Origin of the sequence: Helicobacter pylori, assembly GCF_016755635.1 — a bacterium.
Lineage (GTDB): Bacteria > Campylobacterota > Campylobacteria > Campylobacterales > Helicobacteraceae > Helicobacter > Helicobacter pylori_CQ.
Window position 1 is genome coordinate 1,326,443 of sequence record NZ_CP051500.1, and the last position, 114,509, is coordinate 1,440,951.

At 39.4% G+C, this 114,509-nt stretch carries 115 protein-coding genes, 2 rRNA genes and 11 pseudogenes (1 of these 128 cut by a window edge); 35 read left to right on the plus strand and 93 right to left on the minus strand.

What is annotated here, in order from left to right; genetic code table 11:
- Nucleotides 1-357: 357 nt before the first annotated feature.
- The 30 genes and pseudogenes from rplQ to rpsJ all read right to left on the minus strand — a co-directional run bounded on the left by rplQ (nt 358) and on the right by rpsJ (nt 14,197).
- Nucleotides 358-708, minus strand: a complete 351-nt coding sequence (gene rplQ, locus HG567_RS06210) for a 50S ribosomal protein L17 (protein WP_001216119.1) — start codon at nt 706-708, stop codon at nt 358-360.
- Nucleotides 708-1,742: a DNA-directed RNA polymerase subunit alpha gene (locus HG567_RS06215; protein WP_202163754.1), complete on the minus strand. Its 1,035-nt coding sequence runs from the start codon at nt 1,740-1,742 to the stop codon at nt 708-710. Before HG567_RS06215 ends, rplQ begins: the two co-directional genes overlap by 1 nt.
- Nucleotides 1,743-1,753: 11 nt before the next feature.
- The gene (gene rpsD, locus HG567_RS06220) at nt 1,754-2,380 is read right to left on the minus strand and encodes a 30S ribosomal protein S4 (protein WP_000135247.1); all 627 of its coding nucleotides are present in this window, start codon (nt 2,378-2,380) and stop codon (nt 1,754-1,756) included.
- 9 nt (nt 2,381-2,389) lie between these two features.
- Nucleotides 2,390-2,785 carry a 30S ribosomal protein S11 gene (gene rpsK / locus HG567_RS06225; protein ID WP_001129289.1) on the minus strand — a complete coding sequence of 132 codons (396 nt, stop codon included), beginning with the start codon at nt 2,783-2,785 and terminating at the stop codon, nt 2,390-2,392.
- A gap of 22 nt (nt 2,786-2,807) precedes the next feature.
- Nucleotides 2,808-3,170 carry a 30S ribosomal protein S13 gene (gene rpsM / locus HG567_RS06230; protein ID WP_000090809.1) on the minus strand — a complete coding sequence of 121 codons (363 nt, stop codon included), beginning with the start codon at nt 3,168-3,170 and terminating at the stop codon, nt 2,808-2,810.
- Nucleotides 3,171-3,173: 3 nt separating this feature from the next.
- Nucleotides 3,174-3,287: a 50S ribosomal protein L36 gene (gene rpmJ / locus HG567_RS06235; RefSeq protein ID WP_000868339.1), complete on the minus strand. Its 114-nt coding sequence runs from the start codon at nt 3,285-3,287 to the stop codon at nt 3,174-3,176.
- Nucleotides 3,288-3,365: 78 nt separating this feature from the next.
- Nucleotides 3,366-3,584: a translation initiation factor IF-1 gene (infA, locus tag HG567_RS06240; RefSeq protein WP_000090248.1), complete on the minus strand. Its 219-nt coding sequence runs from the start codon at nt 3,582-3,584 to the stop codon at nt 3,366-3,368.
- On the minus strand, nt 3,584-4,345 hold the full coding sequence (gene map / locus HG567_RS06245; RefSeq protein WP_164539366.1) for a type I methionyl aminopeptidase: 762 nt from the start codon (nt 4,343-4,345) through the stop codon (nt 3,584-3,586). The genes infA and map overlap by 1 nt, the downstream gene beginning before the upstream one ends.
- Nucleotides 4,345-5,607, minus strand: a complete 1,263-nt coding sequence (secY, locus tag HG567_RS06250; protein WP_001030199.1) for a preprotein translocase subunit SecY — start codon at nt 5,605-5,607, stop codon at nt 4,345-4,347. Before secY ends, map begins: the two co-directional genes overlap by 1 nt.
- Nucleotides 5,608-5,649: 42 nt before the next feature.
- A complete protein-coding gene (gene rplO, locus HG567_RS06255) occupies nt 5,650-6,051 on the minus strand; it encodes a 50S ribosomal protein L15 (protein ID WP_000522167.1) in 402 nt (133 codons plus the stop codon).
- 17 nt (nt 6,052-6,068) lie between these two features.
- Nucleotides 6,069-6,512 (minus strand): 30S ribosomal protein S5, encoded by a 444-nt coding sequence (gene rpsE / locus HG567_RS06260; protein WP_001860543.1) that lies wholly within the window; start codon nt 6,510-6,512, stop codon nt 6,069-6,071.
- A 14-nt stretch (nt 6,513-6,526) separates the two neighbouring features.
- A complete protein-coding gene (rplR, locus tag HG567_RS06265) occupies nt 6,527-6,883 on the minus strand; it encodes a 50S ribosomal protein L18 (RefSeq protein ID WP_202139542.1) in 357 nt (118 codons plus the stop codon).
- 13 nt (nt 6,884-6,896) lie between these two features.
- Nucleotides 6,897-7,433: a 50S ribosomal protein L6 gene (gene rplF / locus HG567_RS06270; RefSeq protein ID WP_000086582.1), complete on the minus strand. Its 537-nt coding sequence runs from the start codon at nt 7,431-7,433 to the stop codon at nt 6,897-6,899.
- Nucleotides 7,434-7,443: 10 nt separating this feature from the next.
- On the minus strand, nt 7,444-7,839 hold the full coding sequence (gene rpsH / locus HG567_RS06275; RefSeq protein WP_000245805.1) for a 30S ribosomal protein S8: 396 nt from the start codon (nt 7,837-7,839) through the stop codon (nt 7,444-7,446).
- 9 nt (nt 7,840-7,848) lie between these two features.
- Entirely contained in the window at nt 7,849-8,034 is a 186-nt protein-coding gene (locus HG567_RS06280) for a type Z 30S ribosomal protein S14 (protein ID WP_001085694.1), read from the minus strand.
- Nucleotides 8,035-8,043: 9 nt separating this feature from the next.
- Nucleotides 8,044-8,589: a 50S ribosomal protein L5 gene (gene rplE / locus HG567_RS06285; RefSeq protein ID WP_000467365.1), complete on the minus strand. Its 546-nt coding sequence runs from the start codon at nt 8,587-8,589 to the stop codon at nt 8,044-8,046.
- A gap of 12 nt (nt 8,590-8,601) precedes the next feature.
- The gene (gene rplX, locus HG567_RS06290) at nt 8,602-8,823 is read right to left on the minus strand and encodes a 50S ribosomal protein L24 (protein WP_000834240.1); all 222 of its coding nucleotides are present in this window, start codon (nt 8,821-8,823) and stop codon (nt 8,602-8,604) included.
- Nucleotides 8,823-9,191 (minus strand): 50S ribosomal protein L14, encoded by a 369-nt coding sequence (gene rplN / locus HG567_RS06295; RefSeq protein WP_000616110.1) that lies wholly within the window; start codon nt 9,189-9,191, stop codon nt 8,823-8,825. Before rplN ends, rplX begins: the two co-directional genes overlap by 1 nt.
- A 2-nt stretch (nt 9,192-9,193) precedes the next feature.
- Nucleotides 9,194-9,454, minus strand: a complete 261-nt coding sequence (gene rpsQ / locus HG567_RS06300; protein ID WP_001092746.1) for a 30S ribosomal protein S17 — start codon at nt 9,452-9,454, stop codon at nt 9,194-9,196.
- A 13-nt stretch (nt 9,455-9,467) separates the two neighbouring features.
- Complete coding sequence (gene rpmC / locus HG567_RS06305; RefSeq protein WP_000877885.1) at nt 9,468-9,668, minus strand: 50S ribosomal protein L29; 201 nt, start codon at nt 9,666-9,668, stop codon at nt 9,468-9,470.
- Complete coding sequence (gene rplP / locus HG567_RS06310) at nt 9,655-10,080, minus strand: 50S ribosomal protein L16 (RefSeq protein ID WP_000928961.1); 426 nt, start codon at nt 10,078-10,080, stop codon at nt 9,655-9,657. The genes rpmC and rplP overlap by 14 nt, the downstream gene beginning before the upstream one ends.
- A gap of 2 nt (nt 10,081-10,082) precedes the next feature.
- Nucleotides 10,083-10,787 (minus strand): 30S ribosomal protein S3, encoded by a 705-nt coding sequence (gene rpsC, locus HG567_RS06315; RefSeq protein WP_000529972.1) that lies wholly within the window; start codon nt 10,785-10,787, stop codon nt 10,083-10,085.
- Between the two features lie 3 nt (nt 10,788-10,790).
- Complete coding sequence (gene rplV, locus HG567_RS06320) at nt 10,791-11,159, minus strand: 50S ribosomal protein L22 (RefSeq protein ID WP_000030375.1); 369 nt, start codon at nt 11,157-11,159, stop codon at nt 10,791-10,793.
- Between the two features lie 9 nt (nt 11,160-11,168).
- Nucleotides 11,169-11,450 carry a 30S ribosomal protein S19 gene (rpsS, locus tag HG567_RS06325; protein ID WP_000091385.1) on the minus strand — a complete coding sequence of 94 codons (282 nt, stop codon included), beginning with the start codon at nt 11,448-11,450 and terminating at the stop codon, nt 11,169-11,171.
- Nucleotides 11,451-11,461: 11 nt separating this feature from the next.
- The gene (gene rplB, locus HG567_RS08010; protein WP_421813478.1) at nt 11,462-11,959 is read right to left on the minus strand and encodes a 50S ribosomal protein L2; all 498 of its coding nucleotides are present in this window, start codon (nt 11,957-11,959) and stop codon (nt 11,462-11,464) included.
- 2 nt (nt 11,960-11,961) lie between these two features.
- A pseudogene (locus tag HG567_RS08015) lies at nt 11,962-12,245 on the minus strand (hypothetical protein).
- Nucleotides 12,246-12,304: 59 nt separating this feature from the next.
- The gene (locus HG567_RS06335; RefSeq protein WP_000763613.1) at nt 12,305-12,586 is read right to left on the minus strand and encodes a 50S ribosomal protein L23; all 282 of its coding nucleotides are present in this window, start codon (nt 12,584-12,586) and stop codon (nt 12,305-12,307) included.
- A 3-nt stretch (nt 12,587-12,589) separates the two neighbouring features.
- Nucleotides 12,590-13,237, minus strand: a pseudogene (gene rplD, locus HG567_RS06340) (50S ribosomal protein L4).
- Between the two features lie 21 nt (nt 13,238-13,258).
- Nucleotides 13,259-13,846: pseudogene (rplC, locus tag HG567_RS06345) on the minus strand (50S ribosomal protein L3).
- A 36-nt stretch (nt 13,847-13,882) separates the two neighbouring features.
- Nucleotides 13,883-14,197, minus strand: a complete 315-nt coding sequence (gene rpsJ, locus HG567_RS06350) for a 30S ribosomal protein S10 (protein ID WP_000411561.1) — start codon at nt 14,195-14,197, stop codon at nt 13,883-13,885.
- 208 nt (nt 14,198-14,405) lie between these two features.
- Between rpsJ and HG567_RS06355 the strand changes: the two genes are divergently transcribed.
- The gene (locus HG567_RS06355) at nt 14,406-15,494 is read left to right on the plus strand and encodes an ATP-binding protein (RefSeq protein ID WP_202164029.1); all 1,089 of its coding nucleotides are present in this window, start codon (nt 14,406-14,408) and stop codon (nt 15,492-15,494) included.
- A 300-nt stretch (nt 15,495-15,794) separates the two neighbouring features.
- Entirely contained in the window at nt 15,795-16,373 is a 579-nt protein-coding gene (locus tag HG567_RS06360) for a hypothetical protein (protein ID WP_202163755.1), read from the plus strand.
- Here the strand turns inward: HG567_RS06360 and HG567_RS06365 are convergent.
- From HG567_RS06365 to fumC, 3 genes are read right to left on the minus strand one after another with little or no spacing between them, the layout of a single operon-like run.
- Nucleotides 16,347-16,961 carry a ribonuclease HII gene (locus HG567_RS06365; protein ID WP_202163756.1) on the minus strand — a complete coding sequence of 205 codons (615 nt, stop codon included), beginning with the start codon at nt 16,959-16,961 and terminating at the stop codon, nt 16,347-16,349. The genes HG567_RS06360 and HG567_RS06365 overlap by 27 nt on opposite strands.
- A 29-nt stretch (nt 16,962-16,990) precedes the next feature.
- Complete coding sequence (locus HG567_RS06370; protein ID WP_202163757.1) at nt 16,991-17,242, minus strand: hypothetical protein; 252 nt, start codon at nt 17,240-17,242, stop codon at nt 16,991-16,993.
- 21 nt (nt 17,243-17,263) lie between these two features.
- A complete protein-coding gene (gene fumC / locus HG567_RS06375) occupies nt 17,264-18,655 on the minus strand; it encodes a class II fumarate hydratase (RefSeq protein WP_202163758.1) in 1,392 nt (463 codons plus the stop codon).
- A gap of 174 nt (nt 18,656-18,829) precedes the next feature.
- On the opposite strand from fumC, the gene crdA reads away from it, so the two are divergent.
- From crdA to HG567_RS06395, 4 genes are read left to right on the plus strand one after another with little or no spacing between them, the layout of a single operon-like run.
- Entirely contained in the window at nt 18,830-19,207 is a 378-nt protein-coding gene (crdA, locus tag HG567_RS06380) for a copper resistance determinant CrdA (protein WP_127987792.1), read from the plus strand.
- Between the two features lie 4 nt (nt 19,208-19,211).
- Nucleotides 19,212-20,450 carry a copper resistance outer membrane protein CrdB gene (crdB, locus tag HG567_RS06385; RefSeq protein WP_202139546.1) on the plus strand — a complete coding sequence of 413 codons (1,239 nt, stop codon included), beginning with the start codon at nt 19,212-19,214 and terminating at the stop codon, nt 20,448-20,450.
- Nucleotides 20,447-21,472: an efflux RND transporter periplasmic adaptor subunit gene (locus HG567_RS06390; RefSeq protein ID WP_202163759.1), complete on the plus strand. Its 1,026-nt coding sequence runs from the start codon at nt 20,447-20,449 to the stop codon at nt 21,470-21,472. Before crdB ends, HG567_RS06390 begins: the two co-directional genes overlap by 4 nt.
- Complete coding sequence (locus HG567_RS06395) at nt 21,473-24,580, plus strand: efflux RND transporter permease subunit (RefSeq protein WP_202163760.1); 3,108 nt, start codon at nt 21,473-21,475, stop codon at nt 24,578-24,580.
- On the opposite strand, the gene HG567_RS06400 is transcribed toward HG567_RS06395, so the two are convergent.
- Genes HG567_RS06400 through dnaJ form a run of 3 tightly spaced genes read right to left on the minus strand, consistent with a single transcriptional unit; the run spans nt 24,561 to nt 26,717 of the window.
- A complete protein-coding gene (locus HG567_RS06400) occupies nt 24,561-24,917 on the minus strand; it encodes a branched-chain amino acid transporter permease (RefSeq protein WP_202139549.1) in 357 nt (118 codons plus the stop codon). The genes HG567_RS06395 and HG567_RS06400 overlap by 20 nt on opposite strands.
- On the minus strand, nt 24,911-25,597 hold the full coding sequence (gene azlC, locus HG567_RS06405) for an azaleucine resistance protein AzlC (protein ID WP_202139550.1): 687 nt from the start codon (nt 25,595-25,597) through the stop codon (nt 24,911-24,913). The genes HG567_RS06400 and azlC overlap by 7 nt, the downstream gene beginning before the upstream one ends.
- A 10-nt stretch (nt 25,598-25,607) precedes the next feature.
- Entirely contained in the window at nt 25,608-26,717 is a 1,110-nt protein-coding gene (gene dnaJ, locus HG567_RS06410) for a molecular chaperone DnaJ (RefSeq protein WP_202139551.1), read from the minus strand.
- Nucleotides 26,718-26,842: 125 nt separating this feature from the next.
- Between dnaJ and HG567_RS06415 the strand changes: the two genes are divergently transcribed.
- Together HG567_RS06415 and HG567_RS06420 are read left to right on the plus strand one after the other, a co-directional pair.
- Complete coding sequence (locus HG567_RS06415) at nt 26,843-27,973, plus strand: hypothetical protein (RefSeq protein ID WP_202139552.1); 1,131 nt, start codon at nt 26,843-26,845, stop codon at nt 27,971-27,973.
- Nucleotides 27,974-28,174: 201 nt separating this feature from the next.
- Nucleotides 28,175-28,861: an NYN domain-containing protein gene (locus HG567_RS06420; protein ID WP_121086933.1), complete on the plus strand. Its 687-nt coding sequence runs from the start codon at nt 28,175-28,177 to the stop codon at nt 28,859-28,861.
- 63 nt (nt 28,862-28,924) lie between these two features.
- Here HG567_RS06420 and mnmA read toward each other — a convergent pair whose 3' ends face one another.
- Entirely contained in the window at nt 28,925-29,953 is a 1,029-nt protein-coding gene (gene mnmA / locus HG567_RS06425; protein ID WP_202163761.1) for a tRNA 2-thiouridine(34) synthase MnmA, read from the minus strand.
- A gap of 138 nt (nt 29,954-30,091) precedes the next feature.
- On the opposite strand from mnmA, the gene HG567_RS06430 reads away from it, so the two are divergent.
- A complete protein-coding gene (locus HG567_RS06430; protein WP_202163762.1) occupies nt 30,092-30,853 on the plus strand; it encodes a J domain-containing protein in 762 nt (253 codons plus the stop codon).
- Here HG567_RS06430 and nadD read toward each other — a convergent pair.
- Nucleotides 30,850-31,365: a nicotinate (nicotinamide) nucleotide adenylyltransferase gene (gene nadD, locus HG567_RS06435; RefSeq protein WP_202140251.1), complete on the minus strand. Its 516-nt coding sequence runs from the start codon at nt 31,363-31,365 to the stop codon at nt 30,850-30,852. The two genes, HG567_RS06430 and nadD, sit on opposite strands and share 4 nt — an antisense overlap.
- Nucleotides 31,358-31,804 carry a nickel-responsive transcriptional regulator NikR gene (gene nikR / locus HG567_RS06440; RefSeq protein WP_000380770.1) on the minus strand — a complete coding sequence of 149 codons (447 nt, stop codon included), beginning with the start codon at nt 31,802-31,804 and terminating at the stop codon, nt 31,358-31,360. The genes nadD and nikR overlap by 8 nt, the downstream gene beginning before the upstream one ends.
- A 324-nt stretch (nt 31,805-32,128) precedes the next feature.
- On the opposite strand from nikR, the gene exbB reads away from it, so the two are divergent.
- From exbB to hopM, 4 genes are all read left to right on the plus strand, one after another.
- A complete protein-coding gene (gene exbB / locus HG567_RS06445; protein ID WP_000508568.1) occupies nt 32,129-32,566 on the plus strand; it encodes a TonB-system energizer ExbB in 438 nt (145 codons plus the stop codon).
- Complete coding sequence (gene exbD, locus HG567_RS06450; RefSeq protein WP_000836345.1) at nt 32,563-32,952, plus strand: TonB system transport protein ExbD; 390 nt, start codon at nt 32,563-32,565, stop codon at nt 32,950-32,952. The genes exbB and exbD overlap by 4 nt, the downstream gene beginning before the upstream one ends.
- A complete protein-coding gene (locus HG567_RS06455; RefSeq protein WP_202163763.1) occupies nt 32,918-33,763 on the plus strand; it encodes an energy transducer TonB family protein in 846 nt (281 codons plus the stop codon). The genes exbD and HG567_RS06455 overlap by 35 nt, the downstream gene beginning before the upstream one ends.
- Before the next feature lie 187 nt (nt 33,764-33,950).
- Complete coding sequence (gene hopM / locus HG567_RS06460; protein WP_272928325.1) at nt 33,951-36,032, plus strand: Hop family outer membrane protein HopM/HopN; 2,082 nt, start codon at nt 33,951-33,953, stop codon at nt 36,030-36,032.
- 143 nt (nt 36,033-36,175) lie between these two features.
- Here hopM and HG567_RS06465 read toward each other — a convergent pair whose 3' ends face one another.
- The 28 genes and pseudogenes from HG567_RS06465 to HG567_RS06595 all read right to left on the minus strand — a co-directional run bounded on the left by HG567_RS06465 (nt 36,176) and on the right by HG567_RS06595 (nt 63,491).
- Nucleotides 36,176-36,904 carry a TerC family protein gene (locus HG567_RS06465; protein ID WP_128078752.1) on the minus strand — a complete coding sequence of 243 codons (729 nt, stop codon included), beginning with the start codon at nt 36,902-36,904 and terminating at the stop codon, nt 36,176-36,178.
- Nucleotides 36,905-36,910: 6 nt separating this feature from the next.
- A complete protein-coding gene (gene corA / locus HG567_RS06470; RefSeq protein ID WP_000248511.1) occupies nt 36,911-37,867 on the minus strand; it encodes a magnesium/cobalt transporter CorA in 957 nt (318 codons plus the stop codon).
- 15 nt (nt 37,868-37,882) lie between these two features.
- Nucleotides 37,883-39,091, minus strand: coding sequence for a phosphoglycerate kinase (locus HG567_RS06475; RefSeq protein ID WP_202163764.1), 1,209 nt, complete (start codon nt 39,089-39,091; stop codon nt 37,883-37,885).
- A gap of 15 nt (nt 39,092-39,106) precedes the next feature.
- A complete protein-coding gene (gap, locus tag HG567_RS06480) occupies nt 39,107-40,099 on the minus strand; it encodes a type I glyceraldehyde-3-phosphate dehydrogenase (protein ID WP_202139557.1) in 993 nt (330 codons plus the stop codon).
- A gap of 88 nt (nt 40,100-40,187) precedes the next feature.
- Complete coding sequence (gene ung / locus HG567_RS06485; RefSeq protein ID WP_202139558.1) at nt 40,188-40,889, minus strand: uracil-DNA glycosylase; 702 nt, start codon at nt 40,887-40,889, stop codon at nt 40,188-40,190.
- Entirely contained in the window at nt 40,886-41,608 is a 723-nt protein-coding gene (locus tag HG567_RS06490) for a 1-acyl-sn-glycerol-3-phosphate acyltransferase (RefSeq protein WP_202163765.1), read from the minus strand. The genes ung and HG567_RS06490 overlap by 4 nt, the downstream gene beginning before the upstream one ends.
- A complete protein-coding gene (locus tag HG567_RS06495) occupies nt 41,595-42,758 on the minus strand; it encodes an SH3 domain-containing protein (RefSeq protein WP_202163766.1) in 1,164 nt (387 codons plus the stop codon). Before HG567_RS06495 ends, HG567_RS06490 begins: the two co-directional genes overlap by 14 nt.
- A 6-nt stretch (nt 42,759-42,764) precedes the next feature.
- Nucleotides 42,765-44,129 (minus strand): S41 family peptidase, encoded by a 1,365-nt coding sequence (locus tag HG567_RS06500; protein WP_187931072.1) that lies wholly within the window; start codon nt 44,127-44,129, stop codon nt 42,765-42,767.
- Between the two features lie 110 nt (nt 44,130-44,239).
- Nucleotides 44,240-44,365: pseudogene (locus tag HG567_RS07805) on the minus strand (DNA methyltransferase); the annotation flags it as partial.
- Nucleotides 44,355-45,222 (minus strand): annotated as a pseudogene (locus tag HG567_RS07810) (HpyAIV family type II restriction enzyme). The pseudogenes HG567_RS07810 and HG567_RS07805, both read right to left, overlap by 11 nt.
- A pseudogene (locus HG567_RS06515) lies at nt 45,222-46,301 on the minus strand (DNA-methyltransferase). Before HG567_RS06515 ends, HG567_RS07810 begins: the two co-directional pseudogenes overlap by 1 nt.
- Nucleotides 46,302-46,444: 143 nt before the next feature.
- Nucleotides 46,445-46,612, minus strand: a complete 168-nt coding sequence (locus HG567_RS06520; RefSeq protein WP_202163767.1) for a DNA methyltransferase — start codon at nt 46,610-46,612, stop codon at nt 46,445-46,447.
- On the minus strand, nt 46,575-47,495 hold the full coding sequence (locus HG567_RS07815) for a type ISP restriction/modification enzyme (protein ID WP_237393072.1): 921 nt from the start codon (nt 47,493-47,495) through the stop codon (nt 46,575-46,577). The genes HG567_RS06520 and HG567_RS07815 overlap by 38 nt, the downstream gene beginning before the upstream one ends.
- A complete protein-coding gene (locus HG567_RS06525; RefSeq protein WP_237393061.1) occupies nt 47,495-49,930 on the minus strand; it encodes an N-6 DNA methylase in 2,436 nt (811 codons plus the stop codon). The genes HG567_RS07815 and HG567_RS06525 overlap by 1 nt, the downstream gene beginning before the upstream one ends.
- 24 nt (nt 49,931-49,954) lie before the next feature.
- A complete protein-coding gene (nadC, locus tag HG567_RS06530) occupies nt 49,955-50,776 on the minus strand; it encodes a carboxylating nicotinate-nucleotide diphosphorylase (protein ID WP_202163768.1) in 822 nt (273 codons plus the stop codon).
- Complete coding sequence (nadA, locus tag HG567_RS06535; RefSeq protein WP_202139564.1) at nt 50,776-51,786, minus strand: quinolinate synthase NadA; 1,011 nt, start codon at nt 51,784-51,786, stop codon at nt 50,776-50,778. The genes nadC and nadA overlap by 1 nt, the downstream gene beginning before the upstream one ends.
- Complete coding sequence (locus HG567_RS06540) at nt 51,776-52,579, minus strand: phosphatidylserine decarboxylase (protein ID WP_202139565.1); 804 nt, start codon at nt 52,577-52,579, stop codon at nt 51,776-51,778. The genes nadA and HG567_RS06540 overlap by 11 nt, the downstream gene beginning before the upstream one ends.
- Nucleotides 52,576-53,079, minus strand: a complete 504-nt coding sequence (locus HG567_RS06545) for a DUF6115 domain-containing protein (protein ID WP_202139566.1) — start codon at nt 53,077-53,079, stop codon at nt 52,576-52,578. The genes HG567_RS06540 and HG567_RS06545 overlap by 4 nt, the downstream gene beginning before the upstream one ends.
- A 12-nt stretch (nt 53,080-53,091) precedes the next feature.
- On the minus strand, nt 53,092-53,586 hold the full coding sequence (locus tag HG567_RS06550) for a hypothetical protein (protein ID WP_162971963.1): 495 nt from the start codon (nt 53,584-53,586) through the stop codon (nt 53,092-53,094).
- Complete coding sequence (mqnP, locus tag HG567_RS06555; protein WP_237392954.1) at nt 53,579-54,421, minus strand: menaquinone biosynthesis prenyltransferase MqnP; 843 nt, start codon at nt 54,419-54,421, stop codon at nt 53,579-53,581. Before mqnP ends, HG567_RS06550 begins: the two co-directional genes overlap by 8 nt.
- A 70-nt stretch (nt 54,422-54,491) precedes the next feature.
- Nucleotides 54,492-55,805 (minus strand): ComEC/Rec2 family competence protein, encoded by a 1,314-nt coding sequence (locus HG567_RS06560; protein WP_202139568.1) that lies wholly within the window; start codon nt 55,803-55,805, stop codon nt 54,492-54,494.
- On the minus strand, nt 55,802-57,268 hold the full coding sequence (locus tag HG567_RS06565) for a replicative DNA helicase (RefSeq protein ID WP_202139569.1): 1,467 nt from the start codon (nt 57,266-57,268) through the stop codon (nt 55,802-55,804). The genes HG567_RS06560 and HG567_RS06565 overlap by 4 nt, the downstream gene beginning before the upstream one ends.
- A 10-nt stretch (nt 57,269-57,278) precedes the next feature.
- Nucleotides 57,279-58,679, minus strand: a complete 1,401-nt coding sequence (locus HG567_RS06570; RefSeq protein ID WP_202139570.1) for an NAD(P)H-hydrate dehydratase — start codon at nt 58,677-58,679, stop codon at nt 57,279-57,281.
- 2 nt (nt 58,680-58,681) lie between these two features.
- Nucleotides 58,682-59,884 (minus strand): copper-sensing histidine kinase CrdS, encoded by a 1,203-nt coding sequence (gene crdS, locus HG567_RS06575; protein WP_202164031.1) that lies wholly within the window; start codon nt 59,882-59,884, stop codon nt 58,682-58,684.
- The gene (gene crdR / locus HG567_RS06580) at nt 59,850-60,491 is read right to left on the minus strand and encodes a copper response regulator transcription factor CrdR (protein WP_202139571.1); all 642 of its coding nucleotides are present in this window, start codon (nt 60,489-60,491) and stop codon (nt 59,850-59,852) included. Before crdR ends, crdS begins: the two co-directional genes overlap by 35 nt.
- A gap of 82 nt (nt 60,492-60,573) precedes the next feature.
- Nucleotides 60,574-61,843 (minus strand): annotated as a pseudogene (locus HG567_RS06585) (restriction endonuclease subunit R).
- A gap of 15 nt (nt 61,844-61,858) precedes the next feature.
- Complete coding sequence (locus tag HG567_RS06590; protein WP_202139572.1) at nt 61,859-62,641, minus strand: DNA methyltransferase; 783 nt, start codon at nt 62,639-62,641, stop codon at nt 61,859-61,861.
- Nucleotides 62,628-63,491 (minus strand): DNA-methyltransferase, encoded by an 864-nt coding sequence (locus tag HG567_RS06595; RefSeq protein ID WP_202163769.1) that lies wholly within the window; start codon nt 63,489-63,491, stop codon nt 62,628-62,630. Before HG567_RS06595 ends, HG567_RS06590 begins: the two co-directional genes overlap by 14 nt.
- Before the next feature lie 243 nt (nt 63,492-63,734).
- Between HG567_RS06595 and HG567_RS07970 the strand changes: the two genes are divergently transcribed.
- The 3 genes from HG567_RS07970 to HG567_RS06610 are packed head-to-tail and all read left to right on the plus strand — an operon-like array spanning nt 63,735 to nt 69,085.
- The gene (locus HG567_RS07970) at nt 63,735-65,147 is read left to right on the plus strand and encodes a DNA methyltransferase (protein ID WP_202163770.1); all 1,413 of its coding nucleotides are present in this window, start codon (nt 63,735-63,737) and stop codon (nt 65,145-65,147) included.
- The gene (locus HG567_RS07975; protein WP_202163771.1) at nt 65,134-66,192 is read left to right on the plus strand and encodes a DNA methyltransferase; all 1,059 of its coding nucleotides are present in this window, start codon (nt 65,134-65,136) and stop codon (nt 66,190-66,192) included. Before HG567_RS07970 ends, HG567_RS07975 begins: the two co-directional genes overlap by 14 nt.
- 10 nt (nt 66,193-66,202) lie before the next feature.
- The gene (locus tag HG567_RS06610; RefSeq protein ID WP_202163772.1) at nt 66,203-69,085 is read left to right on the plus strand and encodes a DEAD/DEAH box helicase family protein; all 2,883 of its coding nucleotides are present in this window, start codon (nt 66,203-66,205) and stop codon (nt 69,083-69,085) included.
- A 30-nt stretch (nt 69,086-69,115) separates the two neighbouring features.
- Here the strand turns inward: HG567_RS06610 and mreC are convergent, their stop codons facing one another.
- Genes mreC through fabZ form a run of 5 tightly spaced genes read right to left on the minus strand, consistent with a single transcriptional unit; the run spans nt 69,116 to nt 73,594 of the window.
- Nucleotides 69,116-69,862 carry a rod shape-determining protein MreC gene (gene mreC / locus HG567_RS06615; RefSeq protein ID WP_202139576.1) on the minus strand — a complete coding sequence of 249 codons (747 nt, stop codon included), beginning with the start codon at nt 69,860-69,862 and terminating at the stop codon, nt 69,116-69,118.
- Nucleotides 69,863-69,865: 3 nt separating this feature from the next.
- Nucleotides 69,866-70,909, minus strand: coding sequence for a rod shape-determining protein (locus HG567_RS06620; protein ID WP_000577744.1), 1,044 nt, complete (start codon nt 70,907-70,909; stop codon nt 69,866-69,868).
- 42 nt (nt 70,910-70,951) lie between these two features.
- Nucleotides 70,952-72,298, minus strand: coding sequence for an ATP-dependent protease ATP-binding subunit ClpX (gene clpX, locus HG567_RS06625; protein ID WP_202139577.1), 1,347 nt, complete (start codon nt 72,296-72,298; stop codon nt 70,952-70,954).
- Between the two features lies 1 nt (nt 72,299).
- On the minus strand, nt 72,300-73,112 hold the full coding sequence (lpxA, locus tag HG567_RS06630; protein WP_202163773.1) for an acyl-ACP--UDP-N-acetylglucosamine O-acyltransferase: 813 nt from the start codon (nt 73,110-73,112) through the stop codon (nt 72,300-72,302).
- A 2-nt stretch (nt 73,113-73,114) separates the two neighbouring features.
- A complete protein-coding gene (gene fabZ, locus HG567_RS06635; RefSeq protein ID WP_202139579.1) occupies nt 73,115-73,594 on the minus strand; it encodes a 3-hydroxyacyl-ACP dehydratase FabZ in 480 nt (159 codons plus the stop codon).
- Nucleotides 73,595-73,611: 17 nt separating this feature from the next.
- Between fabZ and HG567_RS07980 the strand changes: the two are divergent.
- Nucleotides 73,612-73,819 (plus strand): annotated as a pseudogene (locus HG567_RS07980) (flavoprotein oxidoreductase).
- Here the strand turns inward: HG567_RS07980 and fliW are convergent.
- A complete protein-coding gene (fliW, locus tag HG567_RS06640; RefSeq protein ID WP_202140254.1) occupies nt 73,777-74,166 on the minus strand; it encodes a flagellar assembly protein FliW in 390 nt (129 codons plus the stop codon). The pseudogene HG567_RS07980 and the gene fliW sit on opposite strands and share 43 nt — an antisense overlap.
- 408 nt (nt 74,167-74,574) lie before the next feature.
- On the opposite strand from fliW, the gene HG567_RS06645 reads away from it, so the two are divergent.
- Genes HG567_RS06645 through HG567_RS06655 form a run of 3 tightly spaced genes read left to right on the plus strand, consistent with a single transcriptional unit; the run spans nt 74,575 to nt 78,612 of the window.
- Nucleotides 74,575-75,237, plus strand: coding sequence for an outer membrane protein assembly factor BamD (locus HG567_RS06645; protein WP_001237300.1), 663 nt, complete (start codon nt 74,575-74,577; stop codon nt 75,235-75,237).
- Nucleotides 75,238-75,278: 41 nt separating this feature from the next.
- Nucleotides 75,279-77,783 carry an endopeptidase La gene (lon, locus tag HG567_RS06650; protein WP_202163774.1) on the plus strand — a complete coding sequence of 835 codons (2,505 nt, stop codon included), beginning with the start codon at nt 75,279-75,281 and terminating at the stop codon, nt 77,781-77,783.
- A gap of 1 nt (nt 77,784) precedes the next feature.
- A complete protein-coding gene (locus HG567_RS06655; RefSeq protein WP_202139581.1) occupies nt 77,785-78,612 on the plus strand; it encodes a prephenate dehydrogenase in 828 nt (275 codons plus the stop codon).
- 188 nt (nt 78,613-78,800) lie between these two features.
- Here HG567_RS06655 and HG567_RS06660 read toward each other — a convergent pair whose 3' ends face one another.
- From HG567_RS06660 to HG567_RS06670, 3 genes are all read right to left on the minus strand, one after another.
- A complete protein-coding gene (locus tag HG567_RS06660) occupies nt 78,801-79,664 on the minus strand; it encodes a DNA/RNA non-specific endonuclease (protein WP_202139582.1) in 864 nt (287 codons plus the stop codon).
- A 118-nt stretch (nt 79,665-79,782) separates the two neighbouring features.
- Complete coding sequence (locus HG567_RS06665; protein ID WP_202163775.1) at nt 79,783-81,507, minus strand: site-specific DNA-methyltransferase; 1,725 nt, start codon at nt 81,505-81,507, stop codon at nt 79,783-79,785.
- Nucleotides 81,501-84,059, minus strand: a complete 2,559-nt coding sequence (locus HG567_RS06670; protein WP_338154417.1) for a DEAD/DEAH box helicase family protein — start codon at nt 84,057-84,059, stop codon at nt 81,501-81,503. Before HG567_RS06670 ends, HG567_RS06665 begins: the two co-directional genes overlap by 7 nt.
- Nucleotides 84,060-84,251: 192 nt before the next feature.
- On the opposite strand from HG567_RS06670, the gene HG567_RS06675 reads away from it, so the two are divergent.
- Together HG567_RS06675 and HG567_RS06680 are read left to right on the plus strand one after the other, a co-directional pair.
- The gene (locus HG567_RS06675) at nt 84,252-85,100 is read left to right on the plus strand and encodes a biotin synthase (protein WP_001155623.1); all 849 of its coding nucleotides are present in this window, start codon (nt 84,252-84,254) and stop codon (nt 85,098-85,100) included.
- On the plus strand, nt 85,100-85,978 hold the full coding sequence (locus HG567_RS06680; RefSeq protein WP_033617063.1) for a YihY/virulence factor BrkB family protein: 879 nt from the start codon (nt 85,100-85,102) through the stop codon (nt 85,976-85,978). Before HG567_RS06675 ends, HG567_RS06680 begins: the two co-directional genes overlap by 1 nt.
- 655 nt (nt 85,979-86,633) lie before the next feature.
- On the opposite strand, the gene HG567_RS06685 is transcribed toward HG567_RS06680, so the two are convergent.
- The 3 genes from HG567_RS06685 to HG567_RS06695 form a co-directional block, all read right to left on the minus strand.
- Nucleotides 86,634-87,137: a hypothetical protein gene (locus HG567_RS06685; RefSeq protein ID WP_000259663.1), complete on the minus strand. Its 504-nt coding sequence runs from the start codon at nt 87,135-87,137 to the stop codon at nt 86,634-86,636.
- Between the two features lie 170 nt (nt 87,138-87,307).
- Nucleotides 87,308-87,425: ribosomal RNA gene (rrf, locus tag HG567_RS06690) — 5S ribosomal RNA — on the minus strand.
- A 231-nt stretch (nt 87,426-87,656) separates the two neighbouring features.
- Nucleotides 87,657-90,542: ribosomal RNA gene (locus HG567_RS06695) — 23S ribosomal RNA — on the minus strand.
- A gap of 669 nt (nt 90,543-91,211) precedes the next feature.
- On the opposite strand from HG567_RS06695, the gene HG567_RS06700 reads away from it, so the two are divergent.
- The 4 genes from HG567_RS06700 (at nt 91,212) to HG567_RS06715 (ending at nt 94,953) form a co-directional block, all read left to right on the plus strand.
- Nucleotides 91,212-91,532 carry a hypothetical protein gene (locus HG567_RS06700; protein ID WP_202163776.1) on the plus strand — a complete coding sequence of 107 codons (321 nt, stop codon included), beginning with the start codon at nt 91,212-91,214 and terminating at the stop codon, nt 91,530-91,532.
- A gap of 57 nt (nt 91,533-91,589) precedes the next feature.
- Complete coding sequence (locus HG567_RS06705; protein WP_165534965.1) at nt 91,590-92,045, plus strand: hypothetical protein; 456 nt, start codon at nt 91,590-91,592, stop codon at nt 92,043-92,045.
- A 25-nt stretch (nt 92,046-92,070) separates the two neighbouring features.
- Nucleotides 92,071-93,903, plus strand: a complete 1,833-nt coding sequence (locus HG567_RS06710) for a DUF262 domain-containing protein (protein WP_202139586.1) — start codon at nt 92,071-92,073, stop codon at nt 93,901-93,903.
- A 150-nt stretch (nt 93,904-94,053) separates the two neighbouring features.
- A complete protein-coding gene (locus HG567_RS06715) occupies nt 94,054-94,953 on the plus strand; it encodes a hypothetical protein (RefSeq protein ID WP_202139587.1) in 900 nt (299 codons plus the stop codon).
- A 118-nt stretch (nt 94,954-95,071) separates the two neighbouring features.
- Here HG567_RS06715 and queF read toward each other — a convergent pair whose 3' ends face one another.
- Complete coding sequence (gene queF, locus HG567_RS06720) at nt 95,072-95,512, minus strand: preQ(1) synthase (RefSeq protein WP_202139588.1); 441 nt, start codon at nt 95,510-95,512, stop codon at nt 95,072-95,074.
- Between the two features lie 58 nt (nt 95,513-95,570).
- Between queF and rsfS the strand changes: the two genes are divergently transcribed.
- Genes rsfS through HG567_RS07830 form a run of 5 tightly spaced genes read left to right on the plus strand, consistent with a single transcriptional unit; the run spans nt 95,571 to nt 99,607 of the window.
- Nucleotides 95,571-95,912 (plus strand): ribosome silencing factor, encoded by a 342-nt coding sequence (gene rsfS / locus HG567_RS06725; protein WP_202139589.1) that lies wholly within the window; start codon nt 95,571-95,573, stop codon nt 95,910-95,912.
- 7 nt (nt 95,913-95,919) lie between these two features.
- Complete coding sequence (gene miaA / locus HG567_RS06730; protein WP_202140256.1) at nt 95,920-96,816, plus strand: tRNA (adenosine(37)-N6)-dimethylallyltransferase MiaA; 897 nt, start codon at nt 95,920-95,922, stop codon at nt 96,814-96,816.
- On the plus strand, nt 96,817-97,920 hold the full coding sequence (locus tag HG567_RS06735; RefSeq protein ID WP_202139590.1) for a glycosyltransferase family 8 protein: 1,104 nt from the start codon (nt 96,817-96,819) through the stop codon (nt 97,918-97,920). It abuts the gene before it with no gap.
- Between the two features lie 9 nt (nt 97,921-97,929).
- A complete protein-coding gene (locus tag HG567_RS07825; RefSeq protein ID WP_237393062.1) occupies nt 97,930-98,745 on the plus strand; it encodes a phosphoethanolamine transferase in 816 nt (271 codons plus the stop codon).
- A gap of 10 nt (nt 98,746-98,755) precedes the next feature.
- Nucleotides 98,756-99,607, plus strand: a complete 852-nt coding sequence (locus HG567_RS07830) for a phosphoethanolamine transferase (RefSeq protein WP_202139592.1) — start codon at nt 98,756-98,758, stop codon at nt 99,605-99,607.
- A gap of 60 nt (nt 99,608-99,667) precedes the next feature.
- Here the strand turns inward: HG567_RS07830 and HG567_RS06745 are convergent, their stop codons facing one another.
- Genes HG567_RS06745 through HG567_RS06770 form a run of 6 tightly spaced genes read right to left on the minus strand, consistent with a single transcriptional unit; the run spans nt 99,668 to nt 106,007 of the window.
- On the minus strand, nt 99,668-100,447 hold the full coding sequence (locus tag HG567_RS06745; protein WP_202139593.1) for a UDP-N-acetylmuramate dehydrogenase: 780 nt from the start codon (nt 100,445-100,447) through the stop codon (nt 99,668-99,670).
- 3 nt (nt 100,448-100,450) lie between these two features.
- Nucleotides 100,451-100,717, minus strand: a complete 267-nt coding sequence (gene fliQ / locus HG567_RS06750) for a flagellar biosynthesis protein FliQ (RefSeq protein ID WP_000445741.1) — start codon at nt 100,715-100,717, stop codon at nt 100,451-100,453.
- A gap of 10 nt (nt 100,718-100,727) precedes the next feature.
- Nucleotides 100,728-102,032 (minus strand): flagellar protein export ATPase FliI, encoded by a 1,305-nt coding sequence (fliI, locus tag HG567_RS06755; protein ID WP_121098517.1) that lies wholly within the window; start codon nt 102,030-102,032, stop codon nt 100,728-100,730.
- Nucleotides 102,033-102,947 carry an ATPase, T2SS/T4P/T4SS family gene (locus HG567_RS06760; RefSeq protein ID WP_202163777.1) on the minus strand — a complete coding sequence of 305 codons (915 nt, stop codon included), beginning with the start codon at nt 102,945-102,947 and terminating at the stop codon, nt 102,033-102,035.
- A 16-nt stretch (nt 102,948-102,963) separates the two neighbouring features.
- Entirely contained in the window at nt 102,964-105,726 is a 2,763-nt protein-coding gene (gene ileS, locus HG567_RS06765; RefSeq protein ID WP_202139596.1) for an isoleucine--tRNA ligase, read from the minus strand.
- A 23-nt stretch (nt 105,727-105,749) separates the two neighbouring features.
- Nucleotides 105,750-106,007 carry an RNA-binding S4 domain-containing protein gene (locus HG567_RS06770; RefSeq protein WP_097548808.1) on the minus strand — a complete coding sequence of 86 codons (258 nt, stop codon included), beginning with the start codon at nt 106,005-106,007 and terminating at the stop codon, nt 105,750-105,752.
- A gap of 101 nt (nt 106,008-106,108) precedes the next feature.
- On the opposite strand from HG567_RS06770, the gene HG567_RS06775 reads away from it, so the two are divergent.
- The gene (locus HG567_RS06775; RefSeq protein ID WP_202163778.1) at nt 106,109-106,729 is read left to right on the plus strand and encodes a hypothetical protein; all 621 of its coding nucleotides are present in this window, start codon (nt 106,109-106,111) and stop codon (nt 106,727-106,729) included.
- A 132-nt stretch (nt 106,730-106,861) separates the two neighbouring features.
- Here the strand turns inward: HG567_RS06775 and HG567_RS06780 are convergent.
- The 7 genes and pseudogenes from HG567_RS06780 to rsmA all read right to left on the minus strand — a co-directional run bounded on the left by HG567_RS06780 (nt 106,862) and on the right by rsmA (nt 113,358).
- Nucleotides 106,862-107,651, minus strand: a pseudogene (locus HG567_RS06780) (outer membrane beta-barrel protein).
- A 248-nt stretch (nt 107,652-107,899) separates the two neighbouring features.
- A complete protein-coding gene (locus HG567_RS07835) occupies nt 107,900-108,124 on the minus strand; it encodes a hypothetical protein (RefSeq protein ID WP_237393064.1) in 225 nt (74 codons plus the stop codon).
- A pseudogene (locus HG567_RS08020) lies at nt 108,075-108,194 on the minus strand (hypothetical protein); the annotation flags it as partial. The pseudogene HG567_RS08020 and the gene HG567_RS07835, both read right to left, overlap by 50 nt.
- Before the next feature lie 198 nt (nt 108,195-108,392).
- Nucleotides 108,393-109,466, minus strand: coding sequence for a dual-specificity RNA methyltransferase RlmN (gene rlmN, locus HG567_RS06790; RefSeq protein WP_202163779.1), 1,074 nt, complete (start codon nt 109,464-109,466; stop codon nt 108,393-108,395).
- A complete protein-coding gene (locus tag HG567_RS06795) occupies nt 109,463-110,452 on the minus strand; it encodes a KpsF/GutQ family sugar-phosphate isomerase (protein ID WP_202139599.1) in 990 nt (329 codons plus the stop codon). The genes rlmN and HG567_RS06795 overlap by 4 nt, the downstream gene beginning before the upstream one ends.
- Nucleotides 110,436-112,505: a ribonuclease J gene (locus HG567_RS06800; RefSeq protein ID WP_202163780.1), complete on the minus strand. Its 2,070-nt coding sequence runs from the start codon at nt 112,503-112,505 to the stop codon at nt 110,436-110,438. The genes HG567_RS06795 and HG567_RS06800 overlap by 17 nt, the downstream gene beginning before the upstream one ends.
- A gap of 37 nt (nt 112,506-112,542) precedes the next feature.
- Nucleotides 112,543-113,358 carry a 16S rRNA (adenine(1518)-N(6)/adenine(1519)-N(6))-dimethyltransferase RsmA gene (rsmA, locus tag HG567_RS06805; RefSeq protein WP_202139601.1) on the minus strand — a complete coding sequence of 272 codons (816 nt, stop codon included), beginning with the start codon at nt 113,356-113,358 and terminating at the stop codon, nt 112,543-112,545.
- Between the two features lie 250 nt (nt 113,359-113,608).
- On the opposite strand from rsmA, the pseudogene hpnL reads away from it, so the two are divergent.
- The 3 genes and pseudogenes from hpnL to HG567_RS07845 form a co-directional block, all read left to right on the plus strand.
- Nucleotides 113,609-113,761 (plus strand): annotated as a pseudogene (gene hpnL / locus HG567_RS06810) (nickel-binding protein HpnL); the annotation flags it as partial.
- Nucleotides 113,688-113,870, plus strand: a complete 183-nt coding sequence (locus tag HG567_RS07840; protein WP_237392981.1) for a hypothetical protein — start codon at nt 113,688-113,690, stop codon at nt 113,868-113,870. The pseudogene hpnL and the gene HG567_RS07840, both read left to right, overlap by 74 nt.
- Nucleotides 113,871-114,374: 504 nt before the next feature.
- Nucleotides 114,375-114,509 carry the 5' portion of a hypothetical protein gene (locus HG567_RS07845; protein ID WP_237392982.1) on the plus strand. Its footprint extends 45 nt past the window's final position, so the window shows 135 of its 180 coding nt (coding positions 1-135); it begins with the start codon at nt 114,375-114,377; its stop codon lies off the right edge, out of view.

Genomic DNA, 114,509 nt, shown 5'->3' on the forward strand with positions numbered 1-114,509 from the left:
CATCTGGCTCAATCTCCAGCAGTTGGATTTCTTAAAATCATCAAACCAAATTAGAAGCCTTGATAAAAATGCAAGAAATACCGCTCAATTAAAGGGTGGGATAAAAGCCAGTGTGAGTTTTGAGTTTATTTTGATTTTTTAAAAAATAGGGTTTTAGTTACTTTATTTTTGCCGTTTTGAGATTATCGCTTAACTAAGCTCTTTTATATTTTGATCACAGAAAACGCTTTTTAGCATTTTTTAAATTTTACAATCAATAGAACAAGGCCAAAGCTTTTAAGTGCTTCTTTTAAAAAGATAAAATCAAAGCGATAACCACCAACCAAGACTAAATCTTGGCTAGCAGTCCGTCAAATTTCACACAAATTCAATGGTGGCCAGAGTGGAAGCGTCCCCTCTTCTAAAAGTGGTGCGTTGGATTCTGGTGTATCCTCCATTCCTTTGCGCGTATTTGGGCGCGATTTCAGTTACAAGCTTGTGGGTGGCTTCTTTATTTTGCAAATACGCAAAAACATGGCGGTGCGCGTTAAAATCGCCCACACGAGCCGCTGTCGTTAATTTCTCAATGTAACTGCGCAATTCCTTAGCTTTATAAATCCCTGTTTCAATTTTGTTATGCTCAATCAAAGCGATCGCTAAATTCTTTAATAACGCCTTTCTGTGCGAGCTGGTTCTCCCAAGCTTGCGGTATCCGTGTTTGTGTCTCATCAGTCGTTACCTCCTTTATCTTCTAATTTTTCTAATCTTTTCTTTAAACCCTCTCTTTGTTCAGGGTTTAATTCTGTGCCTACCGGATAGCCCAAATCATTCAATTTTTCAGCGATTTCATCATAGGATTTTTTACCCATGTTTTTCACGCCTTTAAGTTCTTCTTCGCTCATCAACACGAGTTCGCCCACATACTTGATGCCGATTTTATCCAAGCAATTAAAACACCTAGCGCTCAAATTCATGCTTTCAATCTTAGCGCTCAAATCTTTAGCGTCATCTCTTTGAGCGTAATCGCCTGAATATTCCGTATTGGCAATGGGCCTTTCGCCAAAAACGCCTAGTTGCTTGCCCATCACTTTCACCGCTGATAAAAACGCTTTATAAGGGTCAATCTGCCCGTCTGTTTCAATATCAAAAATGATTTTTTCATAGTTGGGATCGCCCTCAACCAAAACATTTTCAATCTCATAAACGATCTTTTTAATCGGCGTGAAAGAGCCGTCTAGTGGCATGTAGCCTTCAGGCATCAATTCCCTTGTGTTTTCGCTTGGGACATACCCCATTCCTTTATAGATAATGAGCGAAAAATTCAATTGAGCGTCTTCGTTGATTGTGGCTAGAGGCATTTCAGGATTGACGATTTCTATATGCTCAGAATTCAAATCCCTAGCCCTAAGCTCCATAGGCCCTTTAAAAGAATAATCCACCACAACCGATTGGTTTTCTAAAGAGCTATCTTGCCCCACTAACGCCTTGGCTATAAAGCGGATATTCTTTAAATTCATGATGAAAAGCGACACATCTTCAGTAACCCCTCTTAATGAGTCAAACTCATGATGGACGCCTTCAATCTTTAAACCTACAGGAGCATACCCCACAGAGCTTAAAAGCAAAAGCCTTCTAATAGGATGAGCGAGCGTAACAGCGTAACCAAACTCAAATGGAGCCAGAGAAATCTTAACCCGATTGCCCTCTTTCTCTAACACCTTAATTTCTGATGGGATCAAAGGTGCTGTTTTGATAACTTTCATGCTCTAACCCCTTACTTAGAATACAATTCTACAATGAGTCTTTCTTCAATAGGGACAACCACTTCTTCTCTTTCAGGGTAGCGGGTGAAGATGCCGTATTTTTTATCTTTTTCCACATCAATCCATGGCACAATCCCTGTTTGAGCTGTCAATTCCATCGCGCGCACCACTTGAGGGTTGCTCTTGGTTTTTTCTTTGATCTCAATTTTTTGCCCTGAACGCACGAAATAAGAGGGAATATCCAAACGCTTACCATCCACAAGCACATGCCCATGCGTTACTAATTGCCTAGCAGAGCTTCTAGTGGTCGCAAACCCCATGCGATAGACGACATTATCCAATCTCCTCTCAATCAAGCGGATAAGGTTTTCACCCGTATTGCCGTCCAAGCGATTGGCTTCCACAAAAATACTCCTGAATTGCTTTTCAGAAATGCCATACATCATTTTAGCTTTTTGCTTTTCTTTCAATTGCAACCCGTAATCAGAAGTCTTAGCGCGCCTTTGCCCATGCTGGCCTGGCCCATAAGCCCTCTTATCTAGCGCGCTCTTCCCGCTCAATCGCCTTTCACCTTTTAAAGCTAAAGAAACCCCAAAACGCCTTTCTAGTCTTTCTACTGCACCTCTATATCTTGCCATAAAGCCTCCTTACACTCTTCTTCTTTTAGGGGGTCTGCAACCATTATGAGGGAGCGGGGTGATGTCTTTAATCCAAAGCACTTTAACGCCCTCTGTCGCGCCCACGCTCTTAATGGCGGTCTCACGCCCACTACCTGGCCCTTGAACCTTAATGCCCACTTCTTTAACGCCATGCTCTTTAGCCTTGCTTAGAGCGCTTTCTACAGCTTGTTGGGCTGCATAAGGGGTGGATTTTTTAGAGCCTTTAAACCCTAAACCGCCCGCCGTGCTCCAGCAAATCACATTACCCATTTCATCAGTGATAGTGATGTTTGTATTATTAAAGGTCGCTGAAATATAAACAACCCCTCTAGCGATATTCTTTTTGACTACTTTCTTTTTAGCCGTTACATTTCTCTTAGCCATTAAATCATCATCTCCTTATTTGCTACTTGCTGCCCACGGTTTTTTTCTTACCCTTACGAGTCCTAGCGTTATTTTTGGTGGTTTGGCCTCTTACAGGAAGACCCTTACGATGCCTGATCCCACGATAATTCCCTAAGTCCATTAAAGATTTAATATCCATTTGAACTTTTTTACGCAAATCGCCCTCTACTAGGTAGCTTTGTTGGATTTTTTTAGCGATGCTAGACACTTCATCTTCGCTCAATTCATGCACGCGCTTGTCAAAAGAAATGCCTACCGCTTCTAAAATCTCTCTAGAACTCTTAAGCCCAATCCCATAAATATAGGTAAGGGCATACTCCACTCTCTTCTTTTTTGGTAAATCCACACCAGCAATCCTTGCCATGCTTTATCCTTGTCTTTGTTTGTGTTTAGGGGTAGCGCAGATCACTCTAATAACGCCCCTTCTTTTAATGATTTTGCACTTATCGCACATCTTTTTCACTGATGGCCTGACTTTCATGATTTTTCTCCTTTGAAAAAATTAGGCACTACTAAAAACTTTTATACTAACATATTTTCATTGAAATAACCCTTAAATTCATTTATATCTAAAAGTTATCCGACCCTTGTCTAAGCTATAGGGCGTAAGCTCTAGCTTGACCCTATCGCCTAAAGCAATCCTAATATAGTGCATGCGCATCTTTCCAGAAATACGGCACAACACCACATGCTTATTGTCTAACTCCACCTTAAAAGTAGCGTTAGGCAACGCCTCAATCACTTTCCCATCCACTTCTATAACATCATCTCTTGCCATTAACGCTCCGTAAGAATCACTGCTTTATTGCCAACTATGGCGATAGTATGCTCATGGTGGCTTGTGTTAAGCCCATCCACTGAAACCACGCTCCACTTATCCGCTAGTATTTTAGGCTCGCCCTGTTTTTGACACACCATAGGCTCTAAGCAAAACACCATGCCCTCTTTGATTTTAGGACCGCTATTAGCTTTGACGCCTTTTTCTAGGTAGTTGGGGATTTCTGGCTCTTCATGGGGTTTTTTACCAATGCCATGCCCGCAAAATCCTTTCAAAGGCACAAAGCCCCTTTCTGTAATAGCGCCCTCTAAAATCTGACTCAACTCCTTAAAATGCATGCCCACTCTAATTGAATTAATGGCATGCATCAAGCTCTCTTTGGAGCAAGCGAGCAATTTTTCATCTTGCGGGCTTATCGCGCCTATGGGAAGCGTGAGAGCTGAATCGCCATAATAGCCATCCACCTCCACCCCCAAATCCAAGCCTATAATATCCCCTTCTCGTAAAACATAATCCGTAGGAATGCCATGAATAACCACCTCATTTAAGGACATGCACACAGAGTTGGGGAATCCATACAGCCCCTTAAAAGCCGGCCTGGCATGAGAGGATTTGATAAAATCTTCAGCCATTTTATCCAGCTCTAAAAGTGAAACCCCAGGCCTCACTTCTCGCTCTAAAAGGGCTAACGCTTGAGCGGTCAATTCCCCGGCTTTTCTTAGAGCTTTGATTTCTTTTGGGCTTTTAATAGAGATTGCCATTAAAAGCCTACCGCGCTTAAAGTTTTATACTTGCTCATATAAATTTGCGCTTCAATCTTTTTCATGGTGTCAATAGCGACTTGAACCACAATCAGCACCGCTGTGCCTCCAAAGTAAAAAGGCACGCCCATAGCCTTAACCAAAATCCAAGGCACGGTAGAAATGAGCGCTAAATACAATGAACCCCACAAAGTGAGCTTACTCGCTACAGAATTTAAAAACGATGAAGTCCCCTCTCCAGGCCTAAGCCCTGGAATATACCCACCATTACGCCTCAAATTATCCGCAATATCCTTAGAATTGAACACAATAGAAGAATAAAAGTAAGCAAAAAAGATGATGAGTAAGAACATCAAAATATTATACGCATACCCTTGCGGGCTTAAAAAATCCGCAACCGCTTGCAAGGTTTTGTTGCTTGTGGCTTGCTGTAAGATCGTAGAAGGGAATACGAGCAGAGCTGAAGCGAAAATAGGGGGGATCACCCCGCTTAAATTCAACTTAATGGGAATGTAATTCATGATGCGCTTGTTTTGGTTTTGCATCACCACTTTACGCGCATAAGAAATAGGGATCCTGCGCTCGGCTAATTCCACATAGATGATCGCAAAAATCGTCGCTAAAACAATCAGCACAATACCGATGAGCATTAAGATATTAATAACGCCCGTATTGACCAAGTTGAATGTGCCTGAAATAGCTGATGGGATCCCTGAAACAATCCCGGCAAAAATAATAAGGCTAATCCCATTCCCCACGCCCCTTTGCGTGATTTGCTCCCCTATCCACATGAGCAGCATCGTCCCTGTAAGCATAGAAAACGCTGAAACGATCATAAAGACTTGCATATCAATCATGATCGCTCCATTAACTCCTCCGCTAATGCTCCTTAAACCCACTGAAACGCTCACCGCTTGGATTAGGGTGATTAAAATGGTCAAATAGCGCACGATTTGCATGTATTTTTGCATGCCGTCTCGCTCTTTTTTCATTTTAGCCAGGTTGGGGAAAGTCGCGCTCAAAAGCTCCATGATAATTGAAGAAGTGATATAGGGCATGATACCCAAAGAGATGATGCTCAAGCGAGAAACCGCATTCCCGCTAAACATGTTAAACAACCCCAGAGCGTTGTTGGAATTGCTGTCAAAAAAAGCCTTGATCGCTGCTAAATCTACGCCAGGAATGGGGATATAAGCTAAGACTCTGTAGAGAAATAAAAAACCCAAAGTGATGAGTATCTTACTAGCAATAGCTTTATTCATAATAACTTATTCCTCTTAAATCAAGCTGACACAATAAGGGCATTATTTCTGCCCGCTTGTTTTGATTCTCTCATCTTTAATTTTAGAAGCCAAGTTTTTAGCGTCTTTACCGATCAATTTCACGCCTTCAATATAAAGGGGGAAATGGTGTAAAGCGCGCAAGCTTGAAAAAGTGATTTCTTCTAAATTTTTAATCGCTTCATTCTTTTCCACATTGATAGAATAGATATGAGAATCTTTAGTCCTAAAACCTATTTTAGGCAAACGGCGTTGTAAGGGTTGTTGCCCTCCTTCAAAGCCTCTTTTAGCCTTATAGCCTGTCCTTGCAGTTTGGCCTTTACCGCCCCTTGTGGCAGTTTTTCCCATGCCGCTTCCTTGACCACGGCCCACTCGTTTGATTTTTTTAACGCTACCTTTAGCCGGTTTTAAATTTTCTAATCCCATTATCATATCCTTTTTAACTACGCCTTGATTTTTGCTAAAGCGTCAAAAGTCGCACGCACCACATTGTAGGGGTTGTTGGAGCCTAAAGATTTGGTGAGAATATCCTTAATGCCTGCTAATTCCACGATAGGGCGCGTTGAACCCCCAGCAATCACTCCCGTTCCCTCACTTGCCGGTTTGAGTAAAATACGGCTTGCGTTGTATTTATGCTCAATATCATGAGCGATAGTCGTGCCTTTAATCGTTACATGGATCAGGTTTTTAAACGCATCATCTACCGCTTTTTTAATCGCATCAGGGACTTCTTTAGCCTTGCCTAAACCAAAGCCTACAAGCCCATTTTTATTGCCCACAACCACTAAAGCGTTAAAACGAAATCGCCTACCGCCCTTAACCACTTTGGTTACACGGCCAATATTCACAACGACTTCTTGAAACTCTTCTCTGTTAATCTCTTCCATACCTTTCCTTTCTGTCATAGAGCGATCCCATTCTCTCTCAAGCTTTCAGCAAACGCTGCCACCACGCCATGATAGAGGTAACCATTCCTGTCATAAACCGCTCGCTCAATCCCTGCTTTTTTCAATTCTTCAGCAAAGAGAGCGCCTAATTTTTTAGCGTCTTCTTGCGTGCTTTTAAAGCCCATTTTCCTGCCGTCAATATGCGTTATGGTGCTTTGTTTAATATCATCAATCGCTTGCGCATAGAAATAACGATTCGAACGAAAAACGCTCACCCTAGGCCTTAATTTATCGCCCAAGAGTTTGCTTTTAATCCTTAATTTTCGGCGATCCCTTAAGGCTTTCTTTTTATACAATGCTTTCGCGTTCATCACTCCACCTTATTTATTTTTTAGCTGTTTTACCAGCTTTTCTAATAATGACTTCATTGCTGTATTTCACACCCTTGCCTTTGTATGGCTCTGGGGGTCTGAAGCTCCTGATTTCAGCAGCGACTTGCCCTACTTGTTGCTTATCGCTCCCTTTGATAGTGATCGTGTTTTTTTCCACCACCATTTCAATCCCTGCTGGAATGGGGTATTTCACCGGGTGGCTAAAACCCAAGCTCAAATCCAAAGTTTTATGACCCAAAGCCACCTTATAGCCCACGCCATTGACTTCTAAAGTCTTACTGAAACCGGCGCTTAATCCTATTACAATGTTATTCGCTAAAGCCCCATAAGTCCCCCAATAAGCCCTAGACTGCGCGTCTTCGCCCACAGGCTGGAAGCTCAATTGGTTGTTTTCAAGCGTGATTTTCACGCGGTTGTGAGTTTCTAACTCATGCTTTTCTTTGCTGTTTTTAAAAAGAAGCTTGCTCCCTTCAACGCTCGCTTGCACAGAGCTTGGAATTTCAATGATTCTTTTCCCAATTCTTGACATTTCTAATCCTTTACCAAATGCTGCAAAGCACTTCGCCACCGACATTCTGTCTGTAAGCTTCTTCGTTAGTGATCACACCCTTAGAAGTGCTTACCACAATCACGCCATAGCCATTTTTAAAGCGCTTCAACTCGTTTTTTTGCTTATACACACGACGACCGGGCTTGCTTAAGCGCTTCACTTCGCTGATTTTTGAATGCCCTTTTTCATCATAAGCCAATTGCACATAAACCGATTGTTTCTTGTCTTTATCTTTGACATTGAAATCTTTAATGAAACCCTTTTCTTTAAAAATCTCTAAGATAGAAACCACGATCTTTGCGTAATAAAGCTGTGTGAATTCTAAGCGGCGCATAGAAGCGTTTCTCAAACGAGTTAATGAATCTGCAATTATATCATTTACCATATCTTATCCTTACCAACTGGCTTTTCTCAAGCCTGGGATGAGTCCCTCACTGCCCATTTTTCTAAGGCACACCCTACAAAGCCCAAAATCCCTATAAACCGAATGAGGTCTCCCACAAATGCGGCATCTGGTATAAGCCCTTACTTGGAATTTTGGTTTCCTTTGAGCCTTTGCTATCATTGATTTTTTAGCCATATTAACCCCTTATCTCACTTTTGCAAAAGGCAATCCAAGCAATTCTAACAACTTGAACGCTTCTTTATCGTTGTCCGTAGAAGTTACCATAGTGATGTTCATGCCATGACTGACCATAATATCATCATAAACCACTTCCGGGAAAATCAACTGCTCATTGATCCCAAAGGTGTAATTCCCACGCCCATCAAAACCATTTCGTGAAATCCCTCTAAAGTCTTTCACTCTGGGTAACGAAATCACAATCAGCTTTTCTAAGAAATTATACATGCGTTTATTCCTTAAGGTAACTTTCGCCCCTACCGCCATGCCTTCTCTGATCTTAAAGCCTGCAACGGATTTTTTCGCTTTAGTGATAACCGCTTTTTGCCCTGCAATCAAAGAAATCGTTTGCGCGATATTTTGCATGATTTTCATGTCTTTTGCATGAGCCCCAGCGCCCACGCTGATAACGATTTTTTCTAGCTTGGGTAAAAGCATGGGGTTTTTGATGTCTAATTCTTGAGCGAGTTTTGCCCTCACTTCATTTTGATAAAATTGTTTCAAACCAAACATGTATCCAACTCCTTAGGCTTTCTTCACATTGGAAATGTGCATGGGCTTTTCTTTTTTAATAAAGCCCCCTTTAGGGTTATCATCAGTAGGTTTAATCGCTTTTTTCACCACCTTACACCCTTCAACAACCACTTGAGAAGTCTTAGGCAACACCGCTAAAACCTTAGCGACCTTACCCTTATCGTCTCCTGCAATGACTTTCACCATGTCATTTTTTTTGATTTCGCTTTTCATTATACAACCTCCGGCGCTAGAGAAATAATTTTCATGAAATTAGCGTAACGCACTTCTCGGCTCACTGGCCCAAAAATCCTTGTGCCAACAGGATCTTTTTTAGCGTCCAAAATCACTGCTGCATTGTCATCAAAACGCACTAAAGAACCATTTTTCCTTTGAATTTCTTTTTTCGTTCTCACCACAACGGCTTTGACCACTTGACCGCGTTTCACCTTGCCATTAGGGATAGCTTTTTTCACGGAAGCCACGATCACGCTACCCACGCTCGCATAGCGTTTATGACTGCCTCCTAACACCTTAATGCACATGATTTCTTTCGCGCCGCTATTGTCAGCGACATTCAATCTTGTAAAACTCTGTATCATGCTTATACTCCCACTACTAAAATTTCTTTAAGCGTGAAGGACTTGGTTTTAGAAAGCGGTCTGCACTCAATCGCGCTCACAAAATCCCCTACTTTCACCTGATTGTTTTCATCATGGATGGTGTATTTTTTGAACTTTTTAACAATCTTGCGGTATTTTTCATGCACCACTTTTCTTTCCACAAGAATCACAGCGCTTTTTTCAGCAAACTTGCTGATAACCTTGCCTTGCACCAGCCTTTTATGCGGCTCTTTCGTATTCATTGCTTACCCTTTTTTACTCAACGCTAGAAGAATAATATGCATTAATGGCCGTGTTAATGCGAGCGATATTTCTTCTGGCTTTCTTAATCTCGTTAGGATTACTCAATTGCATAGCCTTTAACTTAACGCGCAACTCAAAAAGCTCCGCTTTCTTAGCATGCAACAACTCTTCTAATTCCTTGATACTCTTATCTTTCAATTCAGTATATTTCATTTTCGCTCTCACAAGTTACAATTTTGGTTTTAAAAGGAAGTTTGCTCTGAGCTAACGCTAAAGCTTCTCTCGCTAGTCCTTCTTCAATGCCTAGCATTTCATAAACGATTCTGCCCGGCTTGATATTCATCACCCATTTTTCCACAGAGCCTTTACCTTTACCCATCCTGGTTTCTAAAGGCTTAGCGGTCAAAGGCTTATCGGGAAATACTCTAATCCACACCTTACCCGCTCTTTTAATGTGCCTTGTCATGGCCACCCTTGCGGATTCAATCTGGCGTGAATCAATCCTCCCATGCTCTATGGCTTTAATCGCAATATCCCCAAACGCAATGGAGTTACCACGATGGGCTTTCCCACGATTGCGCCCTTTCATTTGCTTTCTGTATTTTGTTCTTTTTGGCATTAACATGATTATTGCCTCCCTCTTCTGCTTCTTCTAGGCTCTCTTTCTTCTTTAGCCTCTTCTTTTTTCTCAAATTGGATGCCTTTTTGCAAAACTTCCCCTTTGAAAATCCACACTTTCACGCCAATAATACCATATACCGTCATCGCTTCAGCAAAGCCATAATCAATCTTAGCCCTTAAGGTGTGTAAAGGAACGCGCCCTTCCATATACCATTCGGTGCGAGCGATTTCAGCCCCTGCTAAACGGCCAGAAACGCGCACCTTGATCCCTTTAGCGCCGGATTTTAACGCCGCTTGCATGACCTTTTTCATCGCGCGGCGGAAAGCGACCCTTTTTTCTAGCTGGGTGGCTACATTTTCTGCGGCTAATTGGGCGTCAGCTTGGGGGCGTTTGACTTCTTTAATATTAATGGAGACTTCTTTTTTGATGAGCGTTTTTAGGCCTTCTTTGACTTTTTCAATATCCACGCCTTTTTTACCAATGATAAGCCCTGGGCGAGCCGCTACGACCGTAACGCGCAGTTTTTTAGCCGCTCTTTCAATCACAATCTCGCTCACGCCAGCGTAATAAAGCTCTTTTTTAAGGAATTTCCTGATCTTATTGTCTTCATCAATATTGCTTGGAGCGGTGCGAGCGCTAGGGAACCATCTGGAAGTCCAATTCCTATTAATACCTAATCTTAAACCTACCGGATTAACTTTTTGTCCCATGCCCTACTTACCTTCTGCTTGATTTTTTTTATGGCTTTTAGAAGATTTCATTTCTTTCCCTTCTGCTACTTCTACGAATACATGAGATGTTGGCTTTCTAATAGCTGTGGCTCTGCCTTTAGCCCTTGGAATGGAGCGCCTAAGCACAGGACCAGCATCCACTCTGCAAGAAACAATCAGAGCGCTCTTGGCGTCTAAAGAGCCGTTAGCGACCGCAGAAGCCACCACTTTTGAAAGCACTCTGGCCGCTTTATTGGGCGTAAACTCCAAACTAGCGATCGCTAATTCAGCGTTCATGCCTTGAATCTGTCTTGCAATCAATCTGGCTTTAGTAGGAGATAACCGCACAAATCTTAATAACGCTTTGCTCATTCTGCCCCCTTACTTGCCAATCTTTTTTTGGACACTGCCTTTGTGCCCTTTAAAAGTTCTTGTAGGAGCGAATTCCCCTAACTTATAACCCACATGGTTTTCTGTGATATACACAGGGACAAAAACCCTTCCGTTATGCACATTATAAGTAAAACCAATCATTTCAGGCAAAATGGTGCTTCTTCTAGACCATGTTTTAATCGGGCGGTTATCCTTACCCTCTTTTGCCTTGAGCGTTTTTTTCATCAAGTGGTCGTCTATAAAAGGACCCTTTTTAATTGACCTAGACATTCTTTAACCCTTTATTTATGTTTCTTTCTGGAAATGATGAGCTTGTCGCTAGCTTTTTTCTTTCTCGTTTTATAGCCCTTAGCTGGAGTGCCCCAAGGCGATACAGGATGACCGCTTGTCCCTGTTTTACCCTCACCCCCACCATGCGGGTGATCCACTGGGTTCATCGCACTACCACGAGTTTGTGGGCGAATGCCTCTGTGGCGGTTACGCCCTGCCTTACCGATAGAGACATTGATAAAATCCTCATTCCCTACCACGCCAACACTCGCCATGCATTCGCTTAAAATGTAGCGCATTTCAGAGCTTGGCATCCTAAGAATGGTGTATTTATTTTCCCTACCCATGATTTGAGCGCTCATCCCAGCGCTTCTGGCTAATTGCCCACCAGCCCCCGGATGCATTTCAATATTATGCACCACCGTTCCTATAGGGATATTTTTCAACTTCATCGCAAAGCCCACTTTAATATCCAAACCGCCTTCAGCAGCGATAACGCTATCGCCCACTTTCAAACCGCTTGGCTGTAAAATATAGCGTTTGTCCCCATCAGATAGACTACAAGAGCGATGCGCGCGTTTCTGTAAGGATCATACTCAATCGCAGCCACTTTCCCTTCAATGTTGTATTTGTTGCGTTGAAATCAATAATGCGATAGAGTTTTTTAGCCCCTCTCTCTTTGTGGCGGCTGGTGATGCGCCCGTTATTGTTTCTCCCTGCTGTTGCTTTAAGCTTAGTGAGTAAGCCTTTGACACTGCTTTTTGCGGTAATGTCTTTAGAGTCCAACACCGACATGAAGCGTCTGCTTGGGGGTAGGGCTTATAAGTTTTAATCGCCATAACGCTTTCTCCTTTCTACGCGCCAAGGGCGGCAATGCTAGCGCCCTCTGGAACTTTCACATAAAATTTCTTAAACGACTTTCTTTGTCCAAGCTTCCCTCTAAAGCGTTTCACCTTACCTTCTTGCTTCAAAGAATTGATTTTCAAAGGCTCAAAGCCAAAGTAAGTTTTAAACACTTCTTTGAGCTGGTTTTTAGTTACATTTTGAGCCGTTTGGACCACTAAAACACCTTTTTCTTGCAATCCTAATGACTTTTCAGTGTAAAGAATTGACTTTATATCCATGATGTCTGCCATTTTTTACTCCTCTGTCTTATCTTGCACCACATGCTGAAACGCTGCTTCTTCCATCACCACAGAGCTAAACGCCGCTAAAAGATAAGCGTTTAACTCGCTCACATCAACAATAAGGCATTTTTTAAGGTTACTAAAGGCTAACTCGGTGTATTCGTCCATGTTCATGCACACAAACAAAGTGTCTCGTTGCTCTAAAGCCTGGAACATTTGGTTGGCTTCTTTAGTCAAATGCTTTCTTTTGTTGTCTTCAACCACGCCTTTTATAGCGATTTTTTCCACCACAAAAAGCTTGTTCGCTTGCGCTTTTTCTTCTAAAGCGTATTCTAAAGCCAGGCGTTTTTGTTTTTTATTGATCTTAAGGTTGTAGTTGCGCTTATTCGTAGCCCCATGAGAGACACCCCCACCCACAAACACAGGCGAAGTGATGCTCCCTGCTCTGGCTCTTCCGCCCCCTTTTTGCGCCCAAGGCTTCCTACCGCCCCGCTCACTTCAGCGCGGTTTTTACTTTTTAGCGGTATTAGCGCGTGCAGAAGATAAATAATGTTTCACATAAAGATAGAGGTTATGGCTGTTGATACCCTCATATCTTTTAGGTAACTCCACGCTACCCTTTTCTTTCAAATGGCTGTCTAAAACGATGGCCTTACTCATATCAAACCCTTTATATTATATTCAATGTATGGTTTTTACCGCTCTAATGCGTCCATAAGCCCCAGAAAAGCCCGGCCACTGAACCCTTTAGCACTACACCATACTTTCTTTATCAAAAGAGAGCACCTCGTTTTGGCAAGTAAACTAGCTCATTGCCATATGCCCTGCCATTTTCCTACCCTTTTGCACTCTTCCTGGCCATTCTCGGTTACCAATAGAGCCAGGGCGGCGGTGGAATCGGCTCCCATGCGCTGCAGGCCCGCCTTGGAAATTCCAACGCTTCATCACCCCCGCAAAGCCTCTTCCCTTCGTTTTAAAGCTCGCTTTAACCCTTTTAAGCGTTTCTAAAGCGCTCAAATCCAAATCGCCCAACTCTTGTTGTTGGGAAGCTTTTAAGGTGGCGAAATGGTTAAACTCTTTGCTGAGCTGGTATTTCTTTTGCTGGCCTTCAATCGCCTTATTGTGTTTTTTATGCATCGCATAGGCCACTAAAGCTTTCCCGTTTTCTAGCTGGCACACTTTCGCTTGCAAGACTTTAAGCAAGGTTACAGGCGTGCTGTTAGCATCAATCGTGCGGCTCATGCCTATCTTTTGAACTAAAAATTCCATATCTAACCCTTATTTTATGATCTCAATGCGTTAGGACTACTTCGTTTCCATAGAGGTTACTTCTACATCCACTTCAGGAGCTAAATCCAACTTCATCAAGCTATCCACGGTTTCTGGGGTGGCCGAAATAATATCAATCAATCGGCTATAAACCCTAATCTCAAACTGCTCTCTTGAATCCTTATTGACATGCGGGGAGCGTAAAACGGTGTAACGCTTATTCTTAGTCGGTAAAGGGATAGGCCCTCTAATTTCAGAACCTGAGCGCTTTACGGCTTCCACGATAGCCACAACAGAGCGATCCAACACTCTATGGTCATAAGCTTTGAGCTTCAACCTGATTTTTTCCATAAACTCTCCTAAAAGAACTCGTTTTATCCGTTACTAAAAACAGAATAAAACAATAAAATAAAAACTGAAATACTACTCAAAATGCGCCATTTAGTCAATAACTTTTGCTATTTTTAGGGATTTTTAAAGATTTTTACTTCCTTTTTATAAGGAAATAGAAAAAATGCGCTACGATTATCTTAATCCAATCTCATTTGAAAGGAAGTTCATGCCCCTTTCTTGCTTGCACCCTTTTGGGCCTTTTGAAACCCCTAAAGAGCCGGCTTTAAACAACCCGCTTTTAAAGGCGCATTCAAGCGATAAGATCTGTCTTTTAGGGCCGATGAAATCCGGTAAAACCACTTCCGCCCTCAAACTAGCGAAGGGTTTTAAAAACCCTGTGTATATCAATTACAATGACATGCGCTTGAACAAAAACATTCTAAGCTCATGGCTTTTAAAATGGCATTTAGAAAAGAAAATGGATTTGCTCATTTTAGATCATATTGACCGCTTGGATTTCAGCCTGCCTAAGCTTCCTAAAATCGTTCTTATCCCTAATTATTTAAGCCCCATAACAGCGCCAGATTGCAGCTTGTGCTATGCATTAGGGTTGAATTTTAAAGAATATACTAGCTTTTTCAAACCCAACACCCCTAAAAACACCCTGTTTAACCGCTTTTTAAAAGATGGCAACGCTTTAGATTCACTTTTTATAGAAAACGAGCAAGAAAAAATCCTAAAAAAACAAGAAAATATCAAATTAATCTTTCAAGCTTACGCCCCCTTAATAGCTAAAATCTGCTCGTATCAGTCTAAGTTTGTGAGCGCTTTTTATCTTTATACGCAACTCAAAAAAGAGCTTAAGATCTCTAAAGACACCCTCTATAAATTGTTACACGCACTAGAAAACCAGTGCATCATTTTTTTAGTCCCCAGTTTTGAAAACAATAAAACCAAATTGTATCTGTGCGATTTTGCCTTGCCTTATAGCCTGACTCCTAGCCCTTCGCTTTTAAATGTTTTTGAAAACATGGTTTTTTTAGAGCTTTACAAGCAATTCCCAAATCATGAGCTTTACTCCCATGATAATGGGATTTTTATCTTGCATAAAAACGCCACTAACAAGATCGCCCTCATCGCCCACGCTTTCCCCACGCCGCATTTTTTAGAAAAACAGCTTTCTTGGTGCCATAAGCAAGGGTTTTTAAAAATTGCAGTCGTTTCTATCAACGCCCCTATTTCAGCAGCTAATACCCCCTACAAACACCTTAATTTCATTGATTTTTCTTTGGATATTCAATCTATTTTGGTATAATAATTAATTGTATTTATGTATTTATGTATTTATGTATTTATGTATTTATGTATTTATGTATTTATGTATTTATGTATTTATGTATTTATGTATTTATGTATTTATGTATTTATGTATTTATGTATTTATGTATTTATATATTAAAATTATTACACATTTTTTTATATTATTAATAGGTATTTTATTTTTTTTTAAGCTAACCCACTATAAACTATCCCAGTATTTCGCCTTTTTGAGAAATACCACCTACCCTAAAAGCGTAGGGCGTTTTTAATATTCTTTTATAGAAAGGAAGCTATAATGAACGCATTGAAAAAATTAAGTTTCTGCGCCTTGTTATCCCTAGGTCTCTTCGCTCAAACAGCGCATGCTGAGAGTTTGAAAGACACGATTAACTATCCTAGTTGGCTTGAAATCAATCTTTTTAACCAAAAGAACCCGCCCAATCAATATGTCGGATCGGCTTCAATCTCTGGTAAAAGGAACGATTTTTACGCCAATTACATCCCCTATGATGACAAATTGCCCCCTGAAAAGAACGCTGAAGAAATCGCTCTTTTAAGGGCCAGAATGAACGCTTACAGCTCGTTAGAAAGTATTTTAATCACTAAAATGCGCAATCGTATTGTTAAGGTGCTTCAAGTTAAAAATAACGTTATCAGCCATTTATTCGGGCTTGTTGATTTTTTAACCTCTAAATCCATTTTGGCTAAAAGGTTCGTGGATACCACCAACCATCGTGTGTATGTTATGGTGCAATTCCCTTTCATTCAGCCTGAAGATCTCATCGCTTACTTTAAAGCAAAGCATATCAACCTTTCTTCAACGAGCGCTACCCATCTCAGCGCCATTTTAAACAAGGCGTTGTTCCACATCTAAGGGTTTGGGATTTAAGATGCGGTTTTTAAGCGTGAAGCTATGCCGATGAAAAGGCGTAGCCCCCAGCTTAATAATCGCTTCTATATGCTGTTTAGTCCCATACCCGCAATTCTTATCCCAGCCGTATTCCTTAAACAAAGCATGCAATTGCCGCATTTCTCTGTCCTTAAAAGCTTTCGCTAAAACAGACGCCATAGCGATTTGAGCGATTGTTTCATCGCCCTTGATGATGGTTTGTATATTAGGGTAGTGTTTATCCAAGCCAAACGCCGTGTTGCCATCTATCTTTATTTCATTGGCTAAAGAGCGATTATTTTCTAAAATTTCTTGAATAGCGAGCTTCAAACACGCCCCCAAGCCCAAATGATCAATTTCATTCGCGCTTTTTTTAACCACGAAAAACCCCACCTCATCATGCGTTTTGATTTTATTTTCTAAGAAAAAGCGCTTTTTGGGGCTGAGCTTCTTGCTATCCTTAAGCCCCATTTCCAAAAACTCTAAGGCTGTTTTTTCACTGCACACCACCCCAGCCACAAAAAGCGAACCGGCCAAACACCCCCTACCCGCTTCATCAATGCCTAAAATCATTGATACGCAACCCAACCGGTATAAAATCCCTACTCATGCGCTTCATGCGTTATCCTGTTTTCTCTTATCTTCTTAATAAACTCTGTTAATTCTTTTTCAAAGTTTTTCACGCTTTTTCTGTCGCTTGGCGATGAGGGGATAGTCAAATGATGCGCCCCACTAGTTAGCTTGACGTGCTTGCTTCCAGATTCCAAATAAAGATTCAAATCTTTATTGTCATGCAACGCCTCTTTTAAGATCTTACGAATCTCTTTGCTATGAGTGGCTTTTTCAGGATTCATCTCACGCGCCCACCCAAGGTTTCAAGCCTTAGGCCCGATCATCTTTTCAGGCACCACGAATTGGTCAAAATCTTCAGCGCTCAAGAGTTTCAGTTCCAGCGCGCTTTCTTTTAGAGAAATGCCTTTTTTGTGGGCGTTTTTAGCGATTTTAGCGGCGTTTTCATAGCCTACATGCGGGTTTAGGGCGGTTACTAGCATCAAAGAATGGTGCAAGTAATAATCAATTTTTTCTTTATTAGGCTCAATACCGCTCGCACAATGGGTATTAAAACTTTCCATGCTGTCGCTCAACAGCCTTAAACTTTGCAAGAAATTATAAATGATCACCGGCTTGAACACATTCAATTCAAAATTACCCTGACTGGCCGCAATGCCAATAGCGGTATCATTCCCCATCACTTGCACGGCCACCATGGTCATCGCTTCGCATTGCGTGGGATTGACTTTACCGGGCATAATAGAGCTGCCCGGCTCGTTTTCAGGGATATTAAGCTCGCCCAAACCACAGCGCGGCCCGCTCGCAAGCCATCTAATATCGTTAGCGATTTTCATTAAATTCGCCGCTAAAGCCTTAAAAGCCCCATGCACATAAGCGATAGCGTCATGGCTAGTGAGCGCGTGGAATTTATTGGGCGCAGAGATGAATTTCACGCCGCTAAACTGGCTCAATTCTTCAGCCACTTTTTCACTCAATTCTTTATGAGCGTTTAGCCCTGTGCCTACGGCAGTCCCGCCTATGGCTAATTCCCTTAAATGCTCCAAACTCTCTAAAATTTGTTGTTTAGAATGCTCTAGCATGCTCGCATACCCACTAAATTCTTGCCCCAAAGTTAAAGGCGTGGCGTCTTGTAAATGCGTGCGCCCGATTTTGACAATTTCTTTAAATTGTTGGCTTTTGTCTTTAAAGGTCTTTAACAGATTCTCCAAACTAGGGAGCAGTTTATGCGTGATTTCTAGCACGCTCACAATATGCATTGCGGTAGGGAAAGTGTCGTTAGAGCTTTGAGACATGTTCACATCATCGTTAGGGTGGATGAGTTTTTTCTCCCTGAAATTACCCCCTAAAATTTCTGTAGCCTTATTGGCAATGACTTCATTGAGATTCATGTTCGTTTGAGTCCCGCTCCCTGTTTGCCATATCGCTAAGGGAAACTCGCCGCACAACTCGCCTTTTAAAATGCAATCGCACGCCTTGATAATGGCTTGGGATTTTTCCAGGCTTAATTTCCCTAGCTTGTGGTTAACAACCGCCAAGCTCCTTTTGAGTTTGGCAAACGCGCCAATGAGTTCTTTAGGCATTTTTTCGGTGCCGATTTTAAAGTTTTCAAGACTGCGTTGCGTTTGAGCCCCCCAGTATTGGCTGTCATCCACTTGAATTTCGCCCATCGTGTCATGTTCAATTCTAAATTGCATGCTAATCCTTTGAAATTTGATTTTAAAACCTTAAAAAAATAGCATAAACTCTTATACCTTCTACTTAAAACCCTAATTTTTTTAAAAACAATTTCCACAATTTTTACACAAAAGAAAGCTATCATTCATCCGCAACAAGAATTTTCTTGTTATCTTAATTTAAAGGTCAAAACGATGAAAAAGTTAGCCGCTTTATTTTTAATAAGCGTGTTGGGGGTTATGAGTTTGAACGCATGGGAGCAAACCCTAAAAGCCAATGATTTGGAAGTGAAAATCAAATCCGTGGGTAACCCCATTAAAGGCGATAACACTTTCATACTCAGCCCCACTTTAAAAGGTAAGGCTTTAGAAAAAGCTATCGTTAGGGTGCAGTTTATGATGCCTGAAATGCCCGGCATGCCAGCGATGAAAGAAATGGCGCAAGTGAGTGAAAAAAACGGCCTTTATGAAGCTAAAACCAATCTTTCTATGAACGGGACATGGCAAGTTAGGGTGGATATTAAATCCAAAGAAGGCAAAGTTTATCGCGCTAAAACCAGCCTGGATTTATAAGCGCATGCTATCTTTTATAAGCGCGTTTGATAAAAGGGGCGTTTCAATACGCCTTTTAACAGCCTTGTTACTGCTTTTTAGTTTGAGTTTGGCTAAAGATTTAGAGATCCAATCTTTTGTGGCTAAATACCTTTCTAAAAATCAAAAAATACAAGCCTTACAAGAGCAAATTGACGCTTTAAGTTCTCAAGAAAAAGCCGTTAGCAAGTGGGATAACCCCATTTTGTATTTAGGCTATAACAACGCTAACGTGAGCGATTTTTTCAGGCTGGATAGCACCTTAATGCAAAACATGAGCTTGGGTTTGTCTCAAAAAGTGGATTTAAATGGTAAAAAACTCACGCAATCTAAAATGATCAATTTAGAAAAGCAAAAAAAGATATTAGAGCTTAAAAAAACCAAGCAGCAATTAGCGATTAATTTAATGATAAATGGCATTGAAAACTATAAAAACCAACAAGAAATAGAGCTTTTAAAGACAGCGATTAAAAATTTAGAAAACACCCTTTATCAAGCCAACCATTCCAGTTCGCCCGATTTAATAGCGATCGCCAAGTTAGAAATTTTAAAATCGCAATTAGAAATCAAAAAAAACAATTTAGAAGAAGCGCTCTCTAGCAGCCATTATTCCATGGGCGAATTGACTTTTAAGGAAAACGAGCTTTTAAGCATTGCCCCTAAAAATTTTGAATTTAATAAAGAGCAAGAGTTGTATAACATTAGCGCCACCAATTACGATATTGCGATCGCTAGGCTTGATGAAGAAAAAGCGCAAAAAGACATCACTTTGGCTAAAAAAAGCTTTTTAGAAGACGTGAATGTTACCGGGGTGTATTATTTCCGCTCCAAACAATACTATAACTACGACATGTTTAGCGTCGCTTTGTCTATCCCCTTGCCTCTTTATGGCAAGCAGGCTAAATTAGTGGAGCAAAAGAAAAAAGAAAGCTTAGTGTTTAAAAGCGAAGTGGAAAACGCCAAAAACAAAACGCACCACCTGGCCCTAAAACTCCTTAAAAAATTAGAAACCTTGCAAAAAAACTTGGAAGCGATCAATAAAATCATCAAGCAGAATGAAAAAATCGCGCAAATTTATGCACTTGACTTGAAATCTAATGGCGATTACAACGCTTATTACAACGCTTTTAATGACAAAATCACCATTCAAATCACCCAGCTTGAAACCTTGAGCGCTCTAAATAGCGCTTATTTGTCCTTACAAAACCTCAAAGGATTAGAATGAAACGGCTTTTATTGTTAGCCCTGACCTTATTTTTTAGCCTCTCATGCGCTAACGCTCAAGAAATTAAAGAAACTCAAGAGACTAAAAAAACTAAAGAAGCTAAAAGCCAAACCCGTTTTAATATTTCCACCACTAAGGTCATAGAAAAAGAATTTTCTCAAAGCCGGCGCTATTACGCGATTTTAGAGCCTAATGAAGCGCTGATTTTTTCTCAAACCCTGCGTTTTGATGGCTATGTGGAAAAGCTTTATGCGAATAAAACCTATACCCCCATTAAAAAGGGCGATAGGTTATTGAGCGTGTATTCCCCTGAATTAGCGGGCGTTCAAAGCGAGTTGTTATCATCATTGAAATTCAACCAACAAGTGGGAGCGATTAAAGAAAAACTCAAACTATTAGGGCTAGAAAACTTTAGCATTGAAAAAATCATCAGCAGCCACAAGGTTCAAAATGAAATGACTATTTACTCTCGTTTCAGTGGCGTTATTTTTAAAAAAAGCCCGGATCTCAATGAGGGGAGTTTCATTAAAAAAGGGCAGGAGCTGTTTCAGATCATAGATTTAAGCCGATTGTGGGCGCTTGTTAAAGTCAATCAAGAGGATTTAGAGTTTTTAAAAAACACGCATCAAGCGATTTTGTTCGTAGAGGGGGTTAAAGGCAAGCAAGCAATCACGCTTGAAAACATCAACCCCATCATAAATGCGCAAGATAAAATGCTAGAAGCGCGCTTCAATGTGCCTAATCTTAAATTGCTTTATTACCCTAACATGTTCGCTCAAGTAGAAATCTTTCAAAAACCACAAAAAATGAAGATTTTGCCTAAAGAAGCGGTTTTGATTAAAGGGGGGAAAGCTATCGTGTTTAAAAAAGATGATTTTGGCTTAAGCCCGTTAGAAATTAAAGCCGTCCGCTTGAGCGATGGGAGTTATGAAATTTTAGAGGGTTTAGAGGCGGGCGAAGAAGTGGCTAATAACGCTTTATTCGTGCTAGACGCTGACGCTCAAAACAATGGGGATTATTGAATGATAGAAAAAATCATTGATTTAAGCGTTAAAAACAAACTCCTTACCACTTTAGTCACTCTGCTCATTTTTTTAGCCTCTTTGTGGGCGATAAAAAGCGTTCGTTTAGACGCTTTGCCAGATTTAAGCCCCGCTCAAGTGGTTGTGCAAATCACTTACCCCAATCAAAGCCCTAAAATCGTGCAAGAGCAGGTTACTTACCCGCTAGTTTCTACTTTCATGAGCATCGCTAACATTGACACGGTTAGGGGGATTTCTAGTTATGAAAGCGGCCTGATTTACATCATTTTTAAAGACGGCGTCAATTTGTATTGGGCTAGAGATAGGGTTTTAGAGCAATTAAACAGAGCGCTCAATTTGCCTAAGGACGCTAAAGTGGAAATAGGGAGCGATTCCACTTCTATTGGCTGGGCGTATCAATACGCATTATCTAGCGATAGCAAGAATTTAAGCGATCTGAAAGTCTTGCAAGATTTCTATTACCGCTATGCACTTTTGGGGGTTGATGGGGTGAGTGAGGTCGCAAGCGTGGGGGGCTTTGTGAAGGATTATGAAGTAACGCTTCAAAACGATTCTTTGATCCGTTATAACTTGAGTTTAGAGCAAGTCGCTAACGCGATTAAAAATTCCAATAACGATACCGGTGGGGGGGTTATTTTAGAAAACGGGTTTGAAAAAATCATAAGATCGCATGGCTATATCCAATCTCTAAAAGATTTAGAAGAAATTGTCATTAAAAAAGAAGGGGCTATCCCTTTAAAGATTAAAGATATAGCCAGCGTGAGACTAGTTCCAAAACCACGCAGAGGAGCAGCTAATCTCAATGGTAATAAGGAAGTGGTGGGCGGGATTGTCATGGTGCGCTATCACGCTGACACTTATAAGGTGCTTAAAGCCATTAAAGAAAAAATCGCCACCTTACAAGCGAGTAACCCTGATGTGAAAATCACAAGCGTGTATGACAGGAGCGAATTGATTGAAAAAGGCATTGACAATTTGATTCACACGCTCATAGAAGAAAGCGCGATTGTGTTAGTCATTATTGCGATTTTCTTACTGCATTTCAGGAGCGCTTTAGTGGTGATCATCACTCTGCCTTTAAGCGTGTGCATCAGTTTCTTGCTCATGCGTTATTTCAATATTGAAGCGAGTATCATGAGTTTGGGGGGCATTGCGATCGCTATAGGGGCGATGGTGGATGCGGCGATTGTGATGGTGGAGAACGCTCACAAGCATTTGCAACGCATTGATACGAAAGACAATATCCAAAGGGTCAATGCCATCATGCAAGGGGTTAAGCATGTGGGGGGCGCGATATTTTTTGCTTTAATGATCATTGTGGTTTCTTTCTTGCCAATTTTTGCGCTCACCGGCCAAGAAGAAAAGCTTTTTGCCCCTTTAGCTTACACCAAAACCTTTGCCATGCTAGTGGGAGCGCTACTTTCTATTACGATAGTCCCTATTTTAATGGTATGGCTCATTAAAGGGCGGATTTTAGAAGAGTCTAAAAACCCCATTAACGCTTTTTTCATGAAAATTTATGGCGTGAGTTTGAAGGTTGTGCTTAAGTTCAGATACGCTTTTTTGATAGCGAGCGTTGTGGGTCTAGGGGGCTTGTATATATCATACAAAAAACTCAACTGGGAATTTATCCCCCAAATCAATGAAGGGGTAATCATGTATATGCCTGTAACCATTAATGGCGTGGGCATTGATACCGCTTTAGAATACTTGAAAAAAAGTAATGCCGCTATCAAGCGATTGGATTTTGTCAAACAGGTTTTTGGTAAAATGGGGCGCGCTAACACCAGCACCGATGCCGCCGGCTTGAGCATGATAGAAACCTACATTGAGTTAAAGCCAAAAAACGAATGGAAAGAAAAGCTCAGTTATAAAGAAGTTAGGGATAAGTTAGAAAAAACCCTACAATTAAAAGGCTTGACTAATTCATGGACTTACCCCATTCGTGGCAGAACGGACATGCTCTTAACCGGCATTAGAACGCCCCTAGGCATCAAGCTCTATGGTAATGACACGGACAAATTACAAGAATTAGCGATCCTTATGGAGCAACAGCTCAAAACCCTAAAAGAGAGTTTATCCGTCTTTGCCGAGCGATCCAATAACGGTTACTACATCACGCTGGATTTGAACGATGAAAATCTGGCTCGTTATGGCATCAATAAAAACGCCGTGTTAGATGCGATTAAATTCGCTCTAGGCGGAGCCACGCTCACTACCATGATTAAAGGCGTAGAAAGCTACCCTATTTCCTTACGCTTAGAAGACACCGAAAGAAACACCATTGAAAAATTAAAAAACCTCTACATCAAAACCGCTTACAATTACATGCCCTTAAGGGAGTTAGCCCGCATCTATTACGACAACTCGCCGGCGGTGTTAAAGAGCGAAAAGGGCTTGAATGTGAATTTTATTTATATTGTGCCGCAAAATGGTATCAGCTCTGATGCTTACAGACAACTAGCAATAAAAGCGCTAGAAAAAATCCAATTGCCTAACGGGTATTATTATGAATTTAGCGGCGAAAGCCAGTATTTAGAAGAAGCGTTTAAAGCCTTACAATACATCGTGCCGGTGAGCGTTTTTATCATTTTTATTTTAATTGTCTTTGCGTTAAAGAATCTCACCAATTCCTTGCTATGCTTTTTCACTCTGCCTTTTGCGTTTTTGGGGGGGTTGATTTTTATGAATCTCATGGGATTTAACATGAGTGTGGCGGCGTTAGTGGGCTTTTTGGCCCTTTTAGGGGTAGCGAGCGAAACGGCTATTGTGATGATTATTTATTTAGAGGATGCGTTTCAAAAATTCATCAAAACCCCCTTAAAAGAGCAAACGACTACCGCCTTAAAAGAAGCTATCATGCATGGGGCGGTGCTTAGGGTAAGGCCCAAGCTGATGACCTTTTTTAGCATTTTAGCTTCACTCATTCCGATCATGTATAGCCATGGCACAGGAAGTGAAATCATGAAATCCATCGCCGCGCCCATGCTAGGGGGCATGATAAGCAGCGTTGTTTTAACGCTTTTTATTATCCCTACGGCGTATTTTGTGATTAAAAACGCTAGGGTTAGGAAACATGAATATTAAAAAAAGCCTTTTCTAATACATGGCTTTGGACTAAAACCATATAAAGAATGGTAGGGAGCGTGATGCTTAAAACAAACACCTTAAAAATGCGGTGCAAAAGGATAACGGATAAAAAAGCGATGATTTCATTGATCCCATAAGGGGGTTTTAAAATTTGAATGTCTTTAAAACAATAAACCACGAGCATGCCTATCACTGAACATGATAAAGCCCTACCCAAATAACGCACAAAGTCGTTGGGAGGGTTTTTAGCGTTAAATACCATAAAAGGCCAAATGCGCGTAAAATAAGTCGTTATTATGATGACTAAAAGAATGAGTATAGAATGCATTAACATTCTAACTGCTTTCTAAACAAAATGAGGGCAAGCACCATTAAAACCAAAGCGATGAGCAAAAAGTATTCAGTCCCAAAGAGCGCCAAACAAACAACCGCAATAATAATCCCAAGCCATGCGTTTTTGTGGTTTGCGTTTCGTTTGTATTGCTCCATAAACAGCACGATAAAAATCGCTGTCATCACAAATTCCATGCCTTGAGTGTCAAAAGAAAAATGCGTTCCCACCAACGAACCCACCAACGAGCCAAAAATCCAATAAGAGTGGTTGAGTAAGGAAATGCTAAAAATAAAGTCTTTTTCACTAACCCCCTCTTTAGGAGCGTATAAATTCAATAGAGCAAAGGTTTCATCCGTGAGCGCATGCGCTAAATAGGGCAAACGCCATTGGGTGTTTTTAAATCTCTCTAGCATAGAAAGCGCATAACAAGTCTGTCTCGCATTCACCAACAAGCTCACAATAACGACATTCATCAAGCTCGCTTGCGTGCTTAAAAGCGTGATCGCTACAAATTGCACCGCCCCAGCGTAGATGAATAACGACATGAACAGGGCGACTCTATAATCATACCCTTGCTGGACTAAAAGCACCCCAAAAGTCATTCCCATAAGCAAATACCCTAAAAAGATAGAAATGGTATGAGGGAAAGCGTCTTTTAAAGCTTTTAGAAAATCATGCATCAACAACCTTTCATTTGAACCAGTCTTTAATTTTAGAAATACAAGTTTCTAAAACGCTTTTATGCGGCTCGCCCTCATAACCAAAACTCGCATGCAACTTTTCCAATAACCCTTGCTGCTCTTTATTCAAACTTTTAGGATAAATCACTTGCAATTCCACGATCAAACTCCCTCTATAAGAGCTTTCCGGGTGTTTCACGCCCTCATTTCTAAACGCAAAAGTCTGCCTGTCTTTGGCGTTTCTGGGGATTTTTAATTCCAGTTCGTCCCCTTTTAAAGACGGCACTTTAATCGTATGCCCTAAAGCGATAGTGGTGAAAAATACCGGCGCTTCAATGAATAAATCACAGCCTTCGCGCTTGAAATGCTCATCTTCTTTGACTCGCGCTTCTAAATACAAATCCCCTCTTTTCCCCTTCTCGTATTCATTGCCTTTATTTTTAAGCACCATGCGGTTTTGATCATCAATGCCCTCAGGGATCATCGCATCAATTTCTTCATCTTTAAGGATGTAGGTTTTACCCTTACACGCTTGGCATGGGGTTTTAATGGTTTTGCCCTTGCCTTTACACGCCCCACAAGTTTGCGCAAAACTCATAAAACCTTGACGCATAAACACCTGCCCCTGCCCGTTGCATTGCTTGCAAGTTTCTAGGGCTTTGTCTTTAGCGCCTGTGCCATCGCAACTCTCACAAACGCTCTGGTATTGGACTTTAATGGTTTTTTTACAGCCAAAAACCGCCTCTTTAAAACTCAATTCAATGGTTTGCAAATAATCCGGCGCGATAGCGCTTTTTTGCCTTTTACCTCCCCTAGCACCAAACCCAAAAGCGTCCTCAAAAAACGAGCCTAAATCTTCAAAAAAATCAGAAAAATCGCCCTGGTTTGAGCCGGCTTGGTTTAAGCCTTTTTTACCATACCTATCGTATAAGGCCCGCTTCTTTTCATCGCTTAATACCCCATAGGCTTCATTGATGAGCTTGAACTTTTCTTCGGCTTCTTTATCGCCGGCGTTTCTGTCCGGGTGGTATTTTAAAGCCAGCTTTCTGTAAGACTTTTTAATGGTCTCTTGGTTGCTGTGTTTTTCCACTTCTAAAATTTCATAATAACTCAATTCCACGATCGCTCCAAAAATGGCATCAAAACGCTTATTTTATCTTAAAAGCGATAATTTTGCGTGTTTTTATGCATGCCAAAACTTAGATAAAATAACACGATGAAACTATAATAATTAAAGATAACCCCATGAGATTTTTTTGCCTTTTCTTATTTTTTCTAACCTTTTCAAACGCACAGATAATGATGACTTTTGATTCTCAAACTAACGCCAAACTCTCGCGCTCTAACGAACAGCTTTCAGACATGCTTTATAAACTCAATGAAAGTTTAAGAATCTATCAAAGCGTGCTTTCCAACAACCAAGATCAGCTTAAAGAAATCAAAAAAGCTAACAGCACCCTAAATAGCCAGAGGCGTTTTTTTAACGCCAGCCAAATCCGCCTTATGGATACTGATGCGCTATTGAAACAAAGCGCTTTGGAATTAGAAAAATTACAAGCTTTAGAAAAACGCTTAAAAGAGGGGATGGAGCAAGAACGCTTAATAGAAGAATCCCAAACGCTTTTTTTGCAAGAGCATTGCCCCTATTTGAGCGGCGTTAAGAATTTAGAAGAGGCTTCAAACGCTTTAGAAGTCCAAGAGCAAAACAACGCCCTTTTCTTACTCAAAGAGCCCAAGCTCGCCCGTTTGCTCTCACGATTGGATTTGATGAGCGCTTTAAACGCCTTATGCGATCAAGTTTTAGAAAACCAAGCCCATAACCAACAATCCCATAACAAAACCCTAGAATACAACGCTCTTAAAAACCATGACTTTCAAGCCTATAAAGCCATGCGTTTGAAAAAATTTAAAAACAAGCTTCAAAGCCAGATCCAAGCCAAAGAAGACGCCCTAAAAACCTTTTTGCCCTTAGAAAAACGCCTAGAAACTTTAAAAACGCATTTTTTATGCGATAAAGAAAACCTGAAATCATGCGCCAACCAATTGCGCCAACGCTACCAAAACGCCCTGATAGAGCGAGACAAAGAATTAAAAAACGCTAAAGATAATAAAGAAAAGCATGCTCTAATCTTAGCCAATTACGAGCATACGCTAAAAACCTTGAATGTAGAATTTTTAAGCGAATTGAGTGAGCAAATGGCGTTTTTGAATGAAACCATGGCGTTAAACGCCAAAGTTTTAGCCCTTTTAGCCCAACAACAGACTAAAAAGCCCTCCAATTTGAGCGGTGATTTGAGCAATGAAAAAGCTCTTATTAAAAACATCCGCTTAGATCCGCATGGATTCCCTAGCTTTGAAAATTTTAAGCGAGAGTAAGACAATATTTGACAAGCAAAAACAATTAGAGTAAAATAAGAGCATAACTTCTAGGAAGGATCTCTTTTATTAGGAGATCCCACGACCCTTGTGAACCCATAGAATACAAGTGCGAACCCTAGATATTTTTATCCGTTCCTTTTTTCAACACTGACATGTTGAAAGGAGCGGAGCTTTCCTTATATTACTTAGGATTTAAGAATGTCAAAAAAAGTAGCTATACTTGTGGATGGAGACTTTTTTATAAGATGCTACAAATCTCATCTTAAAAAGCAGTCTAGTGACAAGTATGAAGGTCTTAACCCAAAAAAATTAGCACACCATACTCATACTTATTGCCTAAAGCATATCAATAAAAAGAATGATGAAGAACTATACCGCATATTTTTTTACGATTGCAAGCCATTAAAGAAAAAGGCTCATTATCCATACACTCAAAAAGCTCTAGATCTATCCAAAAGCCCAACCTATAAAGAAAGGGAAGAGTTACACGAACACTTAATTTCCAAACCTTGCTTGGCGTTAAGGTTGGGGTACCTTGACGAGAAAAATGCCAGATGGGTCATTCGTGACCAAGAAAAAGAAAAGAAACTTTTTAACAGGAGAATAAGTATAGAGGAATTTCAAAATGATGATTTTATCTATCACGCAAAGCAAAAGGGCGTTGATATAAAGATAGGACTTGATATAGCCACTTTAGCGTTGAAAAAATTAGTGCAAAAAATCGTTTTAATTTCTGGTGATAGCGATTTTGTCCCTGCTTCAAAACTTGCTCGAGTTGAAGGTATCATTTTCACTCTTGATCCTATGGGAAATCATATTAGAGAGGATCTAAAAGAACATATTGATTATTTGACCACTAGGTTGCCACAATTTAAACAACAATAATAACGCCTATTCGATAAAACATTAAGAGACTGCCAAAAGGCGTATCTCTTAGTTCTTTAGTTTTTAAACAATCACGCCCCCGCCAAGCAAGATGTCATCTTTATAAACCACTAAGGCTTGCCCTTTAGCCACGCCATAAAAAGGCTCTTTAAACTCCACTTCAATCACCTCATCTTTTAAACTCACAAACGCTTTAGCAGGCACGCTCCTGTAACGAGCCTTGATAAAATATTCGCCGCTTTTAAAATCTTTCATTAAAGATTTGTTTTTAGCCTTAAGCGAATGCGTGGCGAGATCTTCTTTTTTGCCCACAATCAACTCGTTCTTTTTAGCGTCAATCCCCACCACAAAATGCGGCTCTAACGCGCCTTTAATACTAAAGCCTTTGCGTTTGCCAATCGTGTATTGCATATAGCCCTTATGCGTGCCGATGATTTCGCCTTGTAGGTTTTTCACCACGCCCTCTTTTTCCACTTCAACATGCTTTTTTAAAGTGTCAATGTAGCTTTTTTCCACAAAGCAAATTTCTTGAGATTCCTTATAAGTCTCTAAAGTGCCTAAAAAAGGCATCGCACTCAAGGCTAAAGGCTTAATATCCTTTTTTAACAAATCCCCTAAAGGGAACACCAATTTAGCGATAACTTCATGCTCTAAAGCGTATAAAAAATAGCTCTGATCTTTAGTTTTATCCAAAGCCTCTTGAATATAACTTATTTTGTCAATTTCTTTGACCCTCGCGTAATGCCCGGTAGCGATCTTTTCACACCCTAATTGTAAAGCGTGATCTAAAGCTAGCCCAAATTTCATTAAAGGGTTGCACAACGCGCATGGGTTGGGGGTTTGCCCTTCTTCATAAGCGTTGATAAATTCATCATAAACCGCGCTTTTAAAATCCTTTTGAAAATCCAACACCTCTAAAGGAATGCCTAAAAACTCGCACGCTTTTTGAGCGTTTTTGATGTATAAATCATGTTTTTTTTCACTCGCATGGAGTTTTAAATAAATCCCCACTAATTCATGCCCTTGCTCTTTTAAGCTATAAGCGCTATAAGAGCTATCCACCCCTCCACTGAGTAATACCGCTATTTTCATTTTTAATCTTTCATTATGAGTTATGGCTCGTAGTCTAGCGCAAAAACCATTCATAACCACCTTTTTTAACCATTGGCATGCTAAAATACCTAAAGATTTTTAAAAATCGCATCAAAACGCATGGAGAAAATAAGGGCAATGGCCAAAATTGAATTGTTAGCCAGATTCACGCAAATCGCTCTCCCTAACAACCACCCTTTATTGAAAAAAGTTTTACACTACGCCAAAAAGCATTTCAGCCAGTGCCACATGCTCTCTTCATCGCTACTCATCTTAAACGACACGGAATGCTTTAAAAAAAACTACTTGCTTAATTGGGTCTATCATGCCCTTGAATGCGCGCATGAGAAAGATATTAGCCAACATTCTTTAGAAGAGATTTTACAAAAAAGCCGCTTGCCCATACGCATCAAAATCATGGCTCAAAACACGCTTTTAGAAAAAATAGAGGTGAAAGTTTTAACCTTTGGGGCAGAATACGCGCTTTTTATCACCAAGCACCCTATCGCTAAGCGGTTTTTACGCCAGAAATTTAGCGGCTATGTGTTTTTGGAAACCCAAGATGAATTGCATATAAGAGGCGATTCAGAGCGTTTTTGGGAACTCATTGTAACGCTCAATGAAAATAGAATCGTCCATAACGCATGCTTAGATTTCATCTACCCTAATGGCTTTGGTAAGGACAGCTACACCACCTTGGCTGAGCGCAAATTAAGAGAATGCTATAAAGCGTTAGGTTTCATCAAGCATGAAGATTTCAGCGAAGTCAAAAAGCGCTATTTAGAGTTGGCTAAAACCTACCACCCTGATTTATGCGATCTCAAAGAAAAAAAGGCTCTTTATGCCAAACGCTTCGCTATCATTCAAGAGGCGTATCGCCACATTAAAAAACACGCCTAAACCCCTAAACTAGCCCTAATCGCGCTAGAAGAAATCGGCGCGTCAATGCCCTTTAAAGGGTGATAATGTCCCTTAAATTGGATCTCTTCATAGCCAATCCTTTCAAAAACCACTAATTCCACCCTTTTTAAAAGCTCTTTAGCGTTAGTCCAAGAAGAAAGGTGCCTCAAGCAATCCGCCCCTATGACTAAATAAAGCGTTTTAGGGCGATAGAGTTTTTGAAAATGAAGCGCGCTTTCTATCGTAGGCACAGCCCTTTCTTGCTTGATTTCAAAATCGCTCAATAGCACCCTAGGCATTCCCTTTAAAGCTCTTTCTAATTCCTTAAAACGGGTTTTTGCGTCCAAAAAACATGGCTTTTTGAAAGGGTTTTGATAAGCGGGTAAGACAATGAGCTGAACGAATGGCAATAATTCTAAAGTTTGCTCAATAATGGCTAAATGAGCCTTGTGCAGGGGATCAAAACTCCCTCCATAGAGCGCTAATTCTTTGTATTTTAAGACGCTATTCATTGTATTCAAAGCTAGACGCCTTAGTCAATTTAGCGAATTTAACCCCCCTAAGCCCCCCGATTTCTAATTGCAAGCGTTGGATTTCAAACGAATTGCCTTGTAAAATAATCGTCTCCAAACAATTATGCTCGTCCATGTGAATATGAGTGGTGCATAAAACATGCGTCCCGCTGGCATGCTGAATGTCTATCATGCGCTGGTTCAATTCCCTTTGGTGGTGATCATAAATCACCACAAGCACGGCGATTTTACCCTCATCATTAGGGTTATCTTCTGCCCAATTGTCTTCTACTAATTTTTCTCTGATCATGTCGCGCACTAATTCTGAGCGAGAAGAATAGCCGTTTTTAATGATGCGGTTGTCCAATTCATCTAATAAATTTTGTTGCAAAGAAACCGAAAAGCGGATGATTGAATCGTCTTTATTGGGTGTATCCATTTGAGAAAAATCCTTTTTTGGCATGAGTCTGTTAAAAGCCGCCCATGCTAGTATGATTGAATTAATTTAAAATGAACAATTATAATACAGATTGGATTTAAATAATTGGTCATAAGAGCGTTTGAATTTGATTGTAATTATTAGCTTAATCATCATTGACTTGTTATTATTAAAACAATATAATCAACAAACCAACATTCCTTTATCATTTTGGAGCGTTTATGCGAACGAATGCTTCTTAAAGAGTGCATGCTCTTTAGCGTGGCTGTATCGCATGTTGCTTTAATCTTAAGGGAATTGTTTTATCATAGACAAGGAGTTTTTATGGGCGGTTTTTCAGTGGGAATGTTGAAAGATTATGTGGACATATTTGTTTTTGCGGTGCTTGGCGTGGCCAGTTTTTTAGCTTTGTGGTTTGTGATTGAAAGGGTTATTTTTTATTCTAAAGTCGATTTGAAGGCTTATGACGATATAGATGCTTTAAATTTGGATTTAACCAAGAATCTAACCATTCTCTATGTGATTTTTTCTAACGCGCCTTATGTGGGCTTATTGGGGACGGTTTTAGGGATTATGGTGATTTTCTATGACATGGGCATGAGCGGCGGGATGGACGCTAAAACGATCATGGTAGGTTTGTCTTTAGCTTTAAAAGCGACCGCTCTAGGGCTTGCTGTGGCGATTCCCACTTTGATCGCTTATAATAGCTTGTTGAGAAAATCTGATGTTTTGAGTGAAAAATTCAGGATCATGAAAAAATGAAAAGCATCAGAAGAGGCGATGGGCTGAATGTTGTCCCTTTCATTGATATTATGCTCGTTTTGCTAGCGATTGTGCTAAGCATTTCTACTTTTATCGCGCAAGGTAAGATTAAAGTCAATCTCCCTAACGCTAAAAACGCTGAAAAAACGCAGTCAAACGATCAAAAAGTGGTGGTCATCTCTGTGGATGAGCATGACAATATTTTCGTAGATGACAAACCGACGAATTTAGAAGCTTTGAGCGCTGTAGTCAAGCAAACAGACCCTAAAACCCTTATAGATTTAAAAAGCGACAAAAGCTCTCGTTTTGAAACTTTTATCAGTATTATGGATATTTTAAAAGAGCATAATCATGAAAATTTCTCCATCTCCACGCAAGCTCAGTAAAGTTTCAACGAGTGTTAGCTTTTTAATTTCTTTTGCCCTATACGCTATAGGGTTTGGCTATTTTTTACTGCACGAAGACGCCCCAGAGCCTTTAGCGCAAGCTGGGACCACTAAGGTTACCATGAGTTTAGCCAGCATTAACACTAATTCCAATACAAAGACTAATGCTGAGTCGGCTAAACCCAAAGAAGAGCCTAAAGAAAAACCCAAGAAAGAAGAGCCAAAAAAAGAAGAACCCAAAAAAGAGGTAACAAAGCCTAAACCTAAGCCTAAACCCAAACCCAAACCAAAACCAAAACCCAAGCCTGAATCAAAACCAGAGCCTAAGCCTGAGCCTAAAGTTGAAGAGGTTAAAAAAGAAGAGCCTAAAGAAGAACCCAAAAAAGAAGAAGCTAAAGAGGAAGCTAAAGAAAAGAGCGCTCCTAAACAAGTAACGACTAAAGATATAGTCAAAGAAAAAGACAAGCAAGAAGAGTCTAACAAAACCTCTGAGGGTGCAACTTCTGAAGCTCAAGCGTATAACCCAGGGGTGAGCAACGAATTTTTAATGAAGATCCAAACCGCTATTTCTTCTAAGAACCGCTACCCTAAAATGGCACAAATTAGGGGCATTGAGGGCGAAGTGTTGGTGAGCTTTGTGATCAATCCTGATGGGAGCGTTACGGACATTAAAGTCGTCAAAAGCAACACGACAGATATTTTAAACCATGCGGCTTTAGAGGCCATTAAAAGCGCGGCGCATCTATTCCCTAAACCAGACGAAACCGTGCATCTAAAAATCCCTATCGCTTATAGCTTGAAAGAAGACTAGCTAGCCTTTCTTTTAAGGGCGATTCAAGCCTTAAAAACCGGGTCAAAATCCCCATTTTTCCCAATTTTTACAAAAAAAAAAAAACAAAATCTCTAAAATTTGGCACTAAAATTAGTTAAAATTCCATTTATTGCTTATAATATGAAGTTTCTTTGTATCAAAGAAAAATCTATTAAAAGGAGAAAACATGAAAATCAAAAAATCCCTCTTGCTCTCTCTTTCTCTCATGCTCTCATTATCAAGGGCTGAAGACGATGGATTTTACATGAGCGTGGGCTATCAGATCGGTGAAGCGGTTCAAAAAGTGAAAAACACAGGAGCATTGCAAAACCTTGCGGACAAATACGATAATTTGAGCAACCTTTTAAACCAATACAACTACCTTAACTCTTTAGTCAATCTAGCCAGCACGCCCAGTGCGATTACCGGTGCGATTGACAATCTAAGCTCAAGCGCGATCAATCTCACTAGCGCTACCACCACTTCTCCCGCCTATCAAGCTGTAGCTTTAGCGCTCAATGCCGCTGTGGGCATGTGGCAAGTCATAGCCCTTTTTATTGGCTGTGGCCCTGGCCCTACCAACAATCAAAGCTATCAATCGTTTGGTAACACACCAGCCCTTAATGGGACCACCACCACTTGCAATCAAGCATACGGGACAGGCCCTAATGGCATTCTATCCATTGATGAATACCAAAAACTCAACCAAGCTTATCAAATTATCCAAACCGCTTTAAACCAAAACCAAGGAGGCGGGATGCCTGCCTTGAATGACACCACCAAAACAGGGGTAGTCAACATACAACAAACCAATTATAGAACCACTGCACAAAACAATATCATAGAGCATTATTATACAGAGAATGGGAAACAGATCCCAACCTCTTATTCAGGCGGAGCATCATTCTCGCCTACAATACAATTGACATACAACAATAACGCTGAATACCTTTTGCAACAAGCCGCCACTATCATGCAAGTCCTTATTACTCAAAACCCGCATGTGCAAACGAGCAATGGCGGTAAAGCGTGGGGGTTGAGTTCTACGCCTGGGAATGTGATGGATATTTTTGGCCCTTCTTTTAACGCTATTAACGAGATGATCAAAAACGCTCAAATAGCCCTAGCAAAAACCCAACAGCTTAACGCTAATGAAAACGCCCAAATCACGCAACCCAACAATTTCAACCCCTACACTTCTAAAAATAAGCAATTCGCTCAAGAAATGCTCAATAGAGCTGAAGCTCAAGCAGAGATTTTAGGTTTAGCTAAGCAAGTTGCGGACAATTTCCACAGCATTCAAGGGCCTATTCAAGGGGATTTAGAAGAATGTAAAGCAGGATCGGCTGGTGTGATCACTAATAACACTTGGGGTTCAGGCTGTGCGTTTGTGAAAGAGACTCTCAATTCCTTAGAGCAACACACCGCTTATTATGGCAACCAGGTCAATCAGGATAGGGCTTTGGCTCAAACCATTTTGAATTTTAAAGAAGCCCTTAATACCCTGAATAAAGACTCAAAAGCGATCAATAGCGGTATCTCTCACTTGCCTAACGCCAAGTCTCTTCAAAACATGACGCATTCCACTCAAAACCCTAATTCCCCAGAAGGTTTGCTCACTTATTCTTTGGATACCAACAAATACAACCAACTCCAAACCATCACGCAAGAATTAGGCAAAAACCCCTTTAGGCGCATCGGCGTGATTGACTACCAAAACAATAACGGCGCGATGAACGGGATTGGCGTGCAAGTGGGCTACAAACAATTCTTTGGCAAAAAAAGGAATTGGGGGTTAAGGTATTACGGCTTTTTTGATTACAACCATGCTTATATCAAATCTAATTTTTTTAACTCCGCTTCTGATGTGTGGACTTATGGGGTGGGAATGGATGCGCTTTATAACTTCATCAACGATAAAAACACCAACTTTTTAGGCAAGAATAACAAGCTTTCTGTGGGGCTTTTTGGTGGCTTTGCACTAGCCGGGACTTCGTGGCTTAATTCCCAACAAGTGAATTTGACCATGATGAATGGCATTTATAACGCTAATGTCAGCACTTCTAATTTCCAATTTTTATTCAATCTAGGCTTGAGAATGAATCTCGCTAGGCCTAAGAAAAAAGACAGCGATCATGCCGCTCAGCATGGCATTGAACTAGGTTTTAAAATCCCCACGATCAACACAAGCTACTATTCTTTCATGGGCGCCAAACTAGAATACAGAAGGATGTATAGCCTTTTCCTCAATTATGTGTTTGCTTACTAAGTGGCGCAAATTCTCTTTTTAAGGGGGTTTCATTGCGAAATGCCCCTATGCGCTTATGAATTTTGATTAAAATTTGGTTATTCATAAAAGCATGAAAGCCTTTTACAAATAACTCCTTTAATTTTATTTTTAAAAAACGCTTTTTAACTTTTTTTCATTTTCTTTTCTATGAAAATATTCAAGCATTCTATGAGCAAGGCAAAACCAATACCCGCATACAAATAATTTTTATCAACATGCAAATGCAAGCCTTCTAAAAACAAAAACACGCCCACAACGAGCAAAAACACAAAGGCTAAAGTTTTGATGCGATAATGCCTTTCAATAAAATCGCCAACGATTTTGGAAAAAAACATCATCACGATTACAGATAAAATAATAGCAAGCGCCATGACTTCTAGGTGTTTAGCGATCCCAATAGCCGTGATCACGGAGTCTAAAGAAAAGACAATGTCTAAAAACATGATTTCTATTAAAGTGATGAAAAAGCTAAACGCTTTTTCTTGGTGTTTTTCTTTAGGGTAGATCTGCTCTTTTAATTCCGCTAACGCTTTAAAAGCCAAAAACGCCCCCCCTACAAGCAGCACCACATCACGCCATGAAAAGCTCATGCCCGCTATAGTGAATAAAGGCTTTTGCAAATGGCTGATAAAAAACAAGCTCCCTAAAAGCCCTATACGAGCGATCATCGCTAAGCCCAAGCCTAAAATCATGGCCTTATTTTGCTGGTGTTTGGGGAGTTTATAGACCATCACCGTGATAAAAATGATATTATCAATCCCTAGAACGATCTCTAAAAGCGTGAGCGTAGCCAAGGAGACTATGCCATGCGGTGTAGAAAGAGCGTCTAAGAGTGAGGATAAAAATTCCATAAAAGGCTACAACCAGCCTTTCTTTTTAAAATAGAGCACAGGCAAAATCGTAGAGATCGCCATGACAATCAGCGCGAAAAGATACCCGTATTGCCATTCTAACTCCGGCATGAATTTAAAATTCATGCCATAAATCGTGCCAATCAATGTGGGGGGCATCATCGCCATGGTCGCCACAGTGAAGAGCTTGATGATTTTATTTTGCTCCACATTGACTTGAGAAGCGAACAGGTTTTGAATGTTATCAAGCGAGTTGAGATTGACCGTTGTAGACTCCACCAAAGAGCTAAAATCGGTTAAAATGATATTTAAATTATTTTTAGTATCGCTATCCACTTTATTGCTCCTTAGTAATGCGGTGATAATGCGCCGTTTGTCAAAAAAGGAATCCCTTAAAGCCACATTAAATTCTTGCAAATTGGACAAGCGCACTAAAATATCATCATGCGTAGAAGTTTCTTTGAAAATGATGTTTTTGCGCAACAGGCTCGTTTGTTTGTTGATCCACTCCAAACATTCCACGCCTTTTTCAAAATACACTTCAAAGATTTTGGTTAGAATATCAAACCCGTCTTCAAATTTTTTAGGGCTAGCCAAAACCTTTTTTTGGATAGAATCAAAGATTTCTAAAGTCCCGTAATAAATCGTGAAAAGAATGTTATTAGACAAAATAAAGGTCGCCATTTCCGTGTGGAAAGTCTCATTTTCATCCTGGTTGGTGAAAAAGGCGTTGATCGTAACGCTGGAGCTGTCTTCCCAATATTTGGTAACTGATGAGACTCGTTGGGAATGATCTGTGTTGTAGTGGATAGCGTATTCTTGACTTAGAGTGGCTAATTCATTGGGCGTAGGGTTGATTAATTCAAACCATAAAACTTCATTTTCTTCTATATCAAAACCATTAAAATCATTAAAGCGTTTTTTAATGACAAATTTTTGCTGTTTGAAAAACACATTCACCATAAGCGATCCTTAGAGTTAATGGCGTTTATCCAAAACCTCAAAACAAGGTAAAATCTTGCCCTCTAATAATTCCAAACTCGCTCCCCCACCGGTGGAAATAAAACTCATGTTATCCTTTTCGCCCGCGCGGTTGATCGCATCAATGGTATCGCCCCCACCAATGAGCGAGAAAGCGTAAGTGTCAGCGATTTTGTGGGCTAAAAAGGTTGTGCCTCTAGCAAATTCTTGCTTTTCATGCACGCCTAAGGGGCCATTCCATATGATCGTGGGCGCGCTCTCTATGACTTCAGAGAATAATTTCACGCTCGCAGGCCCTATATCAGCGATCTTGTGTTTAGGCTCAATGTCTTGGACGGGTGAAATTTTGATGTGTTTGGGGTTAAGAATATCATCAGTGGTTACAGCGTCTATGGGCAAATAGACTTTGACTTTTTTTTCTTTCGCGCTTTTTAATAACTCTAGGGCGTCATTGATTAGGGCGTCTTCTACAGAAGAATCTTGCACATCATAACCTAAGGCTTTTAAGAAGGTGTTGCTCATCGCCCCGGCAATAATGAGCTTGTCAATGAGATCTAAAATGTTTTTTAACAAGGTGAGTTTGGAGCTGACCTTAGCCCCCCCCACAATCAACAATAAAGGGCGTAAAGGGTGGTTAAACGCTTGATAAAACGAATCAATTTCTTTTTTGAGTAAAAACCCGCTCACTTTAATAGGGGCGAATTTGGCGGTGCCATAAGTGCTGGCATGCTTTCTGTGGCTCGTGCCAAAAGCGTCATTCACAAACACATCGCACAAGCCCGCTAAATCCTTAGCCAGATTCTCATCATTTTCTTCTTCACCCTTTAAAAAGCGGATGTTTTCTAAAAGAAAAATCCTTGTGGGCGCGTTTTCGTTTAAGGCTTGCTTGAGTTGCGCGATATTTTGAGAAAAAACCACTTCATGGTTTAAGAGTCTTTCAAGGCGTTTCAAAAAAGGCTTTAAGCTCAATTTTTCTTCAACCCCTTTAGGGCGGCCCAAATGACTCACTAGAATTATATCTTTAGCCTTATTGTCAATACAAAATTGGATGGTAGGCAAGCTCTCTCTAATGCGCGTGTCATCGGTAATATTCAAATTTTCATCTAAAGGCACATTAAAATCCACTCTAATAAGCACCCTTTTATGGCCCACTTCCACTTCTTGAATGTTTTTAACATTTTGCATAAACGACATTTTAGCTAACATGAAAAATCCTTTCTTTTAATTTTGTGCTATATATTGCGCCATGTCTATCAAGCGCTCGCTATAACCCATTTCATTATCATACCATGCCAATACTTTAGCATTTTTTTCGCCTATTGTCATGATTTGATCATCAATCACAATCGCGCTAAAAGGCGAAGAAATAAAATCGCTTGAAACAAGCCTTTCTTCATCAATGCTCACAATCCCTTTAAAGGCATGCTTGCAAGCGTCTTTAAGCGCATGCTGAACGCTCGCTTTACTCACGGATTTTTTAAAGCTTAAAGACAGATCCACTAGGCTCACATTGGGGGTAGGCACTCTAATAGCAAGGCCTGTGATCTTAGGGCCTAAATGCGGTAAGACTAGCGAAATGGCTTTGCTCACGCCGGTGCTTGTGGGGATGAGGTTAAGGCCGGCCGCTCTGGCGCGGCGGATGTCTTTGTGCTTGGTGTCTAAAAGGTTTTGATCGTTGGTGTAGCTGTGAATGGTGGTTAAAAGCGCGTTTTCTACTTTAAAGGCTTCATCTAAGATTTTCAATAAAGGAGTGCTAGCATTAGTCGTGCAAGAAGCGTTAGAAATCACGCTTTCGTTATGGTAATTCTTATGATTCACCCCATAGACAAAGGTGGGTGTATTTTGTGCGGGAGCGGAGATGATGACTTTTTTCACGCTGTTTTTAAGATGAGTGCTTGAAGCCTCTAAGGAATTGAATTTCCCGGTGCATTCTATGATGATTTCTGCGTTAGCGACAGAAAAATCAAGCTTGTTAATGTCTCGCTCGCTCAACACTAAAATGTTTTTACTATGCCCGATATTTAGGGTTCTATCAGCGTTTAATTTGGCTTCAAAATGCCCATGCACGCTGTCATGGCGTATCAAATGCAAAAGAGTTTCTGTTTCAGCGGTAGAATTGATAGCAACGATTTCTACATCTTTTCTTTGACTAGCAACTCTTATAGCGCACAAACCGATGCGCCCGGTCCCATTGATAGCGATTCTAATTGGCATGTTTTCCCTTTATTTAAAAACCACCATTTTATCACAAATGCTCTTAAATAAAGGCATTCTTAAGGGGTTCTGTCTCATTAAGCATCAATCATAAACTAAAATCAAAATCCTTATGATAAACCTCTCTGTGGGCGTTTTGGATGCTTGTAAAAACCCCACTCCCTAAAAACCCCCTAGATAAGGGGCTAGGGTGAGGGGCGGTGATGATGATGTGCTTGTTTTTGGGGATTAGAGCGATCTTTTTTTGGGCGACTTTCCCTAATAACACCACGATTAAAGGAGCGGTCGTTTTAAAAAGGCGCATCAATATTTGATCGCTAAAAGCTTCCCAGCCGATGCGTTTGTGCGAAGCGGCCTGGTTTTTTTCCACGCTTAAAATGGCATTCAACAACAGCATACCCCTTTTAGCCCATGCGCTCAAATCCCCGCAACAAGGCACAGGCACGCCTAAATTCGCATGCAATTCTTTAAAAATATTTTTTAAGCTTGGGGGGATGGGGGCGTTTTTTTCCACGCTAAAGCTTAAACCCATCGCCACAGGCAATTCTTGCTGATTTTTTAGGTAGGTGGAATGGTAGGGGTCTTGCCCTAAAAGGATGATTTTAACCGCACTAGGGGGTGTTAGATTGAGCGCATAAAACAGATTAGAGCTTTTAGGGAAAATGGTTTTAGGGCTTTTTAGGGCTTCTAAATAGCGTTTTTCTATTTCTAAAAAATAAGGCTTTTTAAATTCGCTTTGCAAAAACTCCCGCCAAGCCAAACTTAAAGGAGCGCAGTCAAAAAGTTTCATTGTTCGCTAGGGTTTAATTCATGGTAGTGTTTTAAATACTCTTTTTGCATGCGTTCTTCTAATTCTTCATACCAAGTGGGCGAGCTAAAATTGGGCGTATAGCTTTCTAGCATGACTAAACGGGTGCGGGCTTTATAGGCTTCTAGGGGTTTGGAATTAAAAATTTTAATGGAATTGATTAACACCATGGGCTGGATTTTGAGCTGGAATTTTTCGGCGATGATTTTAGCCCCTTGCTTGAAAGGGAGGAATTTTTCTCCTCCTTTGCCTCTAGTGCCTTCAGGGAAAATCACTAAAGGGCGGTTTTGCTCTAGCTTTTCTTTACACGCTTTCAAAAGGCTCACAATCCCCTTTTTATCCTCTCTGTCAATTAAAATCATTCCCGTATCCGTTAAGGCATGCCCATAAAAGGGGATTTCGCCCAGCTCTTTTTTAGCGATCCAGCAAATATTACTGGGGTGGTAGGCTTCTAAGTAAATGATGTCTAGTAAGCTTTGGTGGTTTAAGACAATGAGTTTAGCGTTCGTATCAAAAGCGCCTATTTTTTCTAAAGTAACCCCGGTAAGGGAAAAAAAGCACGAACAAGCCCTACGGCTGGAGCGGGCGTTATTGTTTTTGCGGTTAAAATAATTGAAAACAATGATAACGGCTAAGCCTATAGCGATCACTAAAGCCCTATAAATCGCTCTTAAACGATTGGACTTTTTATTTGACTTCATCTTTTTTGACCCATCCTATTTGTTCATGCGGCGTTAGGATTTTATAATAATCATCATGCGAGCCTAAGATTTTAATCGGCATTTCATTTTTAGAAAGCCCCAAAATGGTGGAATTTTGCGTGGGCAGAATGCGGATTTTTTTATGAGCGAGCAATAGGGCTGATTTTTGCGTGAATAAAAGGTGATACAAAACAAACCCTAAGCACAAAATCCCAAGCCCTAAAAAAATGAGTTTGCGCCCAAAAATGAAAAACAGCACCAAGAAAAACACGCACAAAGCGAGCAACGCCACGTTAGAAAAGACTAAAAAATTGTTTTTAGGGATGAGATCGCTTTGAATACCGGTAGTGTCTTGAGTGGGAATGGTTGAAAAAGATAAGGTTTTAAATTGCTTATTTGAAAGCGAAAAATAATCAAAAGAAAGGTTTTGAAGGGTTTTAGGCAACACGCAATAATAAAAAACGCTCCCTTCTTTAGCCTTGATCTGGTTTAAAGAGGCGTTATCAAACCCCTGTTTGATCGCTTCTTTGATGTGAAAATCTTCCCAAGTGGCTTCTTTGAACGCTATTTCCATCACCAAAATATTGTTTTTATCGTCATAATCTTTGGTTTTGTATTGCACAACCTGTAAATCTTTGGCCATGACATTCGCATAACGAGGGTTTTTGGACAAATCCGTTACCTGCAAAGCAACTTTGGGGGCTATGGAATGATCGATGTATTTGTCTTTATTGGAAAACGCGCTCACTTCTAAGGACGGAATAATCGCTTTTATGCCCTTAATCTTGTAATAATAAGTCGCTCTGAAAAGCTCTTTTTCCACCTTTTTCCATTTGGGCATCTTATTTAAAAGCTCAATTTGGGTTTTATCCAACCCGTCTTTGATTTTGGCTTCCAAAAACTCAGCGTCAAACAGCAATAGATCATAAGTTACGCCTATAATTTGACCGATATAAACCGGGTTGTTTTCTAAATCTTCTAATTGGGGGATTTTCACATAAACCACTTTAGCCTTGATTTCTTCTGGCTCATTAGCGTTCTCGGCAACCAAAAAGCCTGCCAAAAAGCTTAAAATCAAACTGATGATTTTAAGGGTTTTGATTGAATGAGCGCAAAAACTCATTAACGATTTTTCAAATAAAAACCCCATGAGTTTTTATTTCTTTTTAGGCGCTTTTTCATCCATTTTCTCATCTACGATAGACCAGGTTTTCAAGCTGTCAATAGCGGTTTTTAGCTGAATATCATCGTTGATCATTTTAGGGGTAACCTCTTTTTCCTCTTCGCTTTTCTTGTCTTTATCCGCCTCTTTGGAATTAGGAGTTTTATCGTCAAGTTTTTTAAGCTCTTGCTCTAAATGGTGTTTTAAATCCGCTTCTTTCAAGCTGAATTTATTTTCATTTTCTGGTGCTTTACCCGGATAAATCACAATATCAGGCGTGATCCCCTTAGCTTGAATGGTGCGCCCGCTCGGCAAATAGTAGCGTGCGGTCGTGATTTTAATGGCTTCGTCCTTATTGACAGGGAGCAGCATTTGCACGCTTCCCTTACCAAAGGTTTTTTCACCGATAATCACGGCCCGTTTGTGATCTTGCAACGCTCCTGCTACGATCTCGCTCGCGCTCGCTGAACCGCCATTGACTAACACCGCAATAGGCAAATTGGTATAAGGGGCTCTGCCGTTAGCCTTGTATTCTAAATTTTCTTCTTTATTTTTGCCTTTTTGAGAGACTAAAACCCCCTCTTTAATGAAGAGGTTAGACAAGCCCACCGCTTGGTTTAACAACCCTCCAGGATTCCCCCTTAAATCCAACACGATCCCCTTAGCCTTAGGGTTAGCTTTTAAGCCTTCTAAAACCGATTTGGTAACATTCTTGTCAAAACCACTCACTCTCACATACAGATAAGGGGTTTCTTTAATCTTTTTCACATAGACAGAGGGGAGTTTAATGATGTCTCTAATGATGTTAAACACCAAGGGTTTTGGCTCGTTTTTTCTTACAACGGTGATCTGAATAGGGGTCTTTGGCTTGCCGCGCATGAGATTGATCGCATCATCAATGCTCATGCTCAGCGTGCTTTCGTTGTTGATTTTTAAAATGTTATCGCCTGACTTAACCCCAGCCTTGTAAGCTGGAGTGCCTTCTAAAGGAGCGATCACGGTCAAAACGCCATCGCGCATGCCCACCGTGATCCCAAGCCCCCCAAATTCGCCCTCGGTTTGGGCTTGAAATTCCTTAAACTTCTTTTCATTCAAATACGCTGAATGCGCGTCCAAATTAGAGAGCAAGCCTTCAATCGCTTTAGTCATGATCTCAGAAATACTGATTTTATCCACATACTTTTTTTCAATTTCTGAAACCACATTAGAGAAACGACTGAACGCTTCCACCCTTTTAGCCGCTAATTCTTGCGGATCTTCTTTAACCGGCTTGACCGGCTTTTTTTCCTTAACTTCACCACCATGCAAACTCACCGCAAGAGAAATCGCTAACAACCCTTTAAAAAGTCGTTTTGTCATTGTTAATAGCACCACCCATTTTTGAGATTAGAAAGAATCACCTTTAAGGTTTTATTCAATTTTTTGCGTTTATTCTATCTAAAATTTAGATAACATGCCCATTCATTCACTCATTTTGAGCCTAAACGATACAACAAAAACGCATAACTCCCCGATCCATTCACATGCAAATCGCAAAGCATGCCCGTTACAAAAACATTAGAAATGGGGCTTACTTTAGAGCCTCTATCGCAAAGACAATAACTTTTCTTCTAACTTTGACGCTAATTGCTGATAGATTGTTTTATTTTGTTGTCTAAAATTCTCTACTAACATTTTTAAAACTTTTTGTTCTGGGAATAAAATTAACACAAGATTGAAAATTTCATCATTATCCAAAAGTTTTCTATAAACGCTTGGTGCTAAATCTTTGATTTCTTTAAAGCTCTCTAAAAGATTTTCATCAAGATTCAAACTAGGCAAATCCGGTAAAATTTCACGCCGCTAAATGGTTTAAAACCTCATCCCAAACTTGCAAGATATTAAGATTTTCAAACAACTCCTTACCATAACACAAGCTCAAAGGCACGCCATAATCAACAGATAATTTTTGCAATTCTTCTTTATAATAATTTTGATTTTTATTCAAACCCTCATCTATAAAATAAAAATAGCCTTGAATGTTTTCGCCATAACGATGGATTAAAGCCTCTAATTTTCTTTCAAAGTTATCTATTTGCCCTCTCTTTTTGGCGCTGTCATGGTCGTCTCGCATTTTTTGTTCTATAAAATAATAGGTGTTATCTTTTTTAGCCAACTGATCCAATTCTAAAGATTCCCTTTTTTCTTTATCCTTATGTAATAAGGGATTTTTTTAGATAAAGGTGAAAAGTTATGCTCTTTTAAGTATTGTTCTATTAAGTATTCAAACGCATCGCCAAACTTAATCTCATGGGGAAGTCAATAAATTTTGTAATAGTTTTGTTTTAGGCTTAGTGGGTCTAAAAATCCCCAAATAGCGTTCAGGATTTTCAGCAATATTTTCAAGTAATTTTGCTTTAGATGTTCCAAAAACAAAACGATTAAAAATCTCGTTAAAGGTTTGATAGTCCATTAAGAGTCCTTTTGGCAGATATAACGCAATTCATCTAGCAATAAAAATTGATTTTGGTAATACGCATAAAAAAATTTCCAGCCATTATGGTTGGTTTTATTCAAATATTTAGCGCTCATTTTATGGATAGAAGTTTCATAATTTTCATTATCCCTCACTTGTCCGTTTTCTAAAACTTGACAAATTTTTTCTTTGTTAGATGAGTATAAAAAATCCCCGATTTTTAATAATTGTTTAGAAATTAAAAGACTCATAGGGATTTTTGGGGGTTTAGTTTCTAAATCTAAATTAGTGATAAAATCGCTTTTATCCCTAGCGCTATTAAGGCGTTTTGTTGCTTCTTTGATATAAAAAGAATCTTTTTCAATGCCAATAAAATACCTGTTCATAGATTTAGCCACAGCCCCTGTTGTGCCTGTGCCAAAAAAGGGATCTAAAACAATATCTTTAGGTTTAGTCGCGCTTAAAATGATTTTTTTTAAAAGCGCTTCTGGTTTTTGCGTGGAATGCACTTTTTTACCTTGCACGTCTTTTAGTCTTTCGTTACCCATGCAAATAGGGATTTGCCAAACCGATTTTTCTTGTTTGTCGTTATTGAGATACTTCATTGTTTTATAATTAAAGGTAACTTTGCTGTTTTTGTGTTTAGCGCACCAAATAAGCGTTTCATGGGCGTTGCATAGTCTCTTGCCAGCAAAATTAGGCACCGGATTACTCTTGTGCCAAATAATATCGTTGAGTATCCAAAACCCTAAATTTTGCAAATGAAAACCAATTCTAAAAATATTTTGAAAACTCCCTATCACACAAATACTGCCATTATCTTTTAAAATCCTTTGGCACTCTCTTAGCCAACCCAAACAAAAGGTATCGTATTCCTTAAAAGAGCCAAATTTATCCCAATGATCCTCAACGCCTTGAAATTTTGTGCCTTCAAAACGCTTCAATTCCCCCTCTGTTTACATAAAATAAGGGGGGTCAGCAAAGATAAAATCAACGCTTCTGTTAGGAAAATCTTTTAATTTTTCTAAACAATCCCCCTCTATGATAGTGTTTAAGTTTTCTTTTAAAAAATCCATGATTAACTAACCTTTTATATCTGCTACTCTAGCCATTTTAACACAAGCGTTTTAAGGCTATCTTAATGTTTAATCTTTAGCTTTGTTCTCATCAAATGCATCAAATGCAAATGCATCAAATGATAGAAGCTATCTATCCCCACCTATTTTAAACGATACAACAAAAACGCATAACTCCCCGATCCATTCACATGCAAATCGCAAAGCATGTTCGTTACAAAAACATTAGAAATGGGGCTTACTTTAGAGCCTCTATCGCAAATGAGAGCGAGATTAAATAAAGCAGAATAAAGGGAAGGCTGTTCCTCCACCTCCGAAAGAGATGTTGAAATCGCTTGCTTCTTTGCTGATGAATGCGCTATCAAAGCCAAGGCTGGCTTTGGCTTGGCGCGATAAGATAAGGGCGATATTGGTATTAAATGGGGGGGGGGGGGGTGGATTTTGCAAGATTTCTTGCATTAACGCTTTGCTGTCATTCCCTTTTAAATGAGGCAAATCGCTCGTCAAAAATCCAAGCGTCTTTTGGATTTCAATCGTGCGCGCGATGACTTTAATGATACGGGTTACATGATCAAAGTTACAAGGCTCGTTTTTGTGGCTTTTTAAATATTTGTCTAAAACGCCATACCCCCCTATTCTATAATCATAAATTTCTTGACTCACCCCCCTAAAATAAGCGCTGTGGTTGATATAAAGGCGTTGTTCTGGCTCGTTATGAAGAGGTTTTTTGATGATGCGATCATGCGCTTCTTTGTAGCAGGATTCGCCTATGGTAGCGTCTTTTAATTTTTCAAAGCTGTGATTCAGGCTTTCTTTATTTAAGACATGCAAGCCGATCAATTCAATCCCTAAAAGGCTTAAAGCCCTAAACAAATCTTTATTGTTTGTGAAAAGGATTTTAGGGTAATCGGCTTTGAGAAAGTCTTCATAACGCTTGCGGTAATTTGGGGAATACAATAACGCATAGATATAGCCTAAAACCTCTAGCGGCTCAAAAGAGTGGTTATAATGCTTGTCTATGAAGCTTCTAAACTCTGGCGTAAAATTTTCGGTGTAGTTGGGGTTATGGTATAGTGGATTCACATAATCGCCTCCCTCCATTCCTGGACATGTCCAAGTGCGCAAATCTGAAATTTTATTACTAACAAATCCTACGCCGCTTTTTTGCGATTGACAAAATCTGCGAGAAGTAATTAGCGCGACATTTTTGCGCGTTTGATTGGGTGTTTTAGGGTTTGTTGGGGGGGTAACATGTGCTTAAATGTATTTTCCCTTGCTCTTTCTAGCTTTTTGGTGTCGTAATAAACTTTGCGTATATCAAAAGGACGATAGTGAATGTCCTTGATGTATTGTTCATTAAATTCATTACAATATTTTAAGACTTGCTCTTTTAAGCTTTCAGTGTTGTTGGAAATAAAAATTCTATCTTTTCCTGTAGCAATCCCCACACTTGAGATTTGAAACATATCTTTAACGCTAAACCCTTGTTCATATTCATCTAACAAGCGCGTTTCTAAAGGCAACAGCAAGTAAAAAGGCTTTCTTGGGTTAAGCTCAAGCCACTCAATGCTATTCAAATCATTTTGGGCTAAAAAGGCGTATTTTTCAGCTCTTTCGCCATAAACATCATAATAGTGGATTTTTTGCTTTGTTATTTGCGGGTTTTTAACAAAGAGGTTAATGGACACGCCTTGTTTGATATTGAAAACATTTTTATCTTTTGCGCCTTGTGGGGTTTTCTCCTTTTTCCTCACATTTCCATGCAAGTTTAAGATATAAAGCTCATCGTAGCATTCTAAAAGAGAGCGCCTTAACCCTCTAAAAGTAGGGTTGTCTAAAAAGGCGTTATTAGAGATAAAGCCAAAAAGGCCATGCCCTAAAGATTCGATCTTGTTTTGAGCGAAACGCATGAATTTCACATAATCGTCTAAGATCCATTTAGAGTTTTGCTCATTTTGTAGTTTGTATTTGGAATAGAGTTTTTTAAGTTCGTTTAGGGCGTTTTTGCTGCCGCTTTGCTTTTGGGCTTGAATGTTTTTTAAAAGCGTTTTGATTTTATCGGTGAGTTTAACCTTTTTTTCAATTTCTATGGTTTGAAATTCAGGCTCTATGTTGTAAGTGGCTTTCACTTCCCATTCAAACAAACCCTCATTACTGCTCGCCCCACTATAGGGGGGATTACCGGTGATGATAAGGATATTTTCATCTTTTTTAATTTCTTGAGCGTTTAAAAGCTCTGTTTCAAAAATCGGGTTTAGCCCACGATAAGCGGCGATCTCACTAGGCTGTATGAGGGTGTTAGTTAAAATGATTTTAAGCGCATCGTTTTCTTTGAGAGGTTTTTTAAATTCCTCCTTAAAGGCTTGGCTGAGATTCAAATGAGCGATCGCATAAGGAGCGATCAAATATTCAAACCCATAAAATTGCTTTAAGAGGTTTTGGTATTTGTCCTCTTTAGTGGAGATGCCTCCATCGCTTGTTTTCCTCATTTCTAGCGCTTTTCTGAACGCTTCTAATAAAAAAGTGCCCGTGCCGGTGGCAAAATCTAAGAGCTTGATATTTTCGTTATCCAAAGCGCTTTTTAAGCCTAAGGGAGCGTCTTTGAAATGCATTTTAAGCAAACTATCCAAAGCGTTAATGATGAATTTCACCACAGAATCTGGGGTGTAATACACGCCCTTACTCTCTCGCAATTTAGGGTCATAAGCGCTTAAAAAGGTTTCATAAAAGTGCAAATAAGGGTCTTTATTGTCATTCAAATCTTTAATGATGGAATCCATATCAACATGATTGATCAAGTTTAAAATTTCATTTAAAAGCCATTGGATTTCTTTAATCCCATCAAGTTTCTTTAAAAAATCCGCCATTTCTCTGATCACAGCGAAATTTTTAGGGATGGAACTCCTCACATTATCCAAATTAATTTTTTCAAAAGGGTGGTTGAGCTTGGCTAGAAAAAGGCTGTAGGTGAGCGTTTGAGCGAGCGCATCGCTAAAGTCTTCAAAGCTCAATTCTTCATAAAGATATTCTTTAAAATTATTAAAAATGCTAGAAACTTGCGTTTTTTCTTGGTATTTGATTAAAGCGTCTTTTAAATACCTGGTGCGCGGGCTTAAATGCGTTGCGAAATCTTTAGCGTTAGTGATAGGGGCTGCTTCGTGGTTGAAAAAGCTTTTGAACAATTCAATTAAATCGCGCTCGGTTTGCGGTTTGGGTTTTGGGGGTTTAGGGAGCTCATCAAGGCTAGCGACAGAGATTTCTTTTTTGATTAAAGGGGCGTTATTTTCATCTTTCCCTACCCACATGAAATTAAGGTAATCGGTGAGCATGAGGTTAGGGTTTAATTCTAAATATTTAAGGATTTGTTTGTTTTTTTCGCTTTCTACAATCTTTCTAAGATCGGTCCCTACCCTTTTATTTTCTATATAGCCGATGTTAAGCCCTTGATAAGAGATGCGAAAATCAGGCTGACCCCCTTGTTTGTCTTTTTTAGGCTCATGTTCAATCTTAAATTCTTTATTAAAATTCTTTTTTAAACCATCAAGCAAGTTGTATAAAGAAGGGCGGTGCGTGAGTTCATTCTTTTCAGGCGTCAGATCTTTAATGCTTTCTAAATATTCTTTTAGCATGCCAATAACCCCTTTTTAAAGTTTTTAAGCCATTTTCATGTGCATGTCAATGAAAGTGGCTTGATGGATTAAAGCCCCTACGCTAATGGCATCCACGCCGCTTTTGGCGTAAGCGTTGATGCTCTCTAGCGAGATGTTCCCGCTCGCTTCCAATAAAACAAAGGGATAATGCACATCTCTGTAAGCGGCAATTTCTTTAGTCTCTAAAACGCTCAAATTATCGCACATCACAATATCCGCTCCCGCATTCATGGCGTTTTTAGCCTCTTCAAAGCTCTCGCATTCAATTTCAATTTTAGCCGTGAAAGGCAAGTTTTTTCTGGCATGCGTTAAAAAGCTTTTTAAATCTTTCACATGCTTTAAATGCGTGTCTTTAAGCATTAAAGCGTCATCTAGCCCTAAGCGGTGGTTGCTCGCTCCCCCATTAAGCACGGAATATTTTTCAAAAATCCTTAAAAGGGGTCTTGTTTTTCGTGTGTCCAACAAACGCACCTTGTGAGAATTTAAAGCTTCTACAAAACGGCTCGTTAAAGTGGCGATCCCGCTGCTGTGTTGCAAAAGGTTTAAAAGGGTGCGCTCAATCTTTAAAAGCATGCTAAAATCCCCCTTAATCTCCATTAAAGTGTCTTTAGGCTTGAAGCGTTCTTTATCTTTAATGGTTTGAGTGCATTCAATGCCGGTCATTTGAAGCAACTCTAAAGCGTATTTTTCGCCTGAAAACACGCCCTCTTGTTTAGCCCTAACAAAAGCCGTGGCTTTAAAATCCTTTTCTAACACCCTTTCAAACAAATCCCCATGCCCTAAATCTTCTTTTAAAGCGCGTTCTAAAAAGGTTTTTATCTCCATTAGGACAACTCCATCATTTTAGTTAAAGCGAGTTTGGCCAAACGCGCCACCTCATCTTTTAATTCAATCGCATTGTAAGCCCTGTGGTTTTTGTAAGCCTTTAAGACTTCAAACAAATCCTTTAAAGTCGTTTCATTCATGGTGGGGCAAAGGGCGAGCGTGCTAGAAAGAATGAAAGTGTTTTGGTGGTGGCGCTTGGCTTTCAAGCGGTTGACTAAATGGCTTTCAGTGCCTATGGCGACTTTTTGATCGGGGCTTAACTTTTCTACAAATTCTATGATTTGACTCGTTGATCCGCTAAAATCAGCGTTAGAAACTACGCTAGGCTCACACTCTGGATGGACAGCGATTAAAATATCTGGGTATTTTTGGCGGTAAAATTCAATGTCTTCTAACTTGAAAAGCTGATGCACCGAACAAAAGCCGTTATAACAAACCACATCAGCGTTTTTGATTTCTTCTGGGCTATTTACGCCTAAAATCGCGCTTTTTAAGCCATTTTCTAGGGCCAGATTTTCCCCCAAGCATTTATCCGGTAGAAAAAAGATTTTTTTATTTTGTTTTAGGGCATGATTAAAGATTTTAGAAGCGTTCCTGCTCGTGCAGACCACGCCGTTATCTTTAGCGACTTTGGCTTTCACTTCAGCGTTAGAATTGATATAAGTGATAGGGTAAAATTCTTTAACGCCGTATTCTTTCAATAAATGAACGCTTCTATCGTAGTAATGGCTATCAATCATTCTTGCCATAGAACAGCATGAGAGTTTGGGCATGATCACTTGTTTGTCAAAGGCTAGGGCTTTCACGCTCTCACCCATAAAATGCACCCCGCAAAACACGATGAGGTTTTTATCGCTTTGGCTTGCGATTTTAGCTAATTCCAAGCTATCGCCTGTATAATGGGCTAACTCTACAATCTCATCTTTTTGGTAAAAATGAGCCACTAAAAGCGCGTCTAAATCGTGCAACAATTCCAGAATAGAAGTTTTTAAATCGTTATCAGTTGGCATGAAATTCCCCTATACTTTCCCCAAACTTCACGCTTTTTTCTTTCAAATCTTTAAAAGCGGTGTTTTGAATGAATAAAACGATAGTAGAGCCCATTTCAAAATTCCCTAAATTATCCCCCTTTTTAACCTTAATGGGGGGGTTATAAGAGTAGGTTTGCGTGAAACGGACTTTAGCGTTAGTTTGGATATTCTTATCAAAATTGAAACGCATTTTACCCACATTTAACGCTCCCACCGCTACAAAATACAGCCTATTGCCTTGAATGTCTTTTGCAACCAGCGCCACTCTTTCATTGCCCACAAACAGATTTTTGTTTTTGTGTAATGAAGGCTTATTGACCGGCAGTAATTTCCCCGCAAAGCAACGAGCCTCTAAAATTTCTAAATCGCAAGGGGCGTGGTAGTGGTGGTAATCTTTGGGAGAAAGGTAAAAATTCACATAGAAAAAAGAAGGGCTTAAAGGGTTGATTTCGCCCACTAATTCATGCGCTTTATAGGGCATGCCTTTAATTTGTAAAGCGCTATCGTTGTCTAAAAAAGCGCATTCAGTGATCAAAGCATCGCAAGGCGCAATGCATGCGTTAGGGGCTTTGTCAAAGGGTCGTTCTTTTTTTAAGGAGCGCGTGAAAAGAGCGTTCAAACTCTTATAGTTTTCTAAAGGCTCAAACTCGCTCAAATCAATTTTAAAGATCTTAACATAAAGGGCGTTGATGCCTTTTTGGATAAAAGAAGGGAATTCATAGCCAGCGACAGAGCCAAAAAGTCTTGAAAGAGCGTTGCTTAAAGCTATCATTTTAACCCTGCCATGTTCAATACAAACTCCACCTCGCCCTTACTCACTTTAAATTCTTTAGAAATAGAATCCACGCTATAGCCTTCTTGATACATTTTCAAAACCTGTTTTTCGTTGATTCCATCGCTAGCGGCATAATGCCCCATGTCTTTGAATTTGTTTTCTAAAATAATGATTTTTTCTTCTAAATAATCGCGCTCTTTATCCATGGATTTTTGGATTTCTTGCAACTGGTTATAAAGGTGTGAAAGAGTCGTTTTTAATGAGCTGTCCTCTTTAGTGCTCTTTTCTAAAGAAAGGCTTTCCAAACGCCCCTCTAATTCTTTCAAGCGCTTAGAATAGATATAATTTTCTTGATAGGATTCATCTAAGGTTTTTTCTAAACGCCTCATTTTATGGTAAAACTCTTTTTCTTTAAGATACAAATACCCCACCAAGCACACCAACACCAATAAAATCGCCCCTAAAACGACCATAAACAAATCATTAGAAGATAACATGATTGCTCCCGTTCATAATTTCAAGCCTTTCCTTTCGCTATAGACAATGAAAGAATCATAACGCTTAATGTCTAAGGCGTGCATGCGAGTGATTTCTAAAAAATCTTTATCCCTAGCCACGCCAAAAAAGGCTAGGATTTTCCCCTCTAACACACAACGCCCATAGTAAGTTTGAGGCGCTATCAAGCTTTGTTTTTTTAAGCAAATAAGCCCATGCCCTAAAGCGATGATGCGGTTATTTTGCTCCAATTCAAGCAAATTTTCTTTTAAAAGCAGGCTCTCTAATTTTTCTAATTTAAAATACAGCGCTTTGAGTAATTCCAGAGTGTCATTTTCAACGTTCAAGCGTGAAAAATCAAAGCCAGAATTTAACCAATCAAATTCTTCTAACACCGCTAAAGAGCGTTTAGTTTTAGAGATGAACCTTTCATAAGAGAACGATAAATCGCATTGGACTAAGCGCGTTTCAAACCCTAAAGCTTGGGATCTTAAAACCAACTCATGCATGCTTAAACCCCACATCAAGGACGATAAAAATAAAAAACACCACCCCCAAATAGCCATTACTCACAAAAAAGGCTTTAGGAATGTTTTTATAATCTCTGGCCACTAAGATCTGCTCATAGAGTAAAATCAAGGCTGAAACCCCTAAGCCTAAATACGCAAAAAGCCCCCCATGATAGTATTTCACAAAAAAAAACCAGCAGATCAGCGCTACAAGGTGTGAGAGCCTTGAAAGGTTCAAACACCATTTTTCCCCTAATTTACTAGGAATGGAAAACAAGCCTCTCTCTTTATCAAACTCCATATCCTGTAAAGAATAGAGCAAATCAAACCCAGCCACCCATAGCATCACCCCTAAAGCCAAAAAGACATTCCATAAAGGGATCGCTCCTAAAACCGCCACGCTTCCCGCAATGGGGGCCAAACCCAAAGCCAAACCCACAACAAAATGCACCAAAGAAGAAAAGCGCTTGAAATACGAATACCCCCCTAAAATGATTAAAAAAGGTAACGAAAGCTTGAAAGCTAAAGGGTTGATGAAATAGCTCACTACCACGAATAAAAGAGCGTTTGAAACGCTAAAAACCACCATGCCTTTAACGCTGATCCTACCATCCACGCTCGGGCGGTTTTTGGTCCTTGGGTTATCCCTATCAATGTCTCTATCCACCAAGCGGTTAAACCCCATAGCGAAATTTCTCGCCCCTAATAAGGCTAAAAAACAAAGGATTAAGGTTTCTAAGCCAAAAAAGAGCGTTTGATTTTTTTGATAGGAGCTTATGACCATAGCCATGAGTAAAAACATGCTAGAAAATATCGTATGCTCCAAAGCGACCAATTCGCTTAAAGCTTTGATTTTGTGCGTGATTTTTTTAAGCAATTATTTGATCCCTAATAAAATGACTTTTCTAACCTACAATTAAGCTAGGCATTATAATATATTGATAGCAACAATACAAGAAAAAGCCCGCGCTCAAAACATTCATGCTTAAATAAACTTTAAAAAAACGCGCGCTTAAAATCGTTAAAAATAAATGCACCCCTAAAAGCCATAAAGGCGAAGAAACCGAAATCGTAGGGATTGTTAAAGGCATGCTTAAAAGGCGATCCAACAAAGACCCTAAACCCACCGCATGCAAGAACAAACTCAAAGGGAAAAACACGATAAAAATCAAGCCTAAAGGAATGCTAAAGAGCTGGTAGGGCGAAAACATAGGGAAAAAGGCATGCGCGATAATGAGCATGTTCAAAAACACCAACACGCTTAAGCTTATGGCTTGAAAAGATCGCGCCAAAAAAGAAGAGGTTTTAAAAAAAATTTGAGTGTGTTTTAAGAATAAAAAAATATACCACACCCCACAAACAGAAAGCAAAAACCCCACGCTAAAAAGCAATTTAGGGAGTAACGCTATAGCGATACAACACGCTAAAATCAAAAGCTTAAAACTCAAAAGCCTTACCCCAAAAAAGCATGCCAAAAACCCTAACAAGCCCATTAAAAACGCCCTGAAAAAAGAGGGTAAAAAATCTAATAGCAATAAATACCCTAGCAAAAAAACCCACACCAAAACCCCTATATCATAAAAAGCGTTCCTATAAGGGAAATAGCATTTTTGTAAGGGGGTATAAAAAAGAGAGAAAAGAAAATACACGCTCGCGCTCAAAATCCCTAAATGAAACCCGCTAATGGCTAATAAGTGGTTGATCCCTAGCGCGTTAGCCCTATCTCTTAAGTCTTTATTCAAGCTATCCCCTATAAATAACGCTCGATACAAATTCCCTACTAAAGCGCTTGAATGAGTGCTATCAATGAAGTCGCGCCAATGCGATTTGAAATCTTGTTTCCGTGTTAAAGAAAAAGAATAAGTTTGAAAAAAGCATGATCTTAAAGACTCCAAAAACGAGCAAGGTTTGATTTTGCCAAAAAATTGCGCGTAGCGGTATTGGAGGTTTTTTAAAGGCTCTTTAATGGTGGCATAAAAGATCATGCCCTTTGATTGGAGCTTTAAAACAAAATAGGTTTTTTGATCTTTAGTTTTGGGGTATTGCAACAAGATTTGAGCGTTCAGGCTTGTAGGTTTTGAAAAATCAAGCTTTTGGTAATTCAAATATTCTAAATAAAGATTGAGCGCTAACAAAAGGCTTAAAACAACCCCACACCATAAGTATTCTTTGGGGGTTGTAAGAAGTTCAAACGCCCCCTGAAAAGTTTTGTCTTTCAAGTTGTAACTATATCATAATCCACTTTAGTTTCTTGCCCCTCTTCTAAATGAGAATCTATGGGCATGTCTTCATAGCGCGTGAAAGGAGCGTTAAAGCGCGTATAAACCGTTCCTGTAGCCCCATTCCTGTTTTTAGCCACAATGATTTCAGCCTCTTCAATACTGCCATTTTGCTTGTGGATACGCCTTTCTTCATGAACTTTTAGGTGCAACTCTTGCGCCTCTTCAACTTTGCCTTCTTTTTTGAGCTTGTCTATTTTGTTGTCTTCAGCCCTCATTTGATAGATATAGCCTCTATATAAAAATAAAACAATATCAGCGTCTTGTTCAATCCCTCCGCTGTCTTTAATGTCAGAAAGAATGGGCCGTTTATCGTCCCTATTTTCCAGGCTGCGGTTGAGTTGGACTAACGCTATGATAGGGATTTCTAATTCCCTGGCTAAAGTTTTAAGCTCCCTTGAAATTTCAGCGATCTGTTCATGGCGTTCTTTAGTAGCTTTGCTCCCTGACATGAGCTGCAAATAGTCAATAAAAGCGATACCCAATTCCTTGTGTTGGGATTTAAGCTTTCGCAGTTGCAAGCGGATCTGTTCTATCCTCACATAACTTTTATCGTAGAAAAAGAGTTTTTTGCAAGAAAGGTGATCGTAGCATTTGGCTAAATTTTCCCATTGATCATCATCAAGCCTCCCGCTTTCTAAATCATGCATGTTAATAGAAGTGAGATCCGATAACGCCCTTAAAGCGAGTTGCTCTGCGGACATTTCCAAACTAAAAACCGCTACCCCCCTATCGTCATTGAGTGCGCTTAAGACCATGTTCATCATCAAACTGGTTTTACCCATAGACGGCCTTGCCCCTATAATGACTAAACTCCCCTTATTAAAACCGCTCGTATAATTATCCAATTGGACAAAGCCAGTCGGTATGCCAGTAACTTCCAAACTCCCCTTTCTTTGGTTTTCTGTGATGAGATCCATTGCGCTTTCAAGCACTTCTTTAATGCTTCTAAAGCCCTCTATGGTGCTGCCATTCAATAACGCATAGACTTCTCGCTCCACAGCGCCTAAAATATCGCTGGATTTTTGCGCGCTTTCTAGGGCTTGCTCTCTAATGGTGTTAGCCAAGCCAAAAAGTTTTCGTTTAATGGAAGCGTTTTTAATCTCTTCCACATAGGCTTCAATATTATCTATAGGGCTTGCCGCAAAAATAGCGACCAGATCTTCTTCTTTGATTTGCTTGTCTTTAGGCATTTTTTGGCGGATAAAATTCTCATCAATGGGGCAATTTTCTTCATGCAGTTTTAAGGCGATTTCAAAAAACAAGCCGTTAGGCGGGTAGTAAAAATCGCTAGGCTCTAAAACGCTATGAACCTCTTCAATCTTATGATTGGCCAACACAATGCCTGAAAGCACGATCCTTTCCATATTTTGCAATTGCTGCAAATGCTTTAAATGATCCATTTTTATCCTTTTATAATCGTTTGATCTTTTCTATCAAATCTAGGGGCGTTAAAGCGTAATTATTCTTAAATTCTAAACTCGCTATAGCGTGCGCTAAACTTGCGTTAATAGCGGCGTCTAAAGGCGTGTAGTGTTGAGAAAGCAAGCTTAAAATAAGCCCCGCCAACACATCGCCACTGCCTGCTTTGGCTAAAGCCACGCTCCCTAAAATGTTGATAAAAACCCGCCCTTGATGAGCGATTAGGGTATTAGCCCCTTTTAAAAGCAAAACCACCTTGGGGTATTTTTGAGAAAAATCCCTTGCGATTTCTAGTTTATTATCTAATAATTCTAGCATGCTTATATGGATCCCTACTAATTTTAATAACGATAAAAACTCTTTGGGGTGAGGGGTTAAAACGACTTCTTTTTCTAAAGCTTGTAACATCTCTTTATGATAAAAAACGCCCGCATCTAAAACGCATGGGGCTAATTCAAGCCACTTGTTAAAATCCTTTGGGAAACCCTCTAACCCCATGCCAAGAGCGAACGCGCTCAATGGGTTAGGGAAATTTTCACAAAAAACCAATTCTAAAGGCTTGTTACTGGAAGTTATCTCGCATTCTAACGCTTGAACGCTCACCACCCCAGATCCAAAACTTAACGCACTTATTGCGCTCAATAACCCCGCCCCACTATGCTTGCCTAAAAGAACATGCGCATGCCCGTAATCGCCTTTATGAGCGTTTTTTTTATCCCTTAAGGGCAGTTTGAGATCGCTTTTTTCTAATAAAAAAGTGTCCGTTGGGATCTCATAGATTTGATTAAAAACCCCCAAATGCCCCACTTTCAATTCCCCTACATAGTCTTTAGCCCTATCGCTTAATAAGCATGATTTGATAGCGCCCATGCTGATAGTCGTATCCGCTTTAAACGCTCCCTTATCCACCCTGCCTTTAGAATCTATCCCGCTAGGAATGTCGCAAGCGATTTTAAAGCGCGCTTTTTGAGAAAGGCTTTCAAAGTTTAAAAACGGCTCTAATCCGCCCTTAAAAGCGCTCCCTACCACGCAATCCACTAAAACATCGCATTCTAAATTTTGATTAAGGGCGTTTTCTTCGTATGTTTTGATGGTTACCCCTGCTTTTTTAGCCCTTTCTTGTTGCAATTGGCACATGGGGCTTTTGGCTAATTTCATTTCAAAAACTAGCACTTCAAAACGCCCTATTAAACGCCTGGCTAGAGCATAGCCATCGCCTCCATTATCCCCGCTCCCACAAAGGATAATGACTTTAGCGCCTAAAGAAGCGTTTTGTAAAACCGCCCTTTCTAAAGCCATAGCGGCGTTTTCCATTAAAATGTCTTCGCTTAAAAACAATTCTTCAATCGCCCTTTTGTCTAGAGCATTCCCTTTTTCATACACTGAAAGCATTTTTATCCTTGAAAATGAATACAAAACGAATTTTCGTAAAACGATCCTTTTAAAGAGGGTTCGCTATGAATTTCTAAACGCATTTTATACTTTTCGCACACTTTTTTCACTAAATCTAACCCTATACCATAACCCAACACGCTAGAATTGAAACGCGCGTAACGGACGCTTAAATCTTTAATCTTATCTTTAGGGATTTCATACCCCAAATTTTTCACTTTCAAAAACTCAGGCGTTAGCTCTATGTGGATATACCCATGCATGACACTGTATTTGATCGCGTTCATGAGCAAATTACTATAAAGCGAAATGAAATCCTGCTCTTTAGCCTTAATCTCCACTCCCACTAAATCGCTTTTAAATTCCAGCTTGTGGTAGTCTATCATCTCGCTAAAAAGCGTGTTTTCTTTGGTGATTAGGGCTTTTAAATCTAAAAGCATGGGGGATTCGCGCTCAATATCTTGCATCACTAAATACGAGAGCGAGCGGTATAAAAAACTCATGCGCTGGATAGCGATTTTAATGCGGCGGTGTTGTTGGTTGTCTTCTAAGGTTTTTAACGACAAGACTAAAGCGCTCATGGGGGTGTTTAATTCATGCGTGGTGTTTTTTAAAAAATGATCAATACGGGTGATTTCATTCCTAATGGGCTTTAAAAACAAACGCCCCAAAAACACAGAAACCCCTATCACGCATAAAAACGCTACGACAAACACTAAAACAATGTTACGATACAAAGAATAAAAATGAAGGGGTTTAGAATTTTTAAAAAGCATTTTAGCCACGCCTAAATGAGCGAAAGTTTCATCGCTAAACAGGTAATACTCTCCCCTAAAACTAAAAAAGCCCGCTTCCTTATGGTTTTTAATCAAATTTGCGCTTTCAGGGATATTAGAATACAAAACACGCCTTTTATTATCAAAAAGGGCTATGGAAGCGTCTTTATAGCGTGAAATCAGAGCGTTTAAAGCGTTTTGATAATCCCCATGCGTTTGCATGTGCAAGGCAACCACTTCGCTAGCGATCTTAGAAGCCATTTTATCCATGTCCATGCGTATCATTTTGATTTTTTCGTTTTTTTCATAGTTAAACGCTAAAACGCTAATCACTAGCATCAACACAAACGAAGAGCCCAAATAAGCCCCTAAAAAGAGTTTGAGGGATTTTTTTTCATAGTGGGTTAAAGCGATAGCCCACCCCCTTATGCGTTTCTATGCAATTTTTACCCAAAAGCTTGCGCAGCACCTTAATGTAAGTGCGTAAGGTGGAATCATCAATAGCCTGCTCCCATAAGTTATTTTCTAACGCTTGAGAGCTAATGATTTGCCCCTTATGCTCTAAAAAGTATTCTAAAAGCTGGGCGGTTTTGGGCGGCAAGATCTCTTTTTTGCCCCTAACACTCAAGCAATTTTGGTAATAAAAAATATTAGGCATGATTTCTATGGGATCATCATTGAAAAACCTTTTAATGCGCACTTCCAATTCGTCCAAATCAAAAGGCTTTTTCAAATAATCGCTCGCTCCTAAATTAAAAGCGTTTTTTAAGGTAGCGTTATCCTGTAAGGCGGTGATAAAAATCACAGGCGTAGAGATCAAAAAATCGTTTTTGATGCGCTTAAACAATTCCAAGCTATTCATTTCAGGCACTTGCACGTCTAAAAGCAAGAGGTTAAAACGCTCAACCGAGAGCCTTTCATAAGCCTCTTTCCCGTTAAAAGCGCAAAACACTTCATAGCCCAAATGCTCCAAAAATTCCTTGATACTCTCGCTTAAAAGGTAATCGTCTTCTAGTAAAAAAATCTTTTTTTGCATGGGGGTATTGTAGCGCTAATTGCCTTTATACCAAAAGCAATTATGAAAAGCGCTCCCTTAAAAAAGACACCGCCTTATTTTATCAGCCGTTTTTAGAATGCAATAAATCTTTATTGTATTTCAGCATGGCATCTTGTAAATCAAGTTTATATAACACATTTTCAATGTAAGTAAAATAAAGGCTTTCTTGTTCTTCTTTTAAGCCTTTAGATAAAATCACATCGCAATTTTTAAAATACAAACAAATATGTTTATTTTGCGTTTGAGATATTTTCGCATGGTTAAAAGCGTCAATATAGATTAAATTTTCCCATTTATCCAAAAGATCAAACTCTTCTATAGAGCGAGCCAAGCATAAAGGCACAATGTGGTGCAACTCAAAGCCCTTTTCTTTTTTTACGCCATGTTTTTCAAAATAAAGGGCTTTTTCTTTAATGGAGCGTTTGAGTTTTTTATCGTTTTGTTTGTTTTCTTCATTGAACGTTTTTAAAATAAGCCTCTCTTTATTGGTTTCAAAAAACACGCTTTGTTCTAGCAAGCTAAAAATTTGTTGGGCTTGATTTTTCCAATTATGATAATCTCTCTTGTCTAACTTATTCCCGTTAAAATGGTTAGGGTTGCAATAATCTTGCGCTAACTCTTTTAATTTTTCTTTTTGGATACGGCTTAAACTCCTATACTCTCTAACGTATTCTATGATTTCACTTCTAGTCAAATTTTCAATATTTAAAAACGTAACAAAAAACATCATTTCTTCAATGTCTAAATAATGATTTTCAAGCTCTATCATCACCTCTCTGCATTCTGCCCCAAAACCTTGTAAAAGATTTTCTAAAGCTTGCGTGTAACAAAAATTTTTTCTTAACAAATCCTGCGCGTTTAAAAATTCTATAGCTAAGGGAGTTAAACTGATATATTTAATACTGCTTTGAATGTAGGGGTTTGTAGGTTCTTTGTTTTTATTGTAGCGTTCAATCAACCCCATTCTATGCATATCTACAAAAAGATTTTTTCTCAAGCTATCTTGAGTTACTTGATTCTTTTTTCCTAAATTGTCTTGAGGCATTTCAAACTTGCAGATATTATCAACCACTTTTGCATAAACCTCTTCGCCTATGATATTGCTAGGGCGTTTGCTCATATCGGTGGTGCGGATTTGTAAAAAATCTCCTCCCACTTCATTAAAAATAGCTTGAATAATGGTTTTAATCTTATTTTGATCGTAACGATTGTGTTGGGAAGTGTAAGCCCCTATAATCAGAGCTTTTTATGCGATTAGCCAAGAATTTCAAACACTCCTTGCTAGGGTCAAGCTGTGTGGTTTCTAGCAAAATTTTTTCTAATTTTGGCATGTTAAATATCCTTTTTTATTCGCATTCATTATACCTAAACATTTCTAAACTCTCATGCACATATTCAGCATGGCTCTCACACCCTATCAAATTACGCCCCAAACTTTTAGCCACTAAGCTAATCATTCCACTGCCGCTAAACAAATCTAAAATCAAATCGTTTTTGTGAGAGCTAGCCTTTATCATGCGTTCAATGAGCGCTTTAGGTTTGATGCTGGGGTGTTTGGGCTTAAGGATTTTACCCTTCTCTTTTTCAACATGCCTTTGTGAAGTGATTTCCCACACATCAAGGCATAATTTACCCTTAGGGTTAGGGAACCAGCGTTTGTTATTTTTTAAAATCCCCTTACTTTGAGCATGTTTGATGCGTTCGGTGGATTCATAAGCAATGCGAACTTCATCGGCATTAAAGGTGTAGTTTTTCTTATGCATGCTATAAAATAAAATGCTTTCTTGCGCGTGGTTATAACGCTTTTTGGCGTTGGCAAACCCATCTTTTTTAACCCAAGTGATAAAATTTAAAAAATGCGCTTTTTTATGGCGCAAATACGCTAAAAATAAAGCGCAATTAAAGGGGGTATTAAAGATATAAAAACTCCCTGTGTCTTTGATTTTGGGTAGCACTTTATCAATCCAAGCGTAAGAAAATGTTAAAAACTCTTCATCATTTTTAAAACTATCCCATGAAGCAATTTTAAGATTGTAGGGGGGATCAATAATGGCTAAATCAACGCTTTTATCTTCTAATTTGTCTAAAAAGGTGAAAACATCTTCTATATAAATCTTATTCAAAATCAAACAAGTTTCCTAGTTTTTGCTCAATCAAGGGCTTATAATTTTCATAGAGTTCATAACCTATAAAATTTCTTTTTAAAAGTTTTGCTTCCCTTAAGGTTGTCCCGCTCCCGCTAAATGGATCTAGAACCACATCGCCCACGCAACTATACAATCTAATCAAGCGCCTTGCTAATTCAGCCGGCATTAAAGCCGCATGCTTACCAAAAGCAATATCGTTTTTATTAGGGATTGGGATTTCCCAAATTTGTTTGGTAAATTCCACCCATTCCTCTTGAGTCAATTGGCTTTGTTCTTTTTGCTCTTCTGTGGGTTGTTTGGGTTTGCCGTCTTTGACAAACACGCCGATAAATTCTATAGTATTTTGCGCATAAAAATTCCTAGGAAAAGGGTAGCTCCCAAACATCAATCTTTTAGTAGGATTGGCGCGTTTCCAAATATAGACATCTAGTAAGAACATTTTAGGCTTGTTTTCTAGCGTGTTGTTTAAATCATGCAAAATGGAGTGTTGAATATCAGCATGCAAATCAAAGATATGGCGGTTATAGTGCGTGTTTAAAACCTTTTTAAGCATGGGCATTAAAGGCACATTAATGCATAGCTTACCATTGGGTTTTAGCACTCTGTAGCACTCAAGCCAAACTTTTAAAAGACCTAAAAGATAATCTTCATATTTTTCTAACGCCCCCAAATCTTCAACATGTTGGACTGAATGCTGTAAATCTTGTGTGCCATTTTTTGCGTAATCTTTAATGTTGAAATAAGGCGGGCTTGTGATGATCAAATCCACGCTATTATCTGGCACTTCATTCATGTTGGTGCTGCTATGATAAAACACTTTATTGATATTCAATCTTATTTTTACCTTTTATTAAACTTCAATGGGTTTTGCATGAAAGAATTTTACAATGAAATAGGGGTATTTTAAAAAATGAGTCAGTCAAGGTAATCTAAAATTTCAATAAGCCAAACTCCCTAACGCTCTCGCTTAAAAGGTAATCGTCTTCTAGTAAAAAAATCTTTTTTTGCATGGGGGTATTGTAGCGTTTTAATGAGTGGGGTTTGTTATAATACTTGTTTTTTAAGGAGCGTTATAATGAAAACGAACGAAGCGCAATTTTATGAAGTTTTAGAAAACCTTTTTATAGGCGTTAAGATTGAAGACAAACAAGAAAGCCTTTTAGATCCTAACGCTAAAGCAATGAAAAATGGCATGCTCAATCTCATGAAGGCTAAGAGCAAGTATTATCAAAGCAAAAAACAAGAATTAGAAAAATTCATTGATTTAAAATGCCAAAATAACAACGATCTCAAAGAAGAATTGTTTGACAAACTCTATAGCTTTTTCAAGCGTTATTTGAGCGCTAATGGAGGGATTTATTTCAACGACACGCCCCTTTATGATAGCCTTTATACCAAAAGCGATTATGAAAAATGCTCCCTTAAAAAAGACACCGCCTTATTTTATAAAACTAAAGATCTTTACTATGTGAAAAGCGAAACGATTTATAAGGATTTTTGCTTTGAATTAGAGGGTATTCTTTTTAATTTTGACGCTTCTTCATTGGAAAGTAAAAAAAATAATGAAAAAATAGATTTAGTCTTTAATCTAAAAGATACAGACACAAAAACTAACACCCTGAATTTTAGCGTTACGCTCAGTAGCAAGGGAACTCAAACAAAAACGAATGAAATCCTAAAAAAATGTTTCAATCAAGGCGTCAAACTTAATGAAGAAGTGTTAAAAAAAGCGTTTGCTAAATTCAAAAAGCAAGGCAGTATGGATTATTTCATCCATAAAAACGCGCTAGGGTTTTTAAAAGAGCAGTTGGATTTGTATCTGTTTGAATACCTTTTTAAAGAAATGACTGCATTTGATGCCAAACGCCTTAATGAGATCAACACCATTAAGGAAGTGGCGTTGCAAGTGATTGTATTAGTGAGCGAATTTGAAAACGAACTTTGTAAGATTTGGAACAAACCCCGCTTTGTATTGAACTCGCATTTCATTGTGAGCTTAGACAAATTAAAAGCCAAAAACTACGATCTAAATAAAATCACAAACCACAAAAACTACCCCAAACAAGTTAAAGAATGGCAAGACTTGAATTTAGAGATCACAGACAATCTTTTAGAAAACGAGTTTTTGCCCCTAGACACGATTTATTTTAAAGATTTAGAAGAAGAGATTAAAAACTTATTCAGCGAAGATGAAATCAACGGCACGCTCATTAAAAGCGAAAACTACCAAGCCCTAAACTCCCTTAAAAACCGCTATAAAGAAGCCATTGATTGCATTTATATTGATCCGCCTTATAACACGCAAAACAATGAATTTGTTTATGCGGATAATTTCAAGCGCTCCAGCTGGCTCGCTATGATGGAAAACCGCCTAGAGCTTGCGCATGCCTTATTGAATGATAAAGGCGTGATGTTTGTGAGCATTGATGACAACGAACAGGCTTACTTGAAAGTGTTGATGGACGAAGTGTTTAATGGGGGGGGGTGATAACTTTGTAGCCAATGTGGTTTGGCAACGATCCTATTCTCCCATTAATTTAAAAAAACATTTTTCTAACAACCATGACTATATTTTAACTTATTCAAAAAACATTGAAAACTTGCATGATTTTACCCTTGAGCGCACAAAAGAAATGAATGCACGCTATAAAAATTTAGATAATGATGAAAGAGGCGTGTGGAAGTCCTCCGATTTGTCAGTTGGACCGGCTGTTGAGCGCAATATTTACCCTATTTTTAACCCCTACACCAAGCAAGAAATCTTACCCCCTCATGGTTATTCATGGCTTTTTTCACAAGAAAGATTACAAGAATTGATCGCTGATAATCGCATCTTTTTCCCTAAAAGTGGTAGGGGTGTGCCATGTTACAAACGCTTTTTAAGTGAAGTCAAGCAAGGCGTAACCCCCATGAGTTTATGGACTTATCAAGAAGTAGGACACACTCAAGACGCTAAAAGAGAAATCAAAGAGATTTTTGATGGGAAAGCCCTTTTTGACACCCCCAAACCCGAATCCCTACTCCAACGCATTTTAGAAATTTCCACAAAAGAAAACGATCTCGTGTGTGATTTTTTCGCCGGGAGCGGGACGACTTGCGCGGTGGCGCACAAAATGAAAAGGAAGTATATCGGTATTGAAATGGGAGAGCATTTTGAGCGCGTGATTTTGCCTCGCCTTAAAAAGGTTATAGGCGGTTTTAAAAGCGGCGCGGCTAAAGAATTTAATAAAGGTGGGGTAGTCAAAGTCTATGAATTGGAAAGCTATGAAGAGATTTTAAGAAAAATCAAGTATGAAGACAACGACAAACCCCTAGCGTATGATGAACAATACAGCGATTTAGTGGAATGCAAAAACGAATCTTACATGCTCAATATAGAAGCGCTAGAAAAAATGGGCGTGGATATTAAAGAAACTTTAGAAAATTTACACGGCGTTGGAGTGGAGTTTTTCAATGAAAAAGTGGTGAAATTTAAAGGGAATGATAAAGAAATAGAGATTTTAAAGGCCTTAAAAGAAGCGCTCATTTGGTAAGGAAAAAATAATGGCAAAGAAAAAACAAGAAATAAGGAATAATGAAATTTTTGTCGCTCAAAAACTCGCTGAAGAGGAATTGAATATTAACGAGATTAACGATCCGTTAGAAATGCTGGACTTTAAAAGCTTTGATAGTAATAAAGAGCTTTTAGATTACCAACAGCAAGCTTTGATCAACGCTTTTAGAATGCTTGTCGCTTATTTTAGGGATTTCAAAGAAAATAAAAAAGAATTTTACGCGTTTTATCAAAAACATTATTCATTCGCTAATTGCGATTTCGCTAAAAAGAAACTCAACCATTTGTTAAAGAGCCATTTTAAGGTAGAAAATCATTGCGTGAAGTTTGAAAACTTTATCAACCGCCTAGCCTTTTACATGGCCACAGGGAGCGGTAAAACGATCGTCATTATCAAACTGGTAGAGCTTTTAAGCGTGGCTATGGGAATGGGTTTGATCCCTAAGAAAAATATCATGTTTTTTAGCGCGAACGAGCATTTGATCAAGCAATTTGAAAAAGAAATTGAAAAATACAACCGCAATAAGGACTATTCCAAACAAATTGATTTCAAAAACCTTAAAAGCGTTAAGAATAAGGATTTTTATCGCGCTCCAAAAGATTCTTTAATGAAAAAAATCGCTCTTTTTTATTACCGCGCGGATTTAATGAGCGATGAAGAAAGCAAGGAAAACCTTTTAAATTATAAGGATTGTTGGGATAATGGGGAAAACTATGTGATTTTAGATGAAGCGCATAAGGGGAATAAGACTGAGAGCAAAAGACAGGCTATTTTTAGCCTATTATCTCAAAAAGGGTTTTTATTCAATTTCAGTGCCACTTTCACCGAAGAGAGCGATCTCATCACTGCGGTGTATAATTTAAGCGTGGGCGAGTGGGTGAAGCTTGGCTATGGTAAAGAGTCTGTTTTATTGAAGAAAAACAATTTAAGCGCTTTTAAGGAATTGAAAGATTTAAACGATAGGGAAAAAGAAATCGCTCTTTTAAAGGCGTTATTGCTTTTAGGCATGCAAAAACGCTATAAAGTAGAAGGCTATTTTTACGACCCTTTAATGCTCGTGTTCACGCATTCTGTGAACGTGGAAAACAGCGATGCGGAAATCTTTTTTAAAACTTTAGCACGCGTGATTGAAAATGACGATGAGAGCGATTTTTTAAAGGCTAAAGACGATTTATTAGAGGAATTAGAGGGTCCGGAATTCCTTTTTAGCGATGGCAAAGATCAAAAAGATAAAATTGAGGTTTTTAAAGAGGGTTTAAAAAGCATGGATTTTAAAGGCTTAAAAGAAGCAGTTTTTTATGCCAGTAACGGGCATATTGAAGTCATCATTAACCCTAAAAACAACCAAGAAATCGCTTTCAAGCTCAACACAAGCGACAAAGTCTTTTGCCTGATTAGAATAGGCGATATTACAGAATGGATCCGTGAAAAATTAAAGAGCGTGAAGGTGGTGAGTAAGAATTTGAGCTTTAAAGAAGAGAGCTATTTCAGCCAGATTGATAAGAGCAGTATCAATATTTTAGTGGGGTCTCGCGCTTTTGATACCGGGTGGGATAGCACAAGGCCTAGCGTGATTTTATTTTTAAATATAGGGCTTGATGATGACGCTAAAAAATTGGTGAAACAATCTTTTGGCAGGGGCGTAAGGATTGAAAGCGTCAAAAACCAACGCCAAAGGTTAGCGTATTTAGACATAGATGAAGCCGTTAAAGACAAGCTGAAACCAAACGCTGCAATGCTGGAAACGCTTTTTGTGATACCCACCAACCATGCAAGCCTTGAAGCGATTTTAAAGTTCCAAAAAGAGAGCGAAAATGGGGGTGAGAATAGAGGTTCTTGGCATGAAATCAAATTAGAAAAAACGCCCATGAAACACGCCTTATTCGTGCCTTGCTACCGAAAAGAACAAACCAACGCTCTTAAAATTTCTCCAAGCGCTTCGTTTAAAATGAGCGAAAAAAATTTTAAGGATTTAAAAGAGCATTTTCATTTAATGAGTGAAAAGCATTTTATTTTAAAGCATGAAATTTATGACCCTAAAGATTACGCGCTGTTAAAAGAAATGATACAAACAGTGCATTTTAAAAAGGTATCAACCTGGCATTATAAAGATTTAGATTACATGATTTCTGAAATTAAAGGCAAGCTATACCCTAATCAAAAAGTGCCTAAAGACGAATTTAACGCCCTAGATAATGAGAAAATCGTGCATTTTAAAAGGATTAAAGTTAAGGCAGATAAAAAAGAAAAATTGATTCAAACCATTCAAGAAGTGAAAGAGTATGTGCCTTTGGATACAGAAAAACACAAACAAGACAAAACGTTCAAAGTTGATGACGCAGAGCTGTTAAAACTCAAGGAGCATTACTACACCCCTTTAATTAAAGCCAAAAACTGCGATTGGCTTAAGCATGTGGTTAAAGTAAAGAGCGAGAGCGATTTTTTAGAAGAGTTGTTAAAGATTACCGAAACGCTGCAAGAAAACTATGATTTTTGGGCGTTCAGCAAGATTGATGAGCATTTAGACAATTTGTTTATCCCTTATATAGACAACGGCACTACAGAAAGGCGCTTTTTCCCTGATTTTATCTTTTGGCTGCAAAAAGGCAATACGCAGATCATTTGCTTCATTGATCCTAAAGGGAGCAAACGCACTGATTACGAGCATAAGGCAGATGCGTATCAACTTTTTAAAGATAAAGTTTTTAACCCTAAAGACAATCCCAATCTCAAAATCAAAGTGGTTTTAAAATTTTATGGGGATAAGGATGATGTGGGGGAGCGTTATAGGGATCTTTGGATTGAAAAAGGGAAACTAGAATATTTTTTTCTGGATTTAAAGGATTGGCCTGATTTCATTGAAAAGGGTTAAAAACGCACTTGAATAGCCTTGAATAGAGCGCTAGTTTTTCACACCGCTTAAAAACACATGCCTTAAAAGTTTGGCTTCGCTTATAAAAGCGTTTTTTAATACCGCGCTTTTATAAGTGTAATGATCTTCAATGCTTGAAACTTCGCCCACAAACACCCCCGCTCCAAAAATCCCATCTAGCCCGCTCGTTAGCACTTGATCGCCTATGTTGATTTCAGCGCTTGGGACAATGAAATCCACGATTAATTCTTGCCTAAAATTAGATCCTATGAAGCCTAGCACTTGATTTTTGCCTACCATCACGCTATAAGCGCACCGCTTGTGAGCGTTCAAAAACCCGTTCAAGCGCCCTTTTTCTAGCACCGCAATGCCTATGGCTTGATTGTGAGAGACAAGGCCATAAATCTTATTTTCTTCTAAATTTACAATAGGGTTGAGAGAAACGCTGTGCGTGTCTTCTAAACTGATGAATGAAGTCATAAAGGTGGGGGTATAAGTCATTTTTGGATTTTCTAAAGGATAGATACTATTCAAACGCTCTTTCAAATCAGCGTTTTCTAGTTTTAAAGCTTCTAAAATCAAGCGTTCTTTTTGAAATTCCTTAATGTTTTGGGCTTGAAAAAAATACGCTTGAACGTTGTCCAGTAAGCTGTTTTTAGCGCTCATCAAGGCGTTTTTAATCCGGTCGCTGATATAAGAAGAGCTGCCTTTAATGTCTAAAAAATAAAAAATAAGAAAAATCCCTAAAAGCCAAAGGAATTTAAAATAAAAACGCATGCATTATTCACTAAAACCCACACGGCTGAGTAAATCCAAATCTTGTATGGCTTCCCCTGTACCTTTGGCTACCGCCAATAAAGGCTCATCGCCCACATACACAGGGAGTTTAACCATATCGCTTAAATACTTGTCTAATCCCTTAATCAAAGCCCCACCGCCGGTAAGCACCACGCCATTTTGCACAATGTCTTTCGCTAAATCCGGCTTCACTTCTTCAAGCACGCTCCTTAAAGCGCTAGAAATCTCTCTCACTTGATCTTTAATGGCTTCAAACACATCATCAGAGCTCAATTCAATCGTGTGCAACAGCCCGCTCACTTGATCCCTCCCTGACACTTCCATTGTGAGAGGCGGATCCAATTTGATCGCGCAACCGATTTCAATCTTAATCTCTTCGCCGGTGCGCTCCCCTATCAACAGATTGAATTTCTTGCGGATATATTCCACGATGCTTTGATCCAATTTGTCCCCAGCCACTCTAATGCTTTTAGAAATGACTAGCCCCCCAAGACTGATCACGCCAATTTCAGTCGTGCCACCGCCAATATCCACGATCAAACTCCCTTGCGGCTCTTTCACCGGTAAGCCCGCTCCAATCGCAGCTGCCATAGGCTCTTCAATCAAAAAGACTTCTCTAGCTCCCGCGCTTAAAGCGCTCTCTTTAACCGCATTCCTTTCCACGCTCGTCAATCCATAAGGCACGCACACCATGATGCGCGGTCGGATCCATGTTTTTCGTTTGTGCGCTTTTTCAATAAAGTAGCGGATCATTTTAGCGGTAATGTCATAATCGGCAATCACGCCATCTTTCATGGGGCGAATCGCTCTGATGCTGTTAGGGGTTTTGCCTAGCATTTCCTTAGCCTCGCTCCCCACTGCCAAAATATCATAAGCTTTAGAATCAAACAATCCCATGCGCACCGCCACAATAGAAGGCTCATTGATAATAATGCCCTGCCCTTTGACTAGCACGATCGTGTTAGCCGTGCCTAAATCTATGGCAATATCATGCGAAAACAAACCGATCAATTTGCTAAAAATCATGCCCTTTCTAATCCTTTATCGTTAAATTTATAAGCGTGTCCCTTAAGGAAGAATTTTAGAATGCGTTTTAGCAATGATCAAAGGTTCAGCCTGTTTTAAAACACAATCTTTAGTGATACGCACTTCCGATCCCTTAAGCTTGGGTAAATCAAACATAATATCCAAACAAAAATCTTCAATGATCGCCCTTAAGCCCCTAGCCCCGGTTTTTCTTTCTAATGCGAGTTGAGCGATTTCTTTAATGGCTTCTTCTTCAAAAATCAAATCCACTTCATCCATTTTGAAAAGTTGTTGGTATTGCTTGATGAGAGCGTTTTTAGGTTTTTGCAAAATATCCACCATCGCTTCTAAACTGATGCTATCTAGCGTGCTTAAAACCGGCAAACGGCCAATAAGCTCAGGGATAAGCCCATAAGTAACCAAGTCATGGGTTTGGACTAAATGCAAGATCGCTTCTTGCTCTTTTTTGCTCATCTTTTCTTGAGTGAAACCCAACACATTCTGCGTGGTGCGTTTTTTAATGATTTCAGCTAACCCATCAAACGCTCCAGCGCAAATGAATAAAATATCGCTCGTGTCAATTTGAATGAAATTGCCCTCAGGGTGCTTTCTGCCGCCTTTGGGGGGGATATTCACTAAAGAGCCTTCAACGATTTTTAACAACGCTTGCTGAACGCCCTCGCCAGAAACGTCTCTAGTGATGGAGCGGTTTTCTGACAAACGGCTGATTTTATCAATCTCGTCAATGAACACAATGCCTTTTTGGGCTTTTTGGACATTCCAATCGCTCGCTTGCAACAATCTTGTGAGGATATTTTCCACATCTTCGCCCACATAACCCGCTTCAGTCAAGCTAGTCGCATCGCTAATGGCGATAGGAATATCCAAATGCTTGGCCAGAGTTTGCGCCATTAAAGTTTTGCCTGAGCCTGTAGGGCCGATCAATAAAATATTGGACTTGCTCAACTCCACTTCTTCTAAATGCTCTAACTCTAAATCGCTGTCTTGGTTGTCTTGTTTTTTGAGTTTTTCTTTAAAAGATAAGCGCTTGTAATGGTTATACACGGCTACGGAAAAAACCTTTTTAGCCTGCTCTTGGCCTATCACATAATTGTCCAAAACCGCCTTAAGCTCTTTAGGGGCTGGAATATGAGAGAGTAAAAATTCTTCTTCATAAGCGCTAGATTCCATTCTTCTCAATCGGTCTCTTTTGAGTGCGAATAAAGAATCCATTCTGTCGTATTTGTGCAATTCCCCATGCATCACATCTATACAATATTCGCACACGCACATGTCTTTATTGAGGTTGCTCGCAAAAATAATGCGGCGTTTTTTGGGATCTCTGGATTCTGGTTTTTTGCAAAAACTGCAATAAAGCGTTTCGTTCATGTTATTCCTCTTGTTTTTCTTCGCTAGAATATTCGCTTGACTTATACGCCACACCCCTAGAACTCTCTAAAATAAAAGAGCAAATCTCTTTCACAAAAGGGTTATTGGCATGCTCTTCTAATTCTAATTTAGCGCTCTCTCTTAAAGAGGGGACAGGGCTAAACAACCTCTTATAAAGCGCATGGATGAAGTCAATATCCTTACTCTCTAATAATTGGCGCATCCTGTGGCGGTTTAACCCCCTAATAAAAGCGCGATTGCCCTCTACGGTGCAATAAGGCGGCACATCTTTGCCTAAAGCGCTCTTACCGGCTATCATGCACCCTTTAGCGATACGCACAAACTGATGGATTGCAGTAAGACCGCCGATATTGACATAATCGCCTATTTCAATATGCCCTGCTAAAGTTACGCCATTAGCCAAAATACAATGATTGCCGATCACGCAATCATGAGCGACATGCACGTAAGCCATGAGCAGGTTTTTATCCCCAATAATGGTTTTTTGAATCCCCCCTTCAGTGCCGGGATTTATCATGCAAAATTCACGAATAAGGTTGTCTTCTCCAACCATCAATTCGCTGTATTCACCCTTGTATTTTAAATCTTGAGGCTGTGTGCCTAGCACGGCAAAAGGGAAAATTTCGGTGTTTTTCCCAATGAAAGTATGCCCTTGTAAGGTTACATTGTTATGGAGTTTCACGCCATCATCTAGTTTGACGCTATCTCCAATCACGCAAAATTCCCCAATCTCTACGCCTTTATTAATCTCTGCTTTAGGAGAGATGATGGCTGTTTTTGCAATCTTACTCATTTTTATTCTCTCTCTGCGATCATGGCTTTTAATTCGGCTTCAGCGACCACTTTGCCATCCACTTGAGCCGTGCCGCCCACTTGCCAGATCATGCCCTTATGCTTTAAGACTTCTAAATGGTATTCCAATCTGTCGCCTGGGGTTACAGGAATGCGGAATTTAACCTTGTCAATCGTCATGAAATACACGATTTTTGTTTTGGCTATTTCAGGGTCAAACCCCCACAAGCTAGTGAAAGCTAAAAACCCTCCGCTTTGTGCCATGCCCTCTACGATCAAAACGCCCGGGAAAATGGGCTTATTAGGGAAATGCCCATTAAACACATCTTCATTAAAAGTGATATTCTTATAAGCGACAATTTTTTGATTGGCTTGTAAATCTATGATTCTATCCACTAAGAGCATGGGATAGCGGTGAGGTAAAATCTGTAAGATATGCTCTATAAAAAATTGAGATTGTAAGTTTTGACGGCTTTGTTCCATAAAATAAACTCCTTGTTTTGGATTCAATTAAAGCGCCATTTTTAGCGTTGGTTATCCTATAAAAATAACCGTTATTATACCATAAGAAAACCGCTCGCTTGTATTTGCAAAAACGCCGATGCATTGCACCATAAGTTTAAAGAAACACTTTACACAGACACCACTCATGCACCGCTCATGCATCATCCATGCGTGTGGCTCAGAATATTCTCTCTTAAATGGTAGTGTGGGTATTTGTTAGAATCCAAAACCACTTGCCCCATGAGCTGCTTGTCCAAATTGAAAATTAAAGGGGCTAAATAATTCACGGTGGAAAGCTCAATAGGGGTTTGAACGACCATGATATTAGCGATTAGAACGCTCTTGGCCCCCTCTAATTCTAAAAGGATTTTTAAGGGGGTAGGCACTTCAAATTCGTATTTTCTTAAAGCAAAGGGATTGACCAGCGTGAAAGACACGACAGAATTGTCTTCTGCGCTATTCAAACGCAAAAAGATTTCATCAACCTTTTGCAAGTGCATTTTATGAATGGTTTCAAACCCTAATATAGGCGCTTTCACATCAAAAAGCATAGGCGATTGCATTCCCTTTAAAAAAGCACAAAATCTTCTCCTTAAAGAATAAAAGACCGCCTTAAAACCAGCGCTCAATGATTTCTAAACTAAAAATCTGTATTATATCAAACAATTTTGGTAAAATCAATTTTTGCTAGTTTTGGGTATAATCCCAATAACTTAACCATGATAGAAGTTTAACTGAATCATTATAAAATACAACAAGGAGTTGAGAAATGAGCAAGATAAAACCACAAATCAAGAAAAATAATCCCAGCAAATCTCATTTTAGCGGTGGGTGGCACCTTTTTGGTGCGGCTGGGCTTGATTTGGAGAAATGGTGCTGACATTATTTGGTGGGAATAAGAAAGATAAGAAAAAATAACCAAGAGTTATTCAAAAATTTAATTTTATAAGACAGGTGGCATGCGTTTAAAACATTTTAAAACTTTCCTTTTTATCGCAATGGCGATTATTGTGATAGGCACCGGTTGCGCGAACAAAAAGAAAAAAAAAGACGAATACAACAAACCGGCGATCTTTTGGTATCAAGGGATTTTAAGAGAAATCCTTTTTGCTAATTTAGAAACAGCGGACAATTACTATTCTTCTTTACAAAGCGAACACATCAATTCCCCCCTTGTCCCAGAGGCGATGCTGGCTTTAGGGCAAGCGCACATGAAAAAGAAAGAGTATGTTTTAGCGTCTTTTTACTTTGATGAATACATCAAGCGCTTTGGGACAAAAGACAATGTGGATTATTTGACCTTTTTGAAATTGCAATCGCATTATTACGCTTTCAAAAACCATTCTAAAGACCAGGAATTTATCTCTAATTCTATTGTGAGTTTAGGCGAATTTATAGAAAAATACCCTAACAGCCGTTACCGCCCCTATGTAGAATACATGCAAATCAAATTCATTTTAGGGCAAAATGAGCTCAATCGCGCGATCGCGAATGTCTATAAAAAACGCCACAAGCCTGAGGGCGTGAAACGCTATTTAGAAAGGATAGATGAGACTTTAGAAAAAGAGACTAAACCCAAGCCATCGCACATGCCTTGGTATGTGTTAATTTTTGATTGGTAGGATATTTCAAAACCATACAAATTATAACAGAGAGATGAAAAATGACTGAAGATTTTCCTAAAATTCTGCCTTTATTGGTAGAAGAAGACACTTTTTTGTACCCCTTTATGATAGCCCCTATTTTTTTGCAAAATAACGCGAGCATCAAGGCGGTGGCTTACGCTAAAAACAATAAATCGTTAGTCTTTATTGCATGCCAAAAAGACAAATTGAACGATAATGAAGCCCCTTATTATGACGTGGGGGTGATTGGATCTATTATGCGTGAAGCCAACATGCCTAATGGGCGTGTGAAATTGCTCTTTAATGGCATCGCTAAGGGGCGTATTTTAGAGCCTGCCAAAGAAAACGAGCAAGGCTTTTTAGAAGCTCAAATAAGCCCTATTGAATATTTAGAATACGATAAAGAAAACATTCAAGCTATTGTTGAAGTCTTAAAAGAAAAAGTGATCACTCTAGCCAATGTCAGCTCACTCTTCCCTCCGGATTTGATCAAGGCTTTAGAAGACAATGACGATCCTAACCGCATCGCTGATTTAATCGCAGCGGCCTTGCATTTAAAAAAAGATCAAGCGTATTCTCTTTTTGCCAACAACAACACCGAGCAGCGCTTGTTGGATTTGATTGATATTGTGATAGAAGAAACTAAAACCCAAAAGCTCCAAAAAGAAATCAAGTCCAAAGTCCATCAAAAAATGGAGCAAACCAATAAGGAATATTTCTTAAAAGAGCAGCTCAAACAAATCCAAAAAGAGCTTGGCACAGACAAACAGCGAGATGAAGATTTAAACCAATACTACCAAAAACTAGAAAGCGTCAAGCCTTTTTTAAAAGAAGAAGCGTTTAAGGAGATTAAAAAGCAAATTGACCGGCTGAGCCGAACCCATGCGGACAGCTCGGATAGCGCGACTTTACAAAATTATATTGAAACCATGTTAGATGTGCCTTTTGGGCAATATGAAAAAAAAGCGCTTGACATTAAGCATGTCAAAGAACAACTAGATAACGATCATTATTCCTTAAAAAGGCCTAAAGAGCGCATTGTAGAATACTTTGCCACCATGCAGCTTTTAGAAATGCGCCGCAAGAAAAAGCCAGAAAAAAAAGACAAAGCTAAAGGCACGATTTTATGCTTTTATGGGCCTCCTGGCGTGGGTAAAACGAGTTTGGCTAATTCCATCGCTAAAGCGATAGAGCGCCCTTTAGTTCGGATCGCTTTAGGGGGCTTAGAAGATGTGAATGAATTAAGAGGGCACAGACGCACTTATATAGGCTCAATGCCTGGGCGCATTGTCCAAGGGCTTATTGAAGCTAAAAAGATGAATCCGGTCATGGTTTTAGATGAAATTGATAAGGTGGATAGAAGCGTTAGGGGCGATCCAGCGAGCGCTTTATTAGAGATCTTAGACCCTGAGCAAAATATCGCTTTTAGGGATCATTATGCGAATTTCAGCATTGATTTGTCGCAAGTGATTTTTATCGCTACCGCCAATAATATTGACAGAATCCCGGCCCCTTTAAGAGACAGAATGGAATTTATCAGCGTGTCCAGCTACACGCCTAGCGAAAAAGAAGAGATCGCTAAAAACTACCTCATCCCCCAAGAATTAGAAAAGCACGCCTTAAAGCCTAGCGAAGTGGAGATTAGCCATGAGTGTTTGAAACTCATTATTGAAAAATACACCAGAGAAGCAGGCGTTAGGGATTTACGAAGACAGATCGCAACGATTATGCGTAAAGTAGCTTTAAAATACCTAGAAGATAACCCATACAAAAAAGGGCGGACTAAAAAAGGCGAAAATGAAGAAAGCGAAGACAAAAAAGGCGAAAATGATGAAAATGAAAAAAGAGGTGGAAACAAAGATTTCTGCGTCTCTATCACGCCTAACAACCTTAAAGAGTATTTAGAACGCATGGTGTTTGAAATTGACCCCATAGATGAAGAAAATAAAATCGGTATCGTCAATGGCTTGGCATGGACTCCAGTGGGCGGTGATGTGCTTAAAATTGAAGCGGTTAAGATTAGGGGCAAGGGGGAATTGAAACTCACCGGGAGTTTAGGCGATGTGATGAAAGAATCCGCCATTATTGCCTTTTCTGTTGTCAAAGTCTTGTTGGATAACGAAACCTTAAAAGCGCCCAAAATCCCTAGCGAGGCCGATGCAGAGAATAAGAAAAAGAAAAAAGTGCTGAAAGTTTATAACGCTTATGATTTGCACTTGCATGTCCCTGAGGGGGCTACGCCCAAAGACGGCCCAAGCGCTGGGATCGCTATGGCGAGCGTGATGGCGAGCATTTTGTGCGACAGGGCTACAAGAAGCGAAGTGGCAATGACGGGCGAATTGACTTTGAGCGGGGAAGTTTTACCCATAGGAGGGTTGAAAGAAAAGTTGATCGCTGCTTTTAAAGCCGGCATTAAAACCGCTCTCATTCCTGTCAAAAACTATGAAAGGGATTTAGATGAAATCCCTGCTGAAGTGCGAGAGAATTTAAACATCGTTGCGGTGAAAAGCATCGCTGAAGTGTTAGAAAAAACTTTACTTTAGAATGAAAGCAGGCATTATTGGTTTAGGGCTTATGGGGGGGAGTTTAGGGTTGGCCTTACAAGAATGGGGGCGTTTTAAAAGCGTTATGGGCTATGATCACAACGCTTTGCATGCTAAATTGGCTTTGACTTTGGGGCTTGTAGATGAATGCGTGGGATTTGAAAAGATTTTAGAATGCGATGTGATTTTTTTGGCCATTCCGGTTGAGGGCATCATTGGGTGTTTGAAAAAAATGACCTCTATCAAAAAAAGCGCAGCGATTATTGATTTAGGGGGGGCAAAAGCGCAAATCATCCGCAATATCCCTAAAAGCATCCGTCAAAATTTCATCGCCGCGCACCCCATGTGCGGGACAGAGTTTTATGGCCCTAAAGCGAGCGTTAAGGGGCTGTATGAAAACGCTTTGGTGATATTGTGCGATTTAGAAGATTCAGGGGCTGAGCAAGTAGAGATCGCTAAAGAAATCTTTCTAGGCATTAAAGCGCGCTTGATTAAAATGAAATCTAGCGAGCATGACACCCATGTGGCTTATATCAGCCATTTACCCCATGTTTTGAGTTATGCGTTAGCCAATAGCGTTTTAAAGCAAAACGACCCAGAGATGATTTTATCCTTAGCGGGTGGGGGTTTTAGGGACATGAGCCGTTTGTCTAAAAGCTCGCCTTTAATGTGGAAAGATATTTTCAAACAAAACCGAGACAATGTCTTAGAAGCGATTGAAAAATGCGAAAAAGAAATCGCACAAGCTAAGGCTTGGATAGAAAATAACGATTATGAAAGCCTTGCAGAATGGATGGCGCAAGCGAACAAGCTCCAGGAGTTCATGTAAAATAATTTAAAATTTTGTATATTGTTGTTTTTAGAGTTGCGAGGAGCAGGTAATAATAATTTTTACCCCATTTCTCCAACACCTATGAAACGCTTATCGCTTCCAACAAAAACAAATTTTAGCCGTTTAGGGATTTGATTCCTTAAACCTTTATCCAAAATACCGGTGTTTTTATAGGCATTTTAGTTTTAATACTTCTTAGCGTTGTTAAGATACTTAGGCAATTCGTTCAACTCAGTGTTTTTATTGTTCTTAAAAACCACTTGCTTTTCAACCCGCTCATATTCTTTACAATCTTTTCTCATTTCTTGTAAGGGATACTTTTGGTTGTCATTAGGGATATAAAAGCATTCGCTTTTAGCGTTTTCATAGCTATCTGTTAGGCTTGTATCATAGTGGTACCAAAATCCGCTAGGGATAGCGATGTTTTTAGAGCTAAAAGTCCTATAACCTTGTTTGATGATGGTGAGTTCTTCTACTAAAACTTGATGGTATTTCCTGGCCAAATTACGGCCCTCTTTTTCCACCAATAAAACAGAATGCCTGTTGGTGTTTTTGGCTTCAGGGGTGATATTAGTCATTCTGTAAGTCTCTCTTAAAGGGTTAGAGGCAAAATCAAAAGAAGCGTCATTCGCCACAAAATGCCCCCTATCAAAACCGCTTCTGGTGTAATCTTGTGTCGTGGCTTGTTGGTATTTGGCTAATCGTGTGTCCGTTTTAAACTCATAGCGTTTTTCAATATTGTTTTTATCCACTAAATCCCCAAACAACACGCTCACGCCATAAATAGGGTTTTTTAACTCGCTAGAGTAACACACCGAATAGAAGTTATTTTTTAAGACCTTACAATCAATGTTAGTGAGCATGCCATTAGCGTTGTGAGTGGGATTGTGGTTTTTAGTAGGATTAGCGCTATTGACTTGATCCTTGATTTCATTAAGCTTTTTAGCGGTGTAGCTGTTAATAGCCTTAGTGAAATTATCCAGCATGTCCGCTTGGAGCCAACTCATAGTGATCAGGCTAAAACAGAGCCAGTTTTTAAAGGTTTTCATGTTTTGCTCCTTGTTGGTTGGCTTGAATACTACAATAATATTTTTAATCGTTTATTTTTACCCACTAAATAGGCGTAGCGTTTTGATGCGTTAAATAGTGCGCATTGAACGATCAAACTTAAGAATAAAAAATCTCATTGTATTTTTTAGTGATCCCATCTATCCCCCATGCGTCTTCGTCAATATCGCCCAAGTTTAAATAGTCTTCGTTAGAGTCTAAAAGATTACAACAAATCCTTTTTTGCTCGTTTAAATCTAAATTGTGGAACTCTTCGCTATCAATTTCATCCATCTTACAATCGGCACGTTTTAAAAAGCGCTCATTAAGATCGTTAAAGATTTTTAGGCATTCGCTCGCGCTTTTAGCGTTAAGGATTTGTTTTTTAATTTCTAAATTCACTTCTTTCAATTCAGCATAGACAAAACTCCCGCCCCCTTTAAAATCGCATTTTTTAGAAATGCCCCCTTGCTCGCCCTCTATGACTTTTTTTAACCTTTCTTTGGTGATCGTTTCTATATAGTCCATTTGCTCGATGCCAATGTAGCGGCGTTTCATTTTGTGTGCCACCGCGCAAGTCGTCCCGCTCCCGGCAAAAAAGTCTAACACGAGATCGTTTTCGTTGGTAGAGACCTCTAAAATTCTTTGGATAAGTTTTTCTGATTTTTGCCCCTTTATTTCTTCTGTTCCTAACATTTTAGATACAGTCTCACCAGAGTAACTAACAATGGCGATACTATTTAGATCATCGTATTCGTTTCCATTCCAAATATCTTCTAGAGGGTATCTTTCGGGTCTTGTTTCGTGATTTATAATTTTTATAATCTTCTTTTGTTTTTCTCTGTCTATTCCTAAGTTGTCTAAATTACTTTGTATTTTTTCTATTTTTATTAATTCTTTAAAATCTTTGTTTTCTATATATTTTTTATTAAAAAATAATTTATCTGCATTCTTAGAATAGAATAAAATTGTATCGTGATTTCTTATAAAATTATTGATTGATGTTTTATAACCGGATAACCAACCGATACGCCAAATTATCTCTCTTTGAAAATTTTCAACTCCAAAAATTTCGTCCATTAACACCTTACAATAATGCACTTCATTATAATCTAAACTAATATAAATACTCCCATCATCGCTTAAAAACTCCCTAGCCGCTTCAAGCCTGTTTTTCATAAACACTAGCCAAGAGCTGTGGTTAAAATTATCGTTGTAATTAAAGCTGTCATTACCCGTATTATAAGGGGGGTCAATGTAGATGCATTTCACTTGTTTAGCGAATTTCTTTTTTAAAGAATGAAGAGCGATCAAATTATTGCCTTTGATAAGGTAGTTTGTGTTTTTATCTTTTAAAGCGCTTTCTAAATCGCCTTCTCCATGCATTTCAAAACGGCACAACGCTTTTTTGCATAAAAGCGTGTCAATTTCTTTTTTATGCAGTATTTCATGGTAAAAAAGCTCGTTAGATTTGGTGCTGTTATCTTTAGCGTTACCCAGTAAAACATTGTCTTTAAAAGGGAAATGCAAAACGACGGATCCGCTAGACTTTAAAAAGCCCCCTTGTGAATATAAGCCTATTTTATTTTTAAATCGTGTGAAAGAGCGATCTAATTTTCTTATTTCTAAATATTTGTCTAAACATTCCAATAACGCTTCTTGATTGAATACAAGCGTGTTGGCGATCATTTTAAAAAAAGCGTTTTTGTAGTCGTTAGCGTTTTCATGCTCAAGCATGAAAGTTAAAAGCTTTTCATCAGCTGTTAGGATTAAAGTAACTAAGCGTTCTTTAGTGAAACGATTGATTAAAATATCTACTAGGGTTTTGAGTGGGGTTTTTAACATTCTTTGTCCTTAAAAGTTTGATGGAAAGCGGTTTGAAAATCGCCATTGACTACGCTATTATGGAGCGTGAAAAAAGGCAAGCCTTTTAAATGGAGTTTTTTGTTATGGCTTTTAAGCGTGGCGTTTTCTAGCATTTCTAAAAATTCTTTTTTCCAAGCGTTAGAAAGCTCTAAATGTTCGCCTTTAACTTCCATATAACAAGTGAAGCCTAAAAATTCATCGCTATGCGTTTGGGCAAAAAGGATAAAATCCGGCTCAAAACCTTGCGCGTAAAAAGGGCTATTTTCTATATTGCAAAAAACTTTTAATTCAGCGAAATGGTCGTTCCTCAAAACGCACCATTCTTTGAATTTCTTGTCTAAAATCTCTTTATTTTTATTGATAAAATCTAAAAAATCCCTTTCTAAACCGCTGTCTAGTTTTCTCATGTCCTTAAAAAGCAGCCATTCATAGGGGGGAATGTTTTTTTCCCATTCACTGACGCTAAGGCTTTTATTATGCGTTTCAAATTCTTTCAATTCTAACGCGCTCACATCGTATTTATCTTGCTCTTTTAAAAGCGTGTCTTTTAAGTTTCCAATGATATAAACAGCGAGTTGTAAAAGGATTTCGTTGTCGTCAAACTTTTGGTCTTTATGGAAGTTTGTTTTTAATTGAGAGATGTATTGCTCTATAAATCCCACTTTATTGTTAAAGGCATGTTTTTTAAAGGCTTTTTTAAGCGTTTTGAAATCCAGGTTTTTTAAATTAAGGGCTTTTAAAAAATAGTTTATAGGGATTTTATCCAAGGTGTGGGGTATATAGTAAGTTCTATCGCCTTTATTTTCTTCTTTAAAATCCACTTTCTTTTCACGCACAATAAAGCCAAATAAAGGGACATGCAAGCTTTTGAGTTTGGCTTCAACAGGGCCTGAATAGTCTTTATTGAAGAGGTTGTTATTTTTTTCTCTTTTGTTGCTCGCATAGTAGCATTTGAAACGCTTAGTGGGTGTTAAAGGGATAGTCTGTTTTTCATTTACAAATCCTAATCCTAAATCTTGTAACTCGTTGTTTAATTTAGCGATAAACTCGCTGTCATAAATAGCATGGTAGTCTAACCTCTCTAGCGCGCTTAAGGGGTTAAAAAGATCAAACTTGCGTTGGTAAAACTCTATTTGGTTTGGTTTTAAATCGTTATAGCTAAAGGGGTAGTATCTCGCTCCTCGCCCTATGAGCTGGGCGTCTTTGGTGGTGTCTTTTTGGCTCGCTTTATTTTTAAGCCTGACAATGTCAAACAAATTCAACACATCCCAGCCTTCATTGAGCTTATCCACGCTAAAAATCACTCTTTTAGGGTTTTGTCTGTCTTCTAGGGAGTTCAATAAAAGCATGCTCTTTTCTAATTCTTTTTCGTTATTGGTGTTAATCTGAACGCTTTTTTTGAATTTCGTTTGCAATAATGCGGCAAGGTTGGGGGTGTAATGTTGCTTGTCAAAAAAGTTTTTAGCGTCTTTAAAAAAAGCGTTGCGGCTGTGATTGAAAAAATTTTCTAAATCTAAAGGGCTTAAATTTTCTAAAAAGGTATTGAAGCGCTCTTGATTTTCTTTGCTATCTTCAATCCTCTCGCTTTTAAACAAAATGCAAGGTTTAAAGTTTCCAATATTGTGGTGTTGGGCTAATAATTCTTTATACAAACTTGAAACGCATGCCCCTAAAAAGCGCGTTTCTAATTCTTTATTTTCATAGGAAAGGGAGTAGATGTTTTTGCAAAATTTATCCTCGCTAAATTCTTTTAAGGTGTAAGTTGCCACCTTTAGGTTTTTATATTTTTCTTCAACGCTTTTTTCTTTAGGGATAGTGGCGCTAAATTCCAGCAATAAATTGTCTTTATTTTGTTCTAGCGCTAATTTCACCACGCTTTCCCAGTTGCGTTTTTCACTAGCCTCACTATCATTTAATTTCTTTTTAGTCTCTGTGTTTAAATGGTGCGCCTCATCCGCTAAAAAAACCAATTTCTGATCTTTTAAATCCTCTATGCTGATAGCGTTTTCTTTAGCTTTAGTGAATAATGAAAACAAGCCTTGAATGGTGCTGAAATAAATGTTGATAGCGTTGTTATGACTCTCGTTTAAATTATTGATGCTTTTAATTTCTGTGTTTTTGTCATTGATATTGATATTCTCGCTAAAAAGGTATTTTGATGAAACGCTGTCTGTAAAATTCAATTTCGTTTTTTCTAAAATGCTAACACTATTCACAAAAAAGATAAAGTTTTGATAGCCTTGCTTGTAGCATTCCAAAATCAAACCCGCCATCACTAAGGTTTTACCGCTACCGGTTGCCATTTCAAACATGAAATGCTTTTGAAAGGGGTTGGATTGCCGTTTTTCTAAATAATTATTTATCGCTTGTTTTTGATAATCTCTAAGCTCGTTTTTTAAATTGCTTGTGATGTGAGTGGGTAGCTCTATTTCTCCATTACTAGGCGCGTTATTGGGCGCGCGATCTTTTATTGCTGATTGGGGGGGGGGGGGTAACTTTGAATGGATGAATCTTGCATGAAATCCCTTAATGAAAAAGTGAGAAAATTATAGCGTAAAGTTTTGAGATTGACTTTAGAGGCGCTAACGAACAATTGAATTAAAATCAAATAAAGTTTTAGTTTTAATATTTAATGGAATAAAGCCCTTAAAATCAAAAGCGCTTCTTTTTCTTTGCTATAATCAGTCTAAAAAAACCAACTTTTTTAAAACAAAGGAATGATGATGCAAGAGATTTTTTTATGTTCTATTTCCAATGTGCGCAGTGGGGATTGCAAGGAAGATTGCGCTTATTGCACGCAAAGCTCACACCACCAAGGAGCGATTAAACGCTATAAATTTAAAGATGAAAAAGTGGTTTTACAAGAGGCTAGAGCGTTAAGGGAATTAGGGGCTTTAGGGTTTTGTCTGGTTACTTCAGGGCGCGAATTAGACGATGAAAAATGCGAATATATCGCCAAATTAGCTAAAGCCATCAATCAAGAAGAATTGGGCTTGCATTTAATCGCATGCTGCGGGCGCGCGGATTTGGAGCAATTAGAGTTTTTAAGAGATGCGGGCATTCATAGTTATAACCACAATTTGGAGACTTCGCAAAATTTCTTCCCTAAGATTTGTTCCACGCACACATGGGAAGAAAGGTTCATCACATGCGAAAACGCTTTAAGGGCGGGATTAGGCTTGTGCAGTGGGGGGATTTTTGGGCTTAATGAGAGCTGGGAAGATCGGATTGAAATGCTCAGGGCGCTAGCTTCGCTCTCCCCGCACACCACGCCCATTAATTTTTTCATTAAAAACCCGGTATTACCCATTGATGCAGAAACTTTAAGCGCGGATGAAGCCCTAGAATGCGTGCTTTTGGCTAAAGAGTTTTTGCCTAACGCTAGGCTTATGGTGGCTGGGGGGCGTGAAGTGGTGTTTAAAGATAACGACAAACAGGAAGCCAAGCTTTTTGAATACGGCATCAATGCGGTGGTGTTGGGGGATTATTTAACCACCAAAGGCAAAGCCCCTAAAAAAGATATAGAAAAACTGCTCTCTTATGGCTTGACAATGGCGACAAGCTGTCATTAATGAGAGAACTTTTTAAAAGCGTTAGAGGGTTTTTGCGCCTTCTTAGAATGATTTTCCCCAAGCGTCTGAAAAACGCCTTTTTGGGCTTGAGCGAATTGTTTTACTACGCTTCCAGCTTGAGTTTTTATACGATTTTGTCTTTATCGCCTATTTTGTTGTTTGTGTTTAGTCTTTTTGTGTCTCATTATTTGCAAGCGCACAGCGGTGAAATGGAAGCCTTGATTTTCCCCAACGCTCCTAAACTCATTGGTGCGATTAAGGATTTTTTAGAAAATTTTAAAAAAACAGACATGACTTTAGGCACGCTTGAAGAGGTGTCCATTGTGGTGGCGTTGGTGCTTTTTTGTGAAAACTACCGCTCCATCGCATCAAAAATTTTTCAAGCAAAGCCCAGAGATTATGCGCATTTTAAGGGTAAAGAAATCTTTTTATTTTGGGGTTTTGGCACGACTTTAGTGTTTTTATTCGCTCTGCCTTTGGTGGTGTTTTTTGATATTAAGATCCAAGTGTTTTTTGAAGATAAAGATTCAAGCCTGTTGCATGTTTTAAGATGGATAGGCACTTACGCGTTTTTTTTGATCCTTTTTACCATTCCCACGAATAAGGTGTTTAAACATTATTTTTGGGTGTTTTTATGGGTGTTTTTTACGAGCGTTTCTTGGCATGTGTTAAAATGGGCTTTCACTTATTATGTGTTGTATAATCGCACTTACCATGAGCTTTATGGGAGCGTTTCTATTTTGTGGTTTTTGATGAGCTGGGTGTATGTGAGCTGGCTTGTGATTTTAATTGGCATGTATGGGTGCAAGGTGTGTGATGCATTCGATCCTAAAGAAGTGTTTAAGAAATTTTTAGGCTTTTTTAAGAAAGAAACTTGATGAAAAAGTTTTCTTTTAGATCGGTTCTAAAAATCTAAACGCAAACCCCACAACACCCCAACTAACAATTTAAACACAAAAGAAATAAAAAAGCAACACTCACGGAATAAAGAATAAAGAATAAAGAATAAAGAATAAAAATCTAAAACGCTAGAAGCGTTTTTTACAATCAAACCAAAGGGCTTGGTTATAAAGCGATAATTTTTTAAAAAATAAAACTTTCTAAAAACATTTCTTATCGCTTTTTAGAATTGAAGTGCAGTTTAGGGATTTTAAAAAACTTCATAAACTTCCTTTTAAAAGAAGCTTAGATAAGAGTTCTATAAATAATTACATTCTCTAAAGATTAAAACTTTTTTCTTAAATCCATGTTTAATTGATGCGGACTCTTTTCTTGCCAAAGATATAAATCTTAAACTTTCTAAAAAATTGGATTTTAGATCTTATGTTATGATTTTAAGTTTTATTTTGCCATCAAACTCGCTTTCTTAAAACCCTAAAAACTTTGAATAAAACCATAAAACATTAAACCACCAAACAAACAAAACAATGAGTCAATAATGAAATTAAATAAAAAAGCAAGACTAAAAAAACATTTCCCTATCCCTGCACCGACCTACTTTCCCACCCTTGCAAAGGGTAACATGTGAGATTTTTAAACTAAGACAACTCTTTCACCTTTGGCTTTTAAGGCTTCTTGCACCTTTTCATACCACCCCATAATGATTTGCGAGGTTTCTGTCCCCGGACTTACGCACTTATTTAAAGTGCCTCTACCCTGTGGGATCGTCTGCCCCTCTTTTGCCCAATCTAAAATCTTAACGGGTCGCCTGTAATGTATCCAATCCACTAAAGGGTCTTCTTCTTCGCTAACACATAATGCCCGATCTTTGTGAATGTTATACGCCCCGCCGATGACTTGTGCGAGCGCTACAAGTTGTTGTCCATGCTTGATGGCTACAATGTCATTCACCCGCATCACTTCTAAAAAATCTCTAATTTGTCCTTTGCTCTCTTCCCAATCCGCTAAACCAATGAAGTGGTATTCTTCTAAAATTTGGCACACATCATGCACATCCCATCTTACTTGCAGATGTTGCTGATGGATTTGCATGTGCCAAAATTCTTGAAAAGGAATGCTTGAAACATCTACGACCATAAAAACCTCCTAATTGTTGGTATTCTCTACCCATTTTCTTAATTGCCCATACCTCTCATCTCCAGAAACTGAGAAACTTTAGCGTAAAAAACTAAATAACCCCTAAACAAACAAAACAATGAGTCAATAATGAAATAAGATAAAAAGCAAGACTAAAAAACATTTCCCTATCCCTGCACCGACCTACATTCCCACTCTTGAAAAGAGCAGTATTATCAGCGATGAAGAGCTTGACTTCCAGGTTCGGAATGGTTAACTGGGTAGTTCCTCTTCTCTAAAGGCACAAGGAAAAGGGAGCTAAAGATAAAAACGCATTTACCCTTAACTCCCCTTTCTCTTTATAGGGAGCTGTTTTTCAACAAAGAAGATCGTTAATAGCCTTTAGCTTTAAACCAGAGAATATCTCATTTTAATTAAAGTTTATCCTATAAAAGTTTTTATAAAACTCCAACTCTCTTACACTCAGTAAGGCAGTGGTAACTTATCCATGCTCTATTGCCGTTATCTTATCAAAAAGCAAAAAACAAGCCAAACGCTCTATTAGTAGTAGTCAGCTAAATGCATTACTGCACTTACACATCTACCCTATCAAGCACATAGTCTTTGTGCGAGCTTCAGGGAAAGTTCATCTTGGAGTTGGCTTCCTGCTTAGATGCTTTCAGCAGTTATCACATCCGTGTGTAGCTACCCAGCGATGCTCTTGGCAGAACAACTGGTGCACCAGTGACACATCCATCCCGGTCCTCTCGTACTAGGGACAGCTCTCCTCAACTTTCCTACGCCCACGGCAGATAGGGACCGAACTGTCTCACGACGTTCTGAACCCAGCTCGCGTACCGCTTTAAATGGCGAACAGCCATACCCTTGGGACCTGCTCCAGCCCCAGGATGCGATGAGCCGACATCGAGGTGCCAAACCTCCCCGTCGATGTGAGCTCTTGGGGGAGATCAGCCTGTTATCCCCGGGGTACCTTTTATCCTTTGAGCGATGGCCCTTCCACACAGAACCACCGGATCACTATGACCGACTTTCGTCTCTGCTTGACTTGTATGTCTTACAGTCAGGCTGGCTTGTGCCATTACACTCAACTTGCGATTTCCAACCGCAATGAGCCAACCTTTGCAAGCCTCCGTTACTTTTTAGGAGGCGACCGCCCCAGTCAAACTACCCACCAAGCATTGTCCTGCCTGTGGATAACACAGGCCAGTTAGCTAACAGAAACATCAAGGGTGGTATCTCAAGGATGGCTCCATAAGAGCCAAAGCCCTTACTTCAAAGCCTCCCACCTATCCTGCGCATGATATTCCCGTTAGCAGTGCTAAGTTGTAGTAAAGGTCCACGGGGTCTTTCCGTCTTGCCGCGGGTAGGAGGAATTTTCACCTCCACTACAATTTCACTGAATCTCTGGTTGAGACAGCTCCCATCTCGTTACGCCATTCATGCAGGTCGGTATTTAACCGACAAGGAATTTCGCTACCTTAGGACCGTTATAGTTACGGCCGCCGTTTACTCGGGCTTCAATTCAACGCTTCATCTTGCGACTGACGCATCCTCTTAACCTTCGAGCACCGGGCAGGCGTCACACCTTATACTTCCTCTTACGAGTTGGCAAAGTGCTGTGTTTTTGGTAAACAGTCGGGAGGGACTCTTTGCTGAGACCACATCGCTGTGGCACACCTTATCGCGAACTTACGGTGCTAGTTTGCAGAGTTCCTTAACCAGAGTTCTTTCACGCGCCTTAGAATACTCATCTCATCTACCTGTGTCGGTTTGCGGTACGGACGACTATGGATATGCTTAGAGGCTTTTCTTGGCACGACGGTATCAGCGATTCTCCCTTTGTCCTAAAAGGACTCAAAGAGCCTGTTTGGGTTTCAAATACAGAGGTGGATTTGCCTTCCCTCCAATCTACGCCCTTAGACTAGCGCTTCCATCAGCTAGCTCGCTTAACCCTATGCGTCCCCCCATCACGCTCCATGAGTCGGTATTGGAATATTAACCAATTTGCCATCACCTACCCCTTTCGGACTCGGCTTAGGACCCGACTAACCCTACGATGACGACCATCGCGTAGGAAACCTTAGATTTACGGCGGATACAATTCTCATATATCTTATCGTTACTCATTCCTGCATGCTCACTTCATACCGCTCCAGCACTCCTTACCGGTATACCTTCAACGCTGGTATGAACGCTCTTCTACCACTGTGTTTAACACAATCTACAAATTCGGTGTCTATCTTAGCCCCGTTATATTTTCAGCGCATGACCACTAGACCAGTGAGCTGTTACGCTTTCTTTAAAGGATGGCTGCTTCTAAGCCAACCTCCTGGTTGTTTGAGTAGCCACACATCTTTTTCCACTCAGAATAGAACTTAGGGACCTTATTTGGTAGTCTGGGTTGTTCCCCTTTTGACGATTGATTTTATCACCCACCGCCTGACTCCCAAGATACGATAAAAGGTATTCGAAGTTTGATAGGGTTTGGTACCGCGGCGAGCAGCCCTAGCCCAATCAGGGCTCTACCCCCTTTTATTATCACTTGAGGCTATACCTAAATATATTTCGAAGAGAACCAGCTATCACTAAGTTTGTTTGGCCTTTCACCCCTATCCACAGCTCATCCCAACCCGTTTCAATGGGTACGAGTTCAGTCCTCCACGCGCTATTACACGCGTTTCAACTTGGCCATGGATAGATCACTTAGCTTCGGGTCTGCAGCATCTGACTTGTTCGCCCTATTAAGACTCGCTTTCGCTACGGCTTCGCATTCGCTTAACCTTGCCAGATACCACAACTCGCAGGATCATTATGCAAAAGGCAGTCCATCACCCTGATAAATCATAGGGCTCTGAATGATTGTAAGCAGATGGTTTCAGGTTCTATTTCACTCCGCTCACTGCGGTTCTTTTCACCTTTCCCTCACGGTACTTGTTCGCTATCGCTCAAAGAGTAGTATTTAGGGTTGGAGAGTGGTCTCCCCAGCTTCAACCTGGATTTCTCGTGTCCTGGCCTACTCTGGATCCTGCTACCTAAGAACGCCTTGTCGCATACAAGGCTATCACTTTCTATGGCTTACCTTTCCAGGTAACTCTGCTAAAGCGTTCTCTTGGATGTTGCAGTCCTCAACCCCGAATGCAAGCACTCGGTTTGCCCTTTTCCCCGTTCGCTCGCCACTACTTAGGGAATCTCGTTGATTTCTTTTCCTCTAGTTACTGAGATGTTTCACTTCACTAGGTTCGCTCTCTGTTAGAGTAACTAATATCTCTATTAGTTGGGTTGCCCCATTCGGACATCTACGCATCAAAGCTCCTTGACAGCTCCGCATAGCTTATCGCAGTCTAGTACGTCCTTCATCGCCTCTCTTTGGCAAGGCATCCGCCATCTGCTCTTAAAAGCTTGTTTTAAATTTTAAAATATCCTTTAAAACCCGCCCTTTTATAATGAATAACGACAATTGCACGAATATTCTTCAGCGCTACCACTGCCTTAATGAATATAAGACAGAGTTATTGTAGTTTTACTTTACTTTTACATAGGCTATTAACAATATTAAATCAAATAACTTCGTTTTTCTTTAAAAACTTGCTATAATCACTCTTAAATGTTAAACCCTTTAAGAAGACTAAAAATGCTTGATCCCTAATCTTTTTATAACGCTCAAGTTTTACTAGCTGGTGGGCTTTTATATTTTTTTATATTTAAAGCTTTTAGCTTTTAGAACTTGCTTGAGTGGTTTCAAATTAAAGAACTTTTTAAAGCTTGTCTTTAAAAACGAAATGTAATTATAGACATGCAATGCTTAAAGTTTGCTTAAAGTTTTTGGGATTTGAAAGAAAATTTAGAGTTTGAAAGAAATGAATGAAAGTTATTGGAAATGATAGGAATGGGGGTAGTAAAATAAAGCTTTAAATAAATAAAGCCTTAAATAAGTTAAGATAAAACGCATCATTAAATAAAACATTTCATAAAATAAAACGCATCATTAAAAAATAAATACGCACCATTAACCATTGATTGAATACCGCTAGATACAATACCCCAAGTCATTTTTTTTTCAAAAAAGGGGTAGAAATGGCATTCTATCATTCAATCATTCTATCATTCTATCATTCTATCATTCTATCATTCAATCATTCTATCATTCTATCATTCTATCATTCTATCATTCAATCAAGCAATCATTCAATCAAGCAATCAAGCAATCATTCAATCAAGCAATCAAGCAATCAAGCAATCAAGCAACGCTATCATGTTTTTATAACTATTTTTATCACTTTTACAAAAGATCGCTTAAAAATCCCTTACTTTTTATTATTCCCTCTTGCATTAACCCTTTTATTCCCTCTCTCATTAATCCGTGCCACAACATTTTTAAACCATTTGATTCCATAAGCCCCATTTTTAAACCAGTGGGGCTTACAGAGTTAAATTTAATACAAGGAGAAGATGATGGCTCAGTTAGAAGATTTAAAAGCACATGAAAAATACAATTTGTTGTTGTGCATGGTTTCAGGCGCCTATAAGGGAACTATTCCAGGGAATGAGGATTTTAAAGAGTTGTGCGATGAATGCACTTTGAGTTATTTCCGCTCACGACGAGACAAAGCGGCTCAGCACAAGCATTTTGAGCTCATGCGTAAAGCGGATTACATCATTGGTATTGTGAATGAGGATTCAACGACTAGAGGGGCTGAAGTCCAACGGAGCGTTTTTGCCCTAAAGATTGACCATGACACTATTGGGACTGATGAAGAGGGAGCGTTAAAGGTTGAGGGCGTTTGCGCTCAAAAAGGGAGCCAAGAATACGAAGAATTAGTCAATAAAAACACTTGGCACTTCACGCACAGCACAAGACTTGGACAACCAAAATTGATTGAGCGAAAAATGAAGGGTTATGGGTTTTAACCCATAAACTTATGAAAGGATTTTAATGGAATTGTTAACTTTAGACGGAGTGGTTGAAAAAGGCGTGTTTGAAATCCCTAGCTATCAAAGGGGGTATGCATGGCAGGAAAGGCAATTGAAGGATTTTTGGAACGATTTAGAGCATGTCTCTAAGCTGGGAAATAAATTCCATTACATGCACAGCTTAACCTTAAGAGGGCTTGAAAATGAGCTTGAAGATAGCGCTTTTGAAATCATAGACGGCCAGCAGCGATTGGCTACGAGCTTGATTTTATTAGACCTTTTAGCCAAGATTACCCAACATAAAGACCCAAAGTATTCTTTAATCAACCTTGAACCCGTTCTGTCCTATAAGTATTATGGTTTGAGTGAAGCTTTTGGGGCGATCATGGGAGAAGAAAAAGATTTAGAAAGGTTTCAAACTTCTTTTTACGCTAAAAATTTGATTGACGCTTATGCATTTTTTAAAGAAAAAATCAGCGATACGCCTATGGAAACGCTTGAAAAAATGTTTGATGCCCTTATAAAGAAAATGCTTTTTAGCGTGGTAGAACTGAATGATAACCGAATCGATCCGTTCAGCTCTTTTGAAACGATCAACAATCGTGGTAAGGATCTATCCACTCTGGAATTGTTTAAAAACCGCTTGCATTTTGTAGCACACAAGATTTGTAACGGACAAAAATTAGAAACGCTTCAAAAAGAGATCAATAAAACCTACACGATCATTTATGACGATTTGAGGCAATTTGAAGATGATGATTTAGAGAGGTTTTTAAAGCATTTTGTAGCGTATTATTATGGCGAGAAAGGGGATTTTAAAAAGAGGTTATTGGAAATGGAGTTTAACGCTCATAAAAGATATACCCATAACACACCCTTTAGCGATGAATATGACAAAATAGACGAGTTGTTATTCTATCTTTCTTATTCTTCTAAAGTGTGGAATTTCTTGCACACGCTTGATGAAAAGGCTATCACTCTTATTTTTAATGACAATAAAAAGCTTGAGATAGAAATCACTCCTAAAATGTGCGGCTTGTTAGACAAGATGCGGCGTTTAAACGCTTTGAGCGACAACGCTTTTCTGCCCCTATTGCTCTCTCTTTTAACCATACAGCTTGCTGTAAGAAGTGGCAGTGAACGGCATTACACCGCCCAAGAATTGGAGAGCTTATTAGAATATTTAGAGCGTTTCGGGTTTTTAATCTATGGGGTTGCTGGCAAGAATACGGCCAAAAACGAATGGATTGAATTGGCTTTTGAAGCGTTCAGAGCGTATAGATATGGGGAAGAAAATATCGCCATTGAAAAACTTCCAACGCTAGAAAAGAGTTTTTTCAACAGACAAGGAAATAGCGCTTTAGAATTGCTTGAAGAGAGTATCCATTCTAAAAAGAATTCTGAAAAATGGTATAAGTGGGGCAAGGCTCTGAATTACTTGCTGTATGAATACGAGTTGCACCATAACCCTGAAACGACTCTGAATTTTGATGGCAGTATAGAAAGCATTGAGCATATCTTGCCCCAAAATCCCGATCAAGGCTATAGCGCTAAAGAAAAAAATTGGGCCAAAAACCCTAATATCGTGCATGCTTTAGGGAGCTTGCTTTTAATCCCTAAAAACGCTAACAGCTCTTTAAGCAACAAGCCTTTTGAGGAAAAAAGAAAGGCATACCTTAAAGGCTCTTATAGCGAAAAAGAAGTGGCCAAAAACGCTTCTTTCGGGATTACAGAGATTCAACAAAGGAGCGAAAAATTATTAGACTTTTTAATCGCGCATTATCGTATCGCTGAATTGGTGGGTGAAAGTGTGATTAAAGCTTTTAAAAACGCTCTTTTAAAAGAGATCAAATGAAGCGATCACTCAAAAATAAGGGGGGCGTTTTGAAACGCCCACCCCACAACAAGGAGGAACAAGCCATGCCAAAAAGATAAAAAACATTAAAAAACATTGAACGGACAATTATAGCGGAATTTAAAACAAATTTTTACCAAGGAGTATTTTATGGGTTTTCAAAACGAAAATCAGTTAAAAGTAGGCGCGTTGGTCAAAGCCACAATCAACGGCAAAGTGGTGGAGGCTAAAGTCATTAGTATTGGGTTTAATCGTGTAACCTTAAGGAGCGAAAAAGGCAACGAAGCCACTTATGTTTTCAATAGCGATAAGTTCTTAAAGTGGTTCAATAAAGTTCCATTGAATGAAGTTGCGAACAATTACGCTGAAAAAAGCGGAGAGGATTTGTTGAAAGGCGTTAAAATCGTTACGAGCGGTGCGAGTGTTAAGGATAGGACTACCACTCCTAAAGAAAAAGAGGATAGGTTTAAACTCGCTTTTGGATTTAAGACTACTGATGATAAGACTAGCTTTGAGATTATTGCGGAGGATTATACTTTAAGTGAGAGAAAAAGGAGGCTTGGGGCGTTATTATCTCCTATGTTTTTTGAGGGGAGCGGTAATCAAGCGTCCGCTATCATTATTACTGCTCTCCATTATGCGAAAAGATTAAACCGACATAGCGATGCGGAGTGGCGTGCTATGATTGATAACCGAGATGAGGAAAAATGCGAACTTACGACACTTGACAACTTGGATAGAGTAGGGACAACTTTATTCTGTGGCATGATTAAAGAGTATGCGGAGGGTAATAAGGAGTTTGAAAAAGAACTTAACGATTTTTCACCTGATGGTTTTTGGGCTACGACTTTACCTAAAAACAAAAATGAGGCGTTGTTTATCGCGCAACTTTTATGCGATGGCGGTATCAATAAATATGGATTAAGCTGTGCGGGTCTTACTGAAAATTTGCTAAAAGACATTTTCAATAATATTGGACTAGCAACTGCTAAAGAGGTTGATGAGCACCTCGCTAATTTAGATAAAGAGGAGGCGGAGTTAAAAGAATAACCCCCCCCCTTGTGGGGTCTCCTTTTTTACTCTTTTATTCTCTTATTTTTCTCATTTTCCCCCTAATTTATCCATTTAACTTGGAAGGGCTTTAATCTTAAAACCCTATCTTTGCGCGTTATTTCGCATTCAAAAGGCGTTTTTCTTTAAATTCCTGGTATTCTTTGAGAGCGTAATTCACAAAGGGCTTGATCGCAATCCCGCCCCTAGAGACAAAATCCCCATACACTTCCAAATACTTTGGCTCTAGCAATTGGACTAAATCTAGTAATATCGTATTGACACAGCTCTCATGAAAACTCCCATGGTTTCTGTAACTGAATAAATAGAGTTTTAAGGACTTGCTTTCTACCATTTTATCTTTAGGGATATAGCGGATGTAAATAGTGCCAAAATCCGGCTGGGAAGTGATGGGGCAAAGGCTTGTAAATTCCTTACACTCTAGCGTGATTAAGGGGTCTAAATTGGGGTTTGGGTTAGGGAAAGCTTCTAATAACTGGCTGTTGTATTCAAAAATATAGGGCGTTTTAGCGCCTAGGGATTTTAATTCAGGGGTCATTAATCTTCCTTGATTTAAGTTATAATAAGGCTATTTTAACCCATTTTTTAGGAAACTCATGGACAAACGCATAGAAACGATTACGGCTTTATTAGATGAAAAAAAGGCTTTTGATATTACGCATATTGATTTATCCAAAACCCCCTACTTGGTAGAAGATGTCATTATCGCCACTACGCTAGCGAACAAGCATGCCCTTTCTTTATTGGACGCGCTTAAAAACACTCTTAAGCCTTTAGGCGAAGTCTTTTACCAAATAGATGAGTCTAATGAAGAGTGGATCATTTTGGATTTAGGGGATTTGATGATCCATCTTTTCACCGAAGAATGCCGTAAAAAATTTGACTTAGAAGGGTTTTTGAATACCTACAAGAGGGAGAGCGTTCATCAAAACGCCTAAGAAACTCATCGCGCTTCTAGGGCCTAGCGGGAGCGGGAAAAGCGCTCTTTCCATTGAATTAGCCCAAGAATTGGACGCTGAAATCTTTTCTTTGGATTCTTTGAGTATTTATAAAGACATCAATATCGCTTCGGCTAAACCGAGCCTGAAAGAACGAAAAAATATCAAGCATTACGCCCTAGATTACCTTAACATTGATGAAAAAAATAACGCCCCCCTTTTTAAAACCCTTTTAGAGGACGCTATGAGAGTGTCTTCTAAAGAAATTTTACTCATTGTGGGAGGGAGCAGTTTTTATTTAAAATCCATTTTAGAAGGTTTGAGCAGCATGCCAAAAATTAGCGGTGAAGAGGCTGTAAAAATAGAGCGAGAAATCAGCTCTTTGGCTAACCCTTACGCGTTTTTAAAATCCATTGACCCCACAAGCACTTTTAAAATCCATCCAAACGACACTTACCGCATCCATAAGGCTTTAGAAATCTTTTATTCCACCCACACGCCCCCAAGCGAGTATTTTAAAACTAACCCTAAAAAACCCTTTGAGCATGCTATCTCATTATTCGCTCTTTCTATTGAAAAAAGCGCGCTTGCAAACAACATCAAACAGCGCACCAAAAACATGCTTGATTGTGGTCTTATTGAAGAAATCAAAGCCCTTTATGCTCAATACCCTAAAGATTCACAGCCTTTTAAAGCCATAGGCGTTAAAGAGAGCATTCTTTTTTTAGAAAAACAACTCACTTTAAAGGAGCTAGAAGAAACGATTACCTCTAACACCATCCAATTAGCCAAGCGCCAAAACACTTTCAATAAAACCCAATTCAACAACCTTTACACAGGGAGCGTTGGAGAAGTTAGGCATGCGATTTTAAAACACTCAAAAAGCGATACAAGGGAGCGATAAATGGATACGCAAAATTTACCCGATCAAGTTATCCCTATTTTTATGAGTTTTGATAAGAATTACGCACTAGGGGCAGGAGTTTGCCTTTATTCGTTACTCTCCCATGCGAGCAGGCACACAAGCGCGATAGACTTTAGCCCCTTAAATCAAAGCAACCAACTTTTAGGCGCTAACATCGTGTATAAAATCCATTGTTTGGTTAAAGGGGTAACTTTAGAGCAGCAAAACAAGCTTTTAAAAACCCTTGAGCCTTTTAAAACATTCGCTTCATTAGAGTTTATAGACATCAATTCGCTCGATCATTCCATAGAAAGCTATCTCAATGAGTCTTGCTCCAAGCGTTATGGCGGGCTTCTTGTTTTGTGCCGGCTCTTGCTCGCTTCGCTCTTCCCTAATTATTCTAAAATCATTTCCATAGATGTGGATACGGTGTTTTTGGGCGATGTTGCAAGCGCTTATTTTGCGCTGGATAACGATCCCACTAAGTTGCTTGGCATGGTGAGAGACACTTTTTCCCACCTTTCTTTTGAAGCCTTTTGTGATTTTTGCGAGCGCGCTTGTAAGAATTTTAAAATGGATTTTTCACGCTTTAGCCCAAACGAATTGAAACGCATCCATCAAGGTTTTAACATGGGCTTTTTGGTGGCGAATTTGGATTTGTGGCGCGAAAATGGGTTTGAAAAAATCGCTTTAGAGTTTTTGAAAAATAGGGGAAAGGATCTTTTCTACCCTGAGCAGTGTTTAATCAATATGGTGTTTTTAGAGCGTATTTTAGAATTGCCTATTTATTATAATTGCTATTCTGACTTTTTCAAAGAGCACTACCCTAAAAACATCATCATGCTCCATTTCATCCAATACAAGCCGTGGCGTTCTGTGAGTTCTTTGAACGGGCGTTTGATTTGCTATGAAGCTGAAGCGAGTTTTTGGCTCGCCAACCTTTTTTGCACCCCTTTTAAAAACGATTTTTTTAAAGAACGCCTTGAAATGGCTAAAGACCAACAAATGCAATCTTTTAAAACCCACATCCGATCAAAAACGATTAGGGATTATTTTTGTTTTAGGATAAAAAATATTTTGAAAAAAGTTTTCAAACTCTCTTAAAGGGCATTCATGGAAAAATTATTGAAATTTTTAAAATTCTTTGCCAATAGCGTAACTCTAGATGAAAAATTTTTAATATTCCTTCTTTGTAACGCCCTTTCTAACGCTTACAAAAATAGCGATTTGTTTTCTTTCTCCAAAGGCTTTTTAGGCACTTTTTTAATCGGGTTTGTGGTGTATTATGGTTGCACGCTAATCCCTAAAAAGCACTTGAAATATTCATTAGAATGGCTGTTTATAGGAAGCGGTATTATTCTTAGCGTGGCTGAAATTTTTACGCTCTTTATGTTTAAAATGCCTTTTTCCAAAGGCTTGATTGACACGCTTTTAGCCACAAACAGCTCTGAAACGATGGCGTTTATAAAAAGCTATAACAATTATTTGTTTTACTACGCTTTGATTTTGATCGCTTTGTTGATCTCCATTAAAATCATTCGCTTTAGAGTGCTTGTGCCTGGTGTGATAGCGGGCGTTTTAGGGCTTTCTATCCTTACAATAGGGAGCGTTCGTAACATTAAACACCTTACAAAAAACGATGCGATTTTAAAAAGATCATTGTTTTCTCTCTCTTTAACTAGGGGGTTTTATTCCGCTTATTTGAGCTTGTTTGATCGCCAACAAGCCATAAAATTTTATAGCTTTTTAAATAACCTTTATTTACCAAGCGATTATCTTTCTAGCACGGGCGATGTTAAAAATGTCATCTTAGTCATCGGCGAAAGTGCGAGCAGAAATTTCATGCAACTCTATGGCTACAACGCCCCCAATAACCCCTTATTGAGCCCACTCGCCAACGAGAGAGAGAGAGAGAGAGAGAGAGAGTAACAACCTGTTCGTGTTTTCTGACACGATAAGCAAAGAAGCCCACACCTCTGAAGTCTTTGAAAGCCTGCTCAATTACAGCAACGCTGAAACGAATAAGCCTTGGTATCATTATCACAACATGATAGATATTTTTAAGCGATCCCGTTATGAAACTTTTTGGCTAGAAAAACAAATCGTCGATCAATGGGGGATCACACAAAACCTGGTCTCTAATCGCTCTCAAAACCGCTACTACATTTTAGGAGACTATGGCGCATACGATGAAGAGCTGGCGAAATTTTATTCTAAAAATGTCCAGCCAAAATTAAAGAACAAGAATTTTATCGTGTTCCATTTGTTAGGATCGCATAGTTGGTATGCCGATCGTTTCCCTAAAAGCTTTGCCAAGTTCAAACCAAGTGATCTGGATTTTTCTCATTTGCACGCAATCAGCGATAGAGACAAGCAAATCGTTACTGATTATGTCAATTCGCTTTATTATAACGACGCTGTTTTGAATGGAATTTTTAACCTCTTTAAAGACAAAGACGCTATTGTGTTTTACTTGAGCGACCATGCGCAAGACATGTTTGAAAGCGGCCCTACTTATGGGCACAGGTGCTCTAAAGCGGGATTAGAAATCCCTTTTATGATTTATGTGAGCGATATTTTTAAAGAAAAACACCCCGAGAAAGTAAAGTTGATTAAAAACGCTTTAAACAAACCTTTCATGAGCGATGATTTAATCCATTCTCTTTTGCCTTTGGTGGGCATTCACACTAAAGATGAAATAGAGAGTAAAAATCTTTTTAGCCCTAAATTTGACACTCAAAGAAAAAGGGCTGTTTGTTATGGCAGCATGGATTATGATAGGACTAAATAATAATAAGGCTCTGTTCTCATCAATAGGGATAAGCTTGATTCCACATAAAGCTTTTCAACCCTATCTCAAAATCTTCACTTCTTCTTCTAAATGAATGCCGTATTCTTGTAACACTCTGGTTTTGGCGAGTTCTATCAAATCCAGGGCTTCTTCAAATTCTGCACCCCCCAAATTCACTAAAAAATTCGCATGCTCTTTAGCAAATCCCACTCTTTTCAAACAATAACCCCTTAAGCCCACGCCCTCTAAAAGCCTGCCCGCATGATCGTTAGGCGGGTTTTTGAAACAGCTCCCAAAATTAGGCAATTTGGGATGGCTTTTGCGCATGCTTTTACACGCTTTTAAAACTTCTTGTCTAAAACCATGCGTTTTTTTAAACATCGCCCTTAAAACAACGCCATTGAATTTGCTGCTGCGATAGCCCAGCCCCAAAGTCTCTTTTTCTAGCCATTCGCCATTAATGCAAGCGCTTTCTAAAACATTTTTGATTTCAAATTCTTTCATGCCGGCATTCATTTTAACTAACGCCCCTAAAGTGCCAGGCAATTGCCCTAAAAACTCCAAACCCCCTAAATCATTCGCCCTAAAATAATTAAAAATTTTAGACGCATTGGCCGCTCCCCCTACCTCCACCCACTCACCTTGATCGCAAATATAATCATAGTTTTTTCCTAATAAAGCGAGATTTTTCACGCCAGGAGCGATTAAAAGGTTGTTCGCTAAGCCTATGATCTGGTGTTCTTGAGAGATTTCATTATCGTTTTCTAAAACGCTCACTTTTAAAGGCGTGCCGATTTTCACGCTGCTGTAACGAGAAAAATCAATGGTGGTTTCTAGCATTTTCTAGCCTATGATTTTAGGAATGAGCTTGATTAAGGTTTTGGTGTAATCTAAAAGCATGTTCGTCATCCACGGCATGGTTAAAATCAGCACCCCAATCACGGCTAAAATCTTAGGCACAAAAGACAAAGTCATTTCATTGATTTGAGTGGTCGCTTGAAAAATACTGACTAATAGCCCCACCACCAAGCCCGCTAGTAATACCGGTAAAGAAATCATCAAAGTGATTTTATAAGTCTCAATGGCGAGTTTCATGAGTTGTGATTCCATAACATTCCTTTTATCTTAAGATTTCTTCTAATTGCTGAAAGCTTTGTTCAAAAGGCTGCAAAGCGTTTTCATCTTGCGCTAAAAACTGCTCCATTAAAGCCTTTTTCTTAATCGCTTCATCAAGCTCTTTATCGTTCCCCATTTGATAAGAGCCGATGCGAATGAGCATTTCATTTTCTTTCAATAACGCATACAAACGGCGGAATTTTCTCGCATGCAAGTTTTGAGACTCGCTGATGATGTCTTTAGCCACCCTTGATGCGGAGTTTAAAATATTGATGGGAGGGTAGATCCCATAATCGGTCAATTCCCTGCTTAAGACAATATGCCCGTCTAAAATACTCCTGGCCTGATCGGCTATGGGATCGCTCAAATCATCGCCCTCTACTAGCACGCTAAAAAAAGCCGTAATGCTCCCCTTATTTTCTTCCTTGCCCGCCCTCTCCATTAATTGAGGCAATAAAGAAAGCGCGGATGGGGGGTAGCCTTTGGAAGTGGGCGGTTCGCCTAAGGCTAAACCGATTTCTCTTTGAGCCATAGCGAAACGAGTCACTGAATCCATGATAAACAACACGTCTAGCCCTTGGTTTTTAAAATACTCCGCCACGCTCATCGCGCAAAAAGCCCCGTATTTGCGCATCAAAGGGCTATCATCGCTCGTAGCGACCACCAACACGCAAGAGCTTAAATCCCCTTTTAAGTTTTTCTCTATAAATTCAGGGATTTCTCTGCCCCTTTCCCCAATCAAAGCGATCACTTTAATGGGCGCTAAGCAACCCCTAGTGATCATGCCCATTAGCGTGGATTTACCCACCCCAGAGCCGGCAAAAATGCCCAGTTTTTGCCCCTTACCGCAAGTCAAAAGCCCATCAATGCTCTTCACCCCCACGCTAAAAACCTCATCAATCAAGCCTCTTTTTAAAGGGGCTATAGGCGTTGTAATAACAGGCGCTAATCGCTCATAATCCAATGCCCCCTTATTGTCAATGACTTGCCCTAAAGGGTTAAGCACCCTCCCTAAAAGATTACGGCCCACAGGGAAATTCAACCCCTCTTTTAAAAACAGCACCTTATCGCCAGCCCTAGCCCCCTCTATGAAGTTAAAGGGCGTGAAACCAAACTGCTCTTTTTCTGCCACCACCACCATTCCCACGCATTCGCTGCCATCGCTTTTTTCAATCTTCACCACATCGCCCACAGAGGGGTTAAAACCATCCGCATAAACGATATTGGGCATGATTTTTTTCACGCTCCCGTAGCGAGGCGATAGATCAAAACGTTGATTCAAGCGGTTTTTTAAGGATTTTAGAGGCATTTAAAGCTCTTTAGTCCATAAGACTTCAGCGATTTGGTGCTCATTGTTGATTCTATTCACATGCACAATCACATCAATCGCGCTTTTAAAATACGCTCGCATCAAGTCCTTGTCTAAGGCATGCGCATAACGCATGCTCAAATTCAGTGAAAGGGCTTCTAAAGTGTTTTGGGCGCTATTAGCGTGAATGGTTGAGAGCATGCCCTTATGCCCGGTGTTTCCTAAACGCAAAAAGAGCGCTGCATTCCTGGTGTCAATCTCGCCCACAATGAGCCTGTCCGGGTTTAAGCGCATGGCCATATTGAGAGCGTCTTCATAATTAAAGCGCGTGTTTTCTTGCTTGCCCACTAAAAGCCCCACGCAATTGCTGAACGCTTTTAAATCCAATTCTTGGCTGTCTTCAACGCTCACCACCCTTTCATCTTTATTGACGCAATCTAAAAGAGCGTTTAATAAGCTTGTTTTACCGCTTGAAGTTTCCCCGCTAATGAGAATGTTATGCCCTTTTAGCGCTAAATTTTTCAAACTTTTTGGATCGCTTGCTTTGAAAGTGAAATCCTCTAAACTTAAGGGCTTAAGCCTAGGCACACGGATATTGAGCGTGATTTGATTATTGGTAGTGATGCTGAAGTGATTCGCGCTCACCCTATAGCGCGTGAAAGGGATAGAGCAATTTAGAGTGGGGTGCTCTTCATCAAAAAACAACCCCCTAAAACTGGCCAATTGCTCGCAAAATCTCAGCAAAAACGCCTTATCAAAAAGTGCATGCCCTCTTTTTTCTCGGGTGTTATTGACTTTATAAAGCCAAAGCTCCTGCTCGGTGTTGATGATAAGCTCGGTGATCCCGCTTTCTAAAAAAGGGGTAAAATGGCTAATTAGGGCTTGTAAAACTCTATGGGTTTGTAAAGTTTCCAAAAGCCCTATCCTTTTATCATCGCTCTTTTAAAACCTCTTCGCAACGCTTGCAAGGGGTGTTTTCTAGCTCGCTTTTAAAACGCCAACACCTGGGGCATTTATAAAAAGGGGCTTTAAAGAGCGTGAATGCTGGCGTTTCGCTCAATTTTTCTTTTGCAACCCCTACAAAGCTCACCATCAGCAATTCTTCTATCAAATTTTCACGCAACGCTTTTTCTTTTACCTCAATAGCGCATTCCAACGAATTTTTAATGACGCCTTCTTTTTTCAATCGGTCTAACTCTTCATTAAAGGCAGAACGCAAGGCTAAAACGGCTTCAAAATTTTCTGGTTTTTTAAACTCTTTAAGGTGGAGTTTTTCTAAAATATTAATGTCTTTTAAATCAAACACATCTTTGGCTTGTAAAAAAATGCACAGCACCTGACTATGCTCTAAAACCTCTTCAATCGTGTGCGTTAAAATCGGGGCTAAAAAGTAGCACAATTGACTAGCTACAGCGAGTAAAACCATTTGAATGGCTTGGCGTTTTTCATTATTTTTGCTATCGCAATACAAACTATCCTTACAAGCGTCTAAATAAATCCCGCTCAATTCATTGGTAACAAACGCCATTAAAATATTCAAGCCTTTCACAAAATCATGCTCTTCAAACGCGCTATTGACTCCAGCGCTTGTTGTTTCTAAAGCCTCTAATATAAAATGATCTAAAGGGCTAAAGTCATGGGAGCGTTCTAAATTCTTAAGATCCATATCGCTAAAATTGGCGAGTAAGAATTTCAGGGTGTTGCGGAATTTTTTATAATGCTGTTCTGTTTGAATGAAAAAGGTTTGAGAAACCCTCAAATCGTTTTGATAGTCATTAAACGCTACCCACAAACGCACCACATCGCTCCCATGCTTTTTGAGTAAATTATCCAAAGACACCACATTGCCCTTAGATTTACTCATTTTTTCGCCCTTTTCATCGACGATAAAGCCATGCGTAATGACCTTTTTGAAAGGGGCTTGGTTGTTTAAAACACAACCGATTAGAAGCGAGCTTTGAAACCACCCCCTATGCTGATCGCTCCCTTCTAAGATCACATCGCTAGGGCTTTGCCCCTTTTCTCCATGATAGTCTTCTAAAACCGCCTTAAAGGTGCTACCGCTATCAAACCACACGTCTAAAATGTGCATGATTTTCTCATAATGCTTGGCGTTCTCTTGATGGCTAGGGGGCAATAAATCTTTCACGCTAGACTCCCACCACACATCACAGCCTTTTTTCTCAAAAAGATTCGCCACATGCTCTAAAACTTCGCTTTCAAAACAAGGCTTATTCGTGCGTTTGTCTATGAAAAAGGCCAGTGGCACGCCCCATTTTCTTTGCCGGCTCAAGCACCAATCAGGGCGGTTTTCTATCATGGTTTTTAGGCGGTTTTTCCCGCTACTTGGCACAAATTCCACCTTTTCAATCGCATTCAAAGCCACTTCTCTTAAGGTTTTTTGAGAGCCGTCATTTTGGATAAAAGGCTCATCCATTAAAATAAACCATTGCGTGGTCGCTCTGTAAATCACAGGCTTGTGCGTCCTCCAACAATGCGGATAAGAATGCTCAATCTCTTGCTCTAGCAATAAAGAATCGCCCAATTGCTCTATAATGCGTTTTTGAGCCTTAAAAACATGCTCGCCCAGATAGCTTTCATCTAATAATTGATTATGGATAATGCCCTCATCATAGCAACCCTTTTCATCTACAGACATTAACACTTCTAAATTATATCTTAAGCCTAAATAGTAGTCCTCTTCACCATGCCCAGGTGCGGTATGCACGGCTCCTGTGCCATCTTCTAAACCGACATGCTCTCCTAGAGTGATTAAAGAATCTCTTTGGTTTAAAGGATTGGTGGCCTTCAAATATTCTAAATCATTGGAATTGAATTCATGCGTGATCTCGCTATCCACCACCCCTAAAGCGGCTAATTTTTCATGCAAGGCTTTAGCGACTAAATAGCCTTTTTGGGTGAGCGCATAAAGGGCGTCTTTTTTCAAAGCGATCGCTACATTCGCATACAAAGTCCAAGGCGTGGTCGTCCAAATCACCAAGCTCGCTTTTTTGACTTTTAACTTTTCTAAACTCTCCTTTTTCAAATCAAACGCCACGAAAATGGAGGGCGATTTTTTCATTTTGTATTCCACTTCAGCTTCCGCTAAAGCGCTCTCGCATGCATAACTCCAATAAATAGGCTTGTGGCGCTCTTTCAAAAGCCCTTTTTTAGCCACTTCCACTAAAGCCCTATAAATGCTCGCTTCAAATTTAAAATCCATGGTTTTATAAGGATCTTCAAAATCCCCCAAAACGCCTAATTGCAAAAATTCATTCTTTTGGATTTCTAAAAATTTCTTCGCATGATCTCGGCACTTTTCTCTAAACAGCGTGGGGTTTTCTAGGCTCGTTTTTTCTTTTTCTAATCGCTCTAAAATTTGCTGCTCAATGGGCAAGCCATGGCAATCCCAACCGGGCGTGTAATAGATTTTCTTCCCCTTAAAATATTCTCTTTTAACGACAATGTCTTTTAAAATTTTATTTAAGGCATGCCCTAAATGCAAATGCCCGTTCGCATAAGGCGGCCCGTCATGCAAGGTGAAATCCCCATGGTTATCTTTCCTATTTTGCATGCGTTTGAACGCTTGTTGCTTTTGCCATTTGGCGTAAGTTTTAGGCTCATTAACGCTCAAATTCCCTTTCATAGAAAAGGTGGTTGTGTTTAAGTTTAGGGTGTCTTTGTATTCTTTCACTGATTGTTCCTTAGTCTTTTATCTTATGATTCTTTTGTTTTAGGAGCGATATAAAGGTGCGTGTCTTTTCGCGGCACATTTTTTAAAGTAGGGATTTGTAAAATCGTGTATTCTTCTATCCCTTTTAAATAGTGCAAACTAATCGCATCGCCTATTTTCACTTCTTTACTGGCCTTAGCGCAACTCCCATTGAGCCACACCGCCCCCACATTGCACATATCTGTCGCTAAAACGCGCCGCTTCACTAAACCCACTGATTGTAAAAATTTGTCTATTCGCATGCGTTTATTTTACCCTATTCTTTAAGTTTTTATCCATAACTTATAAGGGTTTTAGTTTTAGCATGTTAGCATTCAGCCACCACTCTTTTTAAGGAATTTGCTTGAAGTTTCAAATTGTGAGTTTGTTAGCCGCTCTTTTATTAGCCTCTTGTTTGCCCCCTAAGGGCCATCATTCTGGTTTGGTGAATATGTATATCGCTCATCAAGGCCAAAGCGTGCGCACTTATTGGCGCAAAATAGATAGAGGAGTTGTCGCCAAACACAATGAAACGCTTGAAAAAAACCCTAAAGCAAAGCTCAAAGACCCTAGGGGGCCTTTGTTCATGCTAGGGAGTGAGCGCTTCATGCTCTTATGGAAAAACCGCTACGCTTTAGCCAAAGTCCAATCGTTCAAGCTAGAGCCTGGGTTTTATTACTTGGATTCTTTTAGCGTGGAAACTCAAAAAGGCATCTTGCAGAGCGCCCCCGGCTATTCATACACCAAAAATGGCTATGATTTCAAAAACAACCGCCCTTTTTTCCTGGCCTTTGAAGTCAAACCTGATGGCACAATCATTCTTCCTAGCGTGGAATTGAGCCTGATTAAAACCCCTAGAGGCTTTTTAGGGGTGTTCTTGTTTGACAATAACCAAAAGGGGGCTAATACCCAATGGATTGAAGGGAGTTTGAATTTAAAGCTTAAAAACGCTTCTTTTAAAGACGCATGGGGGTTGGAACCATAAAGCATGAAGCGATCGCTCGCTTTTCGTAAGCTCTTCATGTATGATTAGATTGTAAAAAAATACCTTGAGTATTTTTTAGATTTTATTACCCCTATTCAATTGGGACAAAGCCATTAATTTTTTTAAAAACTTTTAAAACCGATAAACATAATCCGCGCTCCAAGTAACATAGCTTTCAAAAATGCCCCTAGGGGTTTTTGCTTGTAAAACCCTCACACTTTCGCAAGTCTTTAGCTTTTTTAAAGAACAACTAGGAGGTCGCCATGGATGCTCGCGCTCAATTCTAGCGTGTGGTGCTTATCGCCCATTCTTAGCCCTAGTGAGCCATAGCCCTGAAATTGCACTAATTGCGCTAATATATTGCCAAAATCTTTAAGAACATTGGCTGTTACGCTCTCACCCCCTAACCCAACCCCTATAAAATAACCGATGAAAAACTTCTCATTTTCATACACATTGTGTAAAAAATCTAACAAAAAGCTGTAAGTTGACATTGTTATCATACCACCATTAAAAAAAGAAACAGGACTTATTACGCCTATAGGCACTCCAAATAAGTATTGTTGGTATTTATCTTTTTCCATGTAATTGCCCGCTTTATAGGAATATTGGAACCATCCCCTAACGCCAAAACCCATTTTTTAATCTTAACAGGAGCGGCATACTGATACCCCACCTTAAAATTAAAGCCGTTTAAGATTGTGCTGGGATCTTTTCTTTCTAAGGGTCTTCCACCCAAGAAGTGAGGCAGCAAAACAAAACTATCTTTATAAGCTAAATTCCATGAAAACATCCCGCTATAGCCAAGACCGGCAAAAAAAGCGCTTTTATCCGCTCTTTGATGTTTAGCCTTAGCTTTTTCTTTCGCTAAAGCTTCTTGAACCTTCTTTCCAACGAGTTCATTAAGCCCGCTCTCATCTATAGCGTGGCTAAAATGAAACCCTAGCGCAGAACAAAAAGCTAAAAATAAAAATTTCTTATTGGGTTTTAAAAAATGGGGGAGTAACTTGCATACCGGTTTCTTGATTGAAAAATTGTTTTAATATTTTGAATATTGTAAAACATTGAAGCTTAAATTAAAAGTCTTAACAATATTATTGGATAAAAAATTACTTTTTATAGGCATTAATGAGTATTTTTAACATTAATGAATGTTTGTAAAAATAAAAATCAAGCGTGTTGCGGTGGTTGGATTGGATTTAATGGGTTAGATTTGAATGATAGTATTTTAAAGTCAAAACCAGAGACAACCCTAGTCAAGTTGCCCCTAGCCACACCGATATTACTCGTGATGCCCGTGGCAGCAACCTTCTTCTTGATGATGACTATCGCTAGTGCTACAACAACCTTCTTCATGATGAGAGCTGTGGTGGTGATGGTGGTGTTCACCGCCATGATAGTGGTGGTGGTGTGTGTGGTGATGGTGGTGGTGGTGCCCGCCGTGTTGTTCTTCATGGTGTGCCATGATGACTCCTTTGATTAAAAATTTAAATTCTAGCTCACTGGCTAGGATTTTATTCTACAATATAAAATCTAATTAATTGTTAATGAAAGAAAATTTAGCGCTAATTTTTAATCCATATCCCCTAAATTTTGAATTATCGCTTGACTAAAATCAACACCCCCCATTAGAAAAAAGACAAAACCTCACAAAAAAGAGTTTTCAAATTTGCTGAGAGAGCTTTTTCTCCCTCAATTGCCCGCAAGCCGCTTCAATATCCAAGGCTTTAGACTCTCTAATGGTGCATAATAAGCCTTTAGAGTTTAAAAAATCCGCAAACATTCTAGCGTTCTCTAAGCTAGGGCGTTCAAACTTAGAGCCTTCATGCGGGTTGAATAAAATCAAATTCACTTTGGATTTAATGCCGTTTAAAAGTTTTAAAAGTTTTTTAGCGCAATCCAAGCTATCGTTTAGATCTTTAATCAAAAGGTATTCAAACATCACTCTTTTTCGTTGCTCTAAAGGCCATTTCCTCACTTCATTCAAAACGCATTCAATGTTGTATTTTTTATTCAAGGGCATTAAAGATGAACGCGTTTTGTCATCTACGGCGTGTAAGGATATGGCTAATTGCACGCCTAAATTTTTGCCCGCTAAAATAGGGATTTTATCGGCTACGCCGCTCGTGGAAATGGTGATCCTTTTAGGCGAAATTTGCATGCCGGTATTAAAAATCTCAATCGCCTTACACACCTCATCTAAATTGTTCAAAGGCTCGCCCATTCCCATAAAAACAATGTTGAGCGCTTTTTCAATGGGGAGGTTATTGTCTTCTTTAATGAGTAGGGCTTGCTGGATAATCTCGCTCGCTTTGAGATCCCTTACAAAACCGCCTTTTTGAGTGAAACAAAACGCGCAACCCACTTGACAGCCGATTTGACAAGACACGCACACGGTGTATTTTTCCCCCTCTAAAATGGCGTTAGTCTTTTCATCAATCTTTTTGTCTTTCATTTTCAACAACACCGCTTCAAAAGTGTGGTTGTCTCTTAAAGATTTAAAAAGGTATTTTTTAGAGCCATCAACGCTCTTTCTCACATGCGTGATTTCTATCGTGCGCAAAGTAAATTCTTGCTCCAAATAAGCGATAAAATCTTTTGAAAAATTATTTTGCATGTCTTTAAAGCTTGTTTTATACTTCGTATAGAGCCACAAATAAAGCTGTTTAGCCCTAAAACTCGGTTTTAAAAGCTGACTCAATTCCTTTAGAGTGAAATCATAAATGCTCGCTTTCATGCTTTAAGCCCTAATTCTAAAAGTTGGTGCAAGTGCAAGACCCCTAAAACCTTATTGCAATCATCTACGCACACTAAAAGCTGGATCTTATGGCGCTCTAAAAATTCTAACGCTTCTAAAAGAAGAGCGTCTAAATTCTTAAAGCTTTTAGGTTTTAAAGTGGCAAAATGTCTCACTTCGCTCTTTAAACTCACCCCTTTTAATAGCGCCCTACGGACATCGCCATCGCTCAACACCCCCACAAGCTCGTTAGCCTCATTGACTAAAATCGCGCTGCCTAAGCGTTTTTCACTCATTTCTATGAGCGCGTCTTTAAAACTTGTGCTAGGAAGAATTAGGGGGAGATTCGTGGTTTGTAATAAGTCTTTAACCTTGACAAAAAGTTTTTTGCCCAAAAGCCCGCCCGGATGAAAGGAGGCAAAATCTTCTTGGCTAAAGTTTTTCGCTCGCATCAAGCATGCCATTAAAACATCGCCTAACGCTAGAGTTAGGGTGGTAGAAGTCGTTGGAGCGGTGTTGATCGGGCAAGCTTCTTTTTTAATTTTCAAGCTCAAATAATAATCGCCGAGTTTAGAGAGCGAGCTAGTAGGGCTTTTAGTGAAAGTGATGATTTTATGGCTCAAGCGTTTTAAATGGCTCACCAGATTCAACAATTCTAAAGACTCGCCCCCATAGCTAATCATTAAAATCACATCGTTTTTTTCCACCATGCCCAAATCCCCATGCATGGCTTCTGTGGGGTGTAAAAACGCGCTCCTGTTACCGGTGCTTAGCATGGAAGCAGCGATTTTTTGCGCCACTAAAGCGCTCTTACCCACGCCCACTATCACAAGCTTACCCCCTTTTTCTTGGCTTTTTAAAATGAGCTTGACAACCGCTTCTAAATCGTTAGGTTCTTGGAATTGCTTAACGCTTTCTAAAAGCGCGCTCGCTTCATCTCTTAAGACTTGCGCGGCGATAGCGTTGTAATCAGGTAGCATGGACATGACAAATGATAGCCGGGTATTTTCTAAACTTTTTAAAGAGCGCTTTTCTGATGAAATTACGAGTGTGATCTTCTAATTTTTTAGGGTTATTCAAAATTTCGGCGTTGCTGGATTTTAATAACACCTCTAAGCCCCCTTGAATTTCTTTCATCAAAGGCTTTTCATCTTTAAAGCCCACAAGCCCTAAACTGGAAAATTGAGAGCTTTCTAAAAGCGCTTGCTTGTTTTTATTCACAAAAATCGTAGCCACAAACACCCCCAAGCTAGCGACTTCTTCTCTTTGTTGCACGATGCTTGTGTCAATACTCAAATTGCTTTGGTTATCCACATAGCTTTTACCGCTTTTAATCGTGCCTACTTTTTTGATGAACGCAGGGCCGACTTCCACCTGATCGCCATCTTCCATTAAATAGATATTTTTTTCAGGCACCCCGCAAGAAATAGCGGTTTGCTTGTGGCGCGCGACATGGTTATATTCCCCATGCACGGGTAAGAAAAACTTAGGCTTAATGAGTCTTAGCATGAGTTTTTGCTCTTCTTGGGCGGCATGCCCGCTCACATGGATATTGTCAAATTCTTGATAGGCCACTTTAGCTTCTTTTTTGATCAAAAAATTCAATACCGCTGAAACGCTCGCTTCATTGCCAGGAATGGCTTTAGCGGAGATGATGACTAAATCGTTGGGTTTGATAGAAATGTGGCGGTGCTCATCAGTCGCTATGCGATAAAGCGCGCTCATGGTTTCGCCTTGCGAGCCGGTCGTTACGATTAAGACTTCATTGTCTGGGTATTTAGCGACTTCATTGGCTTCAATAAAAGATTGATAAGGCAAATGGATATAGCCCAATTCTCTAGCGATGTCTAGGTTTTTTTCCATAGAGCGCCCGATCACAGCGATCTTGCGGTTGTATTTAATGCCGTATTGGATGGCTTGATAGACCCGGTGGATATTGCTAGAGAAGGTGCTCATAATCACCCTCCCTTGCGCTTCTTTAAAAAGGGTGTCAAAAGCCGGCGCTATGGTGCTTTCACTCGGCGTGGTTCCGGATTTATGGGAGTTGGTGGAATCGCTTAAAAGAAGCATCACGCCCTTTTCGCCATAGTGCGCTAAACGATACAAATCCGTGGGCAAATTATCCACCGGGGTGTGATCGATTTTAAAATCGCCGGTGTGGATGATCGTTCCGGCTTTAGTTTGGATCGCTAAAGCACTACTATCAATAATAGAATGCGTGATGTGGATCCATTCAATGATAAATTCGCCCACGCTAATGGGGCAGCGCTTTTCTACGATTTTAAAATACGAGCGGTATTTTTTTAAACCATGCTCGTCAAACTTGCTCCCAATCAGTCCCAAACTCAAAGGCGTGCCATAAAGGGGGAATTGCAACTCTTTAAACAAATAAGGCGTGGCTCCTATGTGATCTTCATGGGCATGGGTGATGATAATACCGGCGATTTTGTCCTTGATTTGGTGCAAATAGGAAAAATCCGGGATTAAAATATCCACGCCAAAAAGCCCTTCTTTAGGGAAGCTCATGCCCGCATCAATCACGATCGCGCTTTTTGGGGTTTCAATGACCATCATGTTCCCCCCAATCTCGCCCAAGCCCCCTAAAGGCGTGATTTTAACGCTCGCTTTAGAGTTTAGATTCATCTTATAATGCGGGTTTAAATGCTCCACTTGGATCTTGTTATTCGCTTCAACGCCCTTTTTGAGTTCCCTATGAAAGCCTAAAGTCCCTCTCTCATTCACATGCAAAATTTCCGTAACGCCCTCTACTTTGTTGCTATCCAATTCTTCTTGGGCGTAATTTCTAGTCTTTTGGAGGGCGTGTTTAGCTTTGTGGTGGTTGTTTGGTTTTTTGTTGGAGTGGTGCTCTTTTTTATGGTGTGAAGGCGCTTCATGGTGTGAAGACTCTGCGTTTTTTTGCGCGTTTTCTCTAAAACGCTTTTTGCGGTTGGTGAATCGCTCAAACGCCCCGGCTCGCGCCTCATGAGAAGCTTTTGAATTTTCACTGCTGTTTTCATTGTTTTGGTTGTTATCAGTCATAACGATTATTCCTTTATTTCATTTTTTTAAAAAGGCACTAGCCTTTTAAAAGGTAATTTAAGAGCTTGAGATAATCTTTTATCTCAGACGCCCTCACGCTTGTTGGTTGGTTTTCTAACGCTAAAAAATCTAACACCTTATCAAGCTTTTCTTTATAAGAAACGCTTTTTTTAAGATTGTTTGAAAGCGTCTTCCTGGGAGATGAGAAACAAGCTTTCAAAAAATCTTCTAATGTTTCAAACCCTTTTTGTAGGGCTTCTTCAAAAAATGGCGCTTGGGCTAATGAAGCTAACGCCTTTTCTTTCAGCGGCTCTTTAATCACTTCAAACACGCTAGAAAACACCTTTGGAGGCGGGCTAAACGCGCTAGGCGGCACATCAAACAAAAGGGTAGCGTTCCCTATCGTATGAGCTAAAACGCTTAAGGCGTTCTGTGAATCTTTAGCGCAAAATTTGAGTGCCACTTCCTTTTGCGTCATCACCAATAAACCCCTGCATTTAGGGTCTTTGAGCGCGTTTAAAACAAGCCTGGTAGCGATATAATAAGGCAAATTAGAAATCAAAAAATAAGGCTCTTCTTCTTTTAAAAAAAGAGCGTCTTTTTCCACTAACTCTAATTGAAAAGACTTTTTTTCTGCCTTTAACCTCGCTCGCATTTTCTCGCACAAGCTGCTATCTATCTCATAAGTCTTTAAAGGATAGCGATCCAACAACTTAAGAGTCAAATCCCCTAACCCCACGCCAATTTCAATTAATTTCAACGGGTTTAAGGGGGGCAAAGCATTAACGATTCTGTCTAAAAACGACTCGTCCGTTAAAAAATGCTGTCCTAAAGACTTTTTAGCTACTACCATAGCACGCTTTTAATTCCTAGTATTATACCTTAAAAAGGGGATTTGTCTTTCCTTTTTAATGCAACTCCTTTAATTATAGCTTTTTTCATTCAAAGATGTTGGTAGTTTTGACAATAGAAGCGTTTAAATTGGTGCTCGTATTAAAAATTAGTATTAAAATCTTTTTCGTTAATAATTGGTTAGTTTTTGCATTATAAAATGAAATCCTAGCCAATGAGCTAGAATTTAAATTTCAATTAAAGGAGTCATCATGGCACACCATGAACAACAACACCAAGCACAACAACAGCAACAACAACAGGCTAACAGCCAACACCACCACCATCACCATGCGCACCACCACCATTATTATGGCGGCGAACACCATCACCATAACGCGCAACAACACGCCGAACAACAAGCAGAGCAACAAGCTCAACAACAGCAACAACAACAAAAAGCGCAACAACAAAACCAACAATATTGATTGGGGCGTTTGTGGGGGCGGCCTTAGGGCTACTCCCGGCTTTTAGCTCTTTTGATCCAGTAAATCTATCCATTTAAACTAACTTTTTTAATTCCATTAGATTTTTAAACTTTTAAAATCCCTTTTTTGATGGTTATCAAATGACTCTGTTTTCTGTCAAATAAAGATAAGCTTTACTAATTGAGTGGTCGTTAATTGGGGTGCAAAAACTTTACCATGCGTATTTGGCGCGATCTAGGGGTGTTTTAAGGGGGTTTGTTGTAGGATTTCATCACGCCCCATAAGTTCGCTTTATGGGGCAGACCAACATTGTAAGGAGCATGTTATGCCTAAGACACATAACAAACGCTCTTGGAGATCATTATACTTTGAGTTTGCTTTTTTAGGGCTTAAAGTGATCGTTTCTGTGAAACGCTGATTTTTCTAAGAGCGTTCCCCTGAGTTTAAAAGCTTAGGGGTTTCCTTTATAAGCGGGTTTGTCCTTGACTTTTGGGGCGTTTATTTTTTATCTTTTCATTCAACTTTTTAATCTTGTTTTAGCGTTTGTAAAATTAAAAGTTTTAAGGGGGTTTGTTGTAGGATTTCATCACGCCCCATAGTTGCGATATGGGGCAAATCACGGTTAAAAGGGTTTATCATGAAAAGAAAACATGATAAAAACTCTTGGCTAGTATTATACATTAAA

Bases quoted from the DNA above. Each gene is read 5' to 3' on its own strand.
- rplQ (WP_001216119.1), bottom strand. From the start codon at position 708: ATGAGACACAAACACGGATACCGCAAGCTTGGGAGAACCAGCTCGCAC.
- HG567_RS06215 (WP_202163754.1), bottom strand. From the start codon at position 1,742: ATGAAAGTTATCAAAACAGCACCTTTGATCCCATCAGAAATTAAGGTG.
- rpsD (WP_000135247.1), bottom strand. From the start codon at position 2,380: ATGGCAAGATATAGAGGTGCAGTAGAAAGACTAGAAAGGCGTTTTGGG.
- rpsK (WP_001129289.1), bottom strand. From the start codon at position 2,785: ATGGCTAAGAGAAATGTAACGGCTAAAAAGAAAGTAGTCAAAAAGAAT.
- rpsM (WP_000090809.1), bottom strand. From the start codon at position 3,170: ATGGCAAGGATTGCTGGTGTGGATTTACCAAAAAAGAAGAGAGTGGAG.
- rpmJ (WP_000868339.1), bottom strand. From the start codon at position 3,287: ATGAAAGTCAGGCCATCAGTGAAAAAGATGTGCGATAAGTGCAAAATC.
- infA (WP_000090248.1), bottom strand. From the start codon at position 3,584: ATGGCAAGAGATGATGTTATAGAAGTGGATGGGAAAGTGATTGAGGCG.
- map (WP_164539366.1), bottom strand. From the start codon at position 4,345: ATGGCAATCTCTATTAAAAGCCCAAAAGAAATCAAAGCTCTAAGAAAA.
- secY (WP_001030199.1), bottom strand. From the start codon at position 5,607: ATGAATAAAGCTATTGCTAGTAAGATACTCATCACTTTGGGTTTTTTA.
- rplO (WP_000522167.1), bottom strand. From the start codon at position 6,051: ATGGGATTAGAAAATTTAAAACCGGCTAAAGGTAGCGTTAAAAAAATC.
- rpsE (WP_001860543.1), bottom strand. From the start codon at position 6,512: ATGGAAGAGATTAACAGAGAAGAGTTTCAAGAAGTCGTTGTGAATATT.
- rplR (WP_202139542.1), bottom strand. From the start codon at position 6,883: ATGAACGCGAAAGCATTGTATAAAAAGAAAGCCTTAAGGGATCGCCGA.
- rplF (WP_000086582.1), bottom strand. From the start codon at position 7,433: ATGTCAAGAATTGGGAAAAGAATCATTGAAATTCCAAGCTCTGTGCAA.
- rpsH (WP_000245805.1), bottom strand. From the start codon at position 7,839: ATGGTAAATGATATAATTGCAGATTCATTAACTCGTTTGAGAAACGCT.
- HG567_RS06280 (WP_001085694.1), bottom strand. From the start codon at position 8,034: ATGGCTAAAAAATCAATGATAGCAAAGGCTCAAAGGAAACCAAAATTC.
- rplE (WP_000467365.1), bottom strand. From the start codon at position 8,589: ATGTTTGGTTTGAAACAATTTTATCAAAATGAAGTGAGGGCAAAACTC.
- rplX (WP_000834240.1), bottom strand. From the start codon at position 8,823: ATGAAAAGCGAAATCAAAAAAAATGACATGGTGAAAGTCATTGCAGGA.
- rplN (WP_000616110.1), bottom strand. From the start codon at position 9,191: ATGATACAGAGTTTTACAAGATTGAATGTCGCTGACAATAGCGGCGCG.
- rpsQ (WP_001092746.1), bottom strand. From the start codon at position 9,454: ATGAATACGAAAGAGCCGCATAAAAGGCTGGTGCAAGGCAAGGTTATC.
- rpmC (WP_000877885.1), bottom strand. From the start codon at position 9,668: ATGAAATATACTGAATTGAAAGATAAGAGTATCAAGGAATTAGAAGAG.
- rplP (WP_000928961.1), bottom strand. From the start codon at position 10,080: ATGTTAATGCCAAAAAGAACAAAATACAGAAAGCAAATGAAAGGGCGC.
- rpsC (WP_000529972.1), bottom strand. From the start codon at position 10,787: ATGGGACAAAAAGTTAATCCGGTAGGTTTAAGATTAGGTATTAATAGG.
- rplV (WP_000030375.1), bottom strand. From the start codon at position 11,159: ATGAGCAAAGCGTTATTAAGATTTGTGCGGTTATCTCCTACTAAAGCC.
- rpsS (WP_000091385.1), bottom strand. From the start codon at position 11,450: ATGTCTAGGTCAATTAAAAAGGGTCCTTTTATAGACGACCACTTGATG.
- HG567_RS06335 (WP_000763613.1), bottom strand. From the start codon at position 12,586: ATGGCAGACATCATGGATATAAAGTCAATTCTTTACACTGAAAAGTCA.
- rpsJ (WP_000411561.1), bottom strand. From the start codon at position 14,197: ATGGAAAAAATCAGGTTGAAGCTCAAAGCTTATGACCATAGAGTGTTG.
- HG567_RS06355 (WP_202164029.1), top strand. From the start codon at position 14,406: ATGCCCCTTTCTTGCTTGCACCCTTTTGGGCCTTTTGAAACCCCTAAA.
- HG567_RS06360 (WP_202163755.1), top strand. From the start codon at position 15,795: ATGAACGCATTGAAAAAATTAAGTTTCTGCGCCTTGTTATCCCTAGGT.
- HG567_RS06365 (WP_202163756.1), bottom strand. From the start codon at position 16,961: ATGATTTTAGGCATTGATGAAGCGGGTAGGGGGTGTTTGGCCGGTTCG.
- HG567_RS06370 (WP_202163757.1), bottom strand. From the start codon at position 17,242: ATGAATCCTGAAAAAGCCACTCATAGCAAAGAGATTCGTAAGATCTTA.
- fumC (WP_202163758.1), bottom strand. From the start codon at position 18,655: ATGCAATTTAGAATTGAACATGACACGATGGGCGAAATTCAAGTGGAT.
- crdA (WP_127987792.1), top strand. From the start codon at position 18,830: ATGAAAAAGTTAGCCGCTTTATTTTTAATAAGCGTGTTGGGGGTTATG.
- crdB (WP_202139546.1), top strand. From the start codon at position 19,212: ATGCTATCTTTTATAAGCGCGTTTGATAAAAGGGGCGTTTCAATACGC.
- HG567_RS06390 (WP_202163759.1), top strand. From the start codon at position 20,447: ATGAAACGGCTTTTATTGTTAGCCCTGACCTTATTTTTTAGCCTCTCA.
- HG567_RS06395 (WP_202163760.1), top strand. From the start codon at position 21,473: ATGATAGAAAAAATCATTGATTTAAGCGTTAAAAACAAACTCCTTACC.
- HG567_RS06400 (WP_202139549.1), bottom strand. From the start codon at position 24,917: ATGTTAATGCATTCTATACTCATTCTTTTAGTCATCATAATAACGACT.
- azlC (WP_202139550.1), bottom strand. From the start codon at position 25,597: ATGCATGATTTTCTAAAAGCTTTAAAAGACGCTTTCCCTCATACCATT.
- HG567_RS06415 (WP_202139552.1), top strand. From the start codon at position 26,843: ATGAGATTTTTTTGCCTTTTCTTATTTTTTCTAACCTTTTCAAACGCA.
- HG567_RS06420 (WP_121086933.1), top strand. From the start codon at position 28,175: ATGTCAAAAAAAGTAGCTATACTTGTGGATGGAGACTTTTTTATAAGA.
- mnmA (WP_202163761.1), bottom strand. From the start codon at position 29,953: ATGAAAATAGCGGTATTACTCAGTGGAGGGGTGGATAGCTCTTATAGC.
- HG567_RS06430 (WP_202163762.1), top strand. From the start codon at position 30,092: ATGGCCAAAATTGAATTGTTAGCCAGATTCACGCAAATCGCTCTCCCT.
- nadD (WP_202140251.1), bottom strand. From the start codon at position 31,365: ATGAATAGCGTCTTAAAATACAAAGAATTAGCGCTCTATGGAGGGAGT.
- nikR (WP_000380770.1), bottom strand. From the start codon at position 31,804: ATGGATACACCCAATAAAGACGATTCAATCATCCGCTTTTCGGTTTCT.
- exbB (WP_000508568.1), top strand. From the start codon at position 32,129: ATGGGCGGTTTTTCAGTGGGAATGTTGAAAGATTATGTGGACATATTT.
- exbD (WP_000836345.1), top strand. From the start codon at position 32,563: ATGAAAAGCATCAGAAGAGGCGATGGGCTGAATGTTGTCCCTTTCATT.
- HG567_RS06455 (WP_202163763.1), top strand. From the start codon at position 32,918: ATGAAAATTTCTCCATCTCCACGCAAGCTCAGTAAAGTTTCAACGAGT.
- hopM (WP_272928325.1), top strand. From the start codon at position 33,951: ATGAAAATCAAAAAATCCCTCTTGCTCTCTCTTTCTCTCATGCTCTCA.
- HG567_RS06465 (WP_128078752.1), bottom strand. From the start codon at position 36,904: ATGGAATTTTTATCCTCACTCTTAGACGCTCTTTCTACACCGCATGGC.
- corA (WP_000248511.1), bottom strand. From the start codon at position 37,867: ATGGTGAATGTGTTTTTCAAACAGCAAAAATTTGTCATTAAAAAACGC.
- HG567_RS06475 (WP_202163764.1), bottom strand. From the start codon at position 39,091: ATGTTAGCTAAAATGTCGTTTATGCAAAATGTTAAAAACATTCAAGAA.
- gap (WP_202139557.1), bottom strand. From the start codon at position 40,099: ATGCCAATTAGAATCGCTATCAATGGGACCGGGCGCATCGGTTTGTGC.
- ung (WP_202139558.1), bottom strand. From the start codon at position 40,889: ATGAAACTTTTTGACTGCGCTCCTTTAAGTTTGGCTTGGCGGGAGTTT.
- HG567_RS06490 (WP_202163765.1), bottom strand. From the start codon at position 41,608: ATGAAGTCAAATAAAAAGTCCAATCGTTTAAGAGCGATTTATAGGGCT.
- HG567_RS06495 (WP_202163766.1), bottom strand. From the start codon at position 42,758: ATGGGGTTTTTATTTGAAAAATCGTTAATGAGTTTTTGCGCTCATTCA.
- HG567_RS06500 (WP_187931072.1), bottom strand. From the start codon at position 44,129: ATGACAAAACGACTTTTTAAAGGGTTGTTAGCGATTTCTCTTGCGGTG.
- HG567_RS06525 (WP_237393061.1), bottom strand. From the start codon at position 49,930: ATGCTAAAAGAATATTTAGAAAGCATTAAAGATCTGACGCCTGAAAAG.
- nadC (WP_202163768.1), bottom strand. From the start codon at position 50,776: ATGGAGATAAAAACCTTTTTAGAACGCGCTTTAAAAGAAGATTTAGGG.
- nadA (WP_202139564.1), bottom strand. From the start codon at position 51,786: ATGCCAACTGATAACGATTTAAAAACTTCTATTCTGGAATTGTTGCAC.
- HG567_RS06540 (WP_202139565.1), bottom strand. From the start codon at position 52,579: ATGATAGCTTTAAGCAACGCTCTTTCAAGACTTTTTGGCTCTGTCGCT.
- HG567_RS06545 (WP_202139566.1), bottom strand. From the start codon at position 53,079: ATGTTATCTTCTAATGATTTGTTTATGGTCGTTTTAGGGGCGATTTTA.
- HG567_RS06550 (WP_162971963.1), bottom strand. From the start codon at position 53,586: ATGCATGAGTTGGTTTTAAGATCCCAAGCTTTAGGGTTTGAAACGCGC.
- HG567_RS06565 (WP_202139569.1), bottom strand. From the start codon at position 57,268: ATGGATCATTTAAAGCATTTGCAGCAATTGCAAAATATGGAAAGGATC.
- HG567_RS06570 (WP_202139570.1), bottom strand. From the start codon at position 58,679: ATGCTTTCAGTGTATGAAAAAGGGAATGCTCTAGACAAAAGGGCGATT.
- crdR (WP_202139571.1), bottom strand. From the start codon at position 60,491: ATGCAAAAAAAGATTTTTTTACTAGAAGACGATTACCTTTTAAGCGAG.
- HG567_RS07970 (WP_202163770.1), top strand. From the start codon at position 63,735: ATGAAAACGAACGAAGCGCAATTTTATGAAGTTTTAGAAAACCTTTTT.
- HG567_RS07975 (WP_202163771.1), top strand. From the start codon at position 65,134: ATGGGGGGGGGTGATAACTTTGTAGCCAATGTGGTTTGGCAACGATCC.
- HG567_RS06610 (WP_202163772.1), top strand. From the start codon at position 66,203: ATGGCAAAGAAAAAACAAGAAATAAGGAATAATGAAATTTTTGTCGCT.
- mreC (WP_202139576.1), bottom strand. From the start codon at position 69,862: ATGCGTTTTTATTTTAAATTCCTTTGGCTTTTAGGGATTTTTCTTATT.
- HG567_RS06620 (WP_000577744.1), bottom strand. From the start codon at position 70,909: ATGATTTTTAGCAAATTGATCGGTTTGTTTTCGCATGATATTGCCATA.
- clpX (WP_202139577.1), bottom strand. From the start codon at position 72,298: ATGAACGAAACGCTTTATTGCAGTTTTTGCAAAAAACCAGAATCCAGA.
- lpxA (WP_202163773.1), bottom strand. From the start codon at position 73,112: ATGAGTAAGATTGCAAAAACAGCCATCATCTCTCCTAAAGCAGAGATT.
- fabZ (WP_202139579.1), bottom strand. From the start codon at position 73,594: ATGGAACAAAGCCGTCAAAACTTACAATCTCAATTTTTTATAGAGCAT.
- fliW (WP_202140254.1), bottom strand. From the start codon at position 74,166: ATGCTTTTTGATGTGAAAGCGCCTATATTAGGGTTTGAAACCATTCAT.
- HG567_RS06645 (WP_001237300.1), top strand. From the start codon at position 74,575: ATGCGTTTAAAACATTTTAAAACTTTCCTTTTTATCGCAATGGCGATT.
- lon (WP_202163774.1), top strand. From the start codon at position 75,279: ATGACTGAAGATTTTCCTAAAATTCTGCCTTTATTGGTAGAAGAAGAC.
- HG567_RS06655 (WP_202139581.1), top strand. From the start codon at position 77,785: ATGAAAGCAGGCATTATTGGTTTAGGGCTTATGGGGGGGAGTTTAGGG.
- HG567_RS06660 (WP_202139582.1), bottom strand. From the start codon at position 79,664: ATGAAAACCTTTAAAAACTGGCTCTGTTTTAGCCTGATCACTATGAGT.
- HG567_RS06665 (WP_202163775.1), bottom strand. From the start codon at position 81,507: ATGTTAAAAACCCCACTCAAAACCCTAGTAGATATTTTAATCAATCGT.
- HG567_RS06675 (WP_001155623.1), top strand. From the start codon at position 84,252: ATGCAAGAGATTTTTTTATGTTCTATTTCCAATGTGCGCAGTGGGGAT.
- HG567_RS06680 (WP_033617063.1), top strand. From the start codon at position 85,100: ATGAGAGAACTTTTTAAAAGCGTTAGAGGGTTTTTGCGCCTTCTTAGA.
- HG567_RS06685 (WP_000259663.1), bottom strand. From the start codon at position 87,137: ATGGTCGTAGATGTTTCAAGCATTCCTTTTCAAGAATTTTGGCACATG.
- HG567_RS06700 (WP_202163776.1), top strand. From the start codon at position 91,212: ATGGCATTCTATCATTCAATCATTCTATCATTCTATCATTCTATCATT.
- HG567_RS06705 (WP_165534965.1), top strand. From the start codon at position 91,590: ATGGCTCAGTTAGAAGATTTAAAAGCACATGAAAAATACAATTTGTTG.
- HG567_RS06710 (WP_202139586.1), top strand. From the start codon at position 92,071: ATGGAATTGTTAACTTTAGACGGAGTGGTTGAAAAAGGCGTGTTTGAA.
- HG567_RS06715 (WP_202139587.1), top strand. From the start codon at position 94,054: ATGGGTTTTCAAAACGAAAATCAGTTAAAAGTAGGCGCGTTGGTCAAA.
- queF (WP_202139588.1), bottom strand. From the start codon at position 95,512: ATGACCCCTGAATTAAAATCCCTAGGCGCTAAAACGCCCTATATTTTT.
- rsfS (WP_202139589.1), top strand. From the start codon at position 95,571: ATGGACAAACGCATAGAAACGATTACGGCTTTATTAGATGAAAAAAAG.
- HG567_RS06735 (WP_202139590.1), top strand. From the start codon at position 96,817: ATGGATACGCAAAATTTACCCGATCAAGTTATCCCTATTTTTATGAGT.
- HG567_RS07825 (WP_237393062.1), top strand. From the start codon at position 97,930: ATGGAAAAATTATTGAAATTTTTAAAATTCTTTGCCAATAGCGTAACT.
- HG567_RS06745 (WP_202139593.1), bottom strand. From the start codon at position 100,447: ATGCTAGAAACCACCATTGATTTTTCTCGTTACAGCAGCGTGAAAATC.
- fliQ (WP_000445741.1), bottom strand. From the start codon at position 100,717: ATGGAATCACAACTCATGAAACTCGCCATTGAGACTTATAAAATCACT.
- fliI (WP_121098517.1), bottom strand. From the start codon at position 102,032: ATGCCTCTAAAATCCTTAAAAAACCGCTTGAATCAACGTTTTGATCTA.
- HG567_RS06770 (WP_097548808.1), bottom strand. From the start codon at position 106,007: ATGCGAATAGACAAATTTTTACAATCAGTGGGTTTAGTGAAGCGGCGC.
- HG567_RS07835 (WP_237393064.1), bottom strand. From the start codon at position 108,124: ATGGCGGTGAACACCACCATCACCACCACAGCTCTCATCATGAAGAAG.
- rlmN (WP_202163779.1), bottom strand. From the start codon at position 109,466: ATGAAAGCGAGCATTTATGATTTCACTCTAAAGGAATTGAGTCAGCTT.
- HG567_RS06795 (WP_202139599.1), bottom strand. From the start codon at position 110,452: ATGTCCATGCTACCTGATTACAACGCTATCGCCGCGCAAGTCTTAAGA.
- HG567_RS06800 (WP_202163780.1), bottom strand. From the start codon at position 112,505: ATGACTGATAACAACCAAAACAATGAAAACAGCAGTGAAAATTCAAAA.
- rsmA (WP_202139601.1), bottom strand. From the start codon at position 113,358: ATGGTAGTAGCTAAAAAGTCTTTAGGACAGCATTTTTTAACGGACGAG.
- HG567_RS07840 (WP_237392981.1), top strand. From the start codon at position 113,688: ATGCGCACCACCACCATTATTATGGCGGCGAACACCATCACCATAACG.